Genomic DNA, 114,249 nt, shown 5'->3' on the forward strand with positions numbered 1-114,249 from the left:
GCTGCCCGCGGGAAGGTCCAGCCCTCTCGACGCGAGGAAGGCCGCCGCACCGTCCCGCCGTGAACGGCCGTCGACGTGGCGGAGATAGTCCGCGACCGGATCGAAGGGCCGCTGCCCCTCCCGCTCCGACAGACAGGCGTCAAATGCCTTCTTCCAGGCCGCGGCATGACTCCGGGCGGAGTCGGTGATCACTCCGTCGGTGTCGAAGACCACGGCCCGCACAGAGCGCAGGAACGGTGCCGGAGACGGTACGGCGGCCATGAATGGGGCGGTCCCTTCGTCAGGGTCTTCATTCATGGCATCACGGTTCCAGGACGCGGGCGCGTCGTGGTTCTCAGTAGGGCAGAGGCCGCCCGGACGGGGTTCGCAGGTCGAGGGGCGGCGGCCCCGAGACAGGCGGTGGACGGCGGACGATTCTGATGCGGCTCACTGCCACCACCTCCTGGCGCTCAACGGGTATGTGCCCAGGCGCGTGCGCCACAACCCTGCGGCGGGAAACACGTCCACGTCCGAAGGCCTTCCTGCCGGCCCATCCGGAACGGCCCCGCCGAGGGGCCGTCCGGCCCGGCCCAGGGACGAACGGCCCATACCCCCGGGGAGGACGCCCACTTCATCCTGAAGGTGCGTCAACCGATATCTGCTCTCCGGGAGGCCCCCGATGCTCGCGCAGACGCTCGACGACACGACGTTGGCCGACCTCGTCTCCGATGCCACCGCAGCACCGTCGATGCACAATGCCCAGCCCTGGCACTTCGACTACAAGCGATCCAGCCGCACTCTCGCCCTTCGGGCGGATTTCGACCGTGCCATGCCGGAGGCCGACCCCTCCACCCGCGCACTGCACGTGGGATGCGGCGCGGCCCTCCTGAACCTGCGAGTCTCAGCAGCCCACCAGGGCCTCTCCATGGAGACCACACTGCTGCCCGTCCCTTCGGACCAGGCACTCCTGGCGAGCAACCATCTGAGCGACTCCCCTCAAAAGCCCCGTGATGCCGCGCTCGTCGGGCTCCACCGCGCCATCCGGGACCGGCACACCAGCCGGTACCCATTCGACGCCCGGGCGATACCCGAGGACATCCGCCTGCTCCTCGCCGACGCGGCCCGCGCCGAAGGAGCGGACTTCTCGTTCCTGACCCCGACGCATCTGGAGACCGTGCTGGAACTGATCCGGGACGCCGAGGGATACGACCGAGGGGACCCGGCGCGGGAAGCGGAGCAGCACCACTGGACCCGGGACACACAGACAGAGGCTCCCGTCGACGGGGTCCCGGACTACGCCTTCGGCCCCTGCGACACGTCCGGCCGGGCGACGACCCGCGACTTCGCGGGCACCGCCGTCCTGGCGGGCCGGGCGCGCGTCCCGTTCGAAAGCCGGCCGCAACTGGCCCTTCTGAGCACCGCGGGCGACCGCCCCGTGGACTGGTTGCGCGCCGGCCAGGCATTGGAACGTGTCCTGCTCACCGCCACACTCCACGACGTATCCACCTCATTCGCGACGCAGCCCCTCGAATGGCCGGACCTGCGGTGGATCCTGCGCGACCCCGTCTTCGGCACGGGACACGCGCAGATGATCATCCGCATGGGATACGGCCCGGCGGGGCCCCGCACACCACGCCGCCCCTGGGAACAGGTACTGACGATCGAACCGTAGAACCATCCCGGACCGAGCGTCACGAGCCGAGAATCCACAGGCGGGGCGTCGGTCGCATCCGCGCTGCTTCCACCGCCGGCCGGCCCGGTGCCCGCAGGCTGCGCTCCCATCCGTCCACGCCGGCGGCGCACGGGGAGCTGCGTTGCTCGAGCGAGACGACGGCCGGTTTGCCGGACCCGCCCAGCAGCCGCAGGCTGGGACCATGGGGCGAACCGACCACGCCACACGGATGCTCAGCGGCTGGGCCGTCGGGACACCTGGGCCCGTGCCTACCGGTCCCCTGGTACCGGCGCATCGCCCAGTGGCCGCGCCCGGCCCGGATGAACTGCTGCTGGAGGTGGAAGCGTGCGGTGTCTGCCGCACGGACCTGCATCTCGCCGAGGGTGATCTCACCCCCCACCGTCCGTCGACCATTCCCGGCCACGAGATCGTCGGCCGTGTGGCATCCGTCGGCGAGACGGTCAGCACGTTCCGCGTGGGTGACCGGGCTGGCGGCGCCTGGTTGCGCGGTACCTGCGGGTCCTGCCGTTACTGCAGCGCGGGACGGGAGAATCTCTGCCCCGGGTCCACGTACACGGGGTGGGACAAGGACGGCGGATTCGCCGACCTAGTCCTCGTTCCCGAAGCGTTCGCCTATCGCCTCCCTGAGACACAGGACGCGGCCTTGCTCGCTCCTCTCCTGTGCGCCGGAATCATCGGCTACCGGTCGTTGCGGCGGAGTGCGTTGCCGCCGGGCGGCCGGCTGGGGATCTACGGTTTCGGCGCATCGGCCCATCTGGCCGCCCAGGTCGCTCTGGCCGAGGGCGCAACCGTGCATGTGATGACGCGTTCCGCGCAGGCGCGTGAACTCGCCACGTCCCTGGGTGCCTCATCGGTCGGCGGTGCCTACGACAGTCCACCCGAGCCGCTGGACTCGGCGATCCTGTTCGCTCCGGTGGGTGACCTGGTCCCGGTGGCTCTGGAGGCACTGGACCGGTCGGGCACCCTCGCGATCGCCGGAATCCACCTCTCCGACATTCCCGTGCTCAACTACCAGCGACATCTCTTCCAGGAACGGAATCTGCGCAGCGTCACCTCCAACACCCGCCAGGACGGCCGCGAGTTCCTTGAGCTCGCCGATCGCATCGGTATCCAGGTCACCGTGAGCCGGTATCCCCTGAGCCGGGCTGATCAAGCACTGACCGACCTGGCCGCGGACCGGGTGAACGGAGCCGCAGTGCTCACCTCCGGCTGACGCGAATCGCATTCACCAGTCCGGCGACAAGGTTCGCCCGCTCGGCCATGGCTTCGATCACCAGGTACTCGTGATCGGCGTGGGCACCACCCCCGACTGCTCCGAGGCCGTCGAGAGTCGGCACCCCCAGTGCGGCCGTGAAGTTGCCGTCGCTTCCGCCGCCGACTGCCTTGCCTTCGAGGTCAGGAAGCAGCTGCTGGGCCACCGCAAAGAGCTCGGCCGACGCCGACTCGGGCATCGGAGGTCGGCCGATCGCTCCCTGAACCGCGATCTCCGCCTCATCGAGATGCGGAGCCAGTGCCGCGAACGCAGACTCGATTCTGTCCTTCTCGCCGGCCGACTCGACCCGGACATCGACGATGACCGTCGCCTCCGCGGGAACGACGTTGTCCAGGGTTCCTGCGGACGCGACGGTCGGGGTGACAGTCGTGCCGACATCGGGTCGACCGAGCGCTGCGATGTCCAGCACCTGATGCGCCGCTTCGATCAGGGCGTTGACCCCGGCTGCGGGCTCAAGGCCTGCGTGCGACGCCCGGCCCGCGATGGAGACCTGGAACGTGCCACAGCCTTTACGGCCGGTCTTCAGGGCTCCACCGTCAGCAGCCCCCTCGAGCACGAGTACAGCGCCGCAGGCAAGGGCTCGTTCTTCGATGAGAGCCCGAGAGGAGCGGGAGCCGACCTCCTCGTCGGCGGTCACCAGGATCTCGACGCCTGACAGGTCATCGAGGGTCGCCAGGCCATGAACGGCCTGGACCAGACCGCCGAGCATGTCGAAGACCCCGGGGCCGGTTGCGTGCCCGTCCTCGACCATGAACGGGCGGCGTTCAAGGGTGCCGAGCGGAAAAACCGTGTCATGGTGACCGAGGATCAGCACTTTGGGATCGTCACCGGCTGACCAGTGGACGTGCGGCCCGGCTTCGCTCTCGACGAGGACGGCCTGCCCACCGAGGCGGCTCTCGATGACAGCGGCGACGGCTTTGGCCGATGCCACCAAGGCGTCGCGATCGCGCGAGGGAGACTCGATTTCGACGAGTGTCCTGAGGTCCTCGATCATCGCGTCAACAGTCACATCGACGGTCTTGTGCATGGTCACGTCGCAAGGGTACTTGGCACGCCGCGACGCAATGGATTCGAGCCCGCGCCAACTGACCTCCGGCCGGTCAGACGCGGAGCCGGATGACCACAGCGGTGACGATGCTCAGATAGACGTACCCGCGCTTGTCATAACGCGCGGCCACGGCCCCAACGCAATTCAACTTGTTGATCGTCCGCTCGACCGTGTTGCGCTTCTTGCACCCCTCGGAATCGAAGTTGGGTGGCCGTCCGCCTGCCGAACCACACCGCAGGCGGGCGGACTTGGAGTCCGACTTCTCCAGGATCACATGCCGGATGTCACGTCGGCGCGGCCAGGAGCGGACGATGCGGTCTCAGTCCTGCGGGTGGTCGCCGGTTCGCCCGTCCACGAGTTCACGCACGATGTCCATGTGCCCGACGTGGCGCGCGGTTTCCTCGATCATATGGATGAGCGTCCAGCGCAGCGACACGGATTCGCCGTGCCACGCGGTGCCTACGCTGTCGATCTCCAGCTCGTCGATCACTTTGTCGGACGCGGCACGGGCGCGGCCGTAGAACGCCACGATGTCCGCGGTCGTCTCCGAGGGCGTCGGGCGCAGATCGGCCTCCGGGTCGTTGTCGTCGAACGGGAGCGGTTCCGTCTCGCGTCCGAAGGTCTCGCTGAACCAGCCGTACTCAGTGGCTGCCAAGTGCTTCACGAGCCCCAGCAGAGAAGTCCCGGACGGCGTCATCTGCCGTCGCACCTGATCCTCGTCGAGACCCTGGAGTTTCCAGAGCACGACATCGCGGTGCCGGTCGAGACTGATGCGCAAACTTTCCTTTTCGCCACCTGTGGCGGGAACACATTGAGTCATTCGCGGACTGTAACAACGTGCCAACTCGGCAATCCATCGGAATAGCGGCCGTTGAGCGGTGGCCGGCCATCGATCCGCGGGAGTCAGGCGTCGCCCCTGAGACGGTCGCGCTGGATCTGGTGTGCGAGGGCGCGACGCACAGAGGCCGAAGTGGTGGTGGTGGCCGTCGATGGGACGTCGAGACCACGGCTGATCTGGTCGTAGGCGTCCCGGTAGCTGCCGGGCATCTCTGCCTGATGCAGCATCAGGTCCTCTTCGACGAGGCGCCGCAACTCGTCGACGTTCTGGGGCGTGAAGCGCTTCTTCCCCCGGGCGATGGCGTTGACGTAGCGCGTACAGCGGGCGGTGTCGTAGAAGGTCTCGGAGATTTCCTCGGCGAGGCCCCACAGGCGTCCTTCGAGCCAGGGCTCGTCGTGCTGATCGAGGGAGAGGTTCGTCGGGGGCAGCGGTTCGCCCGTCCTGTACTTCGTCACCTGCTTGGACACGGCGGGCTGACTCATGTCGGTGAGCTGGGCAATTCTGTCCTGGGTCCAGCCGAAGCCGGCGAACAGCTTGATCATTTCAGTGCGTAGCTTCCGCATCTCCTCGCCCGCACGGATGACCTCGTTCATACCGGCGAGCATTCGCTCGGCCTGCTCCTCGGTCAGCGTCTCGGGGTGCTGATGCGTGTCCTCTTCGCCTGCCATAGCTCGTTTATATACCCGAGCGCCCCACAGTCATAACCGGGTTGTATAACCTGGTTATGACTGGCAGGGTTCCTGACATGCCTACCTTCTCCGCACCTGACGGAACCCTGCTCGCCTACCGCATGATCGGCGACGGCGCCCCGGTCGTCTGCCTCCCGGGAGGTCCCACGGACTCCCGCTACCTCGGCGACCTCGGCGGCCTGTCCACGCACCGCCGGCTGATCGTCCTGGACCTGCGCGGCACCGGCCGGTCCGCGATTCCCGAAGACACCTCTTCCTACCGCTGCGATCGCCTGGTCGACGACGTCGAGGCGCTGCGCGAACACCTCGGGCTTCCCCGGATGGACCTGCTCGGCCACTCCGCGGGCACGAATATCGCGACGCAATACGCGGCTCGGTACCCGAAGAACGTCAGCAAGCTGGCCTTGATCGGCCCCAGCACGAGAGCTGTGGGTATAGCGATCTCCGGGGAGACGCGACGCGAGCTCGCGCAGCTCCGTAGAAACGAGCCGTGGTTCCCGGCGGCGTTCGCCGCCTTGGAGGCGATCACCACGGGCAGGGGCAGCGACTCGGAGGCCATCGCCCCCTTCTTCTACGGCCGCTGGGACGCCGTGGCACAGAAGCACCATGCAACCGGCCGGCCGAGCAACCAGGAAGCTGTCGCTCTCTTCGCGGCCGAGGGTGCCTTCAGCCCGGAGACCACTCGGGCGGCGCTCGCCGGCTGCGAGGCCCCCGTCCTGCTGCTCGCCGGAGAGTGCGACTTGAACAGCCCACCTCGGTCGGCGGCCGAGTTCGCGGGGCTGCTCCCTCACGTCACACTCGTGGTGCAGCCAGGGGCGGGCCACTATCCCTGGCTCGACGACGCCGAACGGTTCGTGGCGACCACTGCGACATTCCTGGCGTGAGGACCTGCTCACGCCCCTGGAGACCGAAATGCGCCAGGCCCAGGCCATCCCCCTGGTCAACCACGTCTTCGGCGGCGTCCGGGCAGCCCGTGTTCCACAGGAGCTGAACGTCGAGGGCGGGATCCGCCGACGCGGCGGCCGGCGGGCCGCCGCGTCGGCGAGGTCCCTGGCCGGTGCAAGGCCGACACCAGCTCGGCCGGCGGTGGGAGAGCAACCGGATGCCCATCGGGATCGGTTGCCGCCCCACCGCCGCCCCACCTGCCGGGACGCCGGATCGGGCAGTCCGTCGAGATCAGACCGCCGGGACCGGGTAGGTCGGGTACTCCACCCCGGAGACGTGCTGGACGACGCGGATGACCTGGCAGGAGTAGCCGAACTCGTTGTCGTACCACAGGTAGAGGATGGCGTTGTCACCGTCGACCTTGGTGGCGCCGGCGTCGACGATCGAGGCGTGGCGCGAGCCGATGAAGTCGCTCGAGACCGCGTCGGGGGCGGTGGTGAAGTCGATCTGGCGCTTGAGCGGCGAGGTCAGCGAGACGTTGCGGAGGTAGTCGAGGACCTCCTCGCGGGTGGTCTCACGCCCGAGCCGCAGGCTGAGGATCGCGATCGAGACGTCCGGCACCGGGACCCGGATCGAGCTGCCGGTGATCGGCGCCTTGAGGTCGGGCAGCGCCTTGGCGACGGCGGAGGCGGCACCGGTCTCGGTGATAACCATGTTGAGCGGCGCCGAGCGCCCGCGGCGGTCGGCGCTGTGGTAGTTGTCCAGCAGGTTCTGGTCGTTGGTGAACGAGTGGACGGTCTCCACGTGGCCGCGCAGGACGCCGTACTCGTCCGCCATCGCCTTCAGAGGCGGGACGATCGCGTTGGTGGTGCAGGACGCACAGGACAGGATCTGCTCGTCCGGCTTGATCATGTCGTGGTTGACGCCGTGCACGATATTGGGGACGTCGCCCTTGCCCGGAGCGGTCAGGACGACCTTGTCGATGCCGGGGCGCAGGTGCTTCGACAGGCCCTCACGGTCGCGCCACTTGCCGGTGTTGTCGATGAGGATGGCGTCCTTGATGCCATACGCCGTGTAGTCGACCTCCGACGGGTCGTTGGCGTAGATCACCTTGATCGCGTTGCCGTTGGCGATGATCGTGCTGTTCGCCTCGTCGACGGTGATCGTGCCCTGGAACTGGCCGTGAATGGAGTCGCGGCGCAGCAGGGAGGCGCGCTTGACGATGTCCTGGTCGCCGCCCTGACGGACGACGATGGCGCGCAGCCGCAGGCCGTTGCCGGAGCCGGCCTTCTCGATGAGCAGACGGGCGACGAGGCGGCCGATGCGGCCGAAGCCGTAGAGGACGACATCGCGCGGCTCGCTGCGCTCCATCTTGTTGGCACCCGTGGCGCCGGCGACGGCTCCGGCGGTGAACTCTTCCACCGAGAGACCACGGTCGTCGGTCTTGTACGTTGCGGCGAGCATGCCGATGTCGATCTGGGAAGGGCCGAGATCGAGCGTGGCGAGAGCCTGCAGGAACGGCAGCGTCTCGGTGACCGAGAGTTCCTCACCGGCGATCTGCCGGGCGAATCGGTGGGTCTTGAGGATGCTGACCACTGACTTGTTCACCAAGGAGCGGCTGTGAAGCAGGATCGTGACGTCCCGCTCCCGGTGCAGCTTCCCGATGATCGGGATCATCGACTCCGCGATCCTCTCGCGGTTCTTCCAGCTGGTGAACGAGTCCTCATTGACAGTCACAGGTTTATCTTTCGAGCTAGGCGGTGCTCATATGCTAACCCCCCGCTACTTTGATCATTCAAACGGTGCCGCCTGAGCGCATCCAGCGATCGGACCCCACGCCCCACCAGGACACGGAATGAGTCGCCTCACGGGGCAGATTGTTCTATTCGCATGGATTTGGAGAAGTTCGCCCTCCCTTGTGTGATCCTCGCCGGCCTCGGCGCCGATGTAACCCGCATCGACCGGCTCGGCAGACCTCTGCATGGACGCCGCCCGGAAGGAGCACGACGAGAAGCGCTCCGGATCTGTCACCGACCCGCGATCACAACAGCGAGCAGAGTCACCGAGAGCAGCACGACGAGGGCGCCCCCGGCGATGAATGCGCGATCAGGGCCGAAGCGTTCCCGCCCGTGGACCACGACGTTCCTCGGGTCGGCCGGATCGTAGGAGACATGTACGTTGTCGCCGTCACTGAACGGCCGTCGCCGGGTGGAGGGAACGGGACAGACGACTTCCATCACCCTGTCGTCCTCCGTCACGAACTGGAGCAGCGGGCGCAGCGGGGCCGACTCCTCACGGGCCTCTCCCGGGTGTCGCTTGACGAGCGCCTGGACACGCACGCCCGATTCGCTCACTCGCCGTGCCTGGCGCAACCCATAGGCGCCCGCAAGGACGGCGAACATGCCGCCGAACGCGGCGATCCCTGCCAGTACGGCCACGGCACCCACGTCCATGTCACGCCCCACTCCGATGTATGTCCTCGCCTCGGCCGCCATCGCACAGGCACCCTCACATTTTGGTCACATCAGGCCGGCCAGAGCGTGGTTGAGTTCGACGACGTTGACGCGTTTCTGACCCAGAAGACCGAGAACACGTCCCTGGACGTGGTTGGCGACCAGCGCCCTGACCTTGGCGGGGGCAAGGCGGCGGGCCTTCGCGACGCGATCGACCTGTTCGTAGGCGTAGGCCGGGGAGATCGCCGGGTCGAGCCCGGAGCCGCCGGCGGTGACGGCGTCTGCGGGGACGGATTCGGGCGGGACCCCGTCGAAGGCGGCGACGGCGGCGCGGCGGATCCTGACGGTCTTGATCAGGTCGGTGTTGTTCGGGCCCAGGTTGGAGGCGCCGGAGTTCATGGGGTCGTAGCCGCCCGCGGACGGCCGGGGCTGGAACCACTTGGGGTCGGGGCGCAGCGGCTCCTTCGCGTCGTCGGGATTCTTCTTCGGCAGGGCGAAGTTCTGGCCGATCAGGCTCGACGCCACCGGCGTACCGTTCGTCGTCAGCATGGAGCCGTTGGCCTGGTGGGAGAGACCGGCCTGGGCGATGCCGGTGACGAGCAGCGGATAGCCGATGCCGGTGATCACGGTGAACGCCAGCAGCATCCGCAAGGCGGTCAGATGGCGCTGGAGTACGCGCGGAAGGTTGGTGCGCACCGTGGGATCGCCTTCTTCTCTCGTCGGGCCGTCTGTCAGCCCAGGCCGGGGATGAACTGGATGAAGAGGTCGAGCAGCTTGATGCCCACGAAGGGCAGCACCAGCCCGCCGAGCCCGTACATCCAGATGTTGCGGCTCAGCAGCTTCGCGGCGGAGGACGGCCGGTAGCGCACACCACGCAGGGCGAGCGGGATCAGCGCGATGATGATCAGCGCGTTGAAGACGATCGCGGAGGTGATCGCCGAGGTCGGGCTGTGCAGGCGCATGATGTTCAGCTTGTCGAGGCCCGGGTAGACCACCGCGAACATCGCCGGGATGATCGCGAAGTACTTCGCGACGTCGTTGGCGATCGAGAAGGTCGTCAGCGCACCGCGGGTCATCAGCAACTGCTTGCCGATCTCGACGATCTCGATGAGCTTGGTCGGGTTGGAGTCCAGGTCCACCATGTTCCCGGCCTCCTTGGCGGCCGAGGTACCCGTGTTCATCGCCACGCCGACGTCCGCCTGAGCCAGCGCGGGCGCGTCGTTCGTACCGTCGCCCGTCATGGCCACCAGCTTGCCGCCCGCCTGCTCACGCCGGATCAGTGCCATCTTGTCCTCGGGCGTGGCCTCGGCGAGGAAGTCGTCCACCCCCGCCTCCTCGGCGATCGCCTTCGCGGTCAGCGGGTTGTCGCCGGTGATCATGACGGTCTTGATGCCCATGCGGCGCAGTTCGTCGAAGCGTTCGCGCATCCCTTCCTTGACGACGTCCTTGAGGTGGATGACGCCGAGAACGCGTGCACCGGGCGCATCGCCGCGCCGGATCACCTCGCCGACGACCAGGGGGGTGCCTCCGCTCGCAGAGATTCCGTCGACGATGCCGCCGACCTCCGCCGTGGGGTGGCCGCCGTGCTCACGGACCCAGCGCATCACTGCCGTCGCCGCTCCCTTGCGCAAGAACCGGTTCTCCTGAGGATCGTTGAGGTCGACACCGCTCATCCGGCTCTGAGCGGTGAAGGGTACGAACTGTGCCTGGGCCAGCTCTCCCTCGCTACGCCCACGTAGCGCGTACTCCTGCTTGGCGAGGACGACGATCGAACGGCCCTCGGGCGTCTCGTCGGCGATCGACGACAGTTGGGAGGCGTCCGCGAGTTCCTCGACGCTCACCCCGTCCACCGGCAGGAATTCGGCGGCCTGGCGGTTGCCGAGGGTGATGGTGCCGGTCTTGTCGAGCAGAAGCGTGTTGACGTCACCCGCGGCCTCCACCGCACGCCCGGACATCGCCAGCACGTTGCGCTGCACGAGCCGGTCCATGCCCGCGATGCCGATCGCCGACAGCAGCGCGCCGATCGTCGTAGGGATCAAGGCGACCACGAGGGCGACAAGGATGACGATGGTCTGCTCGGCCCCTGCGAAGATGGCGAAGGGCTGCAGGGTCGCCACCGCGATCAGGAAGACGATCGTGAGGGATGCCAGCAGGATGTTGAGCGCGATCTCGTTCGGCGTCTTCTGCCGCGCGGCCCCCTCCACGAGTGCGATCATCCGGTCGATGAAGGTCTCCCCCGGCTTCGAGGTGATCCTTACGACGATCCGGTCCGAGAGCACCTTGGTGCCGCCCGTGACCGCGGACCGGTCGCCGCCCGACTCGCGGATCACCGGCGCCGACTCGCCCGTGATGGCCGATTCGTCGACGCTTGCGATGCCCTCGACCACATCGCCGTCGCCGGGGATGACCTGCCCGGCCTCGACGACGACGTGATCGCCCAGTCGAGGATCGACACCCGGAACCTCCTCCTCTGCGGCGTCGGTCGCGCCCGGCCGCCAGCCGGTGAGACGGCGGGCCATCGTCGTCGTCCTGGCGCGGCGCAGAGACTCCGCCTGGGCCTTGCCGCGTCCCTCGGCCACGGCTTCGGCGAGATTGGCGAAGACCGACGTCAGCCAGAGCCACGCCGTGATCACCCAGGCGAAGACACTGGGCGTCCTGATGGCCGACAGCGTGGTCAGCAGCGCCCCGACCTCCACCACGAACATGACGGGGTTGTGGACCATCGAGCGCGGATCCAGCTTGTGCAGGGCGTCGGGGAAGGACGTCAGAAGCTGCTTGGGATCGAGCAGTCCGCCCGAGACCCGGTGCTGCTGACGCCCCGCGCTCGGCGGGGTGGGAGCGGGTGTGGCGGTCGTGGACATCAGTGCAGACCCTCCGCGAGGGGCCCGAGCGCGAGCGCCGGGAAGTACGTCAGACCGACAACGATGAGGATCACTCCGGTCAACAGCCCGACGAACTGCGGCCGGTGAGTGGGCAGGGTGCCCGCGGTGACCGGAACAGGCTGCTGCCCGGCGAGCGAGCCGGCGAGTGCCAGGACGAACACCATCGGCAGGAACCGGCCGACGAGCATGACCACACCAAGAGCGGTGTTGTACCAGACGGTATTGACGCTCAGCCCCGCGAACGCCGAGCCGTTGTTGTTCGCAGCCGACGCGAAGGCGTACAGGACCTCGGAGAAGCCGTGCGGCCCGGAATTGAGCATGGCCGCCCTCTCCCCCGGGAACGCCATCGCCAGCCCCGCACCGACCAGCGCGAGCGCGGGCGTGGTCAGGATGTAGAGCGAGGCGAACTTCATCTCCTGGCCCCGAAGCTTCTTGCCCAGGTACTCGGGCGTACGGCCGACCATCAGTCCGGCGACGAACACCGCGACGATCGCCAGGACCAGGATCCCGTAGAGCCCGGAGCCGGCGCCGCCGGGCGCGATCTCCCCCAGCATCATGTTGAAGATCGTCATTCCGCCGCCGCCCGGCGTGTACGAGTCATGGAAGGAGTTGACCGCTCCGCACGACGTCAGGGTGGTCGACACAGCGAACAGAGCCGAGGCCCAGATCCCGAACCGCGTCTCCTTGCCCTCCATCATTCCGCCGGCCGCATGACCGGCCGCGCTGCTCACGCTGTGCAGCTCGTTGGCGGTCACGATGGCGACCGATGCGCACCAGATCAATGCCATCACGGCGACGATCGCGTAGCCCTGACGGTTGTCACCGATCATCGTCCCGAAGGTCCGCGGGAGTGAGAACGCGATGACCAGCATGAGGTAGATCTCGATCAGGTTGGTGAAGGCGTTGGGGTTCTCGAAGGGGTGCGCGGAGTTCGCGTTGTAGAAACCACCGCCGTTGGTGCCCAGTTCCTTGATGGACTCCTGGGAGGCGACGGGGCCGCCGGTCATGCTCTGGTGCCCGCCCGCGATGGTGGTGATGTCGTGGATTCCATGGAAATTCTGGACGGCACCGGCGGCCACCAGAACGATCGCGAAGACGAACGCAAGGGGCAGCAGAACACGCAGCACGATTCGTGTCAGGTCCACCCAGAAATTCCCGACGCGATCGGTCGCCTTCCTGCTGAAGCCCCGGATCAGCGCCGCGACGACGGCGATACCCACGGCCGCGGAGACGAAGTTCTGAACCGCCAGGCCCGTCATCTGGACCAGATGGCCCATCGTCGACTCACCGGAATACGACTGCCAGTTGGTATTGGTGACGAAGGATGCCGCGGTGTTGAACGACTGGTCCGTGGTGACCGGCTTCATTCCCAGCGACAGCAGGAGATGGTTCTGCAGGCGCAGAAACGCGTACAGGAACAGCACCGACACTGCGGAGAAGGCAAGGATGCTGCGCAGGTATACCGACCACTTCTGATCGGCGTCGCCGTTCACACCGCCTGCCCGGTAGATCAGGCGTTCAGCCGCCCAATGATGATCAGTGGTCAGGACGCGGGCAATGTAGCCGCCCAGGGGGCGGAACGAGAGGCCTAGCGCGATCACCAGGGCGAGCACCTGCAGCCATCCCGCGAGGGTGTCATTCATCGGGCTGTCTCCTAGAACTTCTCAGGGAAGATCAGGCAGACGACCAGGTAGACCACGAGGCACGCGGCAACGATCAGGCCGACGATGTTCTCCACGCTCACAGGCGTCCGACCCCCTTGGCAGCCAGGCCGATGAGGGCGAACACCACGATCGTGAGGCCGATGTACGCGACGTCCGACATGCGCGAGGCACCCCGCAGAGTCATCAGAGGCAGGCCTGTTCAGCCTCCCGGTTGAAATATGGGTTTGATGCGGAATGCGAGATTGATTCTTTTCTGACGCTATATCAGTCGACCTCGAGAATGCCCTGACGCTCTGTGGGCCGATGGGATGACGGTGAAGTGCCGGGATTCACTCGGCGCGGCCGGATGTCGCGCTGGCGCCAGGCGCAGAACTCGGAAGAGAGAGCATCACCGAGAAAGCGGGCCCCTCAGTGGTCGTCTCCAGGGTCCCGTCCATCGCCTCGGCCAAGTCGCGCGAAAGCCGCAGAGCCAGGCTGTCGGCCCGGGTACCCGGAACCCGGGAGGCCGCAGTGCTCAGTTCGGGGCCCCGGTCGGGCATGCCGTGGGGGCCTGTCCGGCGGGCTGTGACGCAATGCGTCGGCCCCCAGGGCGGTCAGGGCCCGGGTGAGGAGGGCGGCGTCGGCGATCACGTCGGGCAGCTGTTCCGGCAAGTGCAGCAACTCGGTGCCGGGTGTACGAGCGCTGATCCTCGCGGCACGGCGGATGAGAGTCTCGCCCTCAGGCCCGCCGCTCAGGGACACCCGGATGCGTTCCCGGGTTTCCCACGGAGCGACGATGCCGTGTTCCGCCCGGTAGCGCTGCAGCCCCTCTTCCACCCGGTCGGCGAGCCACAGCAGGGCGATTTCGCGCAATGCGGTGAGGTTGCCGACCCGGAAGTAGTGAGTGAGGGCGGACTCAATGCGGTCCGGCGGATAGATGTCGCCGTGGACCATGCGGCGGCGGAGCACCTCCGGTGGCAGATCGACGAGTTCGATCTGGTCGGCCCGACGGGCCACCTCGTCGGGCAGGGTCTCTCGCTGGCTGACCCCCGTGATCTGCCGTAGCACGTCGTTGAGGGATTCCAGGTGCTGGACGTTGAGCGTGGTGACGACATCCATGCCGGCGGCCAGGAGTTCCTCCACGTCCTGCCACCGCTTGGCGTTGCGGGTCCCCGGAACGTTGGAGTGGGCCAGTTCGTCGACCAGCGCGACCTGGGGACGGCGGGCCAGCACTGCGTCGAGATCCATCTCCGTGAAGAGCGCACCGCGGTGGCTCAACGTACGCCGGGGGATCGTCTCCAGCCCCTCGGCCATGGCCGCGGTGGGCCGACGCCCATGCGGCTCGACGAAGCCGACGACCGCATCCGCGCCCCGTGAACGCAGCCGCTGCCCCTCGGCGAGCATGGCGTACGTCTTCCCGACCCCAGGGGCGGCCCCGAGATAGATCCGCAACCGTCCACGTGCCACCGGCGGACTCCTGCCAGGTCGCCCCCCATGTCGTCCTCGCGCCCTTCCATGGTGCGCCCCTCCGGGCCGCTCCACTCGACGACACCGATCGCTGACCCTCAAGTACACCCTTGGGTGTATCGCGTCCTCGGCGGACGCCGGTCACCCATTGACCTTCCGCGGCACACAGAGGATCGACCGTCTGGTGCGGTGCACCAGGACATGTGGCACCGCGCGCGGCTGATCCTCCGTGGCACCCACGGGCTGCAGGCAGGCTGCGACGTAGTTCTATTGCCCCGCAGGGGTGTTGAAGGCCTGTTGCGCTAGGGCGGCCGGCGGCTTTGTCGCCGACATCGGACGCCGGCCGTGGAGGCCGTCCGTGTGAGTTCTGCCCGAAGGCCCTGCCGGGCAGGCTGACCAGGTTCACCGTGCCCGTCAGCGTCGCGTTACGGGGTGGAGGCTCGGCGTCAAGCATCCGTCAGCGTGGCGGCCCATCCCCGGTGGGCGGGCATAGCTTCGGTGGAGCGCCCGGCCGGACCGACCGGGCGCCGCCAGTCGCCTTCTGCGAGGAGCAGCACCATGTCTCCACTCGAGTTTCCCGAGGACCCCGAGCCTTCTGAACGGTTCCCGGCCGGACTCCTCTACGTCCCTGTCCGGTCGGGGCCCTCTGGTTGTACGACCCGGTTCTTCCGCACCCCTCTGGGCGGCCGCACTGCCGTCGGATTCACCTCCGTGGCGAAGCTCACCGCCACTCTGGGTGCTGACCAGGACTGCATCAGGCTCTCCGAACCCGCGCTGCGCGCTCTCGCAGCCCCCTTGGGCGTCACCGCTCTGACCGTCGACCCGCCGTTCTCCGCCCCCGCGGCCCACCGCACCGCGGCCAAGGTCCGTGAGCGCGAGAACTCCTGGAGCCGCTGGCATCCTCAGCACATCGGTGCCGCCTCATCGGCCGCCCCTCGGCGGCGCCGCCCCGCCTCGTCACCGTCGTGGACCGGCACTACGAAGCCGGCGACGTCCTCGCCGACGACGTAGCACTCCCGGGCGACATACGCCCCGGCGACCTCCTCGCCGTTCCGGCGGCCGGGGCCCATCACCTCTCCATGGCCTCCGGTTACAACATGATCGGCCGACCGCCCGTCGTCGCGGTGTCCGACGGCACCGCACGCGTACTCGTACGCCGCGAATCAATGGACGACATGAGCCGCAGGGACATCGGCCTGTAGCTCGGGTCCCCCAATCCCGGCGTCCGCCGAAACACCCTCTCGGCGGACGCCGCTCGACGCATGCCACGAACGGCCCGAAAGATCACCAAGTACCCCCTGTTCGCATACCCCAATGTGTGAGGACGAGGTCTCGATGACCGTCGAAAACGCCGTCGGCCTGGTCGTGGCCGTCGCACTGCTCGCCTATCTGATCCTTGCCCTGATCAAGCCGGAGAAGTTCTGATGTCCGCCCCCGCAACGGTCGAACCCGCCCCCGTCCACGACGTGCCGCCTCCGCGCGAAGAACGGCCGCGCCGGGTCGGTGCCGGAATGCTCGATCCCAAGCAGCTGTGGCTCGCGCTCCCCCAGGCGCTCCGCAAGCTGAATCCGGTGGCCCTGTTCCGCAACCCGGTCATGTTCGTCACCGAGGTCGGTGCCGCGCTCACCACCGGCATAGCGGTCGTCCACCCCAATCTCTTCGGCTGGCTGATCACCGCTTGGCTGTGGCTGACGGTGGTCTTCGCCAACCTCGCCGAGGCCGTGGCCGAGAGCCGTGGCAAGGCGCAGGCCGACGCTCTGCGCAAGACCCGGCAGCAGACCACCGCATGGCGGCTCGCGGGCTGGGAGCCCGGGGCGGCGGAGGACTCCTACCTCGAAGAGGCCGTCGCCGCCTCCGAGCTCAGGCGCGGCGACATCGTGTCCGTACCGGCCGGGGACCTGATCCCCGGTGACGGCGACGTCATCAAAGGCGCGGCCAGCGTCGACGAGTCCGCCATAACCGGTGAATCCGCGCCGGTCATCCGCGAGTCCGGAGGCGACCGGAGCGCCGTCACCGGAGGCACCCGGGTGCTCTCCGACCATCTGGTCGTACGGATCACCCAAGAGCCCGGAGAGAGCTTCCTGGACCGGATGATCGCCCTGGTCGAGGGTGCCAACCGGAAGAAGACCCCCAACGAGCTGGCACTCAACCTGCTGCTGGTCATGCTGACCTTCGTCTTCTTGGTCGCGGTCGTGACCCTGCAGCCGATGGCGATCTTCTCCAAGGACGCGATGGCCGCCGCGCACGACACCGCGGCGCTGACCGCGGACGGCGTCACCGCCATCGTGCTGGTCTCGCTCCTGGTCTGTCTGATTCCGACGACCATCGGTGCGCTGCTCTCGGCGATCGGCATCGCGGGCATGGACCGGCTGGTGCAGAGAAACGTACTGGCCATGTCCGGAAGGGCGGTTGAGGCCGCGGGCGACGTCAACACCCTGCTGCTCGACAAGACCGGCACGATCACCTTCGGCAACCGGCGGGCGAGCGCGTTCCTGCCGGTCGGGGCAGTCTCCATGGAGCGGCTGGCAAAGGCCTCGCTCCTTTCCAGCCTGGCCGACGAAACGCCCGAGGGCCGGTCGATCGTCGAGTACATCCACGCCGAGCACGCCTCGGTCGTCGAGGACACCCGTTCTGCGACCGGCGCCGAGTGGGTGCCGTTCACCGCCGCCACCCGTATGTCCGGGGTCGACCTCCCCAGCGGTCAGCGGCTGCGCAAGGGAGCCGCGGCGTCGGTCGCGGCATGGGTGCGCGAGCAGGGCGGCAAGGTACCTACCGCGCTGGATACCACCGTGGATCATGTCTCCGCGTCCGGCGGTACGCCGCTGGCCGTGGCGGAGTCGAGGAGTGACGGCACAGCCGAGGTACTCGGCGTCGTCCACCTCAAGGACGTCGTCAAACCCGGCCTGCGCGAACGCTTCGACGAGCTGCGCCGCATGGGCATCCGCACGGTGATGATCACCGGAGACAACCCCGTGACAGCCCGGGCGATCGCCGAGGAGGCGGGTGTCGACGACTTCCTGGCCGAGGCGACCCCCGAGGACAAGCTGGAGCTGATCAAGCGCGAACAGGCCGGCGGCCATCTCATCGCCATGACGGGCGACGGTACGAATGATGCCCCGGCACTCGCGCAGGCGGACGTCGGCGTGGCGATGAACACCGGTACGTCGGCCGCCAAGGAGGCCGGCAACATGGTCGACCTCGACTCCGACCCCACGAAGATCATCGAGATCGTCGAGATCGGCAAGCAACTCCTCATCACCCGAGGCGCGTTGACGGCCTTTTCGATCGCAAACGACATCGCCAAGTACTTCGCGATCCTGCCCGCGATGTTTGCGGCGGTGTACCCGGGGCTCGACCGGCTCAACATCATGGACCTGCACTCGCCGCTGTCCGCGATCCTCTCTGCGGTCATCTTCAACGCGGTGGTCATCGTGGCGCTGATCCCGCTCGCCCTGCGCGGCGTGCGCTACCGGCCTTCCTCCGCCTCCACCCTGCTCACCCGCAACCTGTGGATCTACGGACTCGGCGGCGTGATCGCCCCGTTCCTGGCCATCAAGTTCATCGACTTCGCCCTCGTCCAGTTCATCCCGGGGATCTGACCATGACACGCATCCCACACTGGCTCGCCCAGCACATCGCAGCGTTGCGGGTGGTCCTCGTGCTGACTCTCCTGACCGGCCTGGCCTATCCGCTGGCCATGGTGGCGGCAGCCCAGGTCCCGGGCCTCGGCGGCACGTCGGAGGTGACCGGCGCCAACGGCAGACCGGCCGGATCCTCGCTGATCGGCCAGACTTTCACCGACGCCAAGGGCAACGCCATCAAGAAGTACTTCCAGTCCCGGCCCTCCAACGCCGGTACGGGATACGACGCCACGGCGTCCGGCGCCGGCAACCAGGGCCCCGAGTCCGTCGTCGACACCAAGGACAAGCCGAGCCTGCTCACCCTGGTGTGCGCGCGCAGCAAGGCGGTCGGCGACCTCGAAGGCGTCGACGGCTCGCGCCCGTACTGCACGGACGACGGCGTGGGTGCGGTACTCGGCGTCTTCTACGACGGCGGTACGCGCGGACGTGCCACCCAGGCCGTCAGCCTCAACCAGGCCTGCCCGGCGAAGCCGTTCCTCACCTCCTACAAGGGAGTTCGCGTCACATGCGCGAAGCCCGGCGCGGACTACAGCCACGCAGTGATCGTCCCCGTGCGCGGCAACGCCCCGTCGGACCCTGTCGTCCCCGCCGACGCGGTCACCGCGAGCGGCAGCGGCCTCGACCCGCACATCAGCCCGGCGTACGCGAAGCTCCAGGCCCCGCGGATCGCTCGTGAGCGAGGAGCGAGCGTGGCCGGCGTACGCAAGCTGATCGAGAAATACACCACCGGCCGCGCGCTCGGCGTGCTCGGCGAGCGCGGCGTCAATGTCGTCGAGCTCAACATCGCCCTCGACCGTACGTATCCGAAGCAGGGAGCCTGATCATGGCGGCCTGGATCCAGGCATCGCTCGTCCTCGCCGTGGTCGTGGGGCTGCACGTCCCGCTCGGCGACTACATGGCCCGCGTCCTCGACGGTGGGAAGCACTGGCGGGGAGAGAGAACCCTCTACCGCGTCTGCGGAATCGACCCGGACAAGGAGCAGACCTGGCGGCACTACCTCACCGCCCTGATCGCCTTCTCCGTCATGAGCATCGCGGCGCTCTTCGCCTTGTTCACCCTTCAGGGAAAGCTTCCCTGGTCGACGGGGCACGAGGGCATGCCATGGCGGCTCGCGCTGCACACCGCCGTCTCCTTCACGACGAACACCAGCTGGCAGAATTACGCGGGAGAGTCGACCACCGGGCATCTCGCCGTCATGGCGGGCCTGGGTGTCCAGGCGTTCGCGTCGGCGGCGGTCGGCATCTGTGTGGCCCTCGCCCTGGTCCGGGGCCTGATCCGGCGGTCCACGGACGGCCTCGGCAACTTCTGGGTCGACCTGCTGCGCACGATCTTCCGCGTCCTGGTGCCGATCGCGGTCGTCGGCGGCCTGATCCTGATGGCCGGCGGTGTCGTCCAGAGCCTCGGCGCCGGACACACCTTCACCACGGTCGCGGGTGGCAAGCAGACGATCCTCGAGGGACCTGTCGGCTCCTGGGAGCCGCTGAAGCTGTTCTCCGGAGACGGCGGCGGTGTCTTCAACGCCAACAGCGCCCACCCCTTCGAGAACCCGAGCGCCTGGACAAACGCGTTCGAGATCGTGCTGATGCTGCTCATCCCGACAGCCTGCATCCGCATGTTCGGCCGGCTCATCGGCAGCCTGAAGCAGAGCTGGACCCTGCTCACCGTCGTCGGGATCCTCTTCGGCCTGCTCCTCGCCGCGGGCACGCTCGCGCAGAGCGCCCACACCGGCACGGTCACCCAGGCGGTCGCCGGACAGTACGAAGGCACCGAGACCCGCTTCGGCATCCCCGGCTCGACACTGTTCGGCGTGGGGGCCACGGGTTCGGCGGACGGAGCGGCGAACTCCTCGTACGACAGCTTCTCCAGCCTCGGCGGCGGGGTGCTGCTGTCCGCGATGATGCTCGGTGAGATCGCGCCCGGCGGCACCGGCAGCGGGCTCTACGGCCTGATCATCGTGGTCCTGGTGGCCGTCTTCATCGGCGGCCTGATGGTCGGCCGCACGCCGGAATACCTGCGCAAACGGATCGGCTTCGGGGAGATGCGGTGGGTGGTCGTGTACGCGCTGATCCCGCCCACCGTAATTCTCGCCTGCACGGGGATCGCACTCGCCTTCGATGACGGCCGGACCTCGATGGGCAACCCAGGAGCGCACGGCCTGACCGAGCTCATCTACGCCTACACCAGCAACACCAACAGCAACGGCAGCGCGATGGCGGGCTTCAACGGCGCAACCGACTTCCACAACCTGCTGATGGTGTTCGCGATGCTGGCCGGCCGCTACCTCCCGATGGCCTGCGTCCTGGCCCTGGCCGGACGCCTCGCCAAGCAGCAACCGGGCGTCGTCACAGTCGGCACGCTGCGCGCGCAGGGCGTCAACTTCGTCGTCCTTGCCACTGCGGCGGCCGTCATCCTGGCACTGCTCAACTTCCTTCCGGCGCTGTCCCTCGGCACCATCGCCGACGGACTGCTGTAGCGGCCCGAGCAGCGGCTGAGCCTGCGACCTCACAGGCTCAGCCGGTACGGCACGACACATACGACGACGTCGGTACGGGCCCTCAACGCGGCCGCCAGCAGCAGGCCCCTCTGATTCTGCAGGATCTGGTAGCGGCGGTGGAGGGGCTCCACCTCGGGGATGAGGACGGCGATCTGCCGCCCTCCCTCCGCCGCCCGCTGGACGTAGTCGACGATGGGCTGCACCAGTGAGCGCTGCGGGCTGTCGATGACATCCAGACGTACACCGGGATCCCAGCGGTCCCAACTCTCCTCCAGCGCACGAGCCTTGGCGGGATCACCGTGCACGGCGACCGCGACGACCTCGTGGCCGAGGGCACGGGCGGCCGTCAGAGCGTGCTGGGTGAGTTTGCTGACCTCGCCGACCGGCACGATGACGAGGGAGTCGGTAACGCGTACGGGCGGCGGGACTTCACCCAGCCCCAGTTCCCTGCCGACCGCTGTGTAGTACCGCTGGATGCGGGCGAACAGCAGCATCAGCAGCGGAACGGCGGCAACCACCACCCAGGCCCCCTCCAGGAACTTGGTGGTCAGCAGGACGATGCCGGCCACGGTGGTCAGGATCGCGCCGACCCCGTTGAGCACGGCGCGCCGCACCCAGCCGGACGGCCGCTCCCGCGCCCAATGTCGTACGAGCCCGACCTGGCTGATGGTGAAGCCGATGAACACCCCGATCGCGAACAACGGGATCATCCGGTGCGTGTCCGCGTTCACGGCGATCAGTAGCAGCGCCGCGAGCAGAGCGAGGGCCACCACTCCCCAGCGGTAGACGGGGCGCTCTCTGCGCAGACCGAAGAGATGAGGCAGCCGGTGGTCCCTGGCGAGCAGACTCATCAGGACGGGCAGGCCGCCGAAGCTGGTGTTGGCGGCGAAGGCCAGCGCGAGGGTGACGATGAGGTTGGTCGTGTAGTACGGCCAGCCCGTCCCGTACGAGCCCGCGGTGAGCTGCGCGAGTACTGTCACGCCGCCGCGCGGGGCCACATGGTCGCGGCGGATCAGGACGGCCAGCCCGATCAGCATCAGCCCGAGCAGCGCGCCAAGCATCAGCTCGGTGCGCTGCGCCCGCTTGACACGCGGCTCGCGGAAGGCGGGCACACCGTTGGCGATGGCCTCCACTCCGGTCAGCGCGGAGCAGCCGGAGGAGAATGCCTTCAGGAGCAGCAGCACGCCCAACGCCTCAGTGCCGTGCACAGGTTGGGCGGTCCCGACGACGGCCGCCGGGTGGGAGCGCAGCAGCCCGAGCGCGATGATGCCGAGGATGCTCACGATGAACAGCCCCGTGGGCAGCATCAGCACCCGCGCACTCTCGGCCACGCCGCGCAGATTCACGGCCGTGAGAAGAGCAAGCCCGACGAGACAGATTTCCAGCAGATGCGAGCCGAGGGAAGGGAAGGCGGAGACGAGACTGGCCGCGCCGGCTGCCAGGCTGACGGTCACGGTCAGCACGTAGTCGACGACGAGACTGGCCGCCGCGAGGTAACTCGTCCTGGGGCCGAGATCCTTCTTCGCCACCGCGTAGGCGCCGCCCCCGTCCGGGTGAACGGCGATCACCTGTCCGTAGGACACGACGAGCACCGCCAGCAGCGCGGCAATGACCAATGTCACCGGCAGCGTGGCGGTCAGCGCCCCGGTCCCGGCGGCGATCAGGACGAGCACGATCGCCTCGGGTCCGTACGCGACCGAGCTCAACGCGTCCAGGGACAGCGCGGCGAGCCCCTCGACGCTGGTCAGATGGTGCCGTTCACCTTCCCCGGGCCGCAACGGAACTCTCGGCCGCAGTTCGCGGCGGGCCAGGCCGTACGCCATGAGGGACCTCGCGGTGCAGGGTGCGGGGGGATGGGTGCTGTTCGGGGCCAGTGTGACCGGGCCACCACGGCGAGACGCGTCAAGGACGCGCCAAGGCTGCACGCCTTTTCGGGGAATCCCCATGCCGAATGCGCGACCGGGCCAGGGCTAGCACGCGGCTCTGGACGTCGACGACGTCCGGGACCTGGCCGTGGTCGGTGGTGTACCGCTTCTCCATCCGCCGGTACCCGACCAGCATGGCCAGCACTGCACGCATAGGGCCACGTTCCCGCTACCACGGCCGGCGGGGCACCGGCCGAGCCGTCGCCGCCCAGACCGCAGCCGGTGGTGACGGCCCCGCCCGCAGCCGCAGGAACGAACAACCCGTCATCGCCCCCGACGACGAGGTTGTTGCCCGCGTCGGTCGACAGGTGCGTGGAGATGAAGCCGGTCGCAGGGTCACAGGCGACGCCGGGACCAGCCGAGATACACGGCCGAACGTCCTCACAGGACACCTCGGCGGCGGCTGCGCTGATGACGTAAGGGCCGGCTGCACAGGGACGTTGGCCGGGGCGCCGGGGTTCAGGCTCCGCAGCAGCCGCCGGACGGCGATTCGTCGGCAGTTGCTGCAATCGGCAAAGAGGTGCCGGCGCCGATCTGTACGAGAGCGACTGCCGGAGCGGCGCAACAGCCTGTGCCGTCGGCCTGGCCGGCTGCCGGGTCGTCGAAGAGTCCGGCGCCGCCGCAGACTCCGCTCTCGGGGAGGGTGAGTTCGACGCGGTCGGCGGATTCGGTGTCCCCGGCGATGGCGGCGGTGACGGAGCGGACCTGCTCGTAGCCGGTCATGGCGAGGAAGGTCGGGGCGCGGCCGTAGGACTTCATGCCGACCAGGTAGATGCCGGGTTCGGGGTGGGACAGTTCGCGGTGGCCGTGGGGGTAGACGGTGCCGCAGGAGTGCTGGTTTGGGTCGATCAGCGGGGCCAGCTCAGTGGGTGCCTGGAGGCGCTCGTCGAGGCCGAGGCGGATCTCGGAGAGGAAGGACAGGTCGGGGCGGAAGCCGGTCAGCACGATCACCTCGTCCACCGGGTCCAGCCGCCGTCCGTCCTCGCCGACCAGGACCAGGCGGCCGTCACCGTCACGCTCGATGGCTTCGGTGCGGAAGCCGGTGACCGCGTCGGCGTGGCCGTTGTCGACGGCGGCCTTCGCGGCCAGGCCGAGGGCGCCGCGGGCAGGGAGCTGGTCGGCGGTGCCACCGCCGAAGGTGGAGCCGCTGATGCCGCGGCGCAGGATCCACACCGCGTGCGTGCCGGGCTCGTCCTTCGCGACGTCGGCGAGAGTGGCCAGGGCGGTGAACGCGGAGGCGCCGGAGCCGATGACGGCGGTGCGCCTGCCGGCGTAGCGGGCACGGACGGCCGGGTCCTTCAAGTCCGGGACACGGTAGGCGATGCGGTCGGCCGCCGTCTTCTCGCCGAGGGCGGGAAGACCGCTGGCGCCGGCCGGGCTCGGGGTGGTCCAAGTGCCGGAGGCGTCGATGACCGCGCGGGCGAAGACACGCTCCTCGCTGCCGTCAGCACTGGTGAAGTGGACGACGAAGGGCTGGGCTTCGCGGCCGGCGTCGACAATACGGTCGCGGCCGGTGCGCGAGACACCGGTGACAGTGGCGCTCAAACGGACGCGGTCGCCCAGGACATCGGCCAGGGGCTGGAGGTACTGCTCGGCCCAGTCCCCGCCGGACGGGTACGTGCCGGCGTCGGGCCTGGTCCAGCCGGTCGGCGCCAGGAGCTTCTCGGCGGCCGGGTCGGTTACCTCGCCCCAGGTGGAGAACAGCCGCACATGTGACCAGTCACGTACTGCGGATGCTGCGGCCGGCCCTGCTTCCAGGATCAGCGGCTCGATGCCGCGCTCGACCAGGTGTGCGGCGGCGGCCAGCCCGGCGGGGCCGGCCCCGATGACGACAACCGGCAGGTCTGCAGTGGTGGTCATGGCGGCGATGTCCTCCGAGATAGGCGACCGGACGGCCGCTGCTTCGATTGCTGTCGATATCGGGAGCTTGGCACTCGGCATCGATGAGTGTCAACATAGACACATGTCGAAATCAGAGCTTGCGGAACTGCCAGTCCTGGACACAGGGACCGTGGTGCCGTGTTGCCCGCCGATCACCGCCGGCGAGCTGTCACAGGACGACGCGGAGAAGATGGCCCTGATGTTCAAGGCGCTGTCGGACCCGGTACGGCTGCGCCTGTTCTCCAAGGTCGCCTCGCACGCGGGCGGCGAGGCGTGCGTGTGCGACATCTCCGATGTCGGCGTCTCCCAGCCGACCGTCTCCCACCACCTGAAGAAACTGCGTGAGGCCGGACTCCTGACCTCGGAGCGGCGCGGGACCTGGGTCTACTACCAGGTCGCCCCGTCCGTCGTGGCGGCCATGTCCGCCATGCTCGACCTGCGCTCGACCGCCGCCCCACGCTCCGGCGCGGCCGGTTAGCCGGTGCAGGCGGGCGGGCAACAGAGCGCCTTGCGCCGCGGCGGCCACGCTGTCCGCTCTCGCGTGAAAGTCATCAGCTCGATACCTCGGGTGAACTGCTGCATCACTTTCCGACGTGTCTCGCCGGCAAGGGCCTTGAGGAAGTCGGCCGTCGCCGGATCCACCGTCACTGTTCCAAAACCCTGCACGGCGTCGACCGGGATGCCGGGCACGTCCTACAGCGATTGCGTCCCGCAGTGGCCCGGGTGAGCCGAGATCAGGATTCGTGGTGGAAGGCGGTCGCGAGCGCCTGGTGCAGCTGGCCGACGCTGGGGGCGCCGTCCAAGCCCTCGGGCGTGCGGTAGAGACGGCAGGCCATCCCCTGCGTCCGTCCGGCTTCTGCGAACGGGTCTTCTCCGTCGATGAGGACGGTCGGGGAGCCGGTGAAACCGATGCGTTCGGCCTCAGCCTGGTCGGTGACCACCCGCGTGACGACATCGACCTCGTGCAGCCCTGCCGCCTCCAAGGCCCGCCACAACCGGCCGACAGCCAGCTGTTCGTTCGGGCATTCCTTCACGACTACGACCTCGATCCGCATGCCTCCAGCATGCCGCACACACTCAGGCCGGCAGCTCGGTGATCTGCCGGACGGCACCGCGGGCCGAGCACCCCACCCCGATGAGGGTGGCAGAGGCCGGCCCCGTCCAGTCGCCGTAGCCGAGCAGGTGCAGCCGTGGCTCGCCGACCGCACGGGTGCCGTCGGTGGCAATGGCAGTACGACAACAACGGCCCTCGCCGCACACGGCGTCCAGTTCGACTGCGATCCGGCGCGCGAGGCCGTCGTATCCGCAGCTCACCATGCGCTGGGAGCGGGAACCAAGTCCCGCTAGAAGAAGGAGAGTTGACGTCACATCAGCCAGGAACGACAGGACAGACGTGTCCGGTTCCGGGTGAGCGAGGGGTTCGGCGTCACCATTCCGTATGCGTCCGTCAGCGGTGTGGGGCGTGTCTGGCGTACCGCGGGCCGGCCGCCCATGCCGTACCGGGTCTCAGCTGTCCTTCACGGCCGCCCTCCTGCGCTCTGCGTACCGATGCGGTGCTCCGCCATCTCGGCGAAGGGCAGGGACAGCACCATGGTCAGGCCGCCGCCGGGCGTGTCCTCCGGGGTGAGGGTGCCGTCCATCGCCTCGGTCAGGCCTCGGGAGAGGGCCAGGCCCAGGCCGAGTCCGGTGGTGTTGTCGGTGTCGCCGAGGCGCTGGAACGGTTCGAAGATGCGGTCGCGGTCGGTGGGCGGGAGGCCGGGACCGCGGTCGACGACGCGCAGCTCGACGCGGCCTGCGTGAGTGCTCGCGGTCAGCAGCACCTTGTGCCCGGCCGGACTGTGGCGGGCGGCGTTACCCGCGAGGTTGGCGACCACCCGCTCCAGCAAGGGCGGGTCGGCCAGCACGGCCGGAACCTCCTCCAGGTCCCCCACCTCCACCTCAGGGGTGTCTGCCAGCGCCGCCGGCAGGATCTCCTCGAACGTGGTGGCGCGCAGGTTCAGGGTGAGCGCCCCTGCCTGCAATCGGCTGAGGTCGAGCAGGTTCTCCACCAGTCGGTTCAGCTTGGCCATCGACTCGTCGGCAGTGGCGAGGAGCTCGCCCCGGTCCTCGTCGGAGAACTCCACGTCACGGCTGCGCAGTGAGGAGACGGCTGCCCAGCCGGCGGCGAGCGGGGTACGCAGGTCGTGGCCGACCGCCCGCAGCAGCGCCGTACGCATCCGGTCGGCGGCCTTGACCGGTTCGATCTCGGCGGCGGCCTCGGCGAGCCGGGCCCGTTCGACGGCGGCGCCCACGTGCGCCGCGAAGGCGGCCAGGACGCGCCGTTCGGAGGACGGCAGGGGGCGGCCGCGCAGCACCAGGAAGGCGCCGGGGCCCGCAGGTACAGCCGTCACGTCGTCCCCTCCGGGCGGCTCGTCCACCAGCTCCGCCGAGTCCATGCCGAAGGTCTCGCGGGTGCGTTCCACCAACGCCGGGATCGTCGCGCCGCCGCGCACGATGGTGCCCGCGAGGGACGACATGGTCTCCGCCTCGGCGGTGGCCCGCGCCGAGCGCCGCGACAGACGCAGGGAACGGTCGACGGCAGCAGCCACTATGGCGGCCACCACCGCGAAGACCGCCAGGGCCAGCAAGGCATTCGGATCGTTCAGCGTGAATTGCCCGATGGGCGGGATGAACCAGTAGTTGAGCAGCAGGGACGCCGTCACCGACGCGATCACCGCCGACGCGACCCCACCTATGCAGGCCACCCCCACCACGGCGAGCAGGAAGAGCAGGGCCTCGCTGGTGAGGTTGAGTCTGTCCCGGGCTGCGCCCAGATCCAACAGGAGGGTGAGCGCCACCGGCAGCAGCAGGCCGGCGACCGGGCCCGCGATCCGGCGTGCGGTCGACAGAGTACGCCTGCGCGAGGGCAGCAGCGTGCCGCGCCCGGCGCGTTCGTGCGTGACCGTGTGGATGTCGATGTCGCCGGAGAGTTCGACAACCGTCTCGCCGGTGCCGCGTCCGGTGACGAAGCGTTCGAGGCGGCCCCGGCGGCTGGTGCCGAGCACGAGCTGGGTGGCGTTCTCGGCACGCGCGAATTCCACCAGGGCGGTGGCGACGTCGTCGCCGACCACGGAGTGGTAGCTGCCGCCGAGGTCCTCGATCAGCCGTCGCTGCCGGACCAGGGAAGCGTGCGAGGTGCCCGCGGCGAGCCCGTCGCTGCGCGTGACGTGGACGGCGAGCAGGTCACCGCCGGCCGACCGGTCGGCGATGCGGGCAGCCCGCCGGATGAGGGTGTCGCCCTCGGGGCCGCCGGTGAGCGCGACCACGACCCGCTCCCGAATCTCCCAAACCCCACCGATGCCGTGCTCCGAGCGGTACTGCTGAAGCGCTTCGTCGACGCGGTCGGCCACCCACAGCAGGGCAAGCTGACGCAGCGCAGCCAGATTGCCGGGTCGGAAGTAGTTGGCGAGCGCTGCGTCGACCTTCGCGGGCGCATAGATGTTGCCGTGCGCCATCCGGCGGCGCAGCCCTTCGGGTGGCATGTCCACCAGCTCGATCTGATGGGCTCTGCGGACGACCTCGTCGGGCACCGTCTCGTGCTGCGGCACCCTGGTGATCTTCTCAACAACGTCGTTGAGGGATTCGAGATGTTGGATGTTGAGCGCGCTGATGACATCGATCCCTGCCGCGAGCAGCTCCTCGACGTCCTGCCAGCGCTTGGGGTTGCGGCCGCCGCCAGGGACGTTGCTGTGGGCGAACTCGTCGACGATCGCGACGTGCGGGCGGCGCGCGAGGACCGCGGCGAGGTCCATCTCCGTGAACTCGGCGCCGCGGTAGGAGCACGGGGCTCGCTCGACGACTTCCAGGCCGTCGAGCATCGCCTCCGTGCCGGGGCGCCCGTGGCACTCGACGAACCCCGCGACGACATCGGCGCCGCGTGCCGCCCTGCGCCGCGCCTCGTCGAGCATGCGGTAGGTCTTGCCCACGCCCGGGGCGGCCCCGAGGTAGACCTTCAAGCGTCCGGGACGTACATCACCGCCGCCGGTCCGGACCTCACCCCCGCCGGTCCATGCGTCACTCATGTTGGCCCGTACGTCACTCATCGCAGCCGACATGCTCCGCTCACTGGCGATCAACTCCCCGGAGGGAAGGGTTCCTTCCCTCCTACCGAAGCGCTTGTGCGAGTCGCTCGGCGTGCCCCTTGACGCAAGCTTGGCGCCGGTCACGTGGACGTTGACACCACTTTGACGAGCCCTGGACCGATGGGGTGAAAGTGGTGCGCCGGGAAGTCTGGTCGGCAGGGAGCCACAAGGTCTCCTTCTCGCGACCAAGGGAACGGCATGCGCAGCGTAGGGACGGTCCCGGCTCTCGTGGTACTCGCCACCGTGGTGGCGACCTTCGCGCGCCGCCGGCGGATCCCCGCTCCCTCCCTCCTTGTTGTCGCCGGCCTCGCCGTCGCCCTGCTGCCGGGCACTCCCGAAATTCAGATCAGCCCCGAGATCATCGGGCTGGTCGTGCTGCCGCCACTGCTGTACGCGAGCGCCGAGGAGCTGTCCTGGCGCGAGCTGCGCGCGGTGTGGAAGCCCGGTCGGGGTGCTGTCGACCGGCCTGGTGCTGGCCTCGGCGGCAGCGGTCGGCGCGGTGGCTTCCCTGGTCACGCCACTGTCGTGGCAGATGGCGTTGGTGCTGGGCGCGGTGCCGGCCAGTACGGACCCGGTGGCCGTCACCGCGCTGGGCAGGCGACTGGCGCTGCCGCCCAAGGTGCAGGTACTGGTCCAGGCCGAGAGCCTGTTCAACGATGCGACGTCGCTGGTCCTGTTCCGGGTCGCGGTGAGCGTCGCCGTCGCATCGGCGGCGGTCGGCTGGGGTGCGGCGGCACGGGAGTTCGCGCTGCCGGCGGGCGGCGGCATGGTCATCGGGGCGGCCGTTGCGGGCGTGGTGGCCCTGATCCGCAGGCGTACGGAGGACCCGGTGCTGGAGACGGTGATTTCCCTCGTCACTCCGTACGCGTCCTACGTTCTGGCCGAGGCGGCGCATGCGTCGGGTGTCACCTCCGTAGTGGTGGCCGGTGTTGTCCTGGGCGGCCGGGGCGATCGGCTCACCAACGCCCGCATACGGCTCCAACTGCACGCCGTCTACGGCACCGTGGTCTTCCTGCTGGAGAGTGTCGTCTTCAGCCTCATCGGCCTGGTCCTGCCGGCCCAAGTACGCGCCCTCGCCGACAGTGACCGGGCGTGGCCGCTGTACGCGCTCGCCGTTGCCGCCACGCTGATCACCATGCGCATGCTGTGGCTGGCGCCGCTGTCGGCGGTCGTGCAGCGCAAGGGCGGCATCCAGCGCATGAACTGGCGCGTGCCGGTGGTGCTGACCTGGGCGGGCACCCGGGGTGTCGTACCGCTGGCCGCCGCCCTGTCCATCCCGGTGACCACCAAGGCGGGGGCCACGCTCCCGGAACGCCCCCTCGTCCTCGTCCTCACCACTTCGGTCGTGGTCGCCACCCTCGTCGTTCAGGGTTTCACCCTCACCTCGGTCGTCCGCCGCTCCGGCATCGCCCTGGAGCCCGACCACACGGAACGGGAGGAGGCCGAGGCCCGCTGCAGCCTGGCGACCGCGGGGTTGAGCCGCTTGGAGGAGATTTCGGACCTGGAAGCCGTCCCGGAGGTCGTCCTCGACCGCTTTCGCCGCGGCCTGACGGCTCGACTCGACCACGCCCGCGACCGGCTCGCGCAGGACAACGGCGACGGGACCCCGACAGAATCCGCCGACCTCACCTACCGCCAGCTGCGCCGCGACCTGATCACCGTGGAGGCGGCCGAGCTCCAGCGCCTGTACGACGAGCACCGCATAGGCGACACGACCCACCGCCGGCTGCAACGCTCACTGGACCTGGAGGAGGCGCGCCTCGCGGACGCCTAGGGTCTGTCCGACGGGTCTTGTGACCGCCTCGGTCTCGGGTCGTTGGCATGGGCATGGGGCGGGGGGATTCAACGCATGTGGAGTGGGCCCGGCTGAAGCTGCATCTACCGAAGTCCGAGAAGCACGGCAGCCGTTGGGTCAGCCATCGCAGGGTTGCCGTGGCCACGAGGTTCGACAAACGCGCCTACGTCTTCCACGGCACCGTCACCCTCGCCTCGATCAGACTCTGGCTCCGCCCATGAATGCCAGGCAGAAGCTAGACGCCGGTCTGCCCGTCGACGAGTTCACGCACGACATCGAGGTGACCGTTGTGGCGGGAAATCTCTTCGATGAGGTGGAGGACCACCCAGCGCAGGTCCACGTGGCGGCCGTCGCCGATAGGACGTTCGGCAGTTGAGTTCAGGTCGCGGTCGGCCACCAGGCGGCGATAGCGGGCGCTCTGTTCCTCGTACTCGGCGAGAAGCTGGGGCAACGGGATGTCGACCGCTGTCCGCATCTCGGGGTCGGGGTCGTCGTCGGTCGCCGCCGTGAGCGGCCCCTCGGGCTCCTCACCGAGAAACATCACCTGGACCCAGTGATGCTCGACCCATCGCAGGTGGCTGATCAACCCGCACATCGTCATCAACGGTGAATTCGGGAGCGGTGCCTTGCGGGCATCTTCCTCGGACACGCCCTGACACTTGGCTCGCGCCGTGTCACGGGCGTAATCCAGAAAGGTGGCCAACTGCGTACGTTCGTCCCACGTGCGGGGTGTATCGGTTCGTTGTGTCATCGCGGGTGAGGTTCCCACAGCCCGGAGGCGGTGTCGCGTGATTTAGAAGCCGCGCAGGCAAGCGTGCAACCACCGCCTTGCGCCGGCACGGCCTGCAAGATCCGCCGGACAGACCCCAGAGACTCCTGACGCGATGACTTCGGACCCCGCAGCCCAGGGACGCCGGTAAGTTGCGCAGCTTGTTGAGCGGGTTGTCCGCGGCACTCGGGCCCCCGCGGAACTCTTTGCCCGACGTGCCCGGCGAGCGGCCAGTGTTCCCTGGTCGGACCCGCGATCGCCTCGTCCGCATGAGACTTCGTACGACATGTCGTTGAGTATTCACTCCTGCATCGCCCTGCCGCAGTCGCCGGCGACAGTGAGCAGCCGGAACGAGCACGGACGTTCCTCTCAGCGTGCGCGCCCCCCTGGGCCTGTGAATCACTGTTTGCATACGCTGGCCCAGCCGTCCGCGTGATGGCCGGATCCGTACGCCGCGCAGCACGTCAGGAGAGCACGCAGATGGCCACCACCGAACACGCTCGTACGAGTCGATTGCGGGCGTGGATGTTGGAGGGCCTGTCCGACATGGCCAGGCACCAGCAGGGGTCGCATGCCGAACCGGAGCCCGCGCACAAGGGGCAGCGGTGGTGGCGTGTGATGTGCCTGACCGGCGTCGACTACTTCTCCACGCTGGGCTATCAGCCGGGCATCGCCGCCCTTGCGGCCGGGCTCCTGTCCCCGGTGGCCACCATCGTGCTCGTGATCGTCACTCTGGCGGGCGCGCTGCCGGTCTACCGGCGGGTGGCCGAGGAGAGCCCGCGCGGCGAAGGATCGATCGCGATGCTGGAACGGCTGCTGTCGTTCTGGAAGGGCAAGCTGTTCGTCCTGACCCTGCTCGGCTTCGCCGCCACCGACTTCCTGATCACCATCACACTGTCGGCGGCGGACGCCTCCACCCACCTGGTGGAGAACCCGCACCTGACCGATGTGCTGCACGACAAGCAGATGCTGATCACGCTGCTGCTGGTCGCGCTGCTCGGGGCGGTGTTCCTCAAGGGCTTCCTGGAGGCCATCGGCGTCGCCGTCGTCCTGGTCGGGATCTACCTGGCCCTGAACGTAGTCGTCGTGGTGGTCGGCCTGTGGCACGTCGCCACCGCCGCGCACGTGGTCACCGACTGGACCAGCGCCCTGACCACCGAGCACGGCAACGTCATCGCCATGGTCGGCGTCGCGCTGCTGGTCTTCCCGAAGCTGGCCCTTGGCCTGTCCGGCTTCGAGACCGGCGTCGCGGTCATGCCGCACGTCCAGGGCGACCCCGCCGACACCGAGGAGAAACCCACCGGGCGTATCCGGGGCACGAAGAAGCTGCTGACCACCGCTGCGGTGATCATGAGCGTGTTCCTGATCTCCACCAGCTTCATCACCACCGTGCTCATCCCGGAGAAGGAGTTCGAGTCGGGCGGCCGGGCCAACGGCCGTGCACTCGCGTACCTGGCGCACGAGTACCTCGGAAACATCTTCGGCACGGTCTACGACGTCTCCACCATCGCCATCCTGTGGTTCGCCGGTGCCTCCGCCATGGCCGGGCTGCTCAACCTGATGCCCCGCTACCTGCCCCGGTACGGCATGGCCCCGCACTGGGCGCGCGCCGTGCGCCCGATGGTGATCGTCTTCACCCTGGTGGCATTCCTGGTCACATGGATCTTCGACGCGGACGTCGACGCCCAGGGTGGTGCCTACGCCACCGGCGTCCTCGTGCTGATCAGTTCCGCCGCCATCGCCGTCACCATCGCCGCACGCAAGGCCGGCCAGCGCAACTGGACCATCGCCTTCGCCGTCATCTCGGCGATCTTCCTCTACACAACCGTCGTGAACGTCATCGAGCGCCCCGACGGCGTGAAGATCGGTGCCTGCTTCATCGCCGGGATCATCCTCGTCTCACTGCTTTCACGACTCGCCCGCGCCTTCGAGCTGCGGGTCACCAGCGTGACCATGGACGACATGGCGGAACGTTTCGTGCGGGACATCGCCAGCCGCAGAATCCGGTTCATCGCCAATGAGCCCGACAACCGCGACAAGGCCGAGTACCGCGACAAGATCGAGCAGATCCGTCACGACAACGACGTCCCGACCTCGGAGGACTTCGTCTTCGTCGAGGTCACCGTCCTCGACCCCTCGGAGTTCGAGGCGGGCCTGAACGTACGCGGCGAAGTCATGCACGGCCGCTACCGCGTCCTGACCCTGGAGAGCTCCTCCATCCCCAACGCCCTCGCCGCCCTGCTCCTGCACGTCCGCGACACCACCGGCTGCACCCCGCACATCTACTTCGAGTGGACCGAGGGCAACCCCTTCGCCAACTTCCTCCGTTTCTTCCTCTTCGGTCAGGGCGAGGTCGCCCCCGTCACCCGTGAGGTCCTCCGCGAGGCCGAACCCGACCCGGCCCGCCGCCCCCGTGTCCACGTCGGCTGAGCCGCGCGAGCACTGAACCGCAAAGTCGACCGGGCCTTCGGAGGTCGGGCGACGAGTTCGGTCCTCCTCCGGGGGCTGAGGCAGGATCGGGCTCGGTGTCGCACAAGACCGGGGTGGCCAGGAGGGCGGCGGCGAGGACGCCGATCGCGATGACGGCGAAGGTGGCGTTGAGCCAGTCGCACACGCGGCTACCAGCAACTGAGATGACACATATTTCTGTTATCTCAGTTTGGACTGCTATCTTTGACGGTGTGCCGCAGGATTCACAGTTGATCTTCGCCGACCACGTCGGCCGCTTCTATGCACGCCAGTACGGCTTCCCGCCGATGGCTGGACGTCTGCTGGGATATCTGTTCGTCTGCGATCCGCCGCAGCAGACGATCGATGAGTTGAGCGACGCGTTGTTGGCGAGCCGCAGTGCCATCACTGGTGCGGTCAAACTGCTCGAGAACTATCGAATGGCGCGGCGAACGCGCGCCACCGGCGAGCGGGTGGACCGGGTGAGTCTGAATCCGGCGAGCCAGCAGCCGCAGAACTTCGATTCCGCCATCCATGACGAGCATGCGGCGCTGTTCCGGGAGGGGTTGGCACTGCTCGCCGATGCTCCGCCGGAGCGTCGTGCCCCGCTCGAGGAAATGGTCGCGCTGGCCGAGTTCCTCGGCGAGCGACTGCCCACGCTGCTGGATGAGTGGCATACACATCGCGATGAGCTTCGAGCATCAGGAAAGCTGCCCACGCCGGGCGGATAGCAGAGAGACGCCCTGAGGGGACACGCCAGGCCCCGGGTGGCAGACCCGGGCCAAGACCATTGGGAGGTTGCCAAACATGACTGACTCCGACCTGTCCGTCCTGCGGGAACGGGCCGAGAACGGTGACGAGACTGCGGTCGACGAGCTGATCGAACTGGCCACCGAACTTGACGACATGGGCGAACTGCGACGCCTCGCCGACAAGGGCAACACCACCGCCGCCGACCAATTGATCGAACTCGCCGCCGAGCACGGCAACATGGATGAGCTGCGGCGTCTTTCCGACGGCGGCAACGCCACCGCGACCGATCAGTTGATCGAACTCGCCACCGAGCTCGACGACATGGGCGAACTGCGACGCCTCGCCGACAAGGGCAACACCACCGCCGCCGAGCAGCTCATGGAACTCACCGCCGAGTAACTGCCTGTTGTCGAGCCTCGGGCGGTCAGCTGATGGCCGAGGCTTGCTCGGCGGCTGGTGCGCTGCCGCCGGCGGAGTCGCCGATCGAGCAGAGCGGCAGGCCGCTCGGCCTCCAGGAGCGCGGCCGGCACCATGAACGGCGTCCCGCAGCTCCTCCTTCAGGATGTGACTGCAGCCGGGAGGTCCGGGTGGGCCGAGGGATGGCCGACCGCGGCGGGCAGCGTCAGGACCATGGTCATGCCGCCGCCGGGGGTGTCCTCGGCGGTCAGCCTGCCGCCGATCGCCTCTGCGAACCCGCGGGCGACCGCGAGACCGAGGCCGACCCCGGCGCCGCTCGGGGCGTCTCCGTAGCGCTGGAACGGAGCGAAGATCCGGCCCTTCGCCTCGTCCGGGACGCCTGGACCGCGGTCCGTCACCCGGACTTCCACACGGTCGGCGATCGCGCTGGCCGAAACCACCACGGGCTCACCTTCGGGGGCGTACTTGACTGCGTTCTCGACGATGTTGGCGACGGTGCGCTCCAGCAGGCCCGGGTCGACCGCGACCATCGGAAGGTCTTCAGGGATGTCGAGAACGACGCTGTCTTCCGGTACGCCGCCGAGTGCCATCGGGACGACTTCGTCGACATAGATCTCGCGGATGATCGGGGTGACGGTTCCGGTCTGGAGGCGGGACATGTCGAGGAGGTTGCCGACAAGGTGGTCGAGCCGGTCCGCGCCCGCCTCGATGCCTTCGAGGAGCTCGGCGTGGTCCTCCTCGGACCACTCCACGTCGTCGGACCTGAGCGAGGAGACGGCGGCCTTGATGCCGGCCAGTGGCGTACGCAGGTCATGACTGACGGCGGCGAGCAGGGCAGTGCGGATGCGGTTGCCCTCGGCCAGTTCACGTGCGTGCTCCGCCTCCCCGACCAGGCGCTGGCGGTCGAGTACCACGGCAGCCTGGGCGGCGAAGGCGGCCAGCACCCGGCGGTCCTCTGCGGGCAGGACACGGCCGGAGAGGGCCAGCGCCATGTGGTCGCCGACCGGCATGTCCACGTCCGCGTCCTCGGGGCGTGCGAGCGGACGGGCCGTCCCTGCGCTGCCGGTGCAGGTCCAAGGATCGACGTCGCTGTCGCGCTCCAGCAAGGCCACGGACTCCATATTGAAGATCTCGCGAACCTGTTCCAGGAGCGATTCCAGACTCGTCTCGCCACGCAGCACGTTGCCCGCGAGGAAGGAGAGGATCTCGGACTCGGCGCGCAGCCGGGCGGCCTGATGGGTGCGGCGGGCGGCCAGGTCCACGACAGAGGCGACCGAGACGGCCACGCCGACGAAGATCACGATAGCGACGATGTTCTTGGGGTCCGCGATGGTGAACTCGTGCAGCGGCGGGGTGAAGTAGTAGTTGAGCAGCAGTGAGCCGATGGCGACAGAGCCCAGTGCCGGGAGGAGCCCGCCGATCAGCGCCGCAGCCACCGTCAACGTCAGGTACAACAGCATGTCGTTGGCGAGGCCGACCTCTGGTGCGACGCCGTTGAGCAGGAGAGTGAGCAGGACGGGGCCTGCGACACCGACGAGCCAGCCCCAGATGATCCGGGCTCGGCCCAGGCGGGCACCGCGGGCCACGGGCAGGCCCCTCCCCTTGGCTGCTTCTCCATGGGTGACGATGTGGACGTCGAGGTCGGGTCCCGACTCACGGGCGACGGTGGCGCTGACGCCTGGGCCGAAGGCGTACTGCCACGTCCTGCGGCGGCTGACGCCGAGCACGATCTGGGTTGCGTTCACACCACGCGCGAAGTCGAGCAGGGCGGACGGGACGTTATCGCCTATGACGTGGTGGAACGTGCCGCCGAGGTCCTCGACCAGGGTCCGCTGGGCCGCGAGCTCCTTGGGCGAGCCGGCGGTCAGGCCGTCGCTGCGGGCGATGTAGACCGCGAGCACCTCGCCGCCGGCGCCCTTCTCGGCGAGCCGGACGGCGCGGCGGATGAGCGTACGTCCCTCGGGGCCGCCGGTGAGACCGACCACGATGCGTTCGCGGGAGCCCCAGATCTTGGAGACCCGGTGTTCGGTGCGGTACTCCTGCAAGTATTCGTCGACCCGGTCCGCCGTCCACAGCAGCGCCAACTCTCGCAGCGCGGTGAGGTTGCCGGGCCGGAAGTAATTGGAGAGGGCGGCGTCGACCTTGTCCGGCTTGTAGACGTTGCCGTGGGCCATCCGACGGCGCAGCGCCTGGGGTGACATGTCGACCAGCTCGATCTGGTCGGCGCGGCGGACCACCTCGTCGGGGACGGTCTCCCGCTGCCGTATTCCCGTGATCGACTCGACGACGTCGCCGAGCGACTCCAGGTGCTGGATGTTGACTGTGGAGACGACGTCGATGCCGGCCTGGAGCAGTTCTTCGACGTCCTGCCAGCGCTTGGCGTTGCGGGAACCTGGCACATTGGTGTGGGCGAGCTCGTCGACGAGGGCGACGGCCGGGCGGCGCTCCAGCACCGCATCGACGTCCATCTCGGTGAAGACGGTGTCGCGGTACTCGATCTCGCGGCGCTGAATCTGGTCGAGGCCGTGCAGCATTACTTCGGTGCGGGTCCGGTTGTGGTGTTCCACGAACGCAACCACACAGTCCGTGCCGCGTTCGATCCGGCGGTGCGCCTCGGAGAGCATCGCGTATGTCTTGCCGACACCGGGTGCCGCGCCGAGGTAGATCCGGAGCTTGCCGCGTCCCATGGTTCCGATCTTTGCAGTTGAGGGGCTTGTTTGCAGGTCCGTGTCCGCCGCGGCCGGCCGGACCGCGGAGCGCCTCACATCTCGAAGCGGTAGCCCATACCTGGGGCAGTGATGAGATGCCGGGGATGCGAAGGGTCTGCCTCGAGTTTGCGACGCAGCTGGGCCATATAGACACGGAGATAGTTGGCCTGCGTGCCGTAGGTGGGGCCCCAGACTTCCTGCAGCAGTTGCTTCTGACCGACGAGTCGCCCGCGATGGTGGATCAGCACTTCCAGCAGATGCCATTCGGTCGGGGTGAGGCGGACGTCGCGCCCCTCCCGCTTGACCGTCTTCGTCAGCAGGTCGACGGTGAATGCCTCGGTCGCGACGATCACCGAATCATCGGTGGCCGGCGCAGCCGCAGCTCGACGGGATGCGGCCCGAAGCCGGGCCAGCAGTTCGTCCATGCTGAAGGGCTTGGTGATGTAGTCGTCGGCGCCCGCGTCGAGCACTACGACCTTCTCGTCGGAGGTCCGTCGGGCGGAGACCACGAGGATCGGCGCCCGGCTCCAGCCGCGAAGTCCCTTGATCACGTCGATACCGTCCATGTCGGGCAGGCCCAGATCCAGCAGTACGACGTCCGGGGCGCGCGCGGCGGCCAGCCGAAGGGCCGTCCCTCCGTCGGAGGCGGCGTCCACCTCGTACTTGCGTGCCTTGAGATTGATCTCGAGAGCCCGTACGAGCTGTAGTTCGTCCTCCACCACCAGCACCCGCGTCATAGCTGTGCCGCCTTTCTGCTGTGCACGAGGAGTGTCGCGTCATGGACTGGGGAGGGAGCCGACGGCCCGGGGGTACTCCTCGGGCGCCGGCCTCCCGCCCACCGGCGTAAGACGATCACTTCTCGGTGAGTTCCTTGAGTGCGATGTTGAGCTTGAGCACGTTGACCCGGGGCTCGCCCACGAAGCCGAGGGTGCGGCCGTCGGTGTTGTCCGCGACGAGCTTCTCGACCTGCTTGACGTCGAGGTTGTTCTCCTCTGCGACACGGTGAACCTGGAGCTCGGCGTACTCCGGGGAAATGTGCGGGTCGAGACCGGAGCCGGAGGAGGTGACGGCGTCGGCCGGCACGGCCGAGGGCTCCACCTCGTATGTGGCCGTGGAGTTGTCCTTGACGATGGCGGCCTTGGCGGCGGTGACCCAGTCGATCAGGTCCTTGTTGTCGCCGGACCGGTTGGTCGCGCCGGACAGGATCAATGAGTACTGCGTGTTGACGCTGTTGCTGCCCAGCCCGTTGGAGGGACGCGGCTGGAACCACTTCAGGTCGGGACGGGCCGCCTCCTCCGCGTCGTTCGGGTCCTTCTTCGGCAGGTTGTACGTCTGGCCGATGAGTTCGGAGCCGACGACCTTGCCCCCCGACTTGATCTCGGAACCGTTGGCCTTGTCGTTGAACAGGGCCTGGCCCACCCCGGTGACAGCGAGCGGATAGAGGACGCCTGTCACGACGGTCAGGACGAGTAGAGCGCGGAGCGCCGCCCCGACCAACCGTGCGGTGCTGTTGACGGAACTGTTCATGGCGATCAGCCGATTCCGGGGATGAGGGAGATGAGCAGGTCGATGATCTTGATGCCGATGAACGGGGCGACCAGGCCGCCGAGTCCGTAGATCCCGAGGTTGCGTCGGAGCATCTTGTCGGCGCTGGTCGGCCGGTAGCGCACGCCCTTCAGGGCCAGCGGCACCAGCGCGATGATGATCAGCGCGTTGAAGACGACTGCGGAGAGGATCGCGGACTGCGGCGAGGACAGCTGCATGATGTTCAGCTTGTCCAGGCCCGGGTAGACCACCGCGAACATCGCCGGGATGATCGCGAAGTACTTCGCGACGTCGTTGGCGATCGAGAAGGTGGTCAGCGCACCGCGGGTGATCAGCAACTGCTTGCCGATCTCGACGATTTCGATGAGCTTGGTCGGGTTGGAGTCCAGGTCCACCATGTTCCCGGCCTCCTTGGCGGCCGAGGTGCCGGTGTTCATCGCCACGCCGACATCGGCCTGGGCGAGCGCGGGCGCGTCGTTCGTACCGTCACCGGTCATCGCGACGAGCTTGCCGCCCGCCTGCTCACGCTTGATGAGGGCCATCTTGTCCTCGGGAGTCGCCTCGGCGAGGAAGTCGTCGACCCCCGCCTCCTCGGCGATGGCCTTGGCCGTCAGCGGGTTGTCGCCCGTGATCATCACCGTCTTGATACCCATCCGGCGCAGCTCGTCGAACCGCTCCCGCATGCCCTCCTTGACGACGTCCTTGAGGTGAATGACACCCAGCACGCGAGCGCCCTTGTCGTCTTCGACCGCCACCAGCAGCGGCGTACCGCCCGCTTGGGAGATCTTGTTGGCCGTCCGGTCGGCGTCGACGGCAACCTGCCCGCCGCGCTCCGTGACCCAGGCGAGCACCGAACCGGTCGCGCCTTTACGGACCTTGCGGGTCTCGCCCTTCTCGGAGAGGTCCACCCCGCTCATGCGGGTCTGGGCGGTGAAGCCGACCCACTCCGCATGCTCCAGCTCGCCCTGGTGGCGCTCGCGAAGCCCGTACTTCTCCTTCGCCAGGACGACGACGGAGCGGCCTTCGGGCGTCTCGTCGGCGAGCGAGGAGAGCTGGGCGGCGTCGGCCAGTTCGGCCTCCGTCGTGCCCTTGACGGGTACGAACTCGGCGGCCTGGCGGTTGCCGAGCGTGATCGTGCCGGTCTTGTCGAGCAGCAGCGTGGAGACGTCACCGGCGGCCTCGACGGCGCGTCCCGACATGGCGAGCACATTGCGCTGGACGAGGCGGTCCATGCCCGCGATACCGATCGCGGAGAGCAGCGCACCGATCGTGGTCGGGATCAGGCAGACCAGCAGCGCGGTCAGCACGATCATCGACTGCTTGGCACCCGCGTAGATCGCGAACGGCTGCAGGGTGACGACGGCGAGCAGGAAGACGATGGTGAGGGACGCGAGCAGGATGTTCAGCGCGATCTCGTTGGGGGTCTTCTGCCGAGCAGCGCCCTCGACCAGGGCGATCATCCGGTCGATGAACGTCTCGCCGGGCTTGGTGGTGATCTTGATGACGATGCGGTCGGAGAGCACCTTCGTACCACCGGTGACCGCGCTGCGGTCGCCGCCCGACTCGCGGATGACCGGCGCCGACTCCCCCGTGATGGCGGACTCGTCGACGCTGGCGACACCCTCGACGACGTCACCGTCGCCGGGGACGATGTCGCCCGCCTCGCAGACCACCAGGTCGCCGATGCGCAGATCGGTGCCGGGCACCTGTTCCTCAGCCCTGCCGTCCTTGGACAGGCGGCGGGCGACGGTGTCGGTCTTTGCCTTGCGCAGCGTGTCGGCCTGGGCCTTGCCGCGGCCCTCGGCGACCGCCTCCGCCAGGTTGGCGAAGATCGTGGTGAGCCAGAGCCACACGGCGATCGCCCAGCCGAACCAGTCGGTCGGGTCCAGGGCGGCCAGCACGGTGGTGACCACCGAACCGACCAGCACTACGAACATCACGGGCGACTTGATCATCACACGTGGGTCGAGCTTCTTGACGGCGTCCGGGAACGACTTGAGCAGCTGCTTGGGGTCGAACAAACCCCCGCCGACGCGCCCGCTGTCGGGCTTGTGCCCGGAGGGTAGGTCCTGGTGCGGCGCACGGGTCGGAGTGATGGTGGACATGGAGCCGGGCTCCCCTTGCTTTTCTGTACGAGTGGTCATGACGCCAGCCCCTCGGCCAGCGGTCCCAGTGCCAGCGCCGGGAAGAAGGTCAGACCGGTGACGATCAGGATCGTGCCGACCAGCAGCCCGGTGAAGAGCGGCTTGTGCGTGCCGAGCGTGCCCACGGTCGCCGGGACGGGCTTCTGCTCGGCGAGCGAGCCGGCCAGCGCCAGGACGAACACCATGGGCAGGAACCGGCCCAGCAGCATCGCGAGCCCGATGGTGGTGTTGAACCACTGCGTGTCCGCGTTCAGACCGGCGAACGCCGAACCGTTGTTGTTGGCACCCGAGGTGTAGGCGTACAGGATCTCGGAGAAACCGTGCGCACCGGAGTTGGTCATCGAGTGGACCGGGGTGGGCAGGGCCATCGCCGCGGCGGTGAAACAGAGCACCAGCGCCGGGGTGATCAGGATGTAACAGGCCGCGAGCTTGATCTCACGCGTGCCGATCTTCTTGCCCAGGTACTCGGGGGTACGACCGACCATCAGACCCGCGATGAACACCGCGATGATCGCCATGATCAGCATGCCGTAGAGACCCGAACCGGTACCACCCGGAGCGATCTCACCGAGCTGCATGCCCAGCATCGTGATGCCACCACCGAAACCGGTGAACGAGGAGTGGAACGAGTTCACCGCACCCGTCGACGTCAGCGTGGTGGCCACCGCGAAGATCGACGAGCCGCCGACCCCGAACCGGGTCTCCTTGCCCTCCATCGCCCCGCCCGCGATGTCGAACGCCGGCCCGTGGTGGGCAAACTCGGTCCACATCATCAGCGCGGTGAAACCGAGCCAGATCACACCCATCGTCGCCAGGATCGCGTACCCCTGCTTGAGGGAACCCACCATCCGGCCGAAGGTGCGGGTCAACGCGAACGGAATGACCAGGATCAGGAAGATCTCAAGGAGGTTGGAGAGCCCGTTGGGGTTCTCGAACGGGTGGGCCGAGTTGGCGTTGAAATAACCACCACCGTTGGTACCCAGCTCCTTGATCGCCTCCTGGGAGGCGACCGCACCACCGTTCCACTGCTGCGACCCGCCCACGAACTGGCCGACCCCGTGGATACCGGCGAAGTTCTGGATCGCGCCGCACGCGACCAGCGCAATCGCGCCGACCACAGCGATCGGCAACAGGATCCGTACCGTGCCACGCACCAGGTCGGACCAGAAGTTGCCGAGCTCACCGGTACGCGAACGGGCGAAACCCCTCACCAACGCCACCGCGACCGCGATACCCACAGCCGCCGAGACGAAGTTCTGCACCGCGAGGCCACCGGTCTGCACGACATGGCCCATGGCCTGCTCGCCGTAGTACGACTGCCAGTTGGTGTTGGCGACGAAGGAAGCCGCCGTGTTGAACGCCTGATCCGGATCGATCGAGGCGAAGCCGAGCGAGCCGGGCAGACCGCCCTGGAACCGCTGCAGCAGATAGAGGAAGACAACACTCACCGCGGAGAACGCCAGGACCCCACGCAGATAGGCGGGCCAGCGCATCTCCGTATCGGGATCGGCACCGATGGACTTGTAGATCCACTTCTCGACGCGCAGATGCTTCTTCGAGGAATAGACGGCGGCCATGTAGTCGCCAAGGGGGCGGTACGCCAGACCCAGCGCCACCACGAGCGCGAGCAGCTGGAGCACACCAGCAAGGACGGGGCTCATATCGGGCTCAGAACCTCTCCGGGTACAAAAGGGCGAGGACGAGATAGCCCAGCAGAGCGACGGCCACGATCAGACCGACAACGTTCTCGACAGTCACAGCTTCGCCACCCCCTTGGCGACAAGAGCCACCAGCGCGAAGACCGCGATCGTGGTGACGACGAAGGCCAAGTCGGCCACCGTGTGCTCCTCAAAGAGATTCGGATTGAACGGACCTGTTGAGGAAACCCCCTCTGCGAGCGGCCACGCGCTCCGTTGACGGGGCCCTTACGGTCGTCGGTGCTCTCTTGACGGGCCTCTTACGCAGCCGTCCCCAGACCCGGAATGTGCAGGTCCTGAGTACTTCGGACGGCGGTCTGCGGTCCACCGGCCCGTCGCTTTCCGGTCACCGGTCGGGCCGATCCACCCGATGCGGCTGCGCCCCTGCTACGGGGATGTTCAGCCCCCGGCGCGTGGTCCCCGGGACCACCCGGTCACCGGGCTTCAGGACCCGCCCGTGGGGCGGGTGCCAGTCGGATCCCGGGCTGTCGAGGCGTGAGGTGCCCATTGGCCAGATGGCCGCGTCGGTCTTCTTGATCACTTCGAGCCGCCGCGCGTGGGCAGCGAGGTGCGAACCTTGACGACTCTCTGCCATGGTCGGGACACAGGGCCTCTGACGCGGAGGCTCGCGGATGCTCAGTCGCGGAACTCGGCCAGGCGTGGGCGCAGACTCAGCACGGTCAGCGCTGCGGCCGCCATCAGGGCGCCGCCGGCCGCCGGAAGGAGCCCTGCGACCGCGCCCCGCCCCTCGCGCACGGACGTGGCGAAGTGGGTCCGGTTGATCTCGGTGACCTCGTCGAGGGCGTCCATCCATGCGCCGAAGTGGGCGTTGGACTTGTTCTTGTCCCAGCTGATGCAGAACGCGACGGCCTCCCGCTCCTTGCCCTCGGCGACCAGACGGCGGATGGTGCGGTCGTCGCGCTGGTAGACGGCGTACGTCTCGACGGTCCGCTCGGCTGCGGCGCGCTCGCGAGGGAAGGTGATGTTGTCGAGTTCGCGCCGAAATTCGCCCGTGAAGCGCAGGTCGGTGGGGTCGGTGCGGTAGGCGGACCAAGTGTCCTCCAGGCCCGCGTCGTAGGTGTCGATGGTCGCGCCCTCGATTCCGTACAGTTGCTGCGACTTGTCGAGGAACGCCTGCACATAGCTGGTCCGCTCCTGCTTGACCAGGAGGTAGCGGCTTTCGTCGGCGTTCGCGTCGTAGGCGACGGCGCGGGCCCGGGACAGCGCGACGACGGAGTCGAACGCGTCGCGCCGGGCGCCGCGCAGATGCTCGGAGGACGCAGCGATTGCCTGACCGCCGACAGCGAGAGCGATGCAGGCGCAGAGCGTGGCAGCCACCAGCCCCGGATTGAGGATGCGGTGGAAGCCCCGTGCGAGATACCACTGCAGCACCGCGAGAAGGGCGAGAAGCAGCAGGGCGAGCACGACCGCGGTGATCAGTTCGGCACTGAGGCGGGAGCGTGCGGCGTCGTACTCGGCTTCGTACGCGTCGTCGTTGGCGGCGATCAACGCCTGTGACTCGGGCCAGATTTCGGCGGACAGCAGAGCGGTTGCCGAGCGGTAGTCGTCCACTGCTGCAGCCTTGCCGCCCTTGCGGCCGTCGTTCTCCAGGGCGCGGCCGATCAGCTCCTGATAGCGGGCGAAGTTCTCGGTGAGCGCCTCGACGGTGTGCTCGGCCCGCGCGTCGCCCTCTGCGGCGACGGCGAGGGTACGCAGTTCGCGGCTGACGGTGCGGCGTGCGGCGTAGAAGCCGACGGCCTTGCCGTACGGGACGTCCATCCGGTCCGCACCCGCATCACCGCTGGACAGCAAGATGTTGGCAGCCTGCGCGTCCATGTCGTTCAGGGCCAGATCGAGACCGGCGGCGCTGGTGGTTCGCGGAGCGTCGCGTCCTGTCACGGTGTCCCAGGTCGCGGAGACGGCCGGCCCTGCCGGCAGCAGAAGCAGCGCCAGCGCAGCAGTGAGCAGCAGGATCGCGGCGCGGATGAGACGCAGCCTGGCCGGAAGTGTCGCCCAATGCCGCCGCAGCCGCTTCTTCAGAGCATCGGTGCGTGGGCGACCTGGACGCTGCCCCTCTCGTGGCTGCGAGCCGGGACGCCCCGCTGGTGGTACGGCCGTCGCATGGTGTGTTCCGGCTTCGGCCCGGGCCTCCGCCTCCGGACTGTGCCCCGTACCAGCGGTGATGGTCACGCGCCCTCCAGGCTCACACCACGGGCGGTTGTCCGCCCTTCGTGCCGATCAGCCTCAACCCGGCTCGGACGCGAATTGGCCTCCCTTGACTCCGCCCTGATGCTCCGTCAGCGCATCTTGACACGGGCCTGACGCCAGATGCCGACGGCTGTCAGAGGGCCGTAAATACCCCCGGAACAGTGCGGATAAGGAAGGTGCCGGCGACTAGATTCCCTTACTGCCGCTCGAGACAGCGGACGTCAGTGGCATGACACGCACTCGGCGACGAGTATGCGGCTTCCCCGCGCCGCGTCCGCAGTTCGCCTGGTCGACGCCCGGGTGCCCCCTGGCGTCGACCAGGACCATGCGCCTGCCACTCCCTGCAGACCCCATCAGAAGGTCCTTTGTGATGCTCCCCGCCGCCCCCCAGCAGGCTCCGACAGCACATACACCCGGCGGGAGTCCTCCGGACCGGCCGCATCGGCGGCGCTCCCAGCAGGGCGGGTTCTTCGATCCCGTACAGCTGGTGAAGTCCTTCCCCGAAGCACTGCGCAAGTTGCACCCTCGGGCCCTGGTGAAGAACCCCGTGCTGTTCGTCGTCGCCGCCGGATCGGTGCTCACCACGCTCTCCGCGCTCATCCACCCGTCCGTCTTCACCTGGGTGATCAGCATCTGGCTATGGCTGACGGTGATCTTCGCGAACCTCGCGGAGGCGGTCGCAGAGGGCCGCGGCAAGGCGCAGGCCGAGTCGCTGCGCAGGGCACGCATGGACACCGTCGCCCAGCGGCTGCGCCACTGGCGGTACGGGACGGACCTGGCCCGTGCCGAGACCGAGACCGTCGCCGCCACCGACCTCCGGCTCTTCGACTTCGTCCTCGTCGAGGCGGGCGAGCTGATCCCCGCCGACGGCGATGTGGTCGACGGCATCGCGGCGGTCGACGAGTCCGCCGTCACCGGTGAATCCGCCCCCGTCATACGCGAGTCGGGCGGCGACCGCTCCGGCGTCACGGGCGGTACGACGGTGCTCTCCGACCGGCTCGTCGTACGCGTCACTTCCCGTCCCGGACACTCCTTCATGGACCGGATGATCGCCTTGGTCGAGGGCGCACGCAGGCAGAAGACCCCCAACGAGATCGCGCTCAACATCCTGCTCGCCGCGCTGACCATCGTCTTCGTCCTGGTCGTCGTCACGCTCCAGCCGATGGCCGCCTTCGCGCACGCCGCACAGTCCACGACCGTGTTGGTCGCGCTGCTCGTGACGCTCATCCCCACGACGATCGGTGCGCTGCTCTCCGCCATCGGCATCGCCGGCATGGATCGCCTGGTGCAACGCAACGTCCTGGCGATGTCCGGCAGAGCGGTCGAAGCGGCCGGAGACGTCAACACCCTGCTCCTCGACAAGACCGGCACCATCACCCTCGGCAACCGCGAGGCCATCGGCTTCGTCCCGCTGCCCGGTGTCGATGAACTGATGCTCGCGGACGCGGCCCAGCTCTCCTCCCTCTCCGACGAGACGCCGGAGGGCCGGTCCGTCGTCGTCCTGGCGAAGCAGCGGTACGGACTGCGGGCCCCGGCCGAAGGGGAGCTTGCCCACGCACAGTTCGTGGAGTTCAGCGCCCAGACCCGGATGAGTGGCATCGATATGCACTGGGACAACGGGGCCACCTGTCACATCCGCAAGGGCGCCGCGGCGCAGGTGATGAACTGGGTGGAAATCCGTGGTGGGACCGTTCCGTCCCAGGCGGTCCTGTGGTCCGACTCGATCGCCTCGAGCGGTGCTACGCCGTTGCTGGTCGCCGTCGACGACTGGGACGGACCGAGAGTGCTCGGCATCATCCACCTCAAGGATGTCGTCAAGGACGGCATCCGGGAACGCTTCGCGGAGCTGCGCCGCATGGGTATCCGCACGGTGATGATCACCGGCGACAATCCTCTGACCGCCAAGGCGATCGCCCAAGAGGCCGGCGTCGACGATTTTCTCGCCGATGCCACCCCCGAGGACAAACTCGCCCTGATCAAGCGCGAGCAGGAGGGTGGCAAGCTCGTCGCGATGACCGGTGACGGTACCAACGACGCGCCCGCGCTGGCTCAGGCGGACGTCGGCGTGGCGATGAACACCGGTACCTCGGCCGCCAAGGAGGCCGGGAACATGGTGGACCTGGACTCCAACCCGACCAAGCTCATCGAGATCGTCCAGATCGGCAAGCAACTCCTCATCACCCGGGGCGCGTTGACGACGTTCTCGATCACCAATGACGTCGCCAAGTACTTCGCGATCATCCCGGCCATGTTCACCGGCGCCTATCCCGGGCTGGAAGCCCTCAACCTCATGGGACTGCACAGTCCTACCTCCGCGATCACCTCGGCGATCATCTTCAACGCTCTGATCATCGTGGCGTTGATTCCGCTCGCCCTGCGCGGCGTGCGCTACACCCCGGCGTCGGCGCACGCCCTCCTGCGCCGCAACCTCGCGGTGTACGGCCTGGGCGGGCTGGTGCTCCCGTTCATCGGCATCAAGCTGATCGACCTGCTGATCTCCACGATCCCCGGGCTCGGCTGACCCGCATCAGAGGGGTGTCAGGAACAGCCGGGAAGTCTTGAGCCGTTGTCCGCGAGCCGGTTGGATGGTGAGCGTGAACAGCGAGTGGCTCCTTCTCGACCGGCCGCCTCATCAGGCGTCGCCTGGTCGTGTGCCCCGCTGTTCGGACACGCCGGTTTCCCTCCCCTACGCCTTCGGGGCGTAGGGGAGCACCTGACGCGTAGTCCGTAACCCCGGGGTGCCGTGACCTGGTCCGGTGCCCCTTTGTCGTATCCGTACACGCCCGGCCCCTCCGCAAGCGCGGCGGGCGGCGAAGCGTGCCCAGATCCATGGATGGACCATGTCCGACTCGAATCTTTCCTCCCGCACCGTCCTCGTTACCGGGGCCACCTCCGGCATCGGCTACGAGACGGCACGGCTGCTCGCCGAGCGCGGCGCCACCGTCCTCGTACACGGCCGCACGGCCGAAGAGGCGCAGGCAGCGACCGACAAGCTCACCTCCGCGGCCGGAGTCCCCGCCGAGCAACTGTGCCCCTTCGGAGCGGGCTTCTCCCGCCTCGAAGAGGTCGAACGGCTCGCCCACCGAGTCGTCGTCGCCACCCCGTCGAGGTGGCGCAGGCGGACGGCGTTCGGATGTATCTGCCGTTGCTGGACGGCAGCGACGAGTTGGGAGTGCTGGCACTGACCCTGGACGCCGTCGATGACGACGACCGGCGGCTGCTGCGCCCTCTGGCGAGTCTGGTCGCCGACATTCTGGTCATCAATCACGCATACGCCGACCGGTTCTTCCAGGCCCGCCGTCGCGAACCGATGAGTGTGGCCGCGGAGATGCAATGGTCCCTGCTGCCGCCGCTGACCATGTCTGTGCCACAGGTCGCTGTAGGCGGAGCGGTCGAGCCCGCGTACGACATCGCGGGCGACAGCTTCGACCACGACCTCAACGACAACATCCTGCACGCGGCGGTCATCGACGCGATGGTCCACGGCCTGGACGCCGCCACGATGGCGACCGTCGCCGTCGGCGCCTACCGGCATGCCCGACACTCCGGCATCGGCCTGGCCGAGAAGTACCGGACAGCGCCTGGGTGACGTGGCCCAGCTGCCCGCCTCTAAGCCAGCGAGGCCCTGGTGCGGGCACTTGTCACTGCCAAGCCCGCGATGGACCGTCGCCCGCCCATCCGGGGGTACCCCCGTCTCGTGTTGCCGCTTCAGAAGACCGTCGGAGAGGTGCTCAGGTGGTTCTGCGGTCGTCGCTACCGGCTCGGCGGAGTCGGTCGGCGTTGTGGGTGATGGTATCGATGCGGGCTGCAAGGTCGGGGGGCCTTGAGGTGTGCGTGGGTGTCGGCGAGGGGGTCCCTCGTGCGGCCCCTGTCCGCGGTCTCCACCGCGGACAGGAGCCTTTTGGTCAGCCGCCCGCCGTCGCTACTTCAGGCCGAAGGCGCGGATCACGGTCTGGCTCACACTGTTCCCCTTCGTGTCCCGCGCCGTCGTGCGCAGGCTCGCGAAGCGGGCCCGGGACGGCGCGTCGAGCTGCGCCTTCCAGTCGCCGCCCGACTGCCGCAGCGTCGTCCGGCGCCACGTGGCACCGTCGTCGTACGACAATTCCAGCGTCACCGCGCGGATCGCGCCCGCGCCCGCCGCTCCCTTCAGGTGCGATGGGGTGACCGTCAGCCCGGTCCGCCGGTGCGCCTTGCCGGCCAGGTTGGTGGCCACCGCGTAGTCGAGCTGCACCAGCGGCAGAGGCGTAAGAACCGTGTAGTCCGTGGTGCTGGAGGTGAACCCCCACTCGGTGCGGGTACGGATCGAGTACGGCCGGTCCGGCAGGTTCCGCTTGCCCTCCACCACCATGCGGTAGGGCAGCGCGTCCGGTGACACGCCCTCGACGGTGACAATCCGCTCGTTGACGTCCTCGCCGAGCAGTTGGTCGCCCTGGTACAGCGAGATCTTCGAGGTGTCGCTATCGGCCCAGACGACGCCGGCGTGGCCGCCGGCGTCTCCCCAGGCCGGTACAACGGAAGTGCTGATGACGTCGCCGGTCCGGAAGGGGGCCCGCCAGCTGACGCCGTCGTTGAGCAGTCGCGGGCGCTGGATGGATGAGAACCAACTCTCGCCAGTGGTGCTGCGCGGCTTGTACGAACGCGCCAGGCCTCTTTGGCCGAGGTCGCTCATGCCCGCGCCGGAGACCCAGCGGACGCCGGTGCCCGCCGTGACCCACGACGTCAGCGTGCCCTGGGTCGCGACCGGCGTGGAGTCACTGAGCATGGGGCCGTTGAAGATGGCGGACACGTCCTGCCGGTCCTCCAGGGCCTCGCCCTGCCTGGTGTCGCGGAACGACTCGTCGATCCGGGCCAGTTCGCCGGGGCCGGGCCGGTAGGACGGGTCGCGCGGGATCACCCCGTCGTGGTGGCGGACCAGGTCGTACAGGTAGCGCGGATGCGGGTGCGAGACCACCCTCAGCGTCGCCGTGCCGGTCTTTCGAAGCCGGCTGAGCAACCGTGCGCTGTCGTCGGTACCGAGCGAGGCCACTGGCAGCGGAGCGGCATCGGGCAGATCCGCCCAGGGGTCAAACTTTCCGTAGCCGTCGTTCAGGATCAGCAGCTGCCTGGCACCGGCCTTCGCCGCGGCCGCGGCCTGGTCCGGGGCGGGCACGGTGTCGCTGCGGCGGACGACCGCCACCTGGCCGCGCACCTTCAGCTTGCGGAAGTCCGCAGCCGATCCGTTGCCGGCCCACACAGCCCGGTAGCTGCCCGTGCCCTCAGGCAGCGCAGGGGACAGGCTCTGGATGACGACGCCGGCGTAGGTCTGCGAACCGGAGGAGAACGTCAGCGGCGGCTGGACCTGCCGCCAGCGGGTCGCGAAGGTATACGACCCCTTCGTCACCTTCGGCGTCGGGGTCACCCAGAGGCTGTCGTACAACCAGGACTCGGGCATGTAGCTGTCCATGAACGGGAACAGGTCGCCGTTGGTGCGGTACTGGTCCACCCGCATGAACTGGTTGGCGGTCGACTGCGGGGTGTAGGCGGCCGCCTTGCGCAGGTTCGCGGCGTCGAAGCGGACGGTGCGGTCGGCGTCGAGGTCGATCTGCGGCGCGGAGAACATGGCGAAGCCCAGCGTGTGCGTGCCGTCGATCCCGGGCACGGCGGTGTTCATCCACGCCGAGTAGGTGCTCGGGGGCAGGCGCAGGCTCAAGCGGCCCGAGGCGTCGATCTCGTACATCTTGGGCGCGGTGTTGCGCTCGACGTCCTTCAGGACGAGTGTGCCGGGCAGGGCGTCCCCGTGGCGGTCCTTCGCCGTGACGGACAGCGTGACCCGTCGCCCCTCCTTGTTCACGCCGACCGGCGTGCGGGTGAGGACCGTGCCGTCGGCGCGGGTGGCAGTGAGCCGACTGGAGTAGGCGGCATTGTCCTCCGCCGCGTCGAGGTGGGTGATCACGCCGACGGTGGCGGAGCCGCGCGCGGGCACGGTCAGCCGCGAGTCGGTGAGGGTGAACACACCTTCGGGCAGCTGGTCCTGGCTCAGGGACAGGTCCACGGTGACCGGCTCGGACCCGGTGTTCGTGTAGGTGACGTCCTTGCGGACGGTCTGGCTGGGCGTGTACGGGTAGTGGGCCTGGGCGAACGCGGACCCGGAGGCGAACAGCGTGGCCTTCACAGCGGCGGCGATGTCGAGCCGACCGCTGCCGGCATCGAAGGGGCTGAACCGCTGGGTGCTCGCGGTGGTGCTGACCAGGGCGTCCTTGAGCTGCTGCCCCGTCCAGTCCGGGTGCTTGGCGGCCAGCAGGGCCGCCGCGCCCGCGACGTGCGGTGTCGCCATCGACGTACCGCTCATCGTCTGATAGGCGCCCTCACCCTCCGCCGCGTACTGCGAGCGGGCCGCCAGCACGTTCACACCCGGGGCGGTCAGATCGGGCTTGATGGCGTTGTCGCCCACGCGGGGGCCACGGCTGGAGAAGCTCGCCAGCTGGTCCACGCCCTTCCCCGGGCCGTTCACCGCGCCGACCGTCAGCGCTGCGTCCGCCGCTCCCGGGGCGCTCACGCTGTACGCCTCCGGACCGGAGTTGCCCGCCGCGATGACGAACAGCGTTCCGGTCTCCTCGCTGAGCCGGTTCACCGCCTGGCTGAGCGGATCGGTGCCGTCAGTGGGCCCGCCTCCCAGGCTCATACTGACGACCTTGGCGTGCTGGTCCCGGGCGGCCCACTCCATGCCCGCCAGTATCCAGGAGTCCTGACCACTGCCGTCGTTGTCCAGCACCTTGCCGATGTGCAGCCCGGCGCCCGGGGCGACGCCCTTCTCCTTGCCGCCGGACGCCGCCCCGGTACCGGCGACAGTCGAGGCGACATGGGTCCCGTGGCCCTGCCGGTCGGTGACGTCCTGCCCCGGCACGAAACTCTCCGTGGCCACGATGCGGCCGGCGAAGTCCGGGTGCGTGGCGTCGATCCCGGTGTCCAGCACCGCGACGTCCACACTCTGCCCGGTGTCCCCGCCCGCCCAGACCTCGGGAGCCCCGATCTGCGCGGTGGTGTCGGAAAGCGTGGCCTTGACCTTCCCGTCCAGCCACACCTTCGCGACCCCGCCCGCCAGCGCCGCCGGCACCGACCCGGCCGAGCGCGCCCCTGTAAGCGCCCTGCGGGCACCGGTGAGGGAGGACCAGAAGTCCGCCGCCCGTGTGTGCTTCGCGGATATCGCCGCGCCCTGGATGCTGCTCAGGGCCAGGGTCCTGCTGGCGCCCTCCGGGGTCTTCATGGCCCGGGAGCGGGCCGCCGCGTCGGTGTACGTGACGATCAGCGGCAGATGGTCGCTGCGCGCGTCGTCGTAGCCGTCCGCGAGCAGCTCGGTCACGTTGAACAGGTGCTCGTCCAGTGCCCCGGACTCGATGAAGGGCAACGCCACGTCGGGATACACGTAGATGTCGTCACCGACCGACATGACGTGAGCGCCACCGGTCCTGCCCTGCGGATCGGCTACCGACGTGACCGAGTGCCTGCCACCGTTCGCGGTCACCGTGACCTTGTCACCGGTGATCAGCGTGACGGTACGCACAATCGCAGGACCGGCAGCGGCGGTTGCGGTGAGGGATGGAGGCGTCGGAGCGACGTCGGCCGACGCGGCAGGACCGGTGGCCGTCAGCACCATCAGGGCGGTGACGGCGGCCGTCAACCCGCGTCTGCGGGACGGAGACATACGCAAGGGAACCTCATGAACTAGATGGGCAGCGGTCCTTGGCAGTCAGCCATCCGTTCGCATCACTGTAAAGTCAGCGCTTTGGCACTTCTGTGCCACGTCACCAAGTGGACATGGCGCAAGTCCGCGCAATGATCTCCAAGCGGGACATGCTGCACGGCGCGAGGAGTTGTCGGTTTCCCAAGGAAGCCCAACCACGCAAGCCGGCCGCCGCTGTCTTGCGCAGTACGGCCGGGTATGCCTCAACATGCAGTTCCCTTGACCCTTTGACGAATCGTCACACCAGCCGTCTTGTCTTCGTCGACTGCCCGGCTGGACGCTGCGAGCAGGAATGATGCTCCGGATGTTCAGCCCACACGCCCGCGGCCCGCCGTCCTGGCCCTGGGCTTCTTCCCGGCAGCCGGAGTGGTGCGTCGAATCGATCGAAGATGTCGTTCTTTGCGGCGGCTCGACGGCAGCAGATCGAGGGACCCCAACTGGAGGCAACCCCGGGGCCCGTTCCTCTGGCCGCCACCACGGCTTGTATTTTCCTGATCGGTGTCACACGGGCAAGGCCAGAGGTGGAGAGCAATGATGGAAAACGACGCACCCTTGGAGTTGGTTGGACTCGATACAGAGGCGGAGGCTGTCTATCGCCATCTTCTGGTGCGTGGCGGCGGGACTGTCGACGAGATAATGGCGGCATTCGGAGTGAGCTTCGAGCACGCGTTGGCATTGCTCGAACGTCTGCACCACTCCGGGTTGGTCAGCCGTAGATCCTCGGGGGCGTTCCTCACGGTGGATCCCCGTCACGCGCTGCGGACACTGGTGGAGTCACGCGAGCGTCAGCTGGCTGCAGTGCGGGACGCGGCGGGGCCGTTGGGTGCGATCTTCGACGACGCCAGGCGGTCCAGTACGGCCGAACCCGCCACCAGGACCATCAGCGGTCCCGAGGCGGTCGGCGACTGCTACTACCGCTTGAAGCAGGCTGCCCGATCCGAGATCTGCGCCATGGACCGCCCTCCGTTCCTGCTGGCTCCGAATGGACCACTCGACGAGGCAGCGGTCCGGCGCGGGGTGCGGGTGCGTGTCGTCTACGCGGCTGCCAGTTTCGATGCTGAAGGCGGCTGGCAGGCGCTGGGCAGCCTCGTGTCGCGTGGGGAAGAAGCCAGGGTCGTACCGGCGCTGCCTATCAAATTGGCGATGGCGGACCGGTCGGCCGCGATGGTCTCGCTGAGCTTGTCAGCCGACAGCAACGAGTGTCTCTACACCGAAGCTCCCCCCTTGCTGAAAGCATTGACCGAACTCTTCGAGCATTACTGGACCACTGCGCCCTCACTGAGTGGGGGCCCCGACTCCGAGTCGTTGCCGTCACCAGCGCCGTCCGCCCAAGGCGACCGGACCCGGAAACCCACTGACGAAGAACGGAACTTGCTTGCGCTCTTTGCTGCTGGGGTCAAGGACGACGCCATTGCCCGCCAGTTCGGGGTCTCGACACGGACGCTGCGGCGGCGGATCCAAGACCTTTACACGGAACTGGGGACCACCAACCGGTTCGGAGCTGGTGTCGCAGCAGCTCGACGCAACTGGGTTTGAGCATCCCGACCCCGTTCGGACCATTGGGAATTCCCCACGAGCCGACGACTCCCTCGGCCCGGATCGCGCCGGACCATCCGATCGCATCGAGCGTCGGGCGGGCCCTTCGGGGTGGCCAAGTGCGTGCATGGCGCCCACGTTGGTGCGGCACAGAACGGCGTCCGGGGTCTGGATGGAGCCGAGCTCGGTGGGGACCGTGTCGGTTCCTTCGAGGCGCAGGGGTGAGACCGTGCCACGACGTGGGTACCTTCACCCTCCACCAACCCTCAGTAACGCCAATGGCCCTGAGCAGGGCGCAGGTCCACACCATCGCCCCCTAGGCAATCGGCGGCTCGGCCACGCCTGCATGCTTCTGGCCAGCTGGCTCAGGAAGTTGATTGGTTCAGACACCGCCTCCCCATCAAAGCCGGCCCGCAGATACGGCCACAGATCAACGATGAGCGGCTCGCCCCAGCCTTTCGTGAGCGCTGCGATCAGCGCGTCGAGGTAGGCCCGCAGGTCTGCATCGGCTTCACGCGCCGCCTGACCGTCGTCGTCACTCACAGCGGTCCGGGCTCGGGCGTAAAAGTCAGATCGCCATCTCGGGGACCTTGGAGGATTCGGTGGTGTGGTGGCTGGGGCGGGGTGCGTCGACCGCGAGGAGGGAGATCAGCGCGGAAAGGACGAGGAAGCCGACCGCCCACCAGTAGGCCGTGGAGAATCCGTGCACCAGCGCGGCGTTGGTGTTGGCCTTGCCCTGTGCGCGGGAGAGCAGGTAGGTGGCGGTGGAGCTGGCCGCGATGGTGTTCAGCAGTGCGGTGCCGACCGAACCGCCGACCTGCTGGGAGGCGCCGACCATCGCGGAGGCGACACCGGCGTACTCGGGCTGGACTCCGTGGGTACCCAGGCTCATGGAGGGCATGAAGGCGGTGCCGATGCCCAGGCCGGTGATGATCTCGGCGACGGCGAGCAGGCTGTAGGAGCTGTCTTCCCGCAGTAGGACCAGCAGGAGCACGCCGACTGCGGTGACGAGGTAGCCGCCGCTCATCAGCAGGCCGGGGCGCATCCTGCCGGTGAGCCGCGTGCCGATGACCATGGAGCCGAAGGCCTGGGCGGCAGCCAGCGGCAGGAACGCCGCACCGGTTTCGATCGGGGAGTAGCCCTTGACCAGCTGCAGGTAGTAACTGAGGAACAGGAACATGCCGAACATGCTGATCACGGCAAGGCCCACTGAGAGGTAGGCGCCGGCCCGGTTGCGTTCCGTCAGGATGTGCAGTGGCAGCAGCGGCGATGTGAGCTTGCGCTCCAGGATGACGAAGGCCAGCAGGAGGATCACGCTTGCGATGAGCATCGTGATGGTGAGGCCGGAGTCCCAGCCGCGGCTCTCTGCCTCGGCGAAGCCGAAGACCAGGGCGACCAGGCCCAAAGTCGCGAGGATCGCGCCGGGTATGTCCAGGCGGGTGCGCTTGCCCTCGATGGGGATGTCGTGGACCACAGTGATTGTGCCGATGATGCCGATGGCGGCAATCGGGATGTTGACCAGCATCGACCAGCGCCAGTTCAGGTATTGGGTGAGCACCCCGCCGAGCAGCAGGCCGAGGGCGCCGCCGGCGGTGGCGATGGCGCCGAAGATACCGAAGGCCTTGGCGCGTTCCTTGGGGTTGGTGAAGGTCAGCGAGATCAGGGCCAGTGCGGAGGGCGCCAGCAGGGCACCGAAGACGCCCTGCCCGGCGCGCGCGGTCAGGAGAATGCCCAGGTTCGTGGCGGCTCCGCCCAGTGCGGAGGCCAGGGCGAAGCCGACCAGGCCGATGGTGAAGGTCCGCTTGCGGCCCAGGAGGTCGCTCAGGCGCCCGCCGAGGATGAGCAGTCCGCCGAAGGCCAGGCCGTAGGCGGTGATGACCCACTGGCGGCCGCCCTCGGAGAAGTGCAGGGCGTCCTGGGCTGAGGGCAGCGCGATGTTCATGACCGCGCTGTCCAGGAAGACCATCAGCTGGGCGATGGATATGAACAGCAGTGCGGCCCAGCGGCGCGGATGCAGATGTGTGGATGTCGCAGACATGAAGGAAGAGGTCCTCAGCAGTTGGTTGATGTGGTGCTGGTACTGGTGCTGGGAGGGTCAGAACTCCAGGACGAGTCGGCCGCGGACACCGCCGGCCTCGAGGAGACGGTGGGCTTCGGCGGCCTGTTCCGCCGGCAGGACGCGGGCGATGCGCAAGGTGAGTTCGCCTGCTTCGGCCTGAGAGCGCAGGCGGTCCAGCCGGGCGCGGTCGTCGAGGTAGTCCGGAACGAACACCATGTAGGTGCGCAGGGATCGGCGTCGCAGATCGACGGGGCGAAGAGCGCGGGGGCCCTCGCCGAGGAACGTGACGATGACGCCGCCGTCGCGGACGGCCCCGGCCACCGCCGAGGAGCCGATGACGGCCGCGTCCACCAGTCCGTCCACGCCCTCCGGCACGGCGTCGAGAATGCGCCGGGCCACGCCGGGTCCACGCAGTACTACGAGGTCGGCCCCCATCGAACGCACGAGTTCCTCGTCCGCCGGCGACGCGTCCGCCACCACTGTGAGCCCCTCGGCCCTGGCCATCTGGATCACGAGTCCGCCGACCACTCCCGCACCACCGGTGACCGCGACGCTCTGCCCGGCGGAGAGGCCGAGCAGGTCAAGGGCCCGCCGGGCGGTCAGTCCGTTCATGGGTAGCGTCGCAGCCTCGGCATGGCTGGTTCCCTCGGGTGCGCGGGTCACCCGTTGCGCGGGCAGGGTCAGGTACTGCGCATAGGCGCCGCCGCCGGGCTCGGTCGGCATGGTCATCGCCATCACCCGGTCCCCGATGCGCAGATCGGTGACCGCGCCCGCCCCGATCTCGTCCAACACTCCGGCGGCTTCCATGCCCGGGACGTACGGGGGTGCAGGGGAGATGAGGCCGAGTGAACCGTTGCGCAGATACCTGTCGCCGGGGTTCACCGATGCGGCGTGCACCCGGACGCGCACCTGACCGGGGCCGGCGTGGGGCTCGGGCACCTCGAAGACCCGCAGGGCTTCCGGCCCCCCGAATCGGGTTACGCCTACTGTCTTCATGATCCCTCGCAATTATTGACCGTTCGTTACGGATTCGAGGCATGGGGATGCCCGGGTGGGCACGGCGTTCCCGCCGGGTCGGGCCGGTCAGGCCAGGGTTTGCGCGGCGCCTTCGGCGGATGAGCGGTCGATGGCGTCCAGGAGCTGGTGGCGCGTGTGGGCGTAGGCGAAGTCGGGGACCGTGCGGGTCCCTTCGCGCAAGTCCCGTCCCAGGTGCGTGTAGAGCGCGGCGACGTTCCTGGCCGGGCCGGTGAGGCCTGCGGGGATGTCGGTGGAGTACGCGGCGGGCACCTCGAGGGGGGAGACGGTCGTGTCCGTGCCGAAGCCGGCCTGGAGCGTGAGGTCGGTGACCTGGAGGTTGCCCCACGGGGCGGTCAGGACGAGGTCCCCGTCGGTGCCGTTGATCTCCCAGCGGAAGTTGTCGCCGCGGGAGGTGCCGCCGCGGTAGAAGACGGACGCCGCGGCGCCGCTGTCGAGGGTGCCGATGAGGGAGATCTGGTCCGGGGCGGTCACCGGGACGACGGTGTTGCCGTCGTCGGTCACGGTGACCTGCGTGCGGCCCAGAACGAGGTCGGCCGACAGGTGGCCGAACTGGCCGAGCGTGACGTTGAGCGCGTCGATGGCGTGGAGGGCGGCGCCGGACAGCGGAGTGGCACCCTGCGTCCGGTCGTACCAGTACGCATGGGCCCGGGTGGTCTCCCCGCCCCAGACCATGCCGGAGGCCACCATGCTGGTGCCCAGGACTCGGCCGATCCGGCCGTCCTCGACAAGGCGGCGCGCGTAGCGGAGTTCGGGGTGGTAGCGGCCCTGCAGGCCGATGGCGGTGCGAACCCCCGCAGCCTCGGCGCGCCGGGTCAGCTCCGTGGCCTCGGCCAGGTTCAGGGCGAGCGGCCATTCGGCGTAGACGGTCTTGCCTGCGTCGATCGCCGCCGAGATCAGCTCCCGGTGGTGGGGGACCTTGACCGCGACCACGACGACGTCGACCCCGGGATGGGCAAGGAGGTCCGCGTGGTTGTCGAAGGCGGCCTCGACCCCGAACTCCTTCCCGGCAGCGTTCGCGGATTCCTGGCGCGAGGTGCTGACGGCGCGCAGTTCGAAGTCCGGCAGTGCCTTCAGGGCGGGTATGTGGCTGATGGAGGCCCAGCCTCCCTGGCTGCCGCCGATGATGCCGACACCGATGGTGCTCATGTTTCACTCCTGCGAATAGGGGCCCTGACGGGCCCACGGGGGCGTGTCTGTCTTGTTGTTACTTCTTCGGCGCGGAGGGCGGCGTCCAATTGGGGACGTTGTCCACCCGGAACCGGGACAGCACGGTGCTGTCGATGTACCAGTGGCCGTTGATCCGCTTGTACGTGTCGTGGTACTCGCCGTAGCCGTGGAAGCCGTTCTTGTAGCTGGAGCCGGCCGGGAAGCTCACGTAGTCCTCCATCGCCCAGATTGCCGAGGCGCGGTTGCCGTGCACCTGAATCTCCGGGAGGAAGCCCTGGTGGGCGCTGGGGGCGTCGCCGAGCAGCGCCGCCGTCTTCTCGGCGAGCTCCTTGCCGCTGCTGTACTTGGCGCCGACGTCGATCGTGGGGTGAGCGGTGAAGAGCGTGGCCAGCTTCGACCACTGCTTGCTGTCGATGGACCGGAAGTAACGCGCCTTCAGCTGCCGGATGTCCTCGATGTCGGCCAGCCGCTGCACACTGGTCGCGTTCGACGCGGTACGGGAGTGCGCCGGGTCGTGCTCGCCGGACGCGGGCTGGGCGGCCCAGGCCGCCGCTCCTGCGCCGCCGCCGACCAGCAGCGTGGCCGCCGCGGCCGCGCCTGCCACGCGGGAGCGCCACACGGAGGGCTTACGGGATTCCTGTTCGTCCATGGTGTCTTCCTTTCGGCTCCGCGCCTCGTGGGCGGGCGCGGCAGGTCTTGTCCGGCCTTGAGTTCAGGCCGGCGTTGTGAGCGCCGGACGCTGATCCAAGGAGTGCCGCTGCCAGGAGGGCGATCGGGCGGCGGCCTCCAGTGAACCCTATGTGGAACGATGAGTCAAAAAAAACTTCTGTTTGCATGTCGCATATGGAAGTAAAATTTGTACCGTGCGTTCCTGATAGGCTTCGGTTCATGGCACGCATCAGGGAATTCGACACGGAGGCGGCGGTAGAGGCGGCGATGAACGCCTTCCGCCGCAGGGGCTACGAGGGAACGTCGGTTCAGGACCTGGTGAGCGCCACCGGCTTGGGCCGCGGATCGCTGTATGCCGCGTTCGGCAGCAAGGAGGGGCTGTACCTGGCGGCCATGGACAGGTACCGCGAACGGTATGCGCTACCTCTGGTCGAGCTCCTGCGCGGTGGGGCACCTGCTCGCGAGCTGCTGCGCGAGGTCCTGGTCGGGACAGTGGACACGATCGTGCGCGACGGCAGCCGGCAGGCCTGCCTGATCGTAGGCGCCACGACGGAGCGCATCGCACACGACCCCAAGGCCGCCGCGCACGTGCGCTCGACGACCGCCTCGCTGGAGGACGCACTCTGCGAGGTCATCGCGGAAGCGCAGGCGAGTGGGGAGCTGCCCGCCACCCGCGACCCCCGCGACCTGGCCCGATTCCTCCTGGTGACCATGCAGGGGCTGAAGGTGATGGGTGCCATCGATCCGGACCGGTCCTCGCTGATGGGGGCCGTCGAAGTGGCCCTGGGCGCCCTTGGCTGAACGGGCGCCGCTTGATCCACGGCACATCGCGCCCGGGCGTCTTCAGCGAAGCACCTGCGGGTCGCAGGCTGGTGGCCGCTACTCGGCCACTTGGTCGCAGAGGTGAGGATCCGAAAGGCACGGTGTGATGGCGCCCGACGCCAACGGCAGCCAGGCGATCAAGATCCCTCTCGACCGCATGCTCAGCGAGCGCACCCCTCGCGGGGCCGGCCTCTCGGGTCGGCGTGTCCACCAAACCGTTCCATGCTGAAGAACGGCCGCGCCCGCGCGATCCGCCTCATCACTCCGACGGTATCTGCGAGATAGGTCCTCGACCGCCGGCCAGGCACGCCGTTCCACCGTTTGATCGGACAGACCTGTCTGTTAGTCTTCAGGTGACGAATCCAGGGGTCCGGAGAGGGTCGAGAACTGCCATGCCTGCCACGGCCAAGCGCCTCCCGGCGCGCGAGCGCATCCTTACGACGGCGGAAGAGCTGTTCTCTGCCCATGGGCTGCGGGGCGTGGGCATCGACCGCATCATCGCCGATTCCGGCGTCGCAAAGTCCACCCTGTATGTGCACTTCCCGTCCAAGGACGAACTGGCCGCCGCCTATCTGCGGCGGACCGACGACTCCTGGCGCGGCAAGCTGCGGGCCGCCGCGCTGGCGGCCGGTGACAGTCCCCGCGATCAGCTGGTGGGTCTGTTCGACGCGGTCACCGCCTCCTACGAACGGCACGGATTTCACGGCTGCCCGTTCATCAATGCCGCCGCCGAGAGTGAGCCGGGGAGTCTCCCGCACACCGTGACCGTCGAACACAAGCGAGCGGTGCGGGCATGGGTGCGCGACCTGGCCGAGGCGGCCGGAGCTGACGACCCCGACCAGCTGGCCCTGCAGCTCACCCTGCTGGTCGACGGCGCGCTGGCGGCGGGCAAGCTCGAGCAGGACCCGGCCATGCCTGCCGCCGCCAAGGAGGCGGCACGGTTCGCGGTCAGGCGCTCCTGCCCGCCACCTGCCATCTGACCCCCTCCAGGCCCTCATGCGTCCTCTCTCAGGGGCGCATGAGGGGATTTTCGGATCCAAAGAAAACAGACCTGTCTGTTCGAAAGGAATACCATGACCACGTCCCGCCCTGCGGAGGCCGCATCCATGCGCGCGGTTGTGCTGGAGCAGTTCGGCGGCCCGCTGACCCTGAGCGAACTCGCGACCCCTGCCGCCGGGCCGGGCCAGGTGCTGGTGCGAGTAGCGGCCAGCGGCGTGAATCCGCTGGACACCAAGATCCGGGCCGGTAAGGCGGCCCACGCTCGCAGCCGACTGCCCGCCATCCTTGGAGTGGACCTGGCCGGCGTGGTCGAGGCCGTCGGTCCCGAGGTCACCGGCTTCGCCCCGGGCGACGAGGTGTACGGGCTCACCGGCGGCGTCGGCGACCTGCAGGGCTCGCTGGCCGAGTACGCGGCCGTCGACGCCCAACTACTTGCGCACAAGCCCGTCTCCTTGAGCCCGCGGGAGGCGGCGGCACTCCCACTGACCGTCATCACGGCCTGGGAGGGTCTGGTGGACCGGGCGCGGGTGAGAACCGGTCAGCGAGTCCTCGTCCACGGCGGAGCGGGCGGCATCGGGCATGTGGCCATTCAAGTCGCCCGGGCGCGGGGAGCCGAGGTCTTCGCAACCGGATCGGCCCGCAGCCTGGAGACCATCGCCCGCCTTGGAGCGACGCCGATCGACTACACCACCACCCCGGTCGAGGACTACGTCGCCCGGCACACCGGCGGTGAGGGCTTCGACATCATCTTCGACACCGTCGGCGGCGAAACGCTCGACGCCTCCTTCACCGCGGTGCGCACCTACACCGGTCATGTGGTCAGCGCCCTGGGTTGGGGCACCCACAGCATTGCCCCCCTGTCGTTCCGCGGGGCCACATACTCGGGCGTCTTCACGCTGCTGCCGATGCTGACCGGACGGGGCCGGGAGCACCACGGGGAGATTCTGCGGGAGGCGGCCGCCCTTGTTGACGCCGGGGCGCTCATGCCCATGGTCGATCCCCGGCATTTCACCCTCCATACGGCCGTCGAGGCCCACAAGGCGGTGGAGAGCGGATCCGCCGCGGGAAAGATCATCGTCGACGTCGCGGAGTGACCGTTCCTAATTCAGGCGGCGACCGGACATGTGGACGCCGATCGGACGCCCCGCGTGGCGGCGTCAACAGCCCGAACTGGCCGGGAGTTCGGCCTGGCCGGCTCGCGACGGTGCGGGATGACCAGACCGGTGCTCCGGCAGCCGCCGTCCACGATGACCGTGGCCCGGCCGACGGCGTGCTCGGTGCCGGCCTGCTCCTACTTTGCGGTCGTTGTGGTTGCCCGCCGCCGGCCGGGTGTCGGCGTCGAAGACGACCTTCACTCCCGTGGACGCTGTTGGGCGAATCGAGGACGCCGTGCGATGTCCTAGCAGCAGGGACGCACACGGCGCTCTCGTGTGTACGCGGCGAGGCGTTCGGCGAGGGCTTTGGCCTTGGTGGCCGCGTCCTGCAGGGCGCGGTCGCGGGAGGTTTCGAAGAGCGGCACCAGTTCGGCCATGGCCGGGTTGTGCGGGGCCATGGTGAGTTCCGGGACGATGAAGTCGAGGTCGAGGGCGAGCATGTCGGCGAGGGTCGCCGTCAGGTAGTTCTGCACGTACTCGTAGGGCTCCTTCGGGGTGCCGGGCGCGTAGGAGCCGCCGCGGCTGGCGACGACGGTGACCGGGGTGCCCTTGGCGGAGGGGTTCTCGCCCGAGGTGCGGCCGTGGAGGATCACGTTGTCCAGCCATGCCTTGAGGGTCGACGGGATCGAGTAGTTGTACATCGGGGCGCCGATCAGCACCGCGTCTGCCTGCTCCAGTTCCTCGATCAGCTGGAGGCGTTCAGCGAAGGCGGCGGCCTGCTCGGGCGTGTGGGCGTTCGGGTCGGCGAAGCCCGCGGTGTGTGCGGCGGCGGTGATGTGCGGGACGGGGGCGACGGAGAGGTCGCGGTAGATCACCGTGCTCTCCGGGTGCTGCTCTTCCCAGGTCTTGCGGAAGGTCTCCGTGACGGCGCGGGAGACGGAGGCTCCGCCCGGGAACACGGAGGAGTCGATGTGCAGCAAGGTGGCCATGGATTATCTCCAGTAGGGGGTGACATGACTGGGCGGGAGCCTGCGGCGGGTGCCGTGGGGCTCGTGGCCGGTGCGGTCGATGGGGCCGGCGGTCAGGCCGGCGGCCGGGGAGCGCAGGACTCCGTCGGGGTCGTAGCGCTTCCACAGGTCGGTGACGCGGGCGCCGGTCGGTCCGGGGTAGGCGCGTATGAACGTCGTCTTGTCGGGATTGCTCTCGAAGTTCACGTAGGCGCCGTCGGTGTGTGGGGCGAGGGGCGCCCAGGCGGCAGCCAGCATGGCGCGGTCGTCCGGCGGGAACGCCGAGGCGATGACGAGGGTGTTCTGATGGCGGTGTGTGAAGGCCATGGCAGAGGGGGCGGGGTCGTGGGCCGCGCCGCCGAGCGAACGCAGCTGGACCAGGACCGGGTCGGGGGCGGCCGACGCCGCGACCAGGGCGCGGGCGGCATCCGGGGTCATGTCGGTGAGCAGTCCGTTGGTCGTGCTGGAGGGCATCTGCCCGATGTTGGTGTGCAGGTGGAGCGGTGGGACCAGCTCTGTGTAGGAGACGACATGGGCCTGCTGGGCCATTACGTCACCGATGCCGAGCAGCGGTTCGATGGCGTCGCGGATGGCTGACGGGCTGTCCGAGGCCACGACAGCGGTGATGAACGCGGCGGTGGCGGCGCCCTGCGAGGACAGCATCACCGCCGTCGACAGCTCGCGCGGCGCCCGCGCCATGACGGCCTCCCAACGCCGCAGCGTCTCCCCGGCCGGGTCCACCGCCGCGATCAACTGCGCGTAACCGACGTCACGAAGCTCCATGGCCTCGATCTCGAAGGCCACCGCGATCCCGGCACCCGCGCCGGCCCCGCGCATCACCCACAGCAGGTCAGGCTCGGCATCGGCATCGGCGCGCACGGCCGATCCGTCGGGCAGGACGACCTCGACGGCGCGGATGTGGTCGACGGTGAGCCCGTACTGCCGTACGAGCCATCCGACGCCGCCCCCGGTGGCGATGCCTCCGACCCCGACGTTGCCGTGGTCGCCCGAACTGATGGCGAGCCTGTGCGGGGCGAGCGCCTGGGCGACCTGGGCCCAGCGGGCACCCGCCTCGACACGGACCAGACGGGAACCGCGGTCGAGGACGTCGACCCGGTGCAGCGCGCTCAGGTCGATGACGAGCCCGCCGTCATTGGTGCCGCTGCCGGACAGGCCGTGCCCGCCGCTACGGACGGCCACCCCAAGCCCCGTCTCCCGCGCGAGCCGCAGCGCCGCCGCGACATCGCCCGCGGACTCGGGTAGGACGACGGCGGCGGGGTGGCCCACGGTGGTGTAGGTGGAGCGGAGCAGCCGGTAGCGGCGGTCGTCGGGCATGACCAGCTTGCCGGCGAGCTCGGCCGGCACGGTGGAGAGGGTGCCGTTCATCGGCCGCTCCGGAGGGCGTCGACGCGCTCGCGCACCGCGGGCACCACCTCGGCGGCGAAGAACGCGAGCTGTTGCTCGGGGTCAGTGGCGGGCCAGAAGACGAAGGTGTCGAAGCCGAGTTCCACGGCCCACTCGGCGAGTGTGTCTGCCCACCGCCGCACATCGCCGACGAGCCCCGGTCCGTCCCTGTGGTCGCCGATCACGCCGATCACGTTGTAGACGCGCCGGAGTGCCCTCGGGTCGCGGCCTGCGTCGGCGACCGCCTCGTCGATGATCCGCTGACGCGATGGCACCTCCTGTGGCGGGACGTAGATGTTCAGCGGAGAGATCCAGCCATCGGCCAACCGGCCGGCGACGGCGAGCATCCGCGGCTTCTGGGCTCCGAGCCAGAGCTCGACGGGCTTCGGGGACACCGGTCCGGCGCGGTAACCGCCGACGGCGTGGTACTGGCTGTGCAGTCGTACGACGCCTCCGGACAGGGCCGCGCGCAGGAGCCCCAGGGACTCCTCGGCGAATGCCACCATGTCCTGTCCGCGTCGCGCCGGTCCGCCCATCGAGGCGATGGCATCGGGGATGCCGCCCCCGCCGACACCGAGCTGGATCCGTCCGTCGGTGAGCACGCTCAGCGACGCGGCGGCCTTGGCGAGCATCACCGGCGGTCGCAACTGCAGGTCGGCCACGTCGGTGAGGAAGGTGATGCGGTCGGTGGCCGCGGACAGATGCGTGATCAGGGTCCAGGCGTCGAGGTGGCCGGGCTGGTAGGGGTGGTCCTGGACGGCGAGGTAGTCCAGGCCCGAGTCCTCCGCCGTCCGCGCGAGGCGCCGGGTTTGCGCCCAGGCCCCGGCGGAGGGATCGAGGCTCACTCCGAAGGAGAGTGGGCGTCCGTAGTCGGTCATGCGTCTACGGTGCGCCGGACCGCCCCACCGGTAAAACGGTGGGTAAGGTGCTAATCTTTTGTAAGTGAGCTCTATTCATGACGACACCTGCCCGAGCTTCGAGGGCACCCTCGAACTGATCGGACGCCGCTGGACGGGTTCGGTACTGCAGGCCGCCGACCGTGGAGCCCGGCGCTTCGGTGAGTACCGGGCGATGATCGACGGCATCTCCGACCGGCTGCTCTCCCAGCGCCTGAAGGAACTCGAGGCCGCGGGCCTCATCGAGCGCACCGTCATCCCCACTACGCCCGTACAAGTCCGCTATCAGCTGTCCCCGGACGGCCAGGCACTTGTCGACGCCCTGCTGCCGCTCGCGCAGTGGAGCATGCACCGCTCAGGGCCCCGGGGCTCGGGGCGGGTTCCGTCGTCGACGTAGCCTCCGGCTACGGAGGCGCGCGCACTCCCTCTGTCGGCTCCGAGGCGCCCAGGTCGTCGGCGAGCGCGGCTTTGGGTTCGATGCGGGAGGGGGCCCGCCTGGCCGACGAGCGTCAAGCCGATGCGCTGGTGCTCGGCACCCAGAGCACCGCTTGCACCGCCTGATCGGCTCGGTGCCCGCACGCATGGCCCGGGCCCGCCCACTTCCCTGTCATCGTGGTCCCGTGATCCGATCCGGGACAACGGCAGCCCGGCGGTGGGAGGCGAGATCCTCGTAGCGCGGCGCGCACCTGTCTGGGGCTCGCAGTACGGTGGCCATGCAGGGAAGGCGGCCACAGCCGTATCGGCTCCCGACCCGCCGGGAGGTGCCCCATGTCGATTGATCCAGAGCCGCCGGAAGAGGCAGCCGGGCACGTCACCGCCGCATTGGAGGAGAGCGGCCGACTGCCCGACAAGCAGTCCTTCGAGGAACTGAACACCCAGGTATGGCAGTTGACCGTGGATCAGCGCCTGCTGCGACGCCTGCTGGACGCGGTGGTGGCCATCAGCGCCGACATGGACCCCCGTGCCGTACTCCAGCACATCGTGGAAGCCGCCGCCGATCTCATCGCCGCCCGTTACGCCGCGCTGGGAGTGCTCGGGGACAGCGGAGACATCGTCGACCTGATCACCGTCGGGGTGGACGACGAGAAGCTCAGGGCCGCCTCCGGTCTCCCTCAAGGGCACGGTCTGCTGCGCGGCCTGATCGCCGAATGCCGGCCCTTGCGGGTCGACGAGATCGCCGCCGACCCCCGCTCGGCCGGCTTCCCGCCCGACCACCCGGTGATGACAACACTCCTGGGTGTCCCACTGACTGTCCGCGACACCCTCTACGGCACCCTCTACCTCGCGGACAAACACGACGGCACACCGTTCAGCGAGGAAGACCAGGCTCTGCTGACCGCGCTGGCCAGCGCCGCGAGCGTCAGCATCGAAAACGCCCGCCTGTACGAGCGCCTCCGACGCACCGCCGAAAACTTCCAGCGCCGCCTGCTGCCCACCCTGCCCGACCTGAGCCCCCTCGCCATCGAAGGCGCCTACCAGCCGGCCTCCGACCTCCCCCGGCTCGGCGGGGACTGGTACGACGCCCTGCTCCTGCCGGATGGCGCCACGTGCGTCGTGATCGGAGATGTCACCGGCCACGACGTCGAAGCCGCCCCCCTGATGGGCCAGATCCGCAACATGCTGCGCGCCCTCGCCTACGACCACGGCGGGCCGCCCAGCCTGATCGTATCGAGACTCGACCACGCCCTGACCATGTTCGATGATCCCCCCACGGCCACGCTGGTCTGCGGTCGCATCGAGGAGGGCCGTGACGGGTACACCCTCCGCTGGAGCAACGCCGGACACCTCCCGCCCCTGCTGATCGGCGCGGACGGTGACACCGGCTACCTCGCTCCCACCCAGCACGGCATTCCGGTGGGCATCGATCCCTCCATCCCCCGGTTCACCCACGAGCACCCGCTCCCGCCCGGCAGCACCTTGCTGTTGTTCACCGACGGGCTGGTGGAGCGCCGCAACCAGGACATCGACACGGGCCTGACCGCCCTGGCCGGCCACGCCGCCCGCCTGGCCACGACACCCCTGCCCCAGCTGTGCGCCGACCTCGTCGCAGGGCACGACCAAGCATTCGACGACGATGTTGCGTTGCTCGCCCTGCGCATACCCGACTCTCTGTCATCGGCGGCGGGAGACACATGACAATGACGTCGACTTGGAGTTCGCGCAGGTAGGCGGCGGAGGGGAGCCCTCACGCCGACTGTCTGCGCGATCTCTCAAGACCCTTTCTCAGTCGGAGGATGTGGCCACTCCGCCAGGCCATCGGGCGATGGAGTACGTTGCGTTGCCTCCTCCGGTGAGTGGTAGATCTCGTAGCTCGCCTCCAGGCCGCTGATCTCGAAGACCCTGACGATCCGGCCAGGGGTGCACGTGATGCGCAGTGAGCCACCGTGTTCACGGATGCGTTTCGTGATCGCCACGACCATGCCCAGTCCCAACGAGTCCATGAAGGGGACGAAGCACAGGTCCAGAACGAAGTGACGGTGCCCCTCGCCGAGAAGTCCGATCACTGCTTCCCGGACCATGGGAGAGGTGTGGAGGTCCAACTCGCCGTCGACCTCCACGACGGTCCAGCCGTTCACCACGTCGTAGCTCACAGTCATGCGCTCGTCCCGGACGATGTTGGTTCGCATTGCCATCCCTCTTCACGTCTTCGGACAGCCGCACACTCGCACGGCCATCAGCTCAACGCCTGGTCAGCGACTCAAGTGGCAAAGGTTCGGTCGGCCGGTCGGCCGGTCGGCCTGCCGGCCGCGTGACGCAACCAGGCTGTCGGCAGCAATCCAGGCCCGCCTCACGGCGGGTTGGACACTCGGTGGGCACAGCACGCCCTCCCTGCCGGCAAGGTCGGGGGTTTCGGCACGGTCGATCACAGCCCAGGCATCTTGATCCCGACGACCGACCCACAAAAAAGCCTGGCCGTGCCCCGACGCGACGCGGCTCAACCTCGCGGCAACCGCCTCGGCCATCAGTCGCCGACAGGCCATGGGGAAGTCGGCGTCGACGACGGTGCGCCCTGCCCCCGGCCCGACGACGGCTCGGTCACCCTGGGGGTCACTCGCGATTTCGTCACGGCTTTCTTGGCAAGCCATTCAGCGAGTACGGCAGCCTGGCTGTGGTCCACGTCCTTGGTGGCGGTCAGGAGCGTGAGCTTGTCGTGTGCGGCGAGGCCGCACAGATGCTCGGCGGCCTGCCGGTGTCCGGCATCCTTCAGTTCGGACAGGGAGCGGCGGCGAAACTCGGCGAAGCGGCTGGTCTCGTGCCCGTACCAGCGGCGCAGTTCGCTCGACGAGGCCACATCGCGCAGCCACTCGTCCAGATGTGCGTCCTGCTTGCGCATACCTCGTGGCCAGACGCGGTCGACAAGGATCCGCTCGCCGTCCTTGGGCGAGGTCTCCTCGTAGACTCTGTGGTAGGTGATCTGTTCAGCCATAACGGCACCTTCCAGATCGATCGGTCGGGCCGGCCTGAGAGATGGTGGGCGGCCGTGGTGCGCCCGCTCGGGGGCATTTCCGACTCGCTCATTTTATCGGTGACCGCCTTCGGCGGGGCTCGCCCGGAGCCGGCGGGCGACAGAAGAGGAGGCCGAGCATGCCCGGCAGCCGTACGACACCGCAGGCCCACGACTTCCCCTCGGTGATGGCCCCCCGACTGGGTTCCGTGCCCGAACTGGACGAGTCCGTGGCCACCTGCCGGGCCTGCCCACGACTGGTGGCCTGGCGGGAGGAGGCCGCACGCGTCAAGCGCAAGGCCTTCCGGGACTGGGAGTACTGGGCCAGACCCGTACCCGGCTTCGGCCCGACAGACGCCCCGCTGGCGATCATCGGACTGGCCCCGGCCGCGCACGGCGGTAATCGCACCGGCCGCATCTTCACCGGTGACCCGTCCGGCAACGCGCTCTACGCCGCCCTCTACGACCTCGGCCTGGCCTCCCAGCCGGTGGCCACGCACCGCGGCGACGGGATGAAGCTCTACGGCGTACGAATCACCATGCCGGTGCATTGCGCACCGCCCGCCAACCGCCCCACCACTACGGAGCGCGACACCTGCCGGCCATGGCTCGCCCGGGAGCTGGAACTCCTGCGCCCGACCCTGCGCGCGATCGTGGTGCTCGGCGGCTTCGCCTGGCAGGCGCTGCTCCCGGTACTCCCCACCACCGGCTGGCAGGTGCCCCGCCCACGCCCACCTTTCGGGCACGGCGCGCACGCGCAGCTCACCGACGCCCGAGGTGAACGAGTGCTGCATTTGCTCGGCGGCTACCACCCGAGCCAGCGCAACATGTCCACCCGCACACTGACCCCCGCCATGCTCCGCGACGTACTGCACCGCGGCGCCGACATCGCCGACGTGGCGGTCCGTCGGCCTCCTGGGTGACCCTCACTCTCCCCCGGGGGCCGGTCACGCGTGTGTCAAAGGCCGCGAGCCGCTGACCGTGAACGGTGGCGAGGGCATGGACGCGTTGATCGCCTGCGTGTCCGTGTCCGCCGAGGCGTCGATCCCCAGGACGAAAGCGGCCAGGAGGCCTGCATGCACGCGATCCCGGAACATCACCCGGCCAGGAACCGTTCCTAGCCAGTGCACATGAGTGAGTCTTGGACCCACTGCTGCGTGCTGGGCGCATCCCGAACGGTTTTGGATGCGCTGGTCCCCCGCTTTCTCTTCCCGCTCGGCGGCGGCCCTCCAGGGGGCCGGTCCGTGGTGGGTGGGCGGGTTCCCTCACGCCCCCGGCATGAATACTGTGCGCATGCGGAAATGGTTACTGACAGCCGTGGGCGTGAACCTGCTGCTGGGAATTCCCGGTGTCGTTCCGGTGTGGCTGCTGTCGTATTTCGCGGTGAACTGGCCGCTCGCGGCCGTCGGTTGGACACAGCGGGAACCGACGGAGAACGACGGCATGCTGCCATGGCTGCTGGTCGGCGGACCGGTAGTGGCACTGTTCGCTCTGCTCTGGTGGCTGGCCAACCGCCCTCTGTGGGGCAGGACAGCCCTGGCCCCCCGCCTGTACTGGCCGGTCATTGCCCTGATGACCCTTGTGCCGTCGATCACGCTCGTGATCGTTCTCTGAGAGAGGCATTGAAGACGTGCAGAGCGAAATAACGAGACGGACTTCTACATCGACGCAGGCCCGAACGAAGAGCGCGTGCGGAAGGTCGCTGACAAGTTCCGTGGCTGGGACGCGACGCCCGGTGAAAGCGCCGGCGCGGAAGTGAACGTTCTGTCCCCGTCCCGGCGGAGCCGCGCGGATCGCCTGGCCCGCACCCAGCGCTCGGACTGACCTGGCGCCCCACAGAAGGACGAGTCTCCTCCTCCCCATGGCCTGGAGCACCATCGGGAGGAGGATCCGGGCGTGTGCTGAGTCAGCTATCGGATGGCGGCCGTCGCGGCCGCCTGTTTGCTGTCCCGGACGTGGCGGTCGACGATCCACCGGGGCGAGGCGGCGGTGCTGTGCTCCGCGAAGCCTCACTCCTGCGGCCGAACGAGCCTCGCCGGAGGGGGCGGCGCCGGGCAGCCGACGGATGGCCGCGAGAAGAAGAGGTCGGCCGGGCGCTGAGATGCCGAACCCCCCACGGGGGCATACCGTCCATTTGGCTCGTAGTGCGCCATGGGAGGTGCTGATGTCTGCTCTCGTCGTGACCGGTTACGACGGCGCCAGAGGTAATGACCAGACCCACGCGCCCGTCAACCGCGTGAGCCTCGTCCCGATCGCGCTGCGTCCCTTCTGATGCCTGTGCCGTCCCACTGGCGGAGGCCGGGTCGCACCCGCACCAGCACTCAGCACCACGCGCCCGCCCCGTTCCCCCCACGGGCGGGTCGAGTCGACAGGCTCTCCTCCCGCGCCGTGCGGGCATTCACTCGCACGGTGGGTCGTGCCGCCTTGGTCGCCCTGCTCGGTACGGCGCTGATGCTCACCACGCTGCCGTCGGCTGCGCACGCCGGGGCACACCCGGCCGCTCCCCCTGTCCAGCGGAGTGATGCGATCTCGGGCGGTCCCATGCACACGTCCGAGGCGTGCAACGCGGATCCTGCTTCGTGCCACGACTCGAACTGGCTGTACCGGTACATCTACTCCCTCGGGATCCACCCCTTCACCAGCCCTCACGATGTGCGCAAGCAGCTCACCGGAAACTTCTGGCTGTTCTCGGTGCGCGGCGCATGTCCCACCCGGATCCATCCGAAGGACGAGTGCGACCTGCTGGGTGGAAACCCGGTCCGGGTGGAAGCCATCGAGTACAACTACCTTCAGATCGCGACCCTGCCCGGCCACGCTCTGGGTGAGGGTCTGCACATCCGCTTCACCTTCACCCGCAGTCTCGGCTTCCACTACCTGATCGTGAGTGCCTGGCAGAGGAAACCGACCGCCTGCACCGAGAAGGCACTGTGCAATGTGGCGAGTCGTGTGGGTGCCTGGGCATTGTGGCGACTCCTCTCGGAGACGCTGGCAATATCGGCCTACCTCGCATGACGCAGCCGAACGGCCGGTCCAGGCGCCGTTCACACGTCGCGGACAGGATGGGGCGCACACGGCTCCCCGGTATTCACCACTGTCCGGCTTCACCACGGCGCTTGCATCATGGTGTCCACCGGGCGGCCCTCAGCTGAGGTGCTTGGCGATCTCCCAGCTTGCCGCCAGTTCCACCTCTCCGTTGATCCGAACGTCGACCAGGACCGGGCCGTTCTCGACGGCCAGTGCTCTGTCGATCTCGCCGAGGTCGTCGGGCTTGCGTACGGTGAAGCCCTTGGCACCGAAGCTTGCCGCCAGTTTCGCGAAGTCCGGCTCCGGCATGTCGGCGTAGGACGCATTCAGCTTCTTGTGGACCAGATCGTGCTTCTCCTGGCCCACCGCGTTGTCGTTGAAGACAATCACCGTGAGCGGCAGTCTGTGGCGGACAGCCGTATGGAAATCGGCGACGTTCATCATGAACGAGGCGTCCCCGGTCGTGTGCGTGACGCGCTGTCCCGGGCGTGCGAAGCATGCTCCGATCGCGAGGGCCAAGCCCTGGCCGATGGCGCCGAAGTCCCAGCCGACTGCCCAGTTTTCCGCGCGCGGCACGGTGAGGATCTTCACGCAGACCATGGCCGCGTGACCGCCGTCGAGCACCAGGATGCGGTCGTCCTTCGGCAGTGCGTCCTCGAGGTGCCGTACCGCCCTGCGCGGATCCGTCGTGTCTCCGTCGCTGTACTGAAGGGTCATCGGCTTCCGGCCGTCCTGGAGCTTCTGTACGAGCCCGGGGTCGGGCCGGCGTGCGTCCACCGTTTCGGCGAGCCGGTCCGCCAGGGCCGCCACGGCTGTTCCGGCGTCGGCCGTCATACCGACGGCCACACGGGCGAACCAGCCGAAAGCGTCCGGCCGGTCGTCGATCTGGATGATCTTCTTCCCGTTCGCCAGGATTTTGCCGAAGTCGGTTGTCCATTCGTTCAGGCTGGCGCCGACGACCACCATCACATCACTCTCGGCGAGTGTTTCCACCGTCAGGTGGGAACCCAGCCCGCCGCTGACTCCCAGATACAGCGGATAGTCCGCGCAGAATCCGGCGGCGAGAATGGATACTCCGACCGGTGCGCCAAGACGCTCGGCCAGTCTGCGCACCTCGGACTCCGCTCCGGAGTTCTTCGCCCCGAGTCCGCAGAGAATCGTCGGGCGCCGGGCTGACGCGAGCAGCTTGACCGCTTCCTGGACATCATGTGTACGCGGCGGCTGGAGGGTGTTGGGCGCGTACATCGGCCGGTAGACCCAGCCGGGATCCGGAATCTCCGTCTGCTGGATGTCTTGGGGAAGATTGAGAATGAAGGGCCCTTTCCGCACCTTGATCTGACGGAATGCCTCCCCGAGGCAGTAGTCCACGTTGTGCACCGATTCCAGTCGGACGGTGGCCTCGGTGGTGAGTCTGGCGAGTGCCTGCTGGTCCACCATTCCCTGCGGGTTGTACGGGTCACGGAGGGAGGCGTGTCCGGCGATCAGCATCAGGGGTGTGCGGTGGAGCCGTGCGGCCACCAGTGAGGTCGTGGCATTGGTGTAGCCGGGGCCTTGGGTGACCGACGCGAGGCCGGGCTTGCCGCTGAACCGGGCGTAGCCGTCGGCCATACCGACAGCGCTGGATTCATGGTGGGCGTGGATGAATGTCGCGCCGTGCCGTTCGCCCAGGTCCACGATCAGGTCCTGGTTCGCGTCCCCCATTACGGCGAACAAGTGGTCGAGCCCTTCGGCGGCGATCGCGTCCGCGACGGCTTGGAATGCCTTCATCGGAGTTTCCCTTCGGGTTCGCTGGTCTTGAACCAACAGGCGCCGACGCTTTCGACGGAATACGGCGTTGCCGTCCTCCGCAGGCGCTTCATGGTGCGGCCGAATGGGTTCCCCGGCCATCGCAGGAGAGCCAGAGCGTAATGCACCCTCACGCCCTGGATCTCGACGACAGGGCGTGGTGAGGGCCGCGATCCCGACGCGGGTACCGATTCGGCGTAACTCCGGTGAATGACGGCCTCTCACGGCACGCGACCTCTCCTGGTGCGGGCTTTCGTCGCGCCGGACCTCGAACTGGGGGCGCACCCGGTGCTGATGTCCGCGCTGGGGATGTCGGGGTCGATCGGCGCCGGGCGCTGAATGCAGGGCCGCCGCCGCCGGCCCGAACCGCGTTCGGCCGGGGTGACACCCGCAGCAGCTTCGAGAGCCGAGGCGCCTTGATGAAGCGGCCGGCATGGTGGGTGCCGGCGACCGGCCACGGGCCCGCCTCATGGTGGTTGCGAGTCAGTGCTGGTGGTCGTGGTCGTAGCCGGGGGGGCGCTGGGCCAGTGTCCGGGCGCGGGTGGTCACCTCGTCGGCCGCCACGGCGCCGCCCCCGGCGAGCACGTCTTCCAGTGCGCCCAGCCAGTGCTGGTAGTAGTCCCAGTGCGCGTCCTCGGCGGGTGCCGCTTCCCAGCGCGCGATCCGGGCGATCAGCGCCGCCTGGAACTGTGGCCAGGTGAACACGCCTGCCTCGTACAGGGTGACGGCCATGCCGAAGGCGCGGCTCTCCCACGGCTCGGCGAACACCAGCTCGCCATTGGCGCGCGGTGGCGCAGCCGGTCCCTCGATGTCCAGCGGAGCGGTCACGGCGCCTCGATCCTGGCGACGCCGACCATCGCCTCACGGGTGATCAGCGGCACGAGCTGTTCCTCGGACAGGCCCTCGGTGCCGGCCGGCCGCTCGGGCAGTACCAGCCAGCGCACCTCGCTGCTGGAGTCGTGCACGGTGATCTGCACGTCGTCGGCGAGTTCGAGCCCCATCTCGGAAAGAACTTTGCGCGGCTCCTTGACCACCCGCGCACGGTACGCCGGGTCCTTGTACCAGCTCGGCGGCAGGCCGAGCAGCTGCCACGGGTAGCACGAGCACAGCGTGCAGACCACCACGTTGTGGCTGGTCGCGGTGTTCTCGACGACAACGACGTGCTCGGTCTGCACCCCGATGAAGCCCAACTCTTTGATGGCGGCGGTGCCGTCGTCGAGCAGCCATCGCCGATAATCGGGGTCGGTCCATGCCTTGGCGACCACCTTGGCTCCGTTGAGGGGGCCCACGTTGGTCTCATAGTTGGTGATGATCGCGTCCAGCGTGTTCGGGTCGACCAGGCCCCGCTCGGTCAGCAGCTGCTCGAGAGCCTCGGTACGCAGTGGTGCGGGAATGCGTTCAGCGGATTCGCCGGTGGTCATGCGGTCCTCTCCAGATAGCTCTCGAACATCTCGATGGTGAGTGCGAACGGTTCGGCGTCGGTACCCCACAGTTCACGCGAGTCGAATCGCACCGAGTACACGTACTGCGGGTTCTCGCCCTGGAAGTGCGCGTTCGTGTCGGGCAGGACAGAGGCCGGCTGGATGAGCGCCACCACTCCGGTGTGTCCGCGCACATAGCCCGGCAGCCTGGTGTGTCCGGTCGGCGACATGTTCTTGGCACGCACCCTCTCGCCCACCGCGAACGCCGGCGCCACGTCCACGGTGCGCAGCGAGCCCTCGGCGGTCGGCGCGTAGCCGGGCTTGGCGGGTTCGGGGATCGGCGGTTCCTCGATCTGCTCGCCGCGCAGGTTGCGGGCGCGCGCATGGATCGCGCTCGGGGCCAGGACGGCGCTCTCGGTGAGCATGAGTTCGGCGGTGTTGAGCCAGCGGCCGAAGTAGCCGTCGGCCAGGTAGGCAGTTCGGTCCAAGCGCTCCATCGCATGCCGGAACGCGTCCACGTTCAGGCCCGCCAGCTGGATCGAGAGCACTGCCAACGCGAGCGCTCGGCCCTGCCAAGGCTCCGGGAAGACCGGCTCGTCGGCGCGCGGCGGATGAGTGGGACCCCAGCCCTCGGTTCCCCCCATGTCGGCGATCCCGTCCATGGCACCACCTCTCGTAGATCTGCGGCGACAGGGACACCCTCGGCACGATCAGCGGTTGTTCAGGTCATTACGCGGACTGGCGGTTCGTCGTGCAGCCGTCGGAGCTCGCCCGCCGGCCCGGCCCTCATGGCATGGAGCCTCTGCCGGTCCGACTCGGTCGGGCGATACCACTGCACATCATGCGATATGTCACCACTCTAAGACATTTGAGGATCCTCGGCCTGTATCGCGGAACCGGAACTGTGGACACGATCCGCGCCGCACCACCTCGTACCGGCGCCCCTGCTCCACAGGCCACCGAATTGGACCTCCGCAGCGGCAATTCCCGTCCCGGCAACCTCACTGTCACCGGCATCAACCTGGTCAAGCGACGTGCTGTGACGACAACGTGGTGGCGCCGAGAACCCGGGTGCGGGCGACCAGCAGCGCGATGTCGTCCTCCGGCTTCGATGTCGTCGCCATCTCCGTGATCACCTGGGAGCAGAGGTCGTCCAGCTCCGATGGTGCTCGGCCCAACGCGGCGGCCAGCCGGTCGAGTCCGGCGTCGATGTCGGTGTTCCGCGTCTCGATGAGCCCGTCCGTGAACAGGACGATCAGGCTGCCCTCCGGCAGCTCCACCTCCACCGACTCGAACGAGCCGAGGCCGATACCGATCAGCGTGCCTGGTGGGGTGTCGGGCGTGGTGACCTGGCCGTCCGGGGAGACCAGCAGCGGTGGCGGGTGTCCGGCACGGGCGAAGGAGCACACGCGGGTGGCCGGGTCGTACACGGCGTAGACGCAGGTGGCCCCTACGATCGGCGGGGCGGGGTCGCCGGCCCGGGCGGCCTCCTCCGTCAGGTGGGTGGCCACCTCGTCGAGGTGGGCGAGCAGCTCGGCCGGCGGCTGGTCCAAGGCGGCCAGCGTGAGCACCGCCGTACGCAGACGGCCCATGGTGGCGGCCGCATTGATGCCGTGCCCGATGACATCCCCGACGACCAGGGCGATCCGCCCGCCCGGCAGGTGGATGGCGTCGAGCCAGTCTCCTCCGACGCCCTCGTGGCGGTCCGACGGCAGGTAACGCCAGCCCAGTTCCACCGCGTTGCCGCCGGACAACGCGCCGGGCAGCAGGCTCTGCTGGAGCGCGAGGGCGGCGGCCCGCTCGCGGGTGTACCGACGGGCGTTGTCCAGACTCAGTGCCGCGTGGACGGCGAGTTCCTCGGCCAGGAGCAGGTCGTCCCGCGAATACGGAGCGACGTTCTCGGTGCGGACGAACACAGCGATGCCGAGGATGGTGCCGCGCGCCATGAGGGGGACCATCATGACGGAGTGCATGCCGGTCTCGCGGATGATCCGGGCACGTTTGGGATCCCCGGCGAGCCAGCTGCCGGACGCGGTGTTCATCACGGGCTCCAGATGCGACTCGCGGTGGTGGAGCACGTACAGGAAGGGAGAGCCCGGAGGCACGAACACCGGCTCGCCCCGGGCAAAGGCGGACTCCGGCGCACCTTCGTGGATGGAGGCGAGTCCCCCCCGGCGGAACACGGGGATGCCGGAGTCCCCGGGCCTCATCCGCGCCAGCGGCTCGCCGCCGAGGGGCACCGACTCGGCCAGGTCGACCGTGGCGTAGTCGGCGAACGACGGGACGGCCAGGTCCGTGAGCTCCTGGGCGGTCGTCATCACATCCAGAGTCGTGCCGACGCACCTCGTGGCCCTGCTCAACAGCGCCATGCGCTCGCGCGTCCACCTCTGGGTGATGTCCGTCGAGATCGTGCACAGCCCGAGCGGTGTACCGTCCGCGCGCTCGAGGCGGATGAGAGTGGTCGAGAAGACGACTTCCCGGTCGGCTCCCCGGCCCCCGCCCGGGGAGACCCAGCGCGCCTCGTGGCCGGAGACCGGCTCACCGGACGCCAGAACCCCCCGCATCACCGGCTCGACCGCGGCGAGGTCGAAGCCCCGCAGCGCCCGCGTCAAGTGTCCCGGGCGACCGTCCGGGGGCAGGCCCGCCGTCCGTCTGGTCGCCTGGTTCAGCCAGACGCAACGCAGCCGTGTGTCCCAGACGGCAACCAGGAGCGGCGAGTGGTCGAGCAGCGCCCGTACGACGGGCTCGCCCGCCTTCCGCCGCGCGTCGCCGTCCGGCATGTCCGTCGCCGCCAGGAGCCAGCATCTCTCACCGTCGGCGCCGGTCAGTGCACTGATCTCCAGCTGCACCCGCAGAATGCGGCCATCGCGATGCCGGACGTCCACCACCGCACGGGGCCTGTGCTCGTGTTCGCCCGTCCGCTCCCTCCGCGCGGGGTCATGCGCCCCGGGCGGCAGACAGGATCCGCCTTCGCCCTCTTCCGCACCTTCCTGCCGGCTTGCCAGAAGGCGCGCCGCAGGCCGCCCGACGACGTCCTCGGCCCGGTGGCCGAGAAGCTGTCGCGCCCCGTCGGCCCACGCCAGGACCGTACCGTCGCCGTCGATCACCGCTACCGCGGGAGCCGGCAGACCGCCGATGCCGTGCGAGGGGGCATCCCGCTCCTGCTCGGCACCGGGTGCGACGTCGGCTGGGCGCGTCATGGCCCCTGACCTTCCATGGCCTGTTCACTGTCGGGGACGATGCGACCGCTCAGCGGGCTTTCCAGCCTCGACCCACGGCCAGGACGTCACCGGTGATGAAGGCCGCTTGGTCACCGGCCGACCAGTCCACGAGCGACGCCGGTTCCTGGGGTACTGCGATCCCGTCCGAGCAGGTGGGCTGTACGTAACTCCGCCTGGAGCCCATCCTACGCGGGGAAGCCCACACGCGACATCGCGGTGTCGACCACGTCGTCCTGGGCTGCCCGAGAACTGAGGGACACCCGCTGAACAGGCGAAAGGACCGGGGACTCATTACGTTGAAGGAGGGGCCGACGCACTCGCCGCCGACCCGAGCGCGCTTGCACGGTGCCCGGACCTCCCCGTACACGGTCGAAGGAGAGCCATGTCCCGCGACGAAAACCTTGCTGCCCAGAACACCATCGCCGAGGCCGTGAACAGCGGAAAACTGGAGGATCTCGTCAAGGTCGTCGCAACCGACTCGGTCGACCACGATCCGGCTCCCGGCCAGGTTCCGGGCCCGGCCGGATTTCAGGCAATGTTCGCCGAGATCAGGGCGGCCTTCCCTGACCTGCACGTCGATGTCGAGCATCTCGTCACCACGGACGACGAGTTGGCATTCGCCTACACCATCAGCGGAACACACCTTGGTGAACTGATGGGACACAGTCCGACCGGGAAGAAGGTGTCCTACCGGGGTATGCAGATAAGCAGGTTCGCCGACGGAAAGCTCGTGGAGCGGTGGGGCAGCAGCGACGAACTCGGCATGCTGCGCCAACTCGATCTCATCCCGTGACGGTTCGGCGCCCACTCATCGGACACGGACGATGGGCCGCGTCTCGGCCTCGGGGTGAACCGAAGGGGAGCCTGGGCAAGCACTGAGTGGACGCGTATCGAGCCGACACCGGGTGAACCGTCCCGCGCCACCGTCGCCCACTGCCGACGCATGATCGAAGGTGTCCTCGAGCGCGGCCTGTGCCCCACGATGACGCTGCACCACCTCGCCGCCCGCTCTCTGGCGGGCCAGGTCGTACAGGTGCGTTTTGTTCCAGGTCAGACCGCGATCGTCATCATGCCGGTGCGCCCGACAACCGTGCGGGTCTGCGGGTGAGGGGTTGGGCAGGGCCGGGACATCTGCGACGAGCCTCTGCCCTTGCCGACGGCCTCCATGGCCGGTGGCACATGGGCCTGTCCGGGCCGTCCATCTCTCCTCGCATGCACCTCCCTTCCGCAGTGTGTCGGCCAGTACCGTCGCTCGATGCCGCGTGCTGCTGCCGGTCGAACCTTGTTGCCTCGGTCGGACTCGCGTCGATTCCCATCTTCGGGAGTCCCCCTGGATGGCGGAGTCACTGGGGATCAACGCCTTCCTTCACGGAGAGACCTGCGGGCCCTTGCATGTTCTATGTCACGCAACATAAGTTACCGACAGGTAGCAAGATTCGGGTCAGCGCTCGTCACTGAACAGGAAGGCGAACGGCGTGATCGTTTGCTCAGCCGCTGCAGACGTGGCCGGCCACTTCGCGGCTGCTGGGGTGGTGGGCGCGCGAGCCCGCGCAGGAGCGACAGCCGTGAGCGGATGGTTCTCACCGACGGGCGGGCGCAGTTGATCGACGAGGCGGTGGTACTCGCCGGCGACTTCGTCGCCGGACCGATCGAGACCGCGACGCCGGCCGACGAAGCCGTGGAGGCAATCGACGCGTTCTTCGTGCTGTGGCGCGACCGACTCGTCGACAGCGTTCCGGGCCGGCCGCCCCATCGTGGCGGTCACAGTCGAGACCAACGATGGCGCCCCCCCATCCGGCCCGTTCCGCGGCCGCGGTCTTCGCCCGCCGGCAAGAGGCGCCGGCCGCATTGCCTCTCCGGCAGGGCCTGCCCGAGGAGCGGAGCAAGCGGCCGGCCGCTTTCATCATCGCGGCGCTCGAAGGCGCGGTGATCACGTGCCGGGTCGAGCAGAGCACCGCCCCGATGGAGGCGACCGCCGCCGAGATCCATGACCTGCCGGCCCACGCATTGCACAGCCGCCCCGATCCGGATCAGGCACCACGGCCATGACCCGTCTCCACCCCGACCCCATCCAGCTTGAAGGAGCGACCATGCCCACTCTCGACCGCCAGGACAACGTCTTCGTCCTCGACCTCGGAGACGGTGAGAACCGTTTCCACCCCGACTGGATCGCCTCCGCCAATGCCGCGCTGGACGAGGTGGAGAAGGCGGAGGGGCCGCGCGCCTTGGTGACCGCTGCGACGGGCAAGTTCTACTCCAACGGTCTGGACCTGGACTGGTTGTTCGCCAACTCCGATCAGCACCTGGACTACGTCATCTCGGTCCACGAGCTCTTCGCACGCCTGCTGTCCCTGCCGGTGATCAGCGTGGCCGCACTCCAGGGGCACACCTTCGCAGCTGGTGCGATGTTCTCCCTGGCTCACGACTTCCGCGTGATGCGCGCCGACCGAGGCTACTGGTGCCTGCCCGAGGCCGAGATCAACATTCCCTTCACCCCGGGCATGTCCGCCCTGATCCAGGCCCGGCTGGCCCCGCAGACCGCGCATGAGGCCATGGTGACCGCCCGTCGCTTCGGCGGCCACGACGCCGCGGCCGCCGGCATCGTCGACCGCGCGGTGGACGAGGACGCCGTCCGCTCCGCCGCCATCGAGATCGCCCAGGCGCAGGCGAGCAAGGCCGGCGACACCCTCGGCACCATCAAGGCCCGCATGTACGCCCCCGCCCTCGCCGCTCTGCACGAGAAGGGCAACCCGCTCGGCTGACACCGCAGCAGGCGACCGAGGATGCCGGACACCCGGGCAAGGGTGTCCGGCCCGAAGCACCGCACCGCCGAAGCCGGGCGCGCCGCACACTGCGCGCCCGCGGCACCCGCTGCTCCGCCCTCGCCCTCGCCCAGGAGAAGCTGGTCAGAGGCCTCCCGGAAGCGTCAGACGAGAGCCCGACCCTATGACCCTGGCCCGTCACCACAGTGTGGCGATTTGCCTGATAGCGTAAAAATGTCGGAGTTGAACCTGCGACACTCAACCGTGCCGCCTGCACGACGGGAACAGGAATGACCGGTGGACCCGAACCCATCAGCGATGCCGCCCGCGAGGCGCTCGAGCGAGAGCTCGCCGACCTGCGTGCCGAACGCGAAACAGTCGCCGCCACCTTGCGAGGCGGTGAACGGGTGGGCGACAGGGCCGACGAAGCCGACGAGTTGCAACGCGGCACGGAACTGGACCGCCTGGGCACCCGAATCGCCGAGATCAACGGGCGGCTTCGCGAGGCGGCCGTTGCGGGGCCTCCCCGCACCGACAAGGTCGGCGTGGGCAGCACCGTGACGGTACGGTTCGCGGACGCCGACGCCACGGAGACAACCGTACAGATCGGCGAGGTCGCCGAGGCACTGGACCGGACCTTGGTCACCGCCGACAGCCCGCTCGGCCGCGCGCTGCTCGGCCGTCGCGTCGGCGACACCGTCAATTACGAGACACCCGAGGGGCGGTCGACCGCGGTCGTGTTGTCCCTCGGCGACGAGGACAACGGGTCATAGAGGAACGTGCAGCGCCGACCGGTGCAGCCCGTGCGGGAAGAAGAGGCTCGGCCCCGGGCATACCGTCCTGATGGCGCGGGCCCTCGCACTGCCGATCACGAAGTCGCCCACACCGTACGCGACCGCTCTCGCATCAGCCCGTGACGATTCCGGCGACGAGGTTGATGGTGGTGGCCAGGATGCTGGCGCCGAAGACGTAGGACAGCAGGCAGTGTCGGAGGGCGACCGCGCGGATCGTGGAACTGGAGACGTCGGTGTCGGAGACCTGATACGTCATTCCGAGGTTGTAGCTGAAATAGAGGAAGTCGCTGTAGTGCGGCGGGTCCTCGGAATTGAAGTCGATCCCGCCTTCGGGAGTCAGGTAATAAAGGTACGCGTACCGGGTGGCGTACATCAGGTGGAGTGCCGCCCAGGCCATGAACACGCCACAGAGTGCCGTCGCGGCCGCGGCGTGGCTCAGGTCCGACTTGCCGACCAGAAGCAGCATCACGATGCCGACCAGCCCGCACAAGGCGGACGCGACGACGACGAGTTCCTCGGTGACGGGCCGGAACTCCTCGCTCCGGAGGTTGCGATGGGTGGTGGCGGCGTCCATGGGCCACAGGACGATCCACCCTGCGACGACGAAGCTCGTCTCCGCCGCGGCGATACCGGCGAGAATTCCCAGCGGCGTGTTGGTCAGTACACCGACGACCGAGCCGATCAACGCTCCGACGACCGCCGCACCGGCGAGTCGAGGAACGGCGGAAAGCGCCAAGCAGCGGTTCATGGGCCTCAACAATGACTACCTCGGCAGCTCGGTGAAGGGTTTCAGGCTTCGAGTACGACCACGGCCTCGTCCGTATACGTCAGCGTCTCGGGGAAGCACAACTCGATGCGCTCGCGTCGTACCCCGTGCAACCGATTGCCACGTCCTGGCCGAGGGGCAGCTCGAGGTCGCCGCCACGGGTGAACAGGACGATGCCACCGTTGAGGACCGGCGTCCAGATCGGGGAGCCGTCCAGCACCGGCCCTGATGAGCCGCGATCGGGTGACCACGGTCGGAGGAACGTCGAGTGGCGTGCGTTGATCAGCGGACATAGCCTGCCCGAAAGTGCCGTTTTGTCACCCATGCCCAAATGGTGGAAGGGCCGAGAGTCTTGAGTACCAATAGTGATGAGCAGGAACGCCTGGAGCCCAACGTGGGACCCACCCCCGAGGGGAATCCGGAGTTTCGTCCTTACCACCACCCCGCTGCGGGCTGGGGCGCAGCCAAGAGCGTGAGCCGTTTCCTGGTACGCGAGGGCGCGCTGGTGGACGGCCCACGGGCGATCATGCGGATGAACCATGAGAACACCGGGTTCGACTGCCCCGGATGCGCGTGGCCGGACGACACCAAGGGGCTGCACCTGGACATCTGCGAGAACGGAATCAAGCACGTCACCTGGGAGATGACCAGCAAGCGGGTCGGACGCGAGTTCTTCGCCGCCCACTCGGTGACCGAGCTGTCCGGGTGGAGCGACTACGACCTCGAGAACCAGGGCCGGTTGACCGAACCGATGGTCTACGACCCCGATTCGGACCACTACGTCCCGATCAGCTGGAAGGACGCGTTCGAGGTGGTCGGCCGTGCTCTGCGCGAGCTGGACAACCCGAATCAGGCATCGTTCTACACCTCCGGCCGGCTCGGCAACGAGGCCACCTTCCTTTACCAGTTGATGGCCCGTGAACTGGGCACGAACAACCTGCCGGACTGCTCCAACATGTGTCACGAGGCCAGCGGTCGTGCACTCTATGCGTCCCTGGGCACTGGCAAGGGGACCGTCGACCTCCAGGACTGGGAGACCGCCGACGCGCTGTTCATCCTGGGAGTCAACGCCGCATCCAACGCGCCCCGAATGCTCACGGCCCTCGCCGAGGCCTACCACCGCGGCGCGCAGATCGTGCACATCAATCCGCTCGTCGAGGCGGCGGCCACACGCACCATCGTCCCGCACGACTTCACGGACATGGCCCTCTTCAAGACGACCCGCACCAGCACGCTGAACCTGCAGCCCCGCATCGGCGGCGACATGGCCCTGCTGCGCGGCATGGCCAAGGCGATCCTGGAGCAGTCCGAATCCGACCCCAAGGCTCTGGACCGGGAGTTCATCGACCGCCACACCGCCGGCTTCGAGGAATACCGCGCGCTGTGCGAGGCCACCTCGTGGGAGGAGATCGAGAGCCAGTCCGGGCTGAGCCGCGCCGACGTCCTCAAGGCGGCGCACGTGTACGGCGAGGCCGACCGAAGCATCGTCAGCTGGTGCCTGGGCATCAGCCAGCACGAGCACGGCGTCGACACCGTCCGGGAGATCGTCAATCTGCTTCTGCTCCGCGGCAATCTGGGACGGGAAGGCGCGGGCCCCTCCCCCGTACGAGGGCACAGCAACGTCCAGGGCAACCGCACCTGCGGCATCGACCACCGCCCCGACGACGAGTTCCTGGACCGCCTCGCCGAGGTCTGCGACATCGAGCCGCCCCGTGAGCACGGTCTGGACACCGTCCACACGGTCAAGGCGATGCAGAGCGGCGATGTGAAGGTGTTCGTCGGCATGGGCGGCAACTTCGCCCTCGCGGCGCCCGACACCCCGTACACCTACGCGGCGCTGCGCAACTGCGACCTCACCGTCCAGGTGAGCACCAAGCTGAACCGCAGCCATGTCGTCCACGGCCGCCAGGCCCTCATCCTGCCGTGTCTCGGCCGTACCGAGAAGGACCATCAGCGCAAGGGCATCCAGAGCACGTCCGTCGAGGACTCGATGAGCATGGTCCACCTCTCGATCGGGATGAAGCGCCCCGCCTCCTCGCACCTGCTGTCCGAGCCGGCCATCATCGCCGGTATGGCCCGGGCCGCCCTGCCCGACAGCACGACGCCCTGGGACTGGTACATCGAGGACTACGACCGCATCCGGGACACCATGTCTCAAGTCCTCGACGGCTTCGAGGACTTCAACCGCCGCGTGCGCCTGCCCCTCGGCTTCCGCATCAAGCAGCCCGCCCGTGAACTGGTCTTCCTCACCCCGTCCGGACGCGCCGAGTTCTCCACCGCCGTCCTGCCCGACGTCGTCCCCGCCCCCGGCACCCTGGCCCTGGGCACCATGCGGTCCCACGACCAGTGGAACACCACCATCTACTCCGACAACGACCGCTACCGCGGCATCAAGAACCTGCGCACGCTCGTCTTCATGAACCGAGGCGACATGCGCGAGCGCGGTATCGCCGACCTCGGCCGGGTCGACATCACGAGCACCGCGAAGGACGGCAGTCAGCGGTCCCTCAGCGGCTACCTCGCCATCCCCTACAACATCCCCCGCGGCTGCGCGGCCGGCTACATGCCCGAGATGAACGTGCTGTGCGCGCTCAGCGACTACAGCACCCAGAGTGACCAGCCGATCATGAAGCACGTCAAGGTCACCATCGGCCCCGCCGCCTGAGCGGGGAGCGCGCAGGGCGGAGCTCCACGTGGCATCACCGCCACCGGACGAGGCGCTCCAGAAGGAGGTAGGCACGCTGCTCCGCGGCGGCGAATTCGGTGGGATCGATCTCCGCCGGCCAGAGCTCGCCCGCCGCGGCGTCGTCGGCCTCACGCAACTCCACCACGGCTGCTGCCAGGTGCGTCTGAACGATCGGGAACGACCGCTCCAAGCGGTCGTCCAACGTATGCTCCGCACGCTCGGACGCCTCCATGCATGCGGCCAACGCGCGCTCTGCCCGGACCGCGGCATGGTCATGGACCACCAAGAGCGCACAGCCCAGCCCGATGACGATCCCGAGGACGCTGCTCAGCGCCCGGTCCTGGACGAGGGCTCCGGCAGGTGAGGGAGAGGCCAGGTCGCTCAGCAGTAGCGCCAGCGGCGTGAGGAAGACGACGCCGAGACCGTAGTTGCGGGCCACGACGTACTCCAGCATGAACTCCAGAAGAACGATCACGAGGACGAGCACCACGGGATCGGGGCGCGCCGCCAGCACGCCGAGAGCGAGCATCAGTCCGGCAACTGTGCCCAAGGTGCGCTGGACGGCGCGCTGTGCCGCCGTACGGACGTTGATCGAGTGCAGCACCGCGGCGGCGGAGATCGCCGCCCAGTAGCCGTGGCCGAGGCCCAGAAGAAGGGCCGTCCCTCCCGCCAGCCCGGTGCCGAGGACCATCCGCAGGGCGGGAATGAGCAGGATCGACGCGTGACCCGGGGCGCCGTGGCGCTGCCCCGTCACCAGTTCCGCAGCGCGCAGTTCGGCGGCGCGCGGGGTGGTGGGATCGGCCGGGACCGGCTCGGGGCCGGTCACGGGGACCATGCCGGCCTGGGCGACCACGGACGGGCGCGACAGCTCGGGCAGCAATTGCGGAACGCGGTGGCGACGGCTGACGAGCAGGCGAACCTGACCGCGCAGGTGCTGCGCCAGGCCGGTCGGGTCATCGGGTGGCCGTCGGGCGGAACCGATCAGCAGCGACCAGGAGAGGTCGGTCAGACGCACGCACGTTCCGCCCCGGCCGCCCCACTCGGCGGCTGTCGGAGGCATGACGCCAAGTGTCTGATAGGCCTGCAGAACAGCAGCTGTCGCCCGGTGCCGGACGAGCCCGCTTCCGTCCCCTGCGCCGGTCGCCTCCAACAGCTCCGCGAGCTCGCGCAGCGCCGCGGCCACGGCGAGACGCTGCGGACGATCCGGGTGCACGAACCAGCCCGACACAGCCAGCACCCAGGCCACGGCCGAACCCAATGCGGCCAGCGCGGTCTGGGGAAGGATGTCGGCCGGGGCCGGCGAACCGTTGGCCGCTACGGCGAACGAGAAGAGCAGCAACACCGCGCCCAGCCCGCTCAGACGTGCCGCGTCACAGGCGAACTTCGCCGCGCCGGCCACCACGGCCATGGCCGCGACCACCACTGCGGCACCTGCTCCCCCGTCCCGGGGATGGGCCCACGCCGCGAGAGCCGAACCGCAGCCCACGCACGCCGTCATGGCTGCCGCGACCAGTGCGAGGACACGGGCACGACGCGCGTAAGGCAGGTTGCGGCCGAACGTGGTGGTGAAGGAGCCCAGCATGGCGTAGACAGCCTGATCGGCCCGACCGGCCAGTGCCATCGGCAGCGCCGGCAACGCCATGGCCAGCGCGGCACGCAGAGCGAAGGAAAGGGCACCGTCCACGCTCTGCAGGGCGAGCGCGCCACGCGGGGAGAGCGCGCGCCCCACACGGGCTGCCGAAGGCCGCCGACCGCTCCTGATCACAGCAGGGAGCAGAAGACGGAAACGGCGCATATGCGGTATATATCACCTGCTTCTGCCGCCGGGCGCGTCATCGATCACCGAACCCACCGGTGCGCCAGGGTTCCGTACCGGTGGCACGTTGGCGCTCAGCATGCGCCGACCCACTCCTCGTCACCGTCCGAGAAGATCTGGCGCGGTCCCGGGCGGGGTCGAGCGATCGGTCGGCGCCGCGGGTGTGCCTGCCTCGAGCTGTGAGGCAGGCACACCCCTCGTCGGGCGCGGTGCTACGCGGCGGAGGAGGGAACCTGCTTCATCTCGTCGACGGCCTGTCGCGCGGTGATGGCCGAGGTGTAGAGGATGGTGCCGGGCTTGATCTTGCCGGAGTCGCCGCCGTGGGGACGGACCTGGATGGTGCGCTCGCCCAGGTAGGTGTAGCTCTTGGCGTCGAAGATCCACTCGGTGCGGGCGCCGGAGGTTTCGTCGAGCCGTGCAACGGCCACGCCGTGGCGGCCGGCCGCGTCCACGGCGTCCTTGACCAGGACCACGCCGGGGATCTTGGTCGCGGTCTTGAACAGGGCGACGTTGAGGTCGGCGGGGGGCATGGACTCGTTGAGGAGGTCCCCGATAGTCGTGAAGGCCTGCTGGTCGGGACTGTTGCCCTGTCCCTTGGTCTCCTTGTAGATCTTCGCCAGGAGCGTGTCGGGGTCGGTGGTCAGGGTGGCGAGATAGTCGTAGGACGGGCCGCCCAGCCGCGCGGGTTCGATCTCGCCCTTCTCGTTGATGTGGTCGATGGTCCCGCCGCCGGGCGGGAAGACGGCCGGGTCGATGAGCCAGCCCTTCGCACCGTCGGTCGAGCGCCAGGCCTGCCGGCGGTGGATCCCGTCGCTGACCACCGTGGTCTTGTCGTCGACCGTCTTCTCGTAGGTGGTGCCGACCTGGCTCTCGATGTAGATGTACTGCCCCGCACGCACGGTGGGCGCAGGCTTCTTCGCCGCGGCCAGCGAGATCTGGTTGAGCAGCTGTGGGACACCCTGGGCGGTTCCCGCACCGACCTGCGCAGTGAGCGCCGGCCCCGCGACGAGGGACCTGTTGCCACTGCTGGAGCCGGTGAGGGTGAGCACACCGGCAGCGATCACCGCCAGCGAGCAGGCGGCGGCCGGGATGACGATCAGGGGCCGCATGAACCCGCGTCGTCGCGCGGGCGCCGTAGGAGCGGGTGCGGTGGCCGGGGCGGCCGACTGGGTGTCCTGGTCGATGAAGTTCATCAGTTCTTCCCTGTGGAAGGCGTGGCGGCCCGCGGGAAAGTCGGCTTCGTCGAGGGAGACCAGACGCGCGGTCTCCTGCCATTCATCAGGCGTAAGACGGGACTGGCTCATGTTCACCGGGTTCCTTCCTGGACGGGCCGGGCCGCGATGTTGCGGTCTCCTCTTACCTGTCGATCCACAGGCTGGGGTTCCCGGAAATCTGCCTGCATTTCCGTATCCGCGAGTTTGCGCAGCTTGGTCCGGGCCCGTGAGAGACGGGAGCGGACCGTTCCCACAGGCACACCCAGGACCTGGGCAGTGGTGGCGTAGTCCAGGCCCTGCCACAGGCACAGGCTGAGCACTTCGCGCTCGGCGCGCCGCAACCCGGCCAGAGCGGTGGCGGTGGCGGCCAGGCGCCGGCGGTCGTCGATCCGGCCGGCGACCTCGTCGGCGTGATCGGCCACAGCGGTCTCGGCTCGGGCGGCGGCGAGAGCGGCCGCCTTGAAGCGACGGTTGCTGCGCGACTGGGCACGGACCAGGTTGGTGGCGATGCCCAGGAGCCAGGGGCGCAGGGTGCCGCCGTCGGCGTCGACCCGCTGATGGCCCCGCCACGCCTCCATAAACGTCGCGGACACCACGTCCTCGGCCGCTGCCCAGTCCGCGGTCAGCCGAAAGGCGTGGTTGTAGAGGATTCGCGCGTACTCGTCGAAGAGTTCCGCGAAGGCCTGCGGATCCCCTGCGCGAATACGGGCTCGCATAGTTGTCGTCACATCAGTCAGCTGTCGATTTCGAGCACGGGGTTCCCGAGACGTGAGTCACAGTCGCACGACCAGGTGACTGGCAGGCCAATGTCCTGAACCCGGGTCGGTGTCGAGCTTACCTACCCTCTACCTCACCGGTTGGCCGCTGATCAGCGAAAACGCGCGGCTCATATATCGGCGAAGCCCCGTCCCAGGCGTTCTGCACCGATGCCGTCGAAGCCGGGCCGGTCCGTGGCTCGATGGCACCGAAGCTGCTCCACGCACCCCGATTCGCACGGTCAGAGGCTGGAGGCACACTGCCACCATGACCATCTCCTCACCTCACATGCCGGGTCCGGCCAGTCGCCCACTCGCCTGGGTCGGGTCGGTGGGCGGCCCGCTGGTGGTCGTACCCGTTTCTGCACTGGCCCGGTGGGGCGGCTGCACGGCCGGCGGGATGGTCAACAGTGACGCGGGCACCCCTGACGACTACGACCGTGCCTGCGCGGTCGAGGATCTGGCGGGTGTGATTGTGATGGGCGAGGACTGCGCGCAGGCACTGGTTCTGGCAGATGAGCCGGCTCGAAGTTGCTATCTCCCGGAGCACCGGGCCTTCCTTCGCCGGCTGGCCGCCGACTCCGAGTCCGACCTGCTGGCCGCGGCCGAGGCCGTCCTCGTCGATCCCGGCACGGCATGGGAGGGGTGCGGCACCTGGAGGACGGACGGTCAGGCGGTGCTGATGGACTCCGCCGATGCCGGAGCCGACCTGGGTGTCGAGTACCCCGACGAGGGCGGGCTGCCGGAACAGGCCCCCGTTCCGGTACCGGCCGGCTTCTGGAACGTCCGCGCCGCCCACATCTCCGGAGACGAAGACACCTGGGTCGGACTGGTCCAACTGCTTCCGGCACCTGCCGAGAATCCCGGTGGCGGGAACGCGGAGAAGTGGAGCGCTGGCTGATCGCAGCTGACGGGCGAGTCGGCGAAGCGGTTCGGGAACGAGACGATTCGGGTCACCCCGGACGGCGAGGAGTGACCTGTCGTCTATGGACTTGAGAAGGTCAGTGCCTCCTCCAGTTTCGCGAGCGTCGCGGCGTGACCGAAGAGTCCCGGCATACCGCCCGAGTGCAGGAAGATCGTGCGTTGGCCGGGCACCACGTCTCCTTCCTCGATCGCCGCGATCAGGCCGGCCATCGCACGTCCCGTGTAGATCGGGTCGAGCACGATGCCTTCGGTGCGGGCGGTCAGGGTCAGGGCGGCCATGGCCGCTTCGGTCAATGTGCTGTAGCCGTCGCCGACCTGATCGAGCCGCAGGCTCAGCGTCTCCGGCGCGCAGTGTGTGCCGGTCAGGCCGGAGGCGAGTTCGGACACGGTCCGGGCAGGATCGGTTACGGCACCGCAATGGACGCCGAGCACGCGTGCGGACCCGAGCGGATCGAGGAGGCCGGCCATGGTTCCACCGGAGCCGACCGCGACGACGACGGTCGCCAGGTCTGGGGCCTGGGCGAGGAGTTCACGCCCGCACTCGGCGTAACCGCGAGCGCCCAGGACGCTGGAACCACCGAAGGGGATCAGCGCCGGGACGACGCCCCGCTGCCGCAGCTGCTCTGCCACATGCTCAGCAGTGGAGTCGAGCGCCGCGTCGTCGACATCACCGGCCCACACGACCGTGGCGCCGAAGAGACCGTCGAGTGCGAGGTTGCCGGACGTCGACGATCCCGGTTCGCCGGCTAGGACGAGGACGACGTCGAGCCCCAGCCGGGCGCCGGCAGCGGCGGTCAGACGCGCGTGGTTGCTCTGTGGCGCACCCGTGGTTACGAGAGCCGTGGCGCCATCGGCGAGCGCTGCACCGCAGGTCCACTCGAGTTTGCGCACCTTGTTGCCGCCGCCGCCCAGGCCGGTGAGGTCGTCACGTTTGACCCACAGATCGTCCGCGCCGAGGCCGATTGCCCGGGCGAGGCGTGGCATGGGCTCGAGCGGGGTTGGCCAGGTCCCGAACACTGCTCGGTGCGAGGTAGGGCTGTCCGAGGTCATCGCCACCGCTTTCCGTCTGAGCTGCCGTGCGGGTGTCCGCGGATCATGCTCCCACGGCGGAAACCGCGCCGAGGTCGGACGTGTTCGACATCGCAGAACGTGGCTACAGCTCACGCACGCAGTGATCACGGCAGCGCGGCCACCAGGCCATATGTGAGACGACCGCACTTGTGCGCCGAGTCGCCGGAGTCGAGAGCGAGCCGGCCGCAGGGCGAACGAGCCTCCGTCGAACATTCAGAACCCGGAGCGGGGGAGCCGACGATCCGGCGGATCTTCGAGGATCGGCCCGGGGCGTCCGGTGCAGCGACGTGGGCGATCCGCCGGACGGGCCTGCACCCGCGCCGGGTGACGTAGCCCCTGTCCCAGCGCGACGGCGCCGCACCGCATGGCGGCCGTGCGATGCTGGTCCGGTGACGCTACCGGACCTGGTTCGGCTCCGCCGGACCCGCGACATGATGGACCGCGACTACGCGGAGCCGCTCGATGTCCCCGCGCTGGCACGCGCAGCCCACATGTCGCCCGGCCATTTCTCCCGCAGCTTCCGCGCCGCGTTCGGGGAGACGCCGTACAGCTACCTGATGACCCGCAGGATCGAGCGGGCCAAGGCCCTGCTGCGGCGCGGCGACCTGTCGGTGACGGAGGTCTGCTTCGCGGTCGGGTGCACGTCGCTGGGGTCGTTCAGCTCGCGGTTCACCGAGCTGGTGGGCGAGAGCCCGAGCGCGTACCGGGCACGCCGGCACGAACAGGGCGCGGCCGTCCCGGCCTGCATCGCCAAGATCTTCACCCGACCGATCAGGAACGCAGAACCGATCGGGGACGGAGAAGCGAGGCACACGGCCCGCCCGTAACGTGATGTTGATGACCGCTGCGCCATCACGGGCTTGAATGAATGGGGTGCAGTCGGGCCGCCGGCCTGCGGTGATATCGATCGGCAGAGGGCGGCACGATCTCACGCCATGACACACTCGTCCGCTCCCGGCGCAAGACGCCGTTGATCACTTGCCGTGATCACGCCACCGGCGCCGCAACGCCCGTCACTCAACGGCAGAGCCGGTTCCAGCCGGTCCCACGTCCAGCTGTTCGCGAGGTCGAAGCCGACGGGCCGGTCAGTGGACTCAGGTGAGCTGCTTGATCACGATGGGGCGACGGAGTCCCCGGTTGCCTTACCGATGGCCGCGATCACGTCCGCACGCCTGGGCTGCCCGGACGCCCTGCCGACAACGCGGCCGGTCGGGTCGAGGACCAACACGGTCGGCGTGCGCAGAATCTCCAGCCGTCTCACCAGCTCCAGCCGGGCCTCCGCGTCGATCTCCACATGCGCCGCTCCCGGCACCGCCCCGGCAACCTCGGCCAGCATTCGCCGCGTCGCCCGGCATGGCTGGCAGACAGCGGTGGAGAACTGAAGCAGCGTCACCCGCTCCCCCAGCTCGGTTCCGATCTCCGCCGCCGACAGGCGCACCACACCATCCGTGGGCCGCAACCGGAGCCTGCCGCTGCGCGCCGCCTGCACCACCCCGAAGATGCTCGCCAGAACGAGCACCGCGACACACACCACCAACCCGGTCATACGACCAGTCTGCACCACCGCCTCGAACCCCGAGCCCCAACTGGCCATCGACCGCTCGGTATCGCGCCGCTACCATGACGGCCATGGACTCCGCTCTCCGGCCGCTGCGGCTGACCACTCGTCGTGTGGTCGACCTCTGCCGGGTCACGGCCTGCCGCTGTCGCTGACACCTGCGCCGACCCGATCGCCGTCCTCCCCTTGTCCCGGAGTCCCCCTCATGCAGATCGACCCGCGAGGCACCCGCTTTGCTGCCGCGCTCACCACACTTGTCCTCTGCGCAGTACTGATCACCGGCAGCGGCGCCCTGCTGGCCGTGCAGACCGCGATCTTCGCGCTCGGTGTTTTCACCGGCCTGCAGTACTCCCCGTACGGTTGGCTGTATCGGGTTGCAATTCGGCCCGGACTCGCCCCGCCGCGCGAGCTGGAGGATGCCCGTCCGCCCCGCTTCGCCCAGGGCGTGGGCTTCAGCTTCGGCCTGGTCGGCACCGTCGGCTACCTCGTCGGCGCCGACTGGCTCGGCCTGGCCGCGACCGCGCTCGCCCTTGCTGCGGCATTTCTCAACGCGGCCTTCGGCTACTGCCTCGGTTGCGAGATGTACCTGATCATCCGCCGCTTCCGAAGCGCCTGAGCACATACCTTCCAGAGCATCCAGTGCCGCTGATGCGGTGCCTATGTGTCAGCGAATCCCGGAATCGGCTGCCCCATCGCCTCGGTCGGCGCGGTCGCACGCTCGGCTGAGCGGGCTCGCTGTCGGCAGCCGCTACAGACGCCCGTCGGCGGAGGCCCTGGTGACGACCGGGCAGATCCGAGTGAACGACCTGCTGCGGATTGCTCGGCCGCGCGAGGGGTACCCCACGTCCTGGGGACAGGCCTTCGCCGAGTACGGACGAGCTACGGTCCAGCAACCTGCGCGCCGAGACGGCGACGCAGGAACCCCTCGACTCGTCCCACTCTCCTGTGGACCATGGGCACATGAGGCTACGACCACGAGGGCGCCAGGCAATCCGCGGGAACAAGCAGGTGGCGCGGCGACAGGAGCGGTTCTTCCGCGAACTTCCCAACGAGCAGCGCACCGACCTTGAGTTCGTGGCCAGGGAATACGCTCGTGCGATGTTCTTCAGAGGACGCGTCCCGGCGCTGGAGGCGAAGAAAAAGGACGGAAGCAGGTTCCACGTGGGGCTGAACATCGACACAGCCAGCTTCTCCGACGTGGCGCGACGTGGAGTCCTGGTGTCCGACACCCTCATGTTGTCGCATGACTATCACGGGGATTTCCTGAATCTGGGTTCTTACCTCTCGAGCGTGGACGCCGACTTGGACGGGGACGTCGCGCGGGTGCACTACGGAATGAAGTGTCCGGATGTACAGGGTTTAGGTCGGTGGATCCTAGAGGCTGAGCCTCTGATGCGGTCCGGCCTGGTCTGGTATTTGCCGCCTTATGCGAATAGCAACGTGGTGGACCCGCGCATGGGTCAGGTGGTCACGCACTACCGTCGCCTCGACGCGCTCGACTATCTCGTCGCGAACGGCCGGGCCATCGACGCCTCGGGAGCCACTCCCCTGAAAAGCAAGGTGGTTCGCCCCATCCTCACCATGGGCATCCCCTACCTGGAAGGGGTTTCCCTGCGCGACTTCGGAAAAATCACCGTCGAAGAGTTCAATTCCTACGAGGATTTCCGGAGCTTCTTGAGGGGCGCGCTACTAGAGATGGATGACGCCTTGGAATCGGTGCAGTCCCAGGTTCAGCTCGCCAAACTGGAGAGCGAGATCCGCAGTCAGGTCCGCGCCGTCCAAAGGAGGATGGACCAGGCCGCGCGCACCAAGGCCATGGCCACCACCGGAGCCGTCCTCTGCACCAGCACAGCCGCTCTGGTGGCAGTCCAGGGCGAGTACCTCACGTGGGCCGTCTCGGCTCTTGGGGTGAGTGCGGCCGGGATCTGGCCGGCCATCCAATCGAGGTTCGAGAACGGCCGCCGCAAGCAGCGCGAGAGCGAGTGGTACTACGTCTGGGCCCTTATGGACGCGAGCCGTCCCTGAAACCGGGTGCGAGTAGTCGAGCCGCAGCCTCAATGCGCTCGGGAAGGGCTGCAGGCGATCCCGAAAAAATGCTGATCGCGAGGCGTCAGCGCAGTGCAACCTCGCCCGCGTGGACGGCGCCCATGGCGCGCTCGACAGTCTCCTGATTTTCGCCGACCGGAGCCACGTAGTCGATCACGTCGCGCGCGGCGTTATCTCCGAGGAGTCGGGCGATGACCCACGTGGCGAGATACTGGGACGCCAGGCAACCGCCCGCCGTGGCGATGTTCCCCTCGGCGTGGAACGGCGCGTCCAGCACGGTGACGTCGCAGGCTTCGACAAAGGGCCGGCTCTTCCTGTCCGTGCAAGCCGGCATGTTATCGAGCAACCCGAGCCGGGCGAGCACCAGCGCGCCGGAGCACTGCGCACCGATCAGCTGTCGCGACGGGTCGAGCAGCAGCTTGGAGATCAGCCGGTCGTCGGCGACCACGTCTCGCGCCTTCACCCCGCTACCGATCAGCACAACCTCGGCTTCGGTCACGAACTCCATCGGGCGCTGCCCGGTCACCTCGACGCCGTTCATCGACGTGACCACTGGTGTCGGCGTCGTAATGAAGGCTTCCAAGCCGTCCTTACGGCACCGGTTGATCAGCGCGGAAGCGATGAAACTGTCGAGCTCGTTGAACCCGTCGAAGGTAACCACAGCTACCTGCATCACAACTCCTTCAAACACGGCATCGAAGCAGTCTCCCCCGGTGCGCCGTTCCGGCGCGAGAGCCAATCAGCGGCTGGTGGCATGTCTACCGCCGCTCTCCCAGAGCCGGTGCTACACCACGTAGAGCAAGGAACAACGATGGCCGCGCAAGGAAGTCATACGTTCACAGCTCACCCACCGCCGCACCGAAGTCGAGCTCGGTGCGGGAGCGTTTCTGCATCCCCCGCTGCATGAGAGCGCCCATCCGGGCGGTGCTCGACGACGAGCCCATCAATCGCGTCATCGACGCCCGCACGGGAAAGCAACCCCAACCGATCACGCTCACCGCCGAGGACGGCAGGGAACTGTCCCCCGAGGACCTCCTCGTGGTCCAGTCGCGTGCGGCCGATCCCGTCGACGCACCTCGCCGTCGCGCGGCATGACCTGGCCGCCCTCGCCAATGCTCGGGAGCGGAGAACTGACAGAGTCCGCCCGTCACGGCCATGTCGGTGCGGCCGACCTGGCGGACTCAAGATCACCCCGTCGGTCCACCGGACGGGCAGCCCGCACTCGGACGTCTCGTCAGACCGCCTCCACCACCATCGCGTTGGCGAGTCCGCCCGCCTCGCACATCGTCTGCAGGGCGTAACGGGCGCCGCGCTCGCGCATCGCGTGGACCAGGGTGGTCGTCAGGCGGGTGCCGCTCGCGCCGAGGGGGTGGCCGATGGCGATCGCGCCGCCGTGCACGTTGACCTTGGCGAGGTCGGCGCCGGTCTCCTGCTGCCAGGCCAGGACCACGCTGGAGAAGGCCTCGTTGACCTCGAACAGGTCGATGTCGTCGAGGCTCAGGTTCGCCCTGCGCAGCACCTTCTCGGTCGCCGGGATGACGCCGGTGAGCATCAGCAGCGGGTCGGAGCCGGTGACGGCGAAGCTGTGCAGGCGGGCGAGGGGGCGCAGGCCGAGGCGGGCCGCCGTCTCGCTGGAGGTGATCAGGACAGCCGAGGCGCCGTCGTTGATGGGGCTGGCGTTGCCCGCGGTGACGTTCCACTCGATCTGCGGGAAGCGCTCACCGAAGCCGGGCTCGTAGTAGGCGGGCTTGAGGCCGGCCAGGATCTCCGGGGTGCTGCCGGGCCGTACGCACTCGTCGCGGGTGACGCCCGCCAGGGGCGCGGTCTCCGCGTCGAACAGGCCGGCGTCCCAGGCGGCGGCCGCCTTGTGGTGCGAGGAGACGGCGAAGGCGTCCATCCGCTCGCGCGCGATGGACCACTTGGCGGCGATGAGTTCGGCGCTGATGCCCTGCGGGACGAGACCCTCGGGGTAGCGCTCGGCGACTCCGGGGCCGAAGGGGTCCTTGCCGGCGGGCACGTTCGACCACATCGGCACACGGCTCATCGACTCGACGCCACAGGCGACGACCAGGTCGTACGCACCCGAGATAACGCCCTGCGCGGCGAAGTGCACCGCCTGCTGGGAGGAGCCGCACTGGCGGTCCACCGTGGTCGCCGGGACCGTCTCGGGGAAGCCCGCCGACAGCACGGCGTACCGAGTGGTGTTCATGGCCTGCTCGCCGACCTGGTCGACGGTGCCGCCGATGACGTCGTCGATGAGGGCGGGATCGACGCCGGAGCGCTCGACGAGGGTGCGCAGGGTGTGGGCGAGGAGCTCCACGGGGTGGACGTGCGCGAGGGCGCCATTGGGCTTGCCCTTGCCTATCGGCGTGCGTACGGCTTCGACGATGACTGCGTCACGCATGGTGCGGGCCTCCTTGGCCACCGGGGCGACGGGCGGGCCGCCCGTCGCGATTACCAATGAGTAGGAAAGTCAAACTCACTATAACTCGATGACTTGGAAAATCAAACCACCCCGGGCCCGGCGTCATGCCGACGCATCCTCCTGACTCCCCGACCTCCCGAAGCCCGTCGAGTCCGAACGTCGGCACGGCCCCAACTACCGCCGAACGAAGGGAAAATCGTCGGCCAGGAGACGCCCGTCAGAGTCCCGAGGCCTGGCGGACGGAGTTGACCGGCGCCGACCCGGTCGCCGCACGGCGCCCCGGCAGGGCGTGCACACGGTGACCACCAGGGCGCCCAGGGTCAGACCGGCAGGTTGGTCATGAAGACGGCCACCAGGACGACTGCAGCGATCGTCGAGAGCGCTTTGAAAATCGAAGCAGCGTAGTCAGGAAGCAAGCCAAGCACGGGGTGATTTGAAAATCAAACCCTGCCTGGGCGATACTGGGGCCGTGACCATGCGCATCGATCCCCAGGACATGACCGGACGCCCCTGCTCGCTCACCGCCGCCCTGCAGATCATCGGCGACCGATGGGCCCTGCCGGCGATCCGCGAGGTCATGCTCGGCAACCACCGGTTCCGGCAGATCGCCAGGAACACCGGCGCCCCCACGGACCGCCTGGCGGCGCGCCTGAAGGCGCTGGTGGAGAGCGGCATCCTCGAACGGCGCCCGCTGCCGGACGACGCACGCTACAGCGGCTACTACCTGACGGAAGCAGGGCGCGATCTCGGAGGCATCACCCGCGAGCTCATCGGCTGGGGCGACCGCTGGGCCGTCACCGCGCCGCCCAGCCGGATCCGTCACCGGGACCACGAACTCGTCACCCACACGGTCTGCGAGACCTGCGGCGAGCAGATCCACGCCGAGGACATCCGCCGGGAGGAGCTGACCCCCGGCTGGGACCGGTCCGGCCCGGTGCAAGCCCCGTAGACCGTGCGGTGATCGTCCGGAAGAGTCCGTCCAGCCCAAAGTGGTTCAGGGGCCGCTCGACCGACGAGCACGAGGAAAGGAACCTCCGGCTCGCGGACGGACCGGCGGTCGATGCCGGCCCCGCGGCGAACGCCTCGACCGCCTGAGGATTGGGCGCCTCGCTCTCCCCGTGATCGCTGACGGTGTCCTCGGTGCCGGTGTAGTGGCCGTGCTTGTCGTGGTCGGCTGAGTCGTACTTGGTGACGCGGTAGACGCGGGGCAGCACGTCGCCCATCTTCCAGCACGGGTCTGACGCTGCGCCGAGGAAATGCCCTTGGAGCTGAGACACACGCGCGGGAACGTGCCCTCAGACAAATGCCGAACTTGCTGTGCAGCGCACGCTCCATGACAAGTGCCGCGAGACCCTACAGGTGCTGTGGGATCTCATCTTCGCGGCACAATCTCACGATCTTGGCATCGAACGTGGCCCGAACCGAGACGCGGCGGGTCAGCGGTGTCCTGTCGCATTGAATGTGTCGGATTCTCACTCGTTTTCGTCGCCTCACCACGCACGGAGCCGGAACTCACGGCCCGGCCAGCGGGAGCGCAACCACCGGTCGTGGCTGGCGACCACCACGGCACCAGGACTGGTGCCAAGGGCCTCCTGCAATTCGTCGCAGAGCAGGGGCGAGAGGTGGTTGGTGGGCTCGTCGAGCAGCAGGAGCTCGGGCGGGTGCGCCAGCAGCAGCGCCAGGGCGAGCCGGCGGCGCTGGCCGACCGACACCTCCCCGACCCTCTGCTCCAGGGTGTGCGTGTTGAACAGGCTGAGTGAGTCAAGCGGTACGGACTCGGCGCGCTCGGCGCCGAGCGACAGCTCATACGTCTCTCGGACGGTACGGTCCGGCCGGCCGAACGCAGTGTCCTGGGTCAGCAGGCCGACCGTGAGCCCGCTGCGTTGCTGCACCTCGCCGCCCGCGTCAAGTCGTCCGGCCAACACACCGAGCAGGGTCGACTTGCCCGCCCCGTTCGGCCCGGTGACCAGCAGCCGGTCGGCGGACAGCACGTCGAGGCGGTCGATGGAGAGACGGTCGGTCACCTGGATGTCCCGTAGCGACACAAGGATGCCGTCATCGGAAGCGGCCGCAAGGGAGGGGGCGTGGAACCGCAGTGGCTCGGGTGGCCGGCTGACGTGGTTGCGCTCCAGGTCGTCGAGTCTGCGGGCGGCGCTGCGGACCCGTCGTGCAATCTGGTTCTGCACCCGGCCGGTCGTGTGGCCGTAGCCCATCTTCTCGTTGTCGCTTCTGGTCCGTCCCGGTGCGACCCGCTGCGCGGTCGTGGCGGCGGCGCGGCGCAGTTCGGCGAGTTCCTCCTCTTCCTGAGCGAAGCGCTGCTGCCAGCGTTCCCGCTGGGCGCGTTTGAGCCCCTGGTAGGCGGTGTAGTTGCCGCCGTACCGGGTGGGTCCCTCAGTGGACGGGTCGAGGTCGATCAGGTCGGTGCAGACGGCGTCGAGGAACGCCCGGTCGTGGCTCGCCAGCAGCACGGTCCCCGGCAGGCCGCGCAACTGCTCCTCCAGGAAGGCCGCTGCGCCGTCGTCCAGATGGTTGGTGGGCTCGTCGAGCAAGAGCGCGGCGGGCCGCCGCGTCAGCAACGCGGCGAGCGCGAGCCGGCTGCGCTGCCCGCCGGAAAGGGCCCCGAGAGTCCGGTCGTACGGGATGGAGCCCAGGCCGAGTCCGGCGAGGACGATCGCGGCGCGCCGGTCGGCGTCCCAAACCCCACTTTCCTGCGCCCGGTCGAGCCGCACGCCGTACTCGACCAGCAGGGCGGCGTGGCCGGGTGAGTCCTGCGGTGTCCCGGCGAGCGCGGCGGTGATCCCGTCGAGTCCGGAGAGTTCCTCGCGGACTTCCCGCAGGGCGTGATCGAGCACATCGGAGATGGTCGAGGCGGCGTCGAACGGCATCTCCTGCGGTAGAAAGCCGAGGTCGGCCGGGCGGACGACGGTGCCGGCGTCGGGTGTGTCCTCGCCGGCGAGCAGCCGCAGCAGGGTGGACTTTCCAGCGCCGTTCTCGCCGATCAATCCGATCCGGTGGCCGGGTGCCGCGGTGAGGGAGAAGCCGTCGAGTACCCGGCGGGTGCCGAGCGTGCGGACGAGATCGTGGGCGAGCAGAGCAGCTTGAGGCATACGAGCACCAAACGGGGTGGGTGGTCGCGCCCGGGGTCGGAGCCGCGGACGCGAGTGGCGAAGCCCGGGCGGACGCGGCCCGCCCGAGCGCGAGGGGCGAGGCCGGTCCCGTCGCGTGAGGGACGAGTTCGGCCTGGCGCGAGGGACGGGGATTGCCCGCCCGGGTGAGGGGCGGGTCCGCCCTACCGGCCTGAGCCGTCCTGGTGCCCGGAAGCCATCTCCGGCGCCGCCGTCTGCAGCAGCCGCCCGTCGGCGAGCCGCAGCCAGCGGTCCACCTTGATCTCCGTGAGGAACCGCTCGTCATGGCTGACCACCACGAAGGCGCCCTGGAAGGCGTTGAGCGCGCTCTCCAGTTGCCCGACGCTGACGAGGTCGAGGTTGTTGGTCGGCTCGTCCAACAGCAGGAGCTGCGGGGCCGGTTCGGCGTACAGGACACAGGCCAGGGTGGCCCGCAGCCGCTCGCCGCCGGACAGCACCCCGACCGGGAGGTGCACACGAGTGCCCCGGAACAGGAAGCGGGCGAGCAGATTCATCCGGTCCGCCTCCGGCATGGCCGGCGCGAACGAAGCCAGGTTCTCGGCCACCGTGCGGTCCAGAGCCAGCAGGTCCAGGCGCTGCGACAGGTAGGCCACACGGCCGTCGGCGCGCTTGGTTGAGCCGCTGTCCGGTTCCAGATCGCCTTTGATCATGCGCAGCAGGGTGGACTTGCCGGCCCCGTTGGGACCGGTCAGTGCGATTCGCTCGGGACCCCGGATCGTCAGGTCCGTGCCCGCGTCGGCGAACAGTGCCTTCTCGCCGTAGTGGAACTGCAACTGCTCGCCCAGGAAGACGGTACGCCCGGCCGGAAGGTTGGTGTCCGGAAGCTCCAGGGTGATCTTCTGCTCGTCCCGCAGCGCGCGGCCGGCGTCGTCGAGCCGGTCCTTGGCATCGCTGACCCGCGACGAATGGGTCTGATGTGACTTGCCCGCCGCCTCCTGGGCGCCGCGCTTCATGTTCCCGGCGAAGATCTTCGGCAGACCGGCGTTCTTGAGGTTGCGGGCCGCGTTGCCGGCCCGGCGCTCGGCCCGCTCGCGGGCCTGCTGCAGTTCCCGCTTCTCCCGCTTGAGGTCCTGCTCGGCGCTGCGGATGTTCTTCTCGGCGACCTCCCGGGCGGCGCTCACGGCTGCCTCGTACTCGGTGAAGTTGCCCCCGTAGAAACGCACTTGGCCTCGGTCGAGTTCCGCGATGCGGTCCATGCGGTCGAGCAGCGCGCGGTCGTGACTGACCAGCAGCAGGCAGCCGCGCCACTCTTCCAGCGCGTCATACAGCTTGCGCCGTGCGTCGATGTCAAGGTTGTTGGTCGGTTCGTCGAGGAGCAGGACGTCGGGCCGCTTCAGCAACTGCGCCGCGAGGCCCAGCGAGATGACCTGGCCACCGCTGAGGCTATGCAGGTGCCGGGTGAGCTCGATCTGACCCAGCCCGAGCCGATCCAGCTGAGCATGGGTGCGCTCCTCGATGTCCCAGTCGTCACCGATGGTGGTGAAGTGTTCTTCGCTCGTGTCCCCGGACTCGATAGCGTCCAGGGCCTTGATCTTCTGAGCGACGCCCAGGACCTCTGACACGGTCAGATCGCCGACCAGCGGCAGGCTCTGGGGGAGGTAGCCGAGCACCCCTTCGGTGGACACGCTTCCCCGGCTGGGCTTGTACTCGCCGGCGATCAGCTTGAGCAGGGTGCTCTTCCCGGCGCCGTTCGGTGCGACCAGGCCGGTGCGACCGCCGCCGACAGTGAACGAAAGATCTTGGAAGACCTGCTGGTCATCGGGCCAGGAAAAGGAAAGGTTCGAGCAGACGACAAAGGCGTCGGGCATGTGAAGACCTCGTGTGACAGGGGAACGCCCATGGCGTCACCCACAAGAGAAGGTGGTTATGAAACGACGAAATAGCCACGGCGGCGCCTCGGCGCTCCTGTCCATGGCTGAACACTTCCGGTATCACCCGGAGATGTCGTCGTCACCCACCATGTGTCTCTCCCTGTCTGCTACCGCTTCTGGTCAATCGACCATAGCAGCAGGCACCGGCCCCACGCCCTCCGGATTTCCGGTCGTGGTAACCGTTGCCGCGCGGAGGGTGCCCGGGGTGTGTGCTCGCTGACGCGAGACTGCACCAGCGGTCCCGGACGGGTACTCCTCGACCGTCCGGCGCATGGCATCGACCACGTTACCCCAGCCCCGGTCGACGCCCAGCGGACCCCGGCGTCGGTCGCCAAGCCCGCCCAGCTAGAAGGGTGGCCAGGCTTCCAGGGCGGCGTCGGCCATGCTCTGGAGTTCGTCGCGACCGATACCGCTTGCGGCCTGCACGGCGATGCCGAAGGCCAGGGTGCTGACGTACCGGCCCAGTAGTCCCGCGTCGGTCGTGGGGGGCAGGTCGCCCTCGTCGACGGCTTGCTGGAACCGCTCACGGAGGCGGTTGCAGCCGTCGTTGCGCCAGGTGGCGAGGAGGTCGCGGACGCTGCTGCTGGAGGCGCCGGTGACCAGAGCGCCCTGGACGCCCAGGCACCCGTGGGGTTGGGCCGGCCGCGTGGTGGTGCGCACGGTGCCGGTCAGGACGGTGGTCGCGACGCCGAGTGCGGTCGGCTCTTCCAGCGCCCGGGTCAGGTAGGCGCTCGGGCCTTCGTCGTAGCGCTCCAGGGCCTTGCGGCTTCTCCGACGGTGCCGGCGCCGGGGCGGACGCCGACTGCGTCGCTATGGCCGTGCCGGGTCAGCGGCGCCGCCCGCGCCTGCGCGGGGACGGCGGCGGGATGTCCACCGGCTGGGTGGTCAGGTACCAGGAGCCGCAGCCCCCCTTGTCCTGGACGATCAGGAAGCCGGGGCGGGGCAGACGCAGCGTACGGCGCCCGTCGCCCTGGCCGAACACGTCATCGCTCCAGTCGTCACCGGGGGTGCTCTTGGGCCATGCGGGTGGGGGGCAATCACAGTGAAAACTGGACCGCAGGCACTGGCACACGTAACCGACCTCCCACAAGTCGTCGGTCTGGAACTGGACGGTGAGCACCGCCGGACCGCCGTTGTAGTGGAGCACCTCGTCACCGTGGCCGCGGTGTTCGGGAGCGAGCGCGGTCGCGGCCGACAGCGGGGCGACGCGGATCGACCAACGGTAGTCGGCGTCGCCGTATTTGGTGGTGACGCGCAGGTGGGTGGCGTCGTCGGACAGGTAGCGACGGCCGTGGTAGTCGTCGATGGCCATGATCAGATGGTCGCCGGTGTCGGTCCGATGCTCGGTGCGCGTCATGGTCTGGAGGTAGAAGCTTCCCTCGCCGGTGACATCGGCCTCCACCAGGGCAGGACGGCCGGGCTCGGGGCGGTCGATGAGCACCTCGGTCTTGCCGTTGCCGTAACCGGTGGACACATAGCGCTCTCCGGTGCCGGTGAGCGGTCGCGGGCGGCCGGGGTCGGCGGCCGGCGGGAGGGCGTCGATCGGGACCGGCCTGCCATGCCGCCGGGCGTCGAGACGGATCACGGCGGCACGGCCGTCGCGCAAGGCGGTCAGCGCGTCGGGTTCCGTACGCGCCGCACTGGCCCGGTCGTACGCCGCCAACGCCGCTCGGTACTCCTCCAGAACGGCCGGGGTGGCGTCCGGGCCGTTGGCATCGAACTCCAAGGCGGACATCTCCTCCCCGAAGACGGTGACCGACTCCTGTACCGCTGCGGGCAGTTCCACTGCTACCGCTGCGGGCAGTTCCACTGCGGCGGCTCGGCGCCGGCGCAACATCGGGTAGAGCCCGCCCACCCCCAGGCCGAGCAGGAAACTCGCCACATATCCGATCACGCCCGGTATCCTCGCACAGGCGTCCACCGCTCAACTGCCCTTCCAACCGGTACCGATGCACGGACGTGATGTCCTCCTGGCAGGGTGATCCGGTGGACATGCCTGAGGGAACCAAGTGCCGTCGCGCGGTGGGACGACAGGGATCCGCCGCCCCAATTGCGCTGTTCCGTACGGCCGTCGGGCCGATCCTTCTCCTGGCCGCGTTGCCGGCGGGCCTCGTCGGCTGCGCGCCGTCTTCCGGGCCCGAGCTTGTCGCGCCATCGGTCCTCTACGTCCCGCACGACCCCCACAGCACCGCCGAGACCCCCGAGCTGCACGTCGAGGCGGCCGATGCCACGGTCACCTTCGACGCCGGCGACCTGAGGGGCATCGCGGTCGTCAAACAGACGATGGACACCTGTCCCATCCATCTGCCGGTCTTCCACTGCGAGGGGCAGAACGGGACCCCCGCCGGAGGAGGGTCCTTCCGCGTGAGTCCCGCGAAGGGCACCAAGGCGGGTGACTCGGCGGTGCTGCGCTATCGGGTGACCGCGCCCGGCCGGCCCACCGTCACGGGAAGCACCCGCATCATGATCGGCATGCCGAAGCTGGAGGTCGACGCGCATCCCGATCGCCTCGACGTCGACCCGGGCGGCAGCCTCGCCGTCGCGCTGACCATCCGCAACACCGGCGACGTGCCCGCCCGCGGAGTCTCGCTCTTCATGGACACGCGAGACGGCCTCGCGTCGACCGCCACGCACAGCAACTGCCGTTACAAGGGCGGCACATCGACGTGGTGCCGTCTGCCGGCCGCCGATGTCGTCATCCCCCCGGGCGCATCCTACCGCCTCGGCACGCGAGAAGTCCTCAGGGCCGACCGTGACGCCACGCACCCGACCGTCGTGTTCCAGGCCGCCGCCCTCGGGACCGACTACGTACCCCCGGACCCGCTGGCGTCGCAGTACAAACCCGGCGAAGGATCCGTGCTCCGCCTGGTGCCCGTCGACGCCCGGGGTGCGGGTGCGGGTGCGGGTACGGCTCACGAAAGCTCGTCGGAACTGAAGGTGTCGGTGCGCAACGAGGCCGATCTGGTCGCCGTCGCCGACACCGCCAAGGGCCCGATCGGCAGCCGCGCCACCGTGCACGTCGGCGTGCGCAACGACGGCCCCGGTGCGCTGCCCGCCACGGTGCGGGTCGAGTTCACGGTGCCGCCGGGCACCACGGTCGTGTCCTCCCCCTACGATCCCGAAGCCGATGAGGAACTGGTCGACCAGGACTGCCTCGCCCTCGCCCCGGACGGCACGCCATGGACCATCCCGTCCGCGAGACAGCCGAGCGCACGTCGGTACGTGTGTACGGCGCGGGCCGGAGCGGTGGGAACCACGACAACTTTCCCCTTCACCCTCCGCATCGACAAGAACGTCGCCCACCACGCTGGGCGAGTCACCGTCTCCGACGGCGACGCCGGGCGTACCAGCCATGACACCACGGCCGCCAACGACACCGCCAAGGTGGCCGTGCAAGTCTGGCCGGGCCCCTCCTGGGCCACTCCCGGCCACTACCTGGCAGCGGCGATAACCCTCGCCGTACTCGCCTTCGCCGCAGCCCTGGCCGCGTGGCGCCGGAAGCGGTCCCACTGACACGACAGCCGCAGTTGGCGATCTGTGGCGCGTCGTTGCTGGTCTGCGGGGTGGGGGTGCGGCGGGTACGTACGTGCGCACGGCCGCCTCGGCCGTGGGCCGATTCGCAGGTGCACGGGCCTAGTTGGTGGGCAGACAGCAAAGTCCTGCTGCCGAACCAGGGCTTGCAGATCAATGACATGCGGTTTCCGGTTCTACGCCTGCGGCACCGCGTGTTGTCAGGAGACGCACCCTTGGTCAGGAGCCGTCCGCGTCCCCGGCCGGGGCGTGTTGCGTTCGGGTCCGCCACCGGGAGGCGCGAGTCATGTGAGCTGCGCGGACCACGCTTCGCCGGTCGCCGGTCAAGCCGGACACGAGATCGTTCACGGAATGTGTGCCAGAGCCCGAGAACGGGAGGCAGCCCCGGAATCGCAGGCCCGTGGAGCGAACACCCGGCCGCTTCGGCGCCACCGCCGCGGGTCGGACTTTGCCGAATCGGCAAACGGACTCGCTTCTTTGACAGTGCCTTGCGCATGATCGGTGCAGAACCGAGGGGACGGCAGATGGGGCCGGCCCTGGCACACAGCAACCGGTCCTGGAGGCGGCGTATGGCACAGCACAGTTCGGAGATCACGCACCGGACGGTTTCTTCGCCGGGAGGTCGGATTCACCTCGTCGAACAGGGGACCGGGCCGCTGGTGCTGCTCATCCACGGCTTCCCGGAGTCCTGGTACTCCTGGCGCCACCAGTTGCCGGTCCTGGCGGCGGCGGGATACCGGGTGGTCGCCATCGACGTACGCGGCTACGGCCGCTCCTCCAAGCCGGCTGCGACACATGCGTACCGGATGCTCGATCTCGTGGAGGACAACGCCGCGGTGGTGCGCGCCCTGGGCGAGGAGTCGGCAGTGGTCGTCGGCCACGACTGGGGCGCCACCATCGCCGCGCACTCCGCCCTGCTCAGGCCGGAGGTCTTCCGCGCGGTGGGATTGCTGAGCGTTCCCTACACCCCGCGTGGTGGACCCCGCCCGACCAGCATCTTCGCCCAGATGGGCGGGGACGAGGAGTTCTACGTCTCGTACTTGCAGGAGCCCGGCCGGGCCGAAGCCGAGATCGAACCCGATGTACGCGGCTGGCTCGCCGGCTTCTACGCGGCACTGTCCGCCGACACCATGCCCGCGGCCGGCGCTCCGGACCCGCACTTCGTCAGCAGGGGTGGAACATTGCGCGACCGGTTTCCCGGCGGTCGGCTGCCCGGCTGGCTCGGTGAGCGGGATCTCGACTTCTATGCCGCTGAGTTCGAACGCACCGGTCTGACCGGCGCGCTCAACCGGTACCGGAACATGGACCGCGACTGGGAGGATCTCACGGCCTTCGACGGCGCCCCCATCACCCAGCCCTCGGTGTTCATCGGCGGCGCTCTGGACGCCTCCACGACCTGGCTGGCCGACGCGATCCACGCCTACCCGGTCACGCTTCCGGGTCTGGTCTCCTCCCACATCCTCGACGGCTGCGGCCACTGGATCCAGCAAGAACGCCCCGCCGAGGTCAACCAGATCCTCACCGACTGGCTGGCCACGCTGCCTTGCTGAAGCACTCGCGCAGGACCGTCCGATGCGGTCGAAGCACCTGAACATCGTCGTCCCCGGTCAAGGCTCCGCTGCCGCCCAAACCGTTGTCGAAGTGCCGCTCGTTCTCACGAACGAAGCCACCTGGATGTTGCCGGCGTCTCCCTTGTAAGAACTTCCTGTCCTTCGGTGTCAGCCGCGGCGGCGCCGGTTGTGGTACCAGGCGAGTGGGGGGCGGTGGTGGCCGACATGCCTCCGCAACCGGGCGCAGCGGTGGTGCCGGAGCCACCGGCGGGCGCATTGCACGCGGCGCGCCTGGCGGATGAGGATCTCCCCTGCTGCTCCTGTCGAACGGTGGGCGCCCAAGGCGGCACCTATTGCATACAGTATTCAAACTGGCTAACGTCTACTCATGCGACTGACGAAGTCCACAGACCTGACGCTCCTCATGATCATGCGCTCGGCGACAACTCGTGCGGAACTCACCACCGCACGGCGGTGCCGGGCATGACGCTCTATGGCGATGACGCGACAATCAGGCAGATTCTCACCGCTGCCGGAGACACCTGGGCCGTGGTGGGCCTGTCCGACAACCCCGAACGGGCCGCTTACCGCGTGGCCGAGAAGCTGCAGCGCATCGGTAAGCGAGTGGTGCCCGTGCACCCCAAGGCCGAGACGGTGCACGGCGAGCAGGGCTACGCTTCCCTTGCGGAGATCCCTTTCCCGGTGGATGTGGTGGACGTGTTCGTCAACTCCGCCCTCGCCGGAGGCGTCGCCGACCAGGCTGTGGCGATCGGCGCCAAAGCGATCTGGTTCCAGCTGGGCGTCATAGACGAGGCCGCCTACGACAGGACTCGCGAGGCCGGCCTGCTGATGGTGATGGACCGCTCCCCGGGACGGGAGATACCCCGACTGGCGCTGGGCTGACGCTCCTCAGCCGGCCACTGCGCGATCGCACGTCACTCACATTCCAGGAACCGGGAGTCAAGGCGGCGGTGACGACGGCATTCTCGTCGTCGTGCTGACGATGCGACGCATCGCGCGCTTCAGAAGCGCGCGGTGTGTCGCATTCTGCACTCTCTCGAAAACTTGCAGAGAACGTCCCTCCTACGGCACGCCGAGCAGGGCGTTGCTCTCCCCCTCGTCGACGACCTCGAGGTAGCCCGCCAGCACCTTGGAGTGCAGAGCCCGTCCGTCCTGCCCGGCAATGACGATCTGATCGTGGCCCGAGGCGATGGCTTTTCTCGTCGACGATGACCTCCTCTTCGAGGACGGCCGGGGGTGGCGGGCGACGGGGCGTCAGCAGGCGTACCGAACACGAGGGCCAGCAGGTCGGCGACGGTCCACAGGAAGACGTTCACGCGTCCCCAACTCCCTCATATGACTTTGAGTACATGGCGATGTCGGCGCTGTCCGGCTCGCCGGAGCGCACCCTGCGGATGAGCGATCTGGCGCACTACACCGGCAGCACGCTCTCGCGGCTGTCCAACGTGGTCGGCCGCTTGGAAAAGCGCGGCTGGGTCCGGCGCCGCCCGGACCCCACCGACGGCCGCTACACCCTGGCCACCCTCACCGACGCGGGCCAGGACACGGTTGCCGGTGCCGCACCCGCCCACATCGACGAGGTGCGCCGCCTGGTCTTCGACCCGCTCACCAAGGCCCAGCAGCGCCAGCTCGGCACCATCGCACAGCGCATCCTGCACGCCATGGACGCACCCTGCCCGACGGACTGGTCATCACCGGACAGCCCGGCCGCGCACTGACCATGCACGGCTGACCACCGGCCTCGGTCTTGCGCACCACCACCCCTTTACCCGGCATGCCGTCGGGCGCACCCGCCACACGAGGAGCTTTGCCATGCCCACCATCGCCATCGTCGGAGCAGGCCCCGGCCTCGGCCTGTCCCTCGCCAAGATCTTCGGCCGCCACGGCTTCACCGTCCACAAGACCCTGGCCGCCGACGGCATCTACGCCGCCAACGTCGCGATCAACCTGATGATCGCCGACCGGGCCCCCGAAGGCGTCCCGCACCGCGCCCCGGACGACATCGCCCAGGACTACTGGAAGCTCCACACCGACCGCGACCGGGCCGAGCACGTCATCAGCGCCTGAACCAGCGGCCCTCCGATCACAGGCGCGGACCTGAACACGGGACCGACCTCCCGGGGGACGATGCCTACGGCGTGCCGGGAAGCCGGACCGTGACGAGGAGACCGCCGGCGGGGCGGGGGACGAGGTCGAGGGTCCCGTCGTGGGCCCGGACGATGCTGTGCACGATGGCCAGGCCGAGGCCGACGCCGGCGTGCTCGTCGGTGCGTACGCGTTCCGTTCCGCGCTGGAAGGGTTCGGTGAGGGTCGGTACCAGTTCCGATGGGAGCCGACGGCCCGTGTTCTCGACCCGCAGCACGCTCGTGTCGCCGTGCTCCTCGGTATGGACCGTCACGGTGCCGCCGGCGGGGAGGTTGTGGACGATGGCGTTCTGGACGAGGTTCGTCACCATCCGCAGCAGGAGCTCCGCGGAGCCGCTGGTCCGGGCCGCCCCGCCGGTGACGTCGAGCGTGATCCGGCGCTGTTCGGCGAAGGGAAGCAGCGTTTCGGCGGCTTCTTCGGCGATGAGGGAGAGGTCGACGCTCTCGCGGGTGAAGATGCCGCGGTCGCCGCGGCTGAGCAGCAGGAGGGCCTCGGTGAGGTCGATCGCCCGCGTATTGACAGCGTGCAGGCGTCCGATGAGTTCGCCCCGGTCCCGCGTGGGGTCCTTGCGGGCGACGTCGAGGAGCGTCCGCGAGATCGCCAGCGGGGTGCGCAGTTCGTGGGAGGCGTTCGCGGCGAACCGCTGCTGCTCGGCGACGTGGGACTCGAGTTGTTCGAGCATCGAGTCGAACGCGTCGGAGAGTTCACGGAATTCGTCCTGGCGGCCCTTCATGCGGATCCGGTGGGACAGCGATCCGTTCCCGGCCATCCGTGCCGCATCCCTGATCTGTGTCAGTGGTGCGAGCATCCGGCCGGCGAGGATCCATCCCCCCAGGAGGCCGAACACGAGCAGGAGGACCAGGCTTGCGGCTGTGGCGGGGGCGAAGGAGTTCAGGAGGAACGAGCGGTTGGGGGAGAGCCCGTCCGGGGTTCTGACCGTCCGCTCGGGTACGTAGCGCAGCAGGGACACCCACACCACGGTCAGCACGAGAGCGCCGGCGACGAAGAGGAATCCGGCATAGCTGAGGGTGAGTTTCAGTCGGGCGCTGAGCCCGGGGCGTCTACGCATGCGTACTGCCGGGGTCGGTGGTGTCCCTGCCGGGGCCGATGGTGTCCATACCGGTGTCGATCCGGTAGCCGACGCCGAGCACCGTGGCGATGATCCATGGTTCGCCGAGCCGTTTGCGCAATGCGGAGACGGTGATGCGCACGGCGTTGGTGAGTGGGTCGACGTTCTCGTCCCAGGCCCGTTCCAGCAGCTCTTCGGCGCTGACGACCCCGCCCTCGGCGGCGACGAGGACCTCCAGCACGGCGAACTGCTTGCGGGTGAGCGCTACGTAACGTCCGTCGCGGAAGACCTCCCGGCGGAAGGGGTCGAGCCGCAGGCCCGCGATCTCGCGGACCGGTGGCCGGGCGTACGCGCGCCTGCGGTCGAGCGCCCTCAGCCGCAGGACGAGCTCCCGCAGCTCGAACGGTTTGGTGAGGTAGTCGTCGGCGCCGAGCTCGAACCCGGAAGCCTTGTCGTCGATCCGGTCGGCAGCGGTGAGCATGAGGATCGGGATGCCGCTGCCGGAGGCGACGATGCGCCGGGCGACCTCGTCGCCGGAGGGGCCGGGGATGTCGCGGTCGAGGACCGCGAGGTCGTAGGAGTTGACGCTGAGCAGTTCCAGGGCGGAGTCGCCGTCGCCGGCGATGTCGGCGGCGATCGCCTCCAGCCGCAGACCGTCACGGACGGCTTCGGCCAGGTAGGGCTCGTCCTCAACGATCAGTACGCGCATGTCCGAAGCCTAAGCAGCACAACATATCGCCGACGTATGCAAAGACGTGTGCACACCGGACACTCGACTCAGCCTGCCGGTGCCGGCGCGGGGCGACGCTGGTCCGACGGCGCTTCCGCCGTAGTGCGCCACCAGCGGCGCGACGCCAGCGCGGCCAGCACGGCGCCGGCGGCGTTGACCAGTACGTCGTCCACGGAGGACACCCGGTCCAGCCGCAGGACGTACTGTGCGGTTTCGACCAGGACCGAACAGCCGGCCCCGAGCGCCAGGATCCGCGGCACGGACGCCGGCGCCGCGAACCGCATCGGGGCGAAGAACCCCAGCGCCGCGAAGACCAGCAGGTTGCCGACGATCCCGAGCGGCCCCATCGTGACCAGGTCCCGCAGCGGTACCAGGCTCACCCGGGCGGGGACCGTGCCGGCCCCGGCGCCCGGCATCATGGTCATCCACAGGAACGGCACCGTCCCGTGGACCATGCCCACCTCGGCCAGCGACATCCGCCACGCCGATGTGACGCCGGCGGCACGCCGACGGCGCGCCAGCACCCACACCACCAGCGCGGCCAACGGCAGCGCGACCAACGTGATGAGCACCACACCGTTGAACGTGTCGAAGCAGCCGTGCCACCGCCCGGCCATGCACATCGGAGCGGCCATCATGAGCGGCCCCCGCACTACGAACGCGGCGCTCGCCATGCCGAGGACCGCCAGGCCGAGGAGCACGATCCTGCGCGCGCGGCGGGGCGGTGCTGACAGGGATGCGTTGTGGTTCATGCCCCCATTGGAGACGGAGGGCCGTTCCGGTGGCGTATGCGATTTTCGATACGCCCGCGATACACGGAATCCGCGGCATCAAGGAACTGGCGCAAGCCGGCAGTGAGATGGTCCCGCCGCTGGTGATCGCGCCGGCCCAGCTACTGCAGGTGCTGGACGACTCGTCCGTGGACGTCGCACTGCCGAGCATCCTGGACGAGCTCGCCGTCACGCCCGCACATCTGCCCTGGGCCGTGAACGCCTAGAGGCTGTCACGTATGGGGCGGAAGTTATCCCGTGCGGGCGAGGTTGTGAAGTCGGATGACGTAGGCGGATCATGCCGCCCCGGCGCGTACGCTCGGTGAAGGACTACCGGCGATCAGGAGGTGGGCGGTGCGGCGGATGTATCTGCTGTGGACGATTGCGGCGGCAGGATTCGCCGTGGACCAGATCACGAAGGCGATCGCCGCGGTTGTCGTTGAGGGCCATGAACCCAGGCACCCGCTGGGCGGTGCGGTGACCTTCACCGCTTTCCGCAACTCCGGAGCGGCCGGCTCCTTCGCGCCCCGCGCAACCCTGGTCTTCACCTTCCTGGCGATCGTCGTGCTGATCCTCATCGCCCGGGTCGCCCCCTCCATCCGGTCCACCGGCTGGGCGGTCGGTCTCGGACTGATCTTCGCGGGCGCCGGCGGCAACCTCGCCGACCGCATATTCCGCACCCCCGGATTCGGTCGCGGTGCTGTGCTGGACTTCATCCAGTTCGGCGAGTCAGGGATCTTCAACCTCGCCGACCAGTGCGTGACCGCCGGTGCGGTAGTCGTCCTCATCCAAACCTTCCGCGGCGTTCCCATGCGCACCGTCGTTACGAGCGGCCTCGGGAGTCGTGCGCTGGAGCGATGACAGCGCAGCGCAGACCGCTGCCCCGGCCGACGAACCGGGAGCGGCCCCGTGGCGCAGCGGGCCTGGTGTCGGGGGTGCGGGGAGCTCACGGCACCGAGGTCGCGGAACGATGCGTGGGGGCTGCCTGACGGAAGGCCGGGAACCCCAAGGTTGCGGGACGACGAGCTGACGGCCGGCCAGGTCGTCGAGGCTGCCGGTGAAGAGCATCAGGCCAAGACGGAGATCTTTACCGCCCTCGACAAAATCGTCGAGGGCCCCGGAGAGTCGCGCCCTCCTCGGCGAGCCGCACCCGGAACGCCGCCTCAGCGACCTTGGGGTTCTTTCCCGCGCAGGTCAGGCAGAGCCCGCAGTCCACCGAGGGGCGGCGGAGGATCCTGCGGCACTTGAGACACCGGGCGGACTGGGTCTCGCCGGCCGGGGGTGCGGCAGCACTCGTCGAGGTACGAGCCGTGGGCGCCGCGGCGGGCCCGGTTCGGCCGCAAAGCGCCTTTTGCTGCCACTACTCGCCGGCTGGCGGGATGACGAAGCGGCCCGGAACATTGGGAGGGGAGAGCCCTGGACAGAGGGGACACCCATGGTTGCCTGGTACGAGCGCCACAGGTGGGTGCAGCTACCCCTCGGCGTGAAGTTTCTCCTTGGCCTCGGCTGTCTGATGATCTTGGTGTGCGTAGTTGTCGATCTGCTGTCCGGGCCGGACAGCACCCTTTCCCCGGTCCTGATTTCCGTGCCGGTGCTGGCTGCGGTTGGAGCCCGGAGGGTTTGGGCTCCGCTGGCTGCGGGTGTTCTCGCAATCGTCCTGGTGTTCGCACTCGCCCGGGCGAACCCAAGTGTGCCGACAGTGATCCACGTGAGCTCCGCGGGCTGCGTGGTGCTGGCCGCCGCCGTCACTTCGGGCGTTATCGCCCTCATGCGCAGAGAAGAGCAGGCGGCGGCCCGGCTGCACAACATCGCTGAGGCGGTTCAGAGGGCGCTGCTGCGCCCGCTCCCACCCCGGATCGGCCGTCTGCAGGTGGCGGTGCGCTATGCCGCCGCGGA

At 68.7% G+C, this 114,249-nt stretch carries 98 protein-coding genes and 7 pseudogenes (2 of these 105 running past the window's edge); 47 read left to right on the forward strand and 58 right to left on the reverse strand.

Annotated features, from left to right (window positions below; genetic code table 11):
• On the reverse strand, positions 1–261 hold the 5' portion of the coding sequence (locus OHA88_RS08175) for an HAD family hydrolase (RefSeq protein WP_328629621.1). It extends 501 nt beyond the left edge of the window; the window shows 261 of its 762 coding nt (coding positions 1–261); the start codon lies at positions 259–261; the stop codon falls past the left edge of the window.
• Positions 262–658: 397 nt separating this feature from the next.
• On the opposite strand from OHA88_RS08175, the gene OHA88_RS08180 reads away from it, so the two are divergent.
• Complete coding sequence (locus OHA88_RS08180) at positions 659–1,651, forward strand: Acg family FMN-binding oxidoreductase (RefSeq protein WP_328624888.1); 993 nt, start codon at positions 659–661, stop codon at positions 1,649–1,651.
• A 202-nt stretch (positions 1,652–1,853) separates the two neighbouring features.
• A complete protein-coding gene (locus tag OHA88_RS08185) occupies positions 1,854–2,885 on the forward strand; it encodes a zinc-dependent alcohol dehydrogenase family protein (protein ID WP_328624889.1) in 1,032 nt (343 codons plus the stop codon).
• Here the strand turns inward: OHA88_RS08185 and OHA88_RS08190 are convergent.
• The 4 genes from OHA88_RS08190 to OHA88_RS08205 all read right to left on the reverse strand — a co-directional run bounded on the left by OHA88_RS08190 (position 2,872) and on the right by OHA88_RS08205 (position 5,499).
• Entirely contained in the window at positions 2,872–3,972 is a 1,101-nt protein-coding gene (locus OHA88_RS08190) for a M20 family metallopeptidase (RefSeq protein ID WP_443044357.1), read from the reverse strand. The genes OHA88_RS08185 and OHA88_RS08190 overlap by 14 nt on opposite strands.
• Before the next feature lie 73 nt (positions 3,973–4,045).
• Entirely contained in the window at positions 4,046–4,267 is a 222-nt protein-coding gene (locus OHA88_RS44555) for a hypothetical protein (protein ID WP_443044192.1), read from the reverse strand.
• A gap of 45 nt (positions 4,268–4,312) precedes the next feature.
• On the reverse strand, positions 4,313–4,813 hold the full coding sequence (locus OHA88_RS08200; protein ID WP_328624891.1) for a DinB family protein: 501 nt from the start codon (positions 4,811–4,813) through the stop codon (positions 4,313–4,315).
• A gap of 83 nt (positions 4,814–4,896) precedes the next feature.
• A complete protein-coding gene (locus OHA88_RS08205; protein WP_328624892.1) occupies positions 4,897–5,499 on the reverse strand; it encodes a sigma-70 family RNA polymerase sigma factor in 603 nt (200 codons plus the stop codon).
• Between the two features lie 77 nt (positions 5,500–5,576).
• Here OHA88_RS08205 and OHA88_RS08210 point away from each other — a divergent pair, with 77 nt between their 5' ends.
• Positions 5,577–6,404 carry an alpha/beta fold hydrolase gene (locus OHA88_RS08210; RefSeq protein WP_328624893.1) on the forward strand — a complete coding sequence of 276 codons (828 nt, stop codon included), beginning with the start codon at positions 5,577–5,579 and terminating at the stop codon, positions 6,402–6,404.
• Between the two features lie 292 nt (positions 6,405–6,696).
• Here the strand turns inward: OHA88_RS08210 and OHA88_RS08215 are convergent, their stop codons facing one another.
• From OHA88_RS08215 to OHA88_RS08245, 7 genes and pseudogenes are all read right to left on the reverse strand, one after another.
• Positions 6,697–8,142, reverse strand: a complete 1,446-nt coding sequence (locus OHA88_RS08215) for a glyceraldehyde-3-phosphate dehydrogenase (protein ID WP_328624894.1) — start codon at positions 8,140–8,142, stop codon at positions 6,697–6,699.
• A 290-nt stretch (positions 8,143–8,432) separates the two neighbouring features.
• Positions 8,433–8,900, reverse strand: coding sequence for a DUF3592 domain-containing protein (locus OHA88_RS08220; RefSeq protein ID WP_328624895.1), 468 nt, complete (start codon positions 8,898–8,900; stop codon positions 8,433–8,435).
• A 24-nt stretch (positions 8,901–8,924) separates the two neighbouring features.
• Positions 8,925–9,554 carry a potassium-transporting ATPase subunit KdpC gene (gene kdpC / locus OHA88_RS08225; RefSeq protein ID WP_328624896.1) on the reverse strand — a complete coding sequence of 210 codons (630 nt, stop codon included), beginning with the start codon at positions 9,552–9,554 and terminating at the stop codon, positions 8,925–8,927.
• Between the two features lie 35 nt (positions 9,555–9,589).
• Positions 9,590–11,719, reverse strand: coding sequence for a potassium-transporting ATPase subunit KdpB (kdpB, locus tag OHA88_RS08230; protein ID WP_328624897.1), 2,130 nt, complete (start codon positions 11,717–11,719; stop codon positions 9,590–9,592).
• Positions 11,719–13,383 carry a potassium-transporting ATPase subunit KdpA gene (gene kdpA / locus OHA88_RS08235; RefSeq protein WP_328624898.1) on the reverse strand — a complete coding sequence of 555 codons (1,665 nt, stop codon included), beginning with the start codon at positions 13,381–13,383 and terminating at the stop codon, positions 11,719–11,721. The genes kdpB (OHA88_RS08230) and kdpA (OHA88_RS08235) overlap by 1 nt, the downstream gene beginning before the upstream one ends.
• A gap of 11 nt (positions 13,384–13,394) precedes the next feature.
• Positions 13,395–13,484 (reverse strand): K(+)-transporting ATPase subunit F, encoded by a 90-nt coding sequence (gene kdpF, locus OHA88_RS08240; RefSeq protein ID WP_107055367.1) that lies wholly within the window; start codon positions 13,482–13,484, stop codon positions 13,395–13,397.
• A 568-nt stretch (positions 13,485–14,052) separates the two neighbouring features.
• A pseudogene (locus OHA88_RS08245) lies at positions 14,053–14,850 on the reverse strand (histidine kinase); the annotation flags it as partial.
• Between the two features lie 558 nt (positions 14,851–15,408).
• Here OHA88_RS08245 and OHA88_RS08250 point away from each other — a divergent pair.
• The 6 genes and pseudogenes from OHA88_RS08250 (at position 15,409) to kdpA (OHA88_RS08275) (ending at position 20,964) form a co-directional block, all read left to right on the forward strand.
• A complete protein-coding gene (locus OHA88_RS08250; RefSeq protein WP_328624899.1) occupies positions 15,409–15,861 on the forward strand; it encodes an SAV_915 family protein in 453 nt (150 codons plus the stop codon).
• Positions 15,768–16,052, forward strand: a pseudogene (locus OHA88_RS08255) (diaminopimelate decarboxylase); the annotation flags it as partial. The gene OHA88_RS08250 and the pseudogene OHA88_RS08255, both read left to right, overlap by 94 nt.
• Before the next feature lie 133 nt (positions 16,053–16,185).
• The gene (gene kdpF, locus OHA88_RS08260; RefSeq protein ID WP_326625181.1) at positions 16,186–16,275 is read left to right on the forward strand and encodes a K(+)-transporting ATPase subunit F; all 90 of its coding nucleotides are present in this window, start codon (positions 16,186–16,188) and stop codon (positions 16,273–16,275) included.
• Positions 16,275–18,449, forward strand: coding sequence for a potassium-transporting ATPase subunit KdpB (gene kdpB / locus OHA88_RS08265; RefSeq protein ID WP_443044193.1), 2,175 nt, complete (start codon positions 16,275–16,277; stop codon positions 18,447–18,449). The genes kdpF (OHA88_RS08260) and kdpB (OHA88_RS08265) overlap by 1 nt, the downstream gene beginning before the upstream one ends.
• 2 nt (positions 18,450–18,451) lie before the next feature.
• Positions 18,452–19,312, forward strand: coding sequence for a potassium-transporting ATPase subunit C (locus tag OHA88_RS08270; RefSeq protein ID WP_328624900.1), 861 nt, complete (start codon positions 18,452–18,454; stop codon positions 19,310–19,312).
• Between the two features lie 2 nt (positions 19,313–19,314).
• Complete coding sequence (kdpA, locus tag OHA88_RS08275) at positions 19,315–20,964, forward strand: potassium-transporting ATPase subunit KdpA (RefSeq protein ID WP_328624901.1); 1,650 nt, start codon at positions 19,315–19,317, stop codon at positions 20,962–20,964.
• Between the two features lie 29 nt (positions 20,965–20,993).
• On the opposite strand, the gene OHA88_RS08280 is transcribed toward kdpA (OHA88_RS08275), so the two are convergent.
• Positions 20,994–22,808: an APC family permease gene (locus tag OHA88_RS08280; protein ID WP_328624902.1), complete on the reverse strand. Its 1,815-nt coding sequence runs from the start codon at positions 22,806–22,808 to the stop codon at positions 20,994–20,996.
• 561 nt (positions 22,809–23,369) lie between these two features.
• Positions 23,370–24,770, reverse strand: a complete 1,401-nt coding sequence (locus OHA88_RS08285; RefSeq protein WP_328624903.1) for an NAD(P)-binding domain-containing protein — start codon at positions 24,768–24,770, stop codon at positions 23,370–23,372.
• 103 nt (positions 24,771–24,873) lie between these two features.
• Between OHA88_RS08285 and OHA88_RS08290 the strand changes: the two genes are divergently transcribed.
• A complete protein-coding gene (locus tag OHA88_RS08290; RefSeq protein WP_326625186.1) occupies positions 24,874–25,269 on the forward strand; it encodes an ArsR/SmtB family transcription factor in 396 nt (131 codons plus the stop codon).
• Here OHA88_RS08290 and OHA88_RS08295 read toward each other — a convergent pair.
• The 4 genes and pseudogenes from OHA88_RS08295 to OHA88_RS08310 all read right to left on the reverse strand — a co-directional run bounded on the left by OHA88_RS08295 (position 25,266) and on the right by OHA88_RS08310 (position 28,852).
• On the reverse strand, positions 25,266–25,481 hold the full coding sequence (locus OHA88_RS08295; protein WP_328624904.1) for a hypothetical protein: 216 nt from the start codon (positions 25,479–25,481) through the stop codon (positions 25,266–25,268). The genes OHA88_RS08290 and OHA88_RS08295 overlap by 4 nt on opposite strands.
• Before the next feature lie 44 nt (positions 25,482–25,525).
• The gene (locus tag OHA88_RS08300; RefSeq protein ID WP_267008642.1) at positions 25,526–25,846 is read right to left on the reverse strand and encodes a hypothetical protein; all 321 of its coding nucleotides are present in this window, start codon (positions 25,844–25,846) and stop codon (positions 25,526–25,528) included.
• A gap of 22 nt (positions 25,847–25,868) precedes the next feature.
• Positions 25,869–26,027 (reverse strand): annotated as a pseudogene (locus tag OHA88_RS08305) (pyridine nucleotide-disulfide oxidoreductase); the annotation flags it as partial.
• A gap of 281 nt (positions 26,028–26,308) precedes the next feature.
• Positions 26,309–28,852, reverse strand: a complete 2,544-nt coding sequence (locus tag OHA88_RS08310) for a sensor histidine kinase (RefSeq protein ID WP_328629623.1) — start codon at positions 28,850–28,852, stop codon at positions 26,309–26,311.
• A 258-nt stretch (positions 28,853–29,110) separates the two neighbouring features.
• On the opposite strand from OHA88_RS08310, the pseudogene OHA88_RS08315 reads away from it, so the two are divergent.
• A pseudogene (locus OHA88_RS08315) lies at positions 29,111–30,686 on the forward strand (Na+/H+ antiporter).
• 256 nt (positions 30,687–30,942) lie between these two features.
• On the opposite strand, the gene OHA88_RS08320 reads toward OHA88_RS08315, so the two are convergent.
• Positions 30,943–31,458 carry a DinB family protein gene (locus tag OHA88_RS08320; protein WP_328624905.1) on the reverse strand — a complete coding sequence of 172 codons (516 nt, stop codon included), beginning with the start codon at positions 31,456–31,458 and terminating at the stop codon, positions 30,943–30,945.
• A 498-nt stretch (positions 31,459–31,956) separates the two neighbouring features.
• Between OHA88_RS08320 and OHA88_RS08325 the strand changes: the two genes are divergently transcribed.
• From OHA88_RS08325 to OHA88_RS08335, 3 genes are all read left to right on the forward strand, one after another.
• Positions 31,957–33,906: an amino acid transporter gene (locus tag OHA88_RS08325; RefSeq protein WP_328624906.1), complete on the forward strand. Its 1,950-nt coding sequence runs from the start codon at positions 31,957–31,959 to the stop codon at positions 33,904–33,906.
• Between the two features lie 95 nt (positions 33,907–34,001).
• Positions 34,002–34,655, forward strand: coding sequence for a GbsR/MarR family transcriptional regulator (locus tag OHA88_RS08330; RefSeq protein ID WP_328624907.1), 654 nt, complete (start codon positions 34,002–34,004; stop codon positions 34,653–34,655).
• 76 nt (positions 34,656–34,731) lie between these two features.
• Positions 34,732–35,076 carry a hypothetical protein gene (locus tag OHA88_RS08335; protein ID WP_267008636.1) on the forward strand — a complete coding sequence of 115 codons (345 nt, stop codon included), beginning with the start codon at positions 34,732–34,734 and terminating at the stop codon, positions 35,074–35,076.
• Positions 35,077–35,234: 158 nt separating this feature from the next.
• Here the strand turns inward: OHA88_RS08335 and OHA88_RS08340 are convergent, their stop codons facing one another.
• From OHA88_RS08340 to OHA88_RS08370, 7 genes are all read right to left on the reverse strand, one after another.
• A complete protein-coding gene (locus OHA88_RS08340; protein WP_328624908.1) occupies positions 35,235–37,781 on the reverse strand; it encodes a sensor histidine kinase KdpD in 2,547 nt (848 codons plus the stop codon).
• Between the two features lie 74 nt (positions 37,782–37,855).
• A complete protein-coding gene (locus tag OHA88_RS08345) occupies positions 37,856–38,539 on the reverse strand; it encodes a response regulator (protein ID WP_328624909.1) in 684 nt (227 codons plus the stop codon).
• A gap of 115 nt (positions 38,540–38,654) precedes the next feature.
• Positions 38,655–39,329: a potassium-transporting ATPase subunit C gene (locus OHA88_RS08350; RefSeq protein ID WP_328624910.1), complete on the reverse strand. Its 675-nt coding sequence runs from the start codon at positions 39,327–39,329 to the stop codon at positions 38,655–38,657.
• 5 nt (positions 39,330–39,334) lie between these two features.
• Positions 39,335–41,491, reverse strand: coding sequence for a potassium-transporting ATPase subunit KdpB (kdpB, locus tag OHA88_RS08355; RefSeq protein ID WP_328624911.1), 2,157 nt, complete (start codon positions 41,489–41,491; stop codon positions 39,335–39,337).
• Positions 41,488–43,152 (reverse strand): potassium-transporting ATPase subunit KdpA, encoded by a 1,665-nt coding sequence (gene kdpA / locus OHA88_RS08360; protein ID WP_328624912.1) that lies wholly within the window; start codon positions 43,150–43,152, stop codon positions 41,488–41,490. The genes kdpB (OHA88_RS08355) and kdpA (OHA88_RS08360) overlap by 4 nt, the downstream gene beginning before the upstream one ends.
• 7 nt (positions 43,153–43,159) lie before the next feature.
• On the reverse strand, positions 43,160–43,249 hold the full coding sequence (kdpF, locus tag OHA88_RS08365) for a K(+)-transporting ATPase subunit F (protein ID WP_328624913.1): 90 nt from the start codon (positions 43,247–43,249) through the stop codon (positions 43,160–43,162).
• Positions 43,250–43,824: 575 nt separating this feature from the next.
• Positions 43,825–45,378 carry a hypothetical protein gene (locus tag OHA88_RS08370; protein WP_328624914.1) on the reverse strand — a complete coding sequence of 518 codons (1,554 nt, stop codon included), beginning with the start codon at positions 45,376–45,378 and terminating at the stop codon, positions 43,825–43,827.
• A gap of 388 nt (positions 45,379–45,766) precedes the next feature.
• Here OHA88_RS08370 and kdpB (OHA88_RS08375) point away from each other — a divergent pair, with 388 nt between their 5' ends.
• The 3 genes and pseudogenes from kdpB (OHA88_RS08375) to OHA88_RS08385 all read left to right on the forward strand — a co-directional run.
• Entirely contained in the window at positions 45,767–47,917 is a 2,151-nt protein-coding gene (gene kdpB, locus OHA88_RS08375) for a potassium-transporting ATPase subunit KdpB (protein WP_328624915.1), read from the forward strand.
• Positions 47,918–48,236: 319 nt separating this feature from the next.
• A complete protein-coding gene (locus OHA88_RS08380) occupies positions 48,237–48,581 on the forward strand; it encodes an SDR family NAD(P)-dependent oxidoreductase (RefSeq protein ID WP_443044194.1) in 345 nt (114 codons plus the stop codon).
• A pseudogene (locus OHA88_RS08385) lies at positions 48,500–48,967 on the forward strand (serine/threonine-protein phosphatase); the annotation flags it as partial. The gene OHA88_RS08380 and the pseudogene OHA88_RS08385, both read left to right, overlap by 82 nt.
• Positions 48,968–49,318: 351 nt before the next feature.
• On the opposite strand, the gene OHA88_RS08390 reads toward OHA88_RS08385, so the two are convergent.
• Complete coding sequence (locus OHA88_RS08390; RefSeq protein WP_328624916.1) at positions 49,319–53,077, reverse strand: S8 family serine peptidase; 3,759 nt, start codon at positions 53,075–53,077, stop codon at positions 49,319–49,321.
• A gap of 570 nt (positions 53,078–53,647) precedes the next feature.
• On the opposite strand from OHA88_RS08390, the gene OHA88_RS08395 reads away from it, so the two are divergent.
• Positions 53,648–54,652 carry a LuxR family transcriptional regulator gene (locus OHA88_RS08395; RefSeq protein ID WP_328624917.1) on the forward strand — a complete coding sequence of 335 codons (1,005 nt, stop codon included), beginning with the start codon at positions 53,648–53,650 and terminating at the stop codon, positions 54,650–54,652.
• 568 nt (positions 54,653–55,220) lie between these two features.
• Here OHA88_RS08395 and OHA88_RS08400 read toward each other — a convergent pair.
• The 4 genes from OHA88_RS08400 to OHA88_RS08415 all read right to left on the reverse strand — a co-directional run bounded on the left by OHA88_RS08400 (position 55,221) and on the right by OHA88_RS08415 (position 59,565).
• Complete coding sequence (locus tag OHA88_RS08400) at positions 55,221–56,690, reverse strand: MFS transporter (RefSeq protein WP_328624918.1); 1,470 nt, start codon at positions 56,688–56,690, stop codon at positions 55,221–55,223.
• Between the two features lie 57 nt (positions 56,691–56,747).
• Positions 56,748–57,707: an NADP-dependent oxidoreductase gene (locus OHA88_RS08405; RefSeq protein ID WP_328624919.1), complete on the reverse strand. Its 960-nt coding sequence runs from the start codon at positions 57,705–57,707 to the stop codon at positions 56,748–56,750.
• Between the two features lie 87 nt (positions 57,708–57,794).
• Positions 57,795–58,895, reverse strand: coding sequence for a Gfo/Idh/MocA family protein (locus tag OHA88_RS08410; RefSeq protein WP_328624920.1), 1,101 nt, complete (start codon positions 58,893–58,895; stop codon positions 57,795–57,797).
• Between the two features lie 58 nt (positions 58,896–58,953).
• Entirely contained in the window at positions 58,954–59,565 is a 612-nt protein-coding gene (locus tag OHA88_RS08415; RefSeq protein ID WP_328624921.1) for a nuclear transport factor 2 family protein, read from the reverse strand.
• A gap of 239 nt (positions 59,566–59,804) precedes the next feature.
• Here OHA88_RS08415 and OHA88_RS08420 point away from each other — a divergent pair, with 239 nt between their 5' ends.
• The 3 genes from OHA88_RS08420 to OHA88_RS08430 all read left to right on the forward strand — a co-directional run bounded on the left by OHA88_RS08420 (position 59,805) and on the right by OHA88_RS08430 (position 62,500).
• Complete coding sequence (locus OHA88_RS08420) at positions 59,805–60,386, forward strand: TetR/AcrR family transcriptional regulator (RefSeq protein ID WP_328624922.1); 582 nt, start codon at positions 59,805–59,807, stop codon at positions 60,384–60,386.
• Positions 60,387–60,799: 413 nt separating this feature from the next.
• Positions 60,800–61,387 (forward strand): TetR/AcrR family transcriptional regulator, encoded by a 588-nt coding sequence (locus OHA88_RS08425; protein WP_328624923.1) that lies wholly within the window; start codon positions 60,800–60,802, stop codon positions 61,385–61,387.
• A 93-nt stretch (positions 61,388–61,480) separates the two neighbouring features.
• Positions 61,481–62,500: a zinc-dependent alcohol dehydrogenase family protein gene (locus OHA88_RS08430; RefSeq protein WP_328624924.1), complete on the forward strand. Its 1,020-nt coding sequence runs from the start codon at positions 61,481–61,483 to the stop codon at positions 62,498–62,500.
• 81 nt (positions 62,501–62,581) lie between these two features.
• Here the strand turns inward: OHA88_RS08430 and OHA88_RS08435 are convergent.
• The 4 genes and pseudogenes from OHA88_RS08435 to OHA88_RS08450 form a co-directional block, all read right to left on the reverse strand.
• Positions 62,582–62,770: pseudogene (locus OHA88_RS08435) on the reverse strand (IS5/IS1182 family transposase); the annotation flags it as partial.
• Positions 62,771–62,805: 35 nt separating this feature from the next.
• Positions 62,806–63,489, reverse strand: a complete 684-nt coding sequence (locus OHA88_RS08440) for an FMN-dependent NADH-azoreductase (RefSeq protein WP_328624925.1) — start codon at positions 63,487–63,489, stop codon at positions 62,806–62,808.
• Positions 63,490–63,492: 3 nt separating this feature from the next.
• A complete protein-coding gene (locus tag OHA88_RS08445) occupies positions 63,493–64,893 on the reverse strand; it encodes an FAD-binding oxidoreductase (protein ID WP_328624926.1) in 1,401 nt (466 codons plus the stop codon).
• The gene (locus tag OHA88_RS08450; RefSeq protein WP_328624927.1) at positions 64,890–65,789 is read right to left on the reverse strand and encodes an LLM class flavin-dependent oxidoreductase; all 900 of its coding nucleotides are present in this window, start codon (positions 65,787–65,789) and stop codon (positions 64,890–64,892) included. The genes OHA88_RS08445 and OHA88_RS08450 overlap by 4 nt, the downstream gene beginning before the upstream one ends.
• 64 nt (positions 65,790–65,853) lie before the next feature.
• Here OHA88_RS08450 and OHA88_RS08455 point away from each other — a divergent pair, with 64 nt between their 5' ends.
• Complete coding sequence (locus tag OHA88_RS08455) at positions 65,854–66,204, forward strand: winged helix-turn-helix transcriptional regulator (protein ID WP_328624928.1); 351 nt, start codon at positions 65,854–65,856, stop codon at positions 66,202–66,204.
• A 371-nt stretch (positions 66,205–66,575) separates the two neighbouring features.
• Complete coding sequence (locus tag OHA88_RS08460) at positions 66,576–67,943, forward strand: PP2C family protein-serine/threonine phosphatase (RefSeq protein ID WP_328624929.1); 1,368 nt, start codon at positions 66,576–66,578, stop codon at positions 67,941–67,943.
• A gap of 74 nt (positions 67,944–68,017) precedes the next feature.
• Here OHA88_RS08460 and OHA88_RS08465 read toward each other — a convergent pair whose 3' ends face one another.
• Both OHA88_RS08465 and OHA88_RS08470 read right to left on the reverse strand, forming a co-directional pair.
• Positions 68,018–68,434 (reverse strand): STAS domain-containing protein, encoded by a 417-nt coding sequence (locus OHA88_RS08465; protein ID WP_328624930.1) that lies wholly within the window; start codon positions 68,432–68,434, stop codon positions 68,018–68,020.
• Positions 68,435–68,862: 428 nt separating this feature from the next.
• Positions 68,863–69,234, reverse strand: a pseudogene (locus tag OHA88_RS08470) (DUF488 domain-containing protein); the annotation flags it as partial.
• Between the two features lie 158 nt (positions 69,235–69,392).
• Between OHA88_RS08470 and OHA88_RS08475 the strand changes: the two are divergent.
• The 3 genes from OHA88_RS08475 (at position 69,393) to OHA88_RS08485 (ending at position 72,264) form a co-directional block, all read left to right on the forward strand.
• Positions 69,393–70,175 (forward strand): uracil-DNA glycosylase, encoded by a 783-nt coding sequence (locus OHA88_RS08475; RefSeq protein ID WP_328624931.1) that lies wholly within the window; start codon positions 69,393–69,395, stop codon positions 70,173–70,175.
• Between the two features lie 370 nt (positions 70,176–70,545).
• Positions 70,546–70,866: a hypothetical protein gene (locus OHA88_RS08480; RefSeq protein ID WP_328624932.1), complete on the forward strand. Its 321-nt coding sequence runs from the start codon at positions 70,546–70,548 to the stop codon at positions 70,864–70,866.
• 795 nt (positions 70,867–71,661) lie between these two features.
• On the forward strand, positions 71,662–72,264 hold the full coding sequence (locus tag OHA88_RS08485) for a hypothetical protein (RefSeq protein ID WP_328624933.1): 603 nt from the start codon (positions 71,662–71,664) through the stop codon (positions 72,262–72,264).
• 129 nt (positions 72,265–72,393) lie between these two features.
• Here OHA88_RS08485 and OHA88_RS08490 read toward each other — a convergent pair whose 3' ends face one another.
• On the reverse strand, positions 72,394–74,043 hold the full coding sequence (locus OHA88_RS08490) for a thiamine pyrophosphate-binding protein (RefSeq protein WP_328624934.1): 1,650 nt from the start codon (positions 74,041–74,043) through the stop codon (positions 72,394–72,396).
• A 228-nt stretch (positions 74,044–74,271) separates the two neighbouring features.
• On the opposite strand from OHA88_RS08490, the gene OHA88_RS08495 reads away from it, so the two are divergent.
• A complete protein-coding gene (locus OHA88_RS08495; protein WP_328624935.1) occupies positions 74,272–74,400 on the forward strand; it encodes a hypothetical protein in 129 nt (42 codons plus the stop codon).
• Positions 74,401–74,544: 144 nt separating this feature from the next.
• Here OHA88_RS08495 and OHA88_RS08500 read toward each other — a convergent pair whose 3' ends face one another.
• From OHA88_RS08500 to OHA88_RS08515, 4 genes are all read right to left on the reverse strand, one after another.
• Entirely contained in the window at positions 74,545–74,889 is a 345-nt protein-coding gene (locus OHA88_RS08500; RefSeq protein WP_328624936.1) for a nitrile hydratase accessory protein, read from the reverse strand.
• Positions 74,886–75,482, reverse strand: coding sequence for a nitrile hydratase subunit alpha (gene nthA / locus OHA88_RS08505; protein ID WP_328624937.1), 597 nt, complete (start codon positions 75,480–75,482; stop codon positions 74,886–74,888). Before nthA ends, OHA88_RS08500 begins: the two co-directional genes overlap by 4 nt.
• Positions 75,479–76,144 carry a nitrile hydratase subunit beta gene (nthB, locus tag OHA88_RS08510; RefSeq protein ID WP_328624938.1) on the reverse strand — a complete coding sequence of 222 codons (666 nt, stop codon included), beginning with the start codon at positions 76,142–76,144 and terminating at the stop codon, positions 75,479–75,481. The genes nthA and nthB overlap by 4 nt, the downstream gene beginning before the upstream one ends.
• A 363-nt stretch (positions 76,145–76,507) precedes the next feature.
• Positions 76,508–78,682 (reverse strand): SpoIIE family protein phosphatase, encoded by a 2,175-nt coding sequence (locus OHA88_RS08515; protein WP_328624939.1) that lies wholly within the window; start codon positions 78,680–78,682, stop codon positions 76,508–76,510.
• Positions 78,683–79,085: 403 nt separating this feature from the next.
• On the opposite strand from OHA88_RS08515, the gene OHA88_RS08520 reads away from it, so the two are divergent.
• Complete coding sequence (locus tag OHA88_RS08520) at positions 79,086–79,496, forward strand: ester cyclase (RefSeq protein WP_267008601.1); 411 nt, start codon at positions 79,086–79,088, stop codon at positions 79,494–79,496.
• A 150-nt stretch (positions 79,497–79,646) separates the two neighbouring features.
• On the forward strand, positions 79,647–79,811 hold the full coding sequence (locus OHA88_RS44560; RefSeq protein ID WP_443044195.1) for a hypothetical protein: 165 nt from the start codon (positions 79,647–79,649) through the stop codon (positions 79,809–79,811).
• 333 nt (positions 79,812–80,144) lie between these two features.
• Here OHA88_RS44560 and OHA88_RS08530 read toward each other — a convergent pair whose 3' ends face one another.
• Positions 80,145–80,468, reverse strand: coding sequence for a hypothetical protein (locus tag OHA88_RS08530; protein WP_328624940.1), 324 nt, complete (start codon positions 80,466–80,468; stop codon positions 80,145–80,147).
• A 14-nt stretch (positions 80,469–80,482) separates the two neighbouring features.
• Between OHA88_RS08530 and OHA88_RS08535 the strand changes: the two genes are divergently transcribed.
• From OHA88_RS08535 to OHA88_RS08545, 3 genes are all read left to right on the forward strand, one after another.
• Entirely contained in the window at positions 80,483–80,752 is a 270-nt protein-coding gene (locus OHA88_RS08535; RefSeq protein ID WP_328624941.1) for an LmrA/YxaF family transcription factor, read from the forward strand.
• Between the two features lie 41 nt (positions 80,753–80,793).
• The gene (locus OHA88_RS08540; protein ID WP_328624942.1) at positions 80,794–81,465 is read left to right on the forward strand and encodes an enoyl-CoA hydratase-related protein; all 672 of its coding nucleotides are present in this window, start codon (positions 80,794–80,796) and stop codon (positions 81,463–81,465) included.
• 290 nt (positions 81,466–81,755) lie between these two features.
• Complete coding sequence (locus OHA88_RS08545; RefSeq protein ID WP_328624943.1) at positions 81,756–82,238, forward strand: GreA/GreB family elongation factor; 483 nt, start codon at positions 81,756–81,758, stop codon at positions 82,236–82,238.
• 133 nt (positions 82,239–82,371) lie between these two features.
• Here OHA88_RS08545 and OHA88_RS08550 read toward each other — a convergent pair whose 3' ends face one another.
• Positions 82,372–83,007, reverse strand: coding sequence for a DUF1345 domain-containing protein (locus tag OHA88_RS08550; protein WP_328624944.1), 636 nt, complete (start codon positions 83,005–83,007; stop codon positions 82,372–82,374).
• Positions 83,008–83,356: 349 nt separating this feature from the next.
• On the opposite strand from OHA88_RS08550, the gene OHA88_RS08555 reads away from it, so the two are divergent.
• Positions 83,357–85,690: an FdhF/YdeP family oxidoreductase gene (locus OHA88_RS08555; protein ID WP_328624945.1), complete on the forward strand. Its 2,334-nt coding sequence runs from the start codon at positions 83,357–83,359 to the stop codon at positions 85,688–85,690.
• Positions 85,691–85,724: 34 nt separating this feature from the next.
• Here OHA88_RS08555 and OHA88_RS08560 read toward each other — a convergent pair whose 3' ends face one another.
• From OHA88_RS08560 to OHA88_RS08570, 3 genes are all read right to left on the reverse strand, one after another.
• The gene (locus tag OHA88_RS08560) at positions 85,725–87,506 is read right to left on the reverse strand and encodes an FUSC family protein (RefSeq protein WP_328624946.1); all 1,782 of its coding nucleotides are present in this window, start codon (positions 87,504–87,506) and stop codon (positions 85,725–85,727) included.
• Positions 87,507–87,739: 233 nt separating this feature from the next.
• On the reverse strand, positions 87,740–88,831 hold the full coding sequence (locus OHA88_RS08565) for a CU044_5270 family protein (protein ID WP_328624947.1): 1,092 nt from the start codon (positions 88,829–88,831) through the stop codon (positions 87,740–87,742).
• Between the two features lie 2 nt (positions 88,832–88,833).
• Positions 88,834–89,457: an RNA polymerase sigma factor gene (locus OHA88_RS08570; RefSeq protein WP_328624948.1), complete on the reverse strand. Its 624-nt coding sequence runs from the start codon at positions 89,455–89,457 to the stop codon at positions 88,834–88,836.
• A gap of 307 nt (positions 89,458–89,764) precedes the next feature.
• Between OHA88_RS08570 and OHA88_RS08575 the strand changes: the two genes are divergently transcribed.
• On the forward strand, positions 89,765–90,397 hold the full coding sequence (locus tag OHA88_RS08575; RefSeq protein WP_328624949.1) for an Imm21 family immunity protein: 633 nt from the start codon (positions 89,765–89,767) through the stop codon (positions 90,395–90,397).
• Positions 90,398–90,480: 83 nt separating this feature from the next.
• Here OHA88_RS08575 and OHA88_RS08580 read toward each other — a convergent pair whose 3' ends face one another.
• Positions 90,481–91,470: a D-cysteine desulfhydrase family protein gene (locus tag OHA88_RS08580; RefSeq protein WP_328624950.1), complete on the reverse strand. Its 990-nt coding sequence runs from the start codon at positions 91,468–91,470 to the stop codon at positions 90,481–90,483.
• A gap of 410 nt (positions 91,471–91,880) precedes the next feature.
• Between OHA88_RS08580 and OHA88_RS08585 the strand changes: the two genes are divergently transcribed.
• Positions 91,881–92,318: a helix-turn-helix transcriptional regulator gene (locus tag OHA88_RS08585; protein WP_328624951.1), complete on the forward strand. Its 438-nt coding sequence runs from the start codon at positions 91,881–91,883 to the stop codon at positions 92,316–92,318.
• Between the two features lie 284 nt (positions 92,319–92,602).
• On the opposite strand, the gene OHA88_RS08590 is transcribed toward OHA88_RS08585, so the two are convergent.
• Positions 92,603–93,037 carry a TlpA family protein disulfide reductase gene (locus OHA88_RS08590; RefSeq protein ID WP_328629624.1) on the reverse strand — a complete coding sequence of 145 codons (435 nt, stop codon included), beginning with the start codon at positions 93,035–93,037 and terminating at the stop codon, positions 92,603–92,605.
• Between the two features lie 217 nt (positions 93,038–93,254).
• On the opposite strand from OHA88_RS08590, the gene OHA88_RS08595 reads away from it, so the two are divergent.
• On the forward strand, positions 93,255–93,665 hold the full coding sequence (locus tag OHA88_RS08595) for a DUF4395 domain-containing protein (RefSeq protein ID WP_328624952.1): 411 nt from the start codon (positions 93,255–93,257) through the stop codon (positions 93,663–93,665).
• A 392-nt stretch (positions 93,666–94,057) separates the two neighbouring features.
• Positions 94,058–95,074, forward strand: coding sequence for a hypothetical protein (locus OHA88_RS08600; protein WP_328624953.1), 1,017 nt, complete (start codon positions 94,058–94,060; stop codon positions 95,072–95,074).
• Positions 95,075–95,159: 85 nt separating this feature from the next.
• Here OHA88_RS08600 and OHA88_RS08605 read toward each other — a convergent pair whose 3' ends face one another.
• Positions 95,160–95,768, reverse strand: coding sequence for a DJ-1/PfpI family protein (locus OHA88_RS08605; RefSeq protein ID WP_328624954.1), 609 nt, complete (start codon positions 95,766–95,768; stop codon positions 95,160–95,162).
• A gap of 230 nt (positions 95,769–95,998) precedes the next feature.
• Here OHA88_RS08605 and OHA88_RS08610 point away from each other — a divergent pair, with 230 nt between their 5' ends.
• Positions 95,999–96,190: a hypothetical protein gene (locus OHA88_RS08610; protein WP_328624955.1), complete on the forward strand. Its 192-nt coding sequence runs from the start codon at positions 95,999–96,001 to the stop codon at positions 96,188–96,190.
• A 139-nt stretch (positions 96,191–96,329) separates the two neighbouring features.
• Here OHA88_RS08610 and OHA88_RS08615 read toward each other — a convergent pair whose 3' ends face one another.
• Positions 96,330–97,499 (reverse strand): thiolase family protein, encoded by a 1,170-nt coding sequence (locus OHA88_RS08615; protein WP_328624956.1) that lies wholly within the window; start codon positions 97,497–97,499, stop codon positions 96,330–96,332.
• 496 nt (positions 97,500–97,995) lie between these two features.
• On the opposite strand from OHA88_RS08615, the gene OHA88_RS08620 reads away from it, so the two are divergent.
• Positions 97,996–98,469, forward strand: coding sequence for a winged helix-turn-helix transcriptional regulator (locus tag OHA88_RS08620; RefSeq protein WP_328629625.1), 474 nt, complete (start codon positions 97,996–97,998; stop codon positions 98,467–98,469).
• A gap of 541 nt (positions 98,470–99,010) precedes the next feature.
• Here the strand turns inward: OHA88_RS08620 and OHA88_RS08625 are convergent.
• From OHA88_RS08625 to OHA88_RS08640, 4 genes are all read right to left on the reverse strand, one after another.
• Positions 99,011–100,627 (reverse strand): ABC-F family ATP-binding cassette domain-containing protein, encoded by a 1,617-nt coding sequence (locus OHA88_RS08625; protein ID WP_328624957.1) that lies wholly within the window; start codon positions 100,625–100,627, stop codon positions 99,011–99,013.
• 182 nt (positions 100,628–100,809) lie between these two features.
• Positions 100,810–102,474 carry a ribosomal protection-like ABC-F family protein gene (abc-f, locus tag OHA88_RS08630; protein WP_328624958.1) on the reverse strand — a complete coding sequence of 555 codons (1,665 nt, stop codon included), beginning with the start codon at positions 102,472–102,474 and terminating at the stop codon, positions 100,810–100,812.
• 408 nt (positions 102,475–102,882) lie between these two features.
• The gene (locus tag OHA88_RS08635; RefSeq protein WP_328624959.1) at positions 102,883–103,197 is read right to left on the reverse strand and encodes a TetR family transcriptional regulator C-terminal domain-containing protein; all 315 of its coding nucleotides are present in this window, start codon (positions 103,195–103,197) and stop codon (positions 102,883–102,885) included.
• Between the two features lie 166 nt (positions 103,198–103,363).
• Positions 103,364–104,431 (reverse strand): hypothetical protein, encoded by a 1,068-nt coding sequence (locus OHA88_RS08640; RefSeq protein WP_328624960.1) that lies wholly within the window; start codon positions 104,429–104,431, stop codon positions 103,364–103,366.
• Between the two features lie 98 nt (positions 104,432–104,529).
• Between OHA88_RS08640 and OHA88_RS08645 the strand changes: the two genes are divergently transcribed.
• The 5 genes from OHA88_RS08645 (at position 104,530) to OHA88_RS08665 (ending at position 109,706) form a co-directional block, all read left to right on the forward strand.
• Positions 104,530–106,050 (forward strand): hypothetical protein, encoded by a 1,521-nt coding sequence (locus tag OHA88_RS08645; RefSeq protein WP_328624961.1) that lies wholly within the window; start codon positions 104,530–104,532, stop codon positions 106,048–106,050.
• A gap of 587 nt (positions 106,051–106,637) precedes the next feature.
• On the forward strand, positions 106,638–107,618 hold the full coding sequence (locus OHA88_RS08650) for an alpha/beta fold hydrolase (protein WP_328624962.1): 981 nt from the start codon (positions 106,638–106,640) through the stop codon (positions 107,616–107,618).
• A 483-nt stretch (positions 107,619–108,101) separates the two neighbouring features.
• Positions 108,102–108,521: a CoA-binding protein gene (locus OHA88_RS08655; RefSeq protein ID WP_328624963.1), complete on the forward strand. Its 420-nt coding sequence runs from the start codon at positions 108,102–108,104 to the stop codon at positions 108,519–108,521.
• Between the two features lie 467 nt (positions 108,522–108,988).
• On the forward strand, positions 108,989–109,357 hold the full coding sequence (locus OHA88_RS08660; RefSeq protein WP_328624964.1) for a MarR family winged helix-turn-helix transcriptional regulator: 369 nt from the start codon (positions 108,989–108,991) through the stop codon (positions 109,355–109,357).
• A 94-nt stretch (positions 109,358–109,451) separates the two neighbouring features.
• Positions 109,452–109,706 carry a hypothetical protein gene (locus OHA88_RS08665; RefSeq protein WP_328624965.1) on the forward strand — a complete coding sequence of 85 codons (255 nt, stop codon included), beginning with the start codon at positions 109,452–109,454 and terminating at the stop codon, positions 109,704–109,706.
• Between the two features lie 64 nt (positions 109,707–109,770).
• On the opposite strand, the gene OHA88_RS08670 is transcribed toward OHA88_RS08665, so the two are convergent.
• The 3 genes from OHA88_RS08670 to OHA88_RS08680 form a co-directional block, all read right to left on the reverse strand.
• Positions 109,771–110,853, reverse strand: a complete 1,083-nt coding sequence (locus tag OHA88_RS08670; RefSeq protein WP_328624966.1) for a sensor histidine kinase — start codon at positions 110,851–110,853, stop codon at positions 109,771–109,773.
• The gene (locus tag OHA88_RS08675; RefSeq protein ID WP_328624967.1) at positions 110,846–111,562 is read right to left on the reverse strand and encodes a response regulator transcription factor; all 717 of its coding nucleotides are present in this window, start codon (positions 111,560–111,562) and stop codon (positions 110,846–110,848) included. The genes OHA88_RS08670 and OHA88_RS08675 overlap by 8 nt, the downstream gene beginning before the upstream one ends.
• A 68-nt stretch (positions 111,563–111,630) precedes the next feature.
• Positions 111,631–112,335, reverse strand: coding sequence for a VanZ family protein (locus OHA88_RS08680; RefSeq protein ID WP_328624968.1), 705 nt, complete (start codon positions 112,333–112,335; stop codon positions 111,631–111,633).
• Positions 112,336–112,364: 29 nt separating this feature from the next.
• Between OHA88_RS08680 and OHA88_RS08685 the strand changes: the two genes are divergently transcribed.
• The 3 genes from OHA88_RS08685 to OHA88_RS08695 all read left to right on the forward strand — a co-directional run.
• Positions 112,365–112,580 (forward strand): hypothetical protein, encoded by a 216-nt coding sequence (locus OHA88_RS08685; RefSeq protein ID WP_328624969.1) that lies wholly within the window; start codon positions 112,365–112,367, stop codon positions 112,578–112,580.
• Between the two features lie 136 nt (positions 112,581–112,716).
• Positions 112,717–113,214 carry a signal peptidase II gene (locus OHA88_RS08690; RefSeq protein ID WP_328629626.1) on the forward strand — a complete coding sequence of 166 codons (498 nt, stop codon included), beginning with the start codon at positions 112,717–112,719 and terminating at the stop codon, positions 113,212–113,214.
• A gap of 847 nt (positions 113,215–114,061) precedes the next feature.
• Positions 114,062–114,249 carry the 5' end (the start) of a PP2C family protein-serine/threonine phosphatase gene (locus OHA88_RS08695; protein WP_328624970.1) on the forward strand. It continues 631 nt past the right edge of the window, so 188 of the gene's 819 nt are visible here — the first part of the coding sequence; the start codon lies at positions 114,062–114,064; the stop codon falls past the right edge of the window.

Source organism: Streptomyces sp. NBC_00353, assembly GCF_036108815.1.
In the GTDB taxonomy this organism is placed as follows: domain Bacteria; phylum Actinomycetota; class Actinomycetes; order Streptomycetales; family Streptomycetaceae; genus Streptomyces.

Coding starts and splice junctions, on each gene's coding strand:
- OHA88_RS08180 (WP_328624888.1), top strand. CDS start 659: ATGCTCGCGCAGACGCTCGACGACACGACGTTGGCCGACCTCGTCTCC.
- OHA88_RS08185 (WP_328624889.1), top strand. CDS start 1,854: ATGGGGCGAACCGACCACGCCACACGGATGCTCAGCGGCTGGGCCGTC.
- OHA88_RS08190 (WP_443044357.1), bottom strand. CDS start 3,972: ATGCACAAGACCGTCGATGTGACTGTTGACGCGATGATCGAGGACCTC.
- OHA88_RS08200 (WP_328624891.1), bottom strand. CDS start 4,813: ATGACTCAATGTGTTCCCGCCACAGGTGGCGAAAAGGAAAGTTTGCGC.
- OHA88_RS08205 (WP_328624892.1), bottom strand. CDS start 5,499: ATGGCAGGCGAAGAGGACACGCATCAGCACCCCGAGACGCTGACCGAG.
- OHA88_RS08210 (WP_328624893.1), top strand. CDS start 5,577: ATGCCTACCTTCTCCGCACCTGACGGAACCCTGCTCGCCTACCGCATG.
- OHA88_RS08220 (WP_328624895.1), bottom strand. CDS start 8,900: ATGGCGGCCGAGGCGAGGACATACATCGGAGTGGGGCGTGACATGGAC.
- kdpB (WP_328624897.1), bottom strand. CDS start 11,719: ATGTCCACGACCGCCACACCCGCTCCCACCCCGCCGAGCGCGGGGCGT.
- kdpA (WP_328624898.1), bottom strand. CDS start 13,383: ATGAATGACACCCTCGCGGGATGGCTGCAGGTGCTCGCCCTGGTGATC.
- OHA88_RS08250 (WP_328624899.1), top strand. CDS start 15,409: ATGTCTCCACTCGAGTTTCCCGAGGACCCCGAGCCTTCTGAACGGTTC.
- kdpF (WP_326625181.1), top strand. CDS start 16,186: ATGACCGTCGAAAACGCCGTCGGCCTGGTCGTGGCCGTCGCACTGCTC.
- kdpB (WP_443044193.1), top strand. CDS start 16,275: ATGTCCGCCCCCGCAACGGTCGAACCCGCCCCCGTCCACGACGTGCCG.
- OHA88_RS08270 (WP_328624900.1), top strand. CDS start 18,452: ATGACACGCATCCCACACTGGCTCGCCCAGCACATCGCAGCGTTGCGG.
- kdpA (WP_328624901.1), top strand. CDS start 19,315: ATGGCGGCCTGGATCCAGGCATCGCTCGTCCTCGCCGTGGTCGTGGGG.
- OHA88_RS08280 (WP_328624902.1), bottom strand. CDS start 22,808: ATGGCGTACGGCCTGGCCCGCCGCGAACTGCGGCCGAGAGTTCCGTTG.
- OHA88_RS08285 (WP_328624903.1), bottom strand. CDS start 24,770: ATGACCACCACTGCAGACCTGCCGGTTGTCGTCATCGGGGCCGGCCCC.
- OHA88_RS08290 (WP_326625186.1), top strand. CDS start 24,874: ATGTCGAAATCAGAGCTTGCGGAACTGCCAGTCCTGGACACAGGGACC.
- OHA88_RS08300 (WP_267008642.1), bottom strand. CDS start 25,846: ATGCGGATCGAGGTCGTAGTCGTGAAGGAATGCCCGAACGAACAGCTG.
- OHA88_RS08310 (WP_328629623.1), bottom strand. CDS start 28,852: ATGAGTGACGCATGGACCGGCGGGGGTGAGGTCCGGACCGGCGGCGGT.
- OHA88_RS08320 (WP_328624905.1), bottom strand. CDS start 31,458: ATGACACAACGAACCGATACACCCCGCACGTGGGACGAACGTACGCAG.
- OHA88_RS08325 (WP_328624906.1), top strand. CDS start 31,957: ATGGCCACCACCGAACACGCTCGTACGAGTCGATTGCGGGCGTGGATG.
- OHA88_RS08335 (WP_267008636.1), top strand. CDS start 34,732: ATGACTGACTCCGACCTGTCCGTCCTGCGGGAACGGGCCGAGAACGGT.
- OHA88_RS08340 (WP_328624908.1), bottom strand. CDS start 37,781: ATGGGACGCGGCAAGCTCCGGATCTACCTCGGCGCGGCACCCGGTGTC.
- OHA88_RS08345 (WP_328624909.1), bottom strand. CDS start 38,539: ATGACGCGGGTGCTGGTGGTGGAGGACGAACTACAGCTCGTACGGGCT.
- OHA88_RS08350 (WP_328624910.1), bottom strand. CDS start 39,329: ATGAACAGTTCCGTCAACAGCACCGCACGGTTGGTCGGGGCGGCGCTC.
- kdpB (WP_328624911.1), bottom strand. CDS start 41,491: ATGACCACTCGTACAGAAAAGCAAGGGGAGCCCGGCTCCATGTCCACC.
- kdpA (WP_328624912.1), bottom strand. CDS start 43,152: ATGAGCCCCGTCCTTGCTGGTGTGCTCCAGCTGCTCGCGCTCGTGGTG.
- kdpB (WP_328624915.1), top strand. CDS start 45,767: ATGCTCCCCGCCGCCCCCCAGCAGGCTCCGACAGCACATACACCCGGC.
- OHA88_RS08380 (WP_443044194.1), top strand. CDS start 48,237: ATGTCCGACTCGAATCTTTCCTCCCGCACCGTCCTCGTTACCGGGGCC.
- OHA88_RS08390 (WP_328624916.1), bottom strand. CDS start 53,077: ATGTCTCCGTCCCGCAGACGCGGGTTGACGGCCGCCGTCACCGCCCTG.
- OHA88_RS08395 (WP_328624917.1), top strand. CDS start 53,648: ATGATGGAAAACGACGCACCCTTGGAGTTGGTTGGACTCGATACAGAG.
- OHA88_RS08400 (WP_328624918.1), bottom strand. CDS start 56,690: ATGTCTGCGACATCCACACATCTGCATCCGCGCCGCTGGGCCGCACTG.
- OHA88_RS08405 (WP_328624919.1), bottom strand. CDS start 57,707: ATGAAGACAGTAGGCGTAACCCGATTCGGGGGGCCGGAAGCCCTGCGG.
- OHA88_RS08410 (WP_328624920.1), bottom strand. CDS start 58,895: ATGAGCACCATCGGTGTCGGCATCATCGGCGGCAGCCAGGGAGGCTGG.
- OHA88_RS08415 (WP_328624921.1), bottom strand. CDS start 59,565: ATGGACGAACAGGAATCCCGTAAGCCCTCCGTGTGGCGCTCCCGCGTG.
- OHA88_RS08420 (WP_328624922.1), top strand. CDS start 59,805: ATGGCACGCATCAGGGAATTCGACACGGAGGCGGCGGTAGAGGCGGCG.
- OHA88_RS08425 (WP_328624923.1), top strand. CDS start 60,800: ATGCCTGCCACGGCCAAGCGCCTCCCGGCGCGCGAGCGCATCCTTACG.
- OHA88_RS08430 (WP_328624924.1), top strand. CDS start 61,481: ATGACCACGTCCCGCCCTGCGGAGGCCGCATCCATGCGCGCGGTTGTG.
- OHA88_RS08440 (WP_328624925.1), bottom strand. CDS start 63,489: ATGGCCACCTTGCTGCACATCGACTCCTCCGTGTTCCCGGGCGGAGCC.
- OHA88_RS08445 (WP_328624926.1), bottom strand. CDS start 64,893: ATGAACGGCACCCTCTCCACCGTGCCGGCCGAGCTCGCCGGCAAGCTG.
- OHA88_RS08450 (WP_328624927.1), bottom strand. CDS start 65,789: ATGACCGACTACGGACGCCCACTCTCCTTCGGAGTGAGCCTCGATCCC.
- OHA88_RS08460 (WP_328624929.1), top strand. CDS start 66,576: ATGTCGATTGATCCAGAGCCGCCGGAAGAGGCAGCCGGGCACGTCACC.
- OHA88_RS08465 (WP_328624930.1), bottom strand. CDS start 68,434: ATGCGAACCAACATCGTCCGGGACGAGCGCATGACTGTGAGCTACGAC.
- OHA88_RS08475 (WP_328624931.1), top strand. CDS start 69,393: ATGCCCGGCAGCCGTACGACACCGCAGGCCCACGACTTCCCCTCGGTG.
- OHA88_RS08480 (WP_328624932.1), top strand. CDS start 70,546: ATGCGGAAATGGTTACTGACAGCCGTGGGCGTGAACCTGCTGCTGGGA.
- OHA88_RS08490 (WP_328624934.1), bottom strand. CDS start 74,043: ATGAAGGCATTCCAAGCCGTCGCGGACGCGATCGCCGCCGAAGGGCTC.
- OHA88_RS08495 (WP_328624935.1), top strand. CDS start 74,272: ATGACGGCCTCTCACGGCACGCGACCTCTCCTGGTGCGGGCTTTCGTC.
- nthA (WP_328624937.1), bottom strand. CDS start 75,482: ATGACCACCGGCGAATCCGCTGAACGCATTCCCGCACCACTGCGTACC.
- nthB (WP_328624938.1), bottom strand. CDS start 76,144: ATGGACGGGATCGCCGACATGGGGGGAACCGAGGGCTGGGGTCCCACT.
- OHA88_RS08515 (WP_328624939.1), bottom strand. CDS start 78,682: ATGACGCGCCCAGCCGACGTCGCACCCGGTGCCGAGCAGGAGCGGGAT.
- OHA88_RS08520 (WP_267008601.1), top strand. CDS start 79,086: ATGTCCCGCGACGAAAACCTTGCTGCCCAGAACACCATCGCCGAGGCC.
- OHA88_RS44560 (WP_443044195.1), top strand. CDS start 79,647: ATGATCGAAGGTGTCCTCGAGCGCGGCCTGTGCCCCACGATGACGCTG.
- OHA88_RS08535 (WP_328624941.1), top strand. CDS start 80,483: ATGGCGCCCCCCCATCCGGCCCGTTCCGCGGCCGCGGTCTTCGCCCGC.
- OHA88_RS08540 (WP_328624942.1), top strand. CDS start 80,794: ATGCCCACTCTCGACCGCCAGGACAACGTCTTCGTCCTCGACCTCGGA.
- OHA88_RS08545 (WP_328624943.1), top strand. CDS start 81,756: ATGACCGGTGGACCCGAACCCATCAGCGATGCCGCCCGCGAGGCGCTC.
- OHA88_RS08550 (WP_328624944.1), bottom strand. CDS start 83,007: ATGAACCGCTGCTTGGCGCTTTCCGCCGTTCCTCGACTCGCCGGTGCG.
- OHA88_RS08555 (WP_328624945.1), top strand. CDS start 83,357: ATGGTGGAAGGGCCGAGAGTCTTGAGTACCAATAGTGATGAGCAGGAA.
- OHA88_RS08560 (WP_328624946.1), bottom strand. CDS start 87,506: ATGCGCCGTTTCCGTCTTCTGCTCCCTGCTGTGATCAGGAGCGGTCGG.
- OHA88_RS08565 (WP_328624947.1), bottom strand. CDS start 88,831: ATGAGCCAGTCCCGTCTTACGCCTGATGAATGGCAGGAGACCGCGCGT.
- OHA88_RS08570 (WP_328624948.1), bottom strand. CDS start 89,457: ATGCGAGCCCGTATTCGCGCAGGGGATCCGCAGGCCTTCGCGGAACTC.
- OHA88_RS08575 (WP_328624949.1), top strand. CDS start 89,765: ATGACCATCTCCTCACCTCACATGCCGGGTCCGGCCAGTCGCCCACTC.
- OHA88_RS08580 (WP_328624950.1), bottom strand. CDS start 91,470: ATGACCTCGGACAGCCCTACCTCGCACCGAGCAGTGTTCGGGACCTGG.
- OHA88_RS08590 (WP_328629624.1), bottom strand. CDS start 93,037: ATGACCGGGTTGGTGGTGTGTGTCGCGGTGCTCGTTCTGGCGAGCATC.
- OHA88_RS08595 (WP_328624952.1), top strand. CDS start 93,255: ATGCAGATCGACCCGCGAGGCACCCGCTTTGCTGCCGCGCTCACCACA.
- OHA88_RS08605 (WP_328624954.1), bottom strand. CDS start 95,768: ATGCAGGTAGCTGTGGTTACCTTCGACGGGTTCAACGAGCTCGACAGT.
- OHA88_RS08610 (WP_328624955.1), top strand. CDS start 95,999: ATGAGAGCGCCCATCCGGGCGGTGCTCGACGACGAGCCCATCAATCGC.
- OHA88_RS08615 (WP_328624956.1), bottom strand. CDS start 97,499: ATGCGTGACGCAGTCATCGTCGAAGCCGTACGCACGCCGATAGGCAAG.
- OHA88_RS08620 (WP_328629625.1), top strand. CDS start 97,996: ATGCGCATCGATCCCCAGGACATGACCGGACGCCCCTGCTCGCTCACC.
- OHA88_RS08625 (WP_328624957.1), bottom strand. CDS start 100,627: ATGCCTCAAGCTGCTCTGCTCGCCCACGATCTCGTCCGCACGCTCGGC.
- abc-f (WP_328624958.1), bottom strand. CDS start 102,474: ATGCCCGACGCCTTTGTCGTCTGCTCGAACCTTTCCTTTTCCTGGCCC.
- OHA88_RS08645 (WP_328624961.1), top strand. CDS start 104,530: ATGCCTGAGGGAACCAAGTGCCGTCGCGCGGTGGGACGACAGGGATCC.
- OHA88_RS08650 (WP_328624962.1), top strand. CDS start 106,638: ATGGCACAGCACAGTTCGGAGATCACGCACCGGACGGTTTCTTCGCCG.
- OHA88_RS08655 (WP_328624963.1), top strand. CDS start 108,102: ATGACGCTCTATGGCGATGACGCGACAATCAGGCAGATTCTCACCGCT.
- OHA88_RS08660 (WP_328624964.1), top strand. CDS start 108,989: ATGGCGATGTCGGCGCTGTCCGGCTCGCCGGAGCGCACCCTGCGGATG.
- OHA88_RS08665 (WP_328624965.1), top strand. CDS start 109,452: ATGCCCACCATCGCCATCGTCGGAGCAGGCCCCGGCCTCGGCCTGTCC.
- OHA88_RS08670 (WP_328624966.1), bottom strand. CDS start 110,853: ATGCGTAGACGCCCCGGGCTCAGCGCCCGACTGAAACTCACCCTCAGC.
- OHA88_RS08675 (WP_328624967.1), bottom strand. CDS start 111,562: ATGCGCGTACTGATCGTTGAGGACGAGCCCTACCTGGCCGAAGCCGTC.
- OHA88_RS08680 (WP_328624968.1), bottom strand. CDS start 112,335: ATGAACCACAACGCATCCCTGTCAGCACCGCCCCGCCGCGCGCGCAGG.
- OHA88_RS08690 (WP_328629626.1), top strand. CDS start 112,717: ATGTATCTGCTGTGGACGATTGCGGCGGCAGGATTCGCCGTGGACCAG.